The following is a 115,343-nucleotide window of genomic DNA, read 5'->3' on the forward strand; positions in this document are numbered from 1 at the left end:
TCGACCCGTTCATGATCAAACAGCGCATGCCGTTCTTCCTCTACGCCCTGGAGGAACTGCGCTGCGATCTGACCGCCTTCCGCGAATCCGTGAAGATCGAGAAGGACGAGGACGCGGACCCGGAAGCACGCCGGCACGCCAAACTCGTCCAGTACGCCGTCATCTTCGACCGCATCTTCCGCTTCGCGATCACCGGCAGCCGCGTCCGCAACTACGACGGCCTCGGCGGTCAGCTGCTCTTCGCGTGGCTGCACCAGCACCACGTGCTGCACTGGACCGACAGCAAGCTCAGCATCGACTGGGACGAAGCCGCCGACGTCGTGATTGAACTCGGTGCCCGGATCGAGGAACTGTACTGGCGCTCGATCGACCGCCCCAAGACGGCCCACTGGCTGGCCGCCTACGAGCTCATCTCCGGCACTGTCACGCCGAACCCGGCCTCGGTCTGGGCCAAGGGCCCCGGCGCCCTGCCGCTGGACGGCCCGCCGCGCGGCCTTACGGACCAGGTGCTCGACGACGAGTTCCCGCTGTCCATGTTCTATGAGGCCCTCGAGAAGAAGATGCGGTCCGTCATTGAATCCACGGCCGGCATCACGGGCGACACAGCCACCGGATCCGCAACCCGGGCCATGAACGCCGCCGGATGAGCGCCGGACGCACCCTGAACGTGGTGGTCACGGGCGGCAGCGGGCCGTCCGGGATCGCCACGGCCCGCGCCCTGCGCGAGGCCGGCCATACCGTCTTCACTGTCGGCTCGGACGGTCCCCGCATCGAGGCCGGCGCCGCCGAGGCCGGCAGCGGCGTCACGCCGCTGGTCTGCGACCTCGCCAGCCTGGCGGACGTCCGCGCGCTGCACGCCACTGTGCATGCCATTCTGGCGGGAACGGCAGGAAGCATCGACGGCGTCATCCACCTCGTGGGCGGCTGGCGCGGCGCGAAGGGCATTGCGGACCAGAGCGACGAGGACTGGGACTTCCTGGAACGTGCCGCCATCACCACGCTGCGGAACGTCACGCGGGTCTTCTTCGACGATCTCGCGGCCTCGGACACGGGCCGCTTCGCGATGGTCTCCTCCACGGCCGTCAGCAGCCCGACGGCGGGAGGCGCCAGCTACGTCGCGGCCAAGGCCGCGGCGGAGGCCTGGACCCTTGCCCTGGCGGACGGCTTCCGCAGCGGCAACGCCGCACCCGGCACAACCGAGTCGCCGATGGAGCAGCACAGCGCCGCCGCCATCTTCGTCGTGAAGGCCCTCGTGGACGCGCAGATGCGCGCCAAGTCCCCCGAACGCACCTTCCCCGGCTTTACCGATGTGGAGGACCTGGCGGCCGCCGTCGTCGGACTCTTCACCTCCCCCGCGGCGGAATTGAACGGCCGGCGGCTCCCGCTTAGCCGTTGAACTTAGCCGTGGAGACCCGACCTCTTAGACTGAAAGCGTGAGTAAAACGATGACCAGCACAGTTGAAACTGCCCCTGCCAGCACTGCGGTGCGGCTCCATGATCCCTCCGTCCGCGGGTTCGCCTCGGACAACTACTCGGGCGTCCACCCCGAAGTCCTGGCTGCCCTCGCCGCCGCCAATGAAGGGCACCAGGTCTCCTACGGTGAGGATGACTACACCGCGCGACTGCAGCAGCTCATGGAAGCTCACTTCGGCACCGGGATCGAGTGCTTCCCCGTCTTCAACGGAACCGGCGCCAACGTCCTTTCCCTGCAGTCCCTGCTGCCGCGCTGGGGCGCCGTCATCTGCGCCTCCACGGCGCACATCAACATGGACGAGAACGGCGCGCCGGAACGGATCGGCGGCATCAAGCTGCTCCAGGTCCCGACGACCGACGGCAAGCTCACGCCCGAGCTGATCGACGGCGAAGCCTGGGGCTGGGGCGACGAGCACCGCGCCCAGCCGCTGGCCGTTTCCATCACCCAGACCACCGAACTCGGCACCTGCTACACGCCGGAGGAGGTCCGCGCCATCGCGGAGCATGTCCACTCCAAGGGCATGAAACTGCACATGGACGGCGCCCGGCTGGCCAACGCCGCCGCCCACCTGGACGTTCCGCTGCGGGCATTCACCCGCGACGCCGGCGTGGACATCCTTTCCTTCGGCGGCACCAAGAACGGCCTGCTGTTCGGCGAGGTGGTGGTCGCCCTCAACCCGGAAGCCGCCCACGGCCTGATCTACCTGCGCAAGATGAACATGCAGCTCGCGTCGAAGATGCGGTTCATGTCCGCCCAGTTCATTGCCCTGCTCGAAGGAGATCTGTGGCTGCGTTCGGCCTCGCACGCCAACGCGATGGCCGCCCGGCTGCGCGCCGGCGTCGAGGGGATTCCTGGCGTCGAACTCAGCCAGAAGACAGAGTCCAACGGCGTCTTCGCCGTCCTGCCCGCCGGCGTGGCGGACCGCCTGCGCAAGACCTTCCGCTTCTATGACTGGAACGAGGCGGCCCGCGAGGTCCGCTGGATGTGCTCCTTTGACACCACCGAGGAAGACGTTGATTCCTTCATTGCGGCCATCAGGCGCGAACTCGCTCCCGCCTGACCCTTGCACGGTATCTCCCTGCACTGTATCTCCGGCCCGGCGGCGAGCCTGCCGGGCCGGAGAGCCCGCGTTGCATAATCTTCCATTGTGAACTCACTCGACCAGGTTCCGGCAGATTTCCTCTTCGCCCTGGGAACCCTTCGACAAGCACGGTGCCGCACCGAACTGCACCTGGACGAGATTCCGGCACCGTCCCGGCTCGCGCCGTTCGCGGTCGCCCTGGGGGCCGAGGTGATCGGCCCCGGCGGCGCTGCCGAGGCCGGCATGGTCCACGGCCCGGCCGCCGCCGGCCTGGAACCAGCCTCCGGCAGCGACGACGTCGAGCTGGCCACCGGCCGCTTCATCCTGCTCCACGATCCCGACGGCTCGGCGGTGTGGGGCGGGGAATTCAGGATCGTCACCTACATCCGCGCCCAGCTTGAGGCCGAAATGGGCAACGATGAAATGCTGGGATCCGTCGCGTGGACCTGGCTGGTCGAAGCGCTGGAGAACCACCAGGCGCCCTACGGCTCGGCCGGGGGCACCGCGACCCGGGTGCTGTCCGAAAGCTTCGGAACGCTCGCCGAAAGGCCCAATTCGATCGACATTGAGCTCCGCGCCTCCTGGACCCCGGCCACCCCGGACATCACCTCGCACCTGGAGGCGTGGTCGGACATGGTCTGCACCTTCGCCGGGCTGCCGCCGCTGCCCGAGGGCGTCACGGCGCTGCCCCGGCGACCCCGGGGACAGTCGTGACGTCAGGCATAAACGAGTCGGTTCCGCGACGGTCGCAGCCTCATACGCCGTGTTGTCGGTAAACTGGAGACATCATGACCCCTCAAAATCCGGAAATCACCACGGCCGGCGCTCCGGCCGCTGACACCACAGCCCACATCACGGTGGAAGGCTTCGACAGCCTGGTCCCCGAGGTAATCGACCTCGACGCCCCCCGCGACGGCGTGCCGCTCGTCATCGAAACGCAGGCCGGCCTGGAACGCTGCGCAGCGGCCCTCGCCGCGGGCCACGGCCCCGCGGGCGTGGATGCCGAACGCGCCTCCGGCTTCCGGTATGGCCAGCGCGCCTTCCTCGTCCAGATCCGCCGCGAAGGCTCCGGAACCTGGCTGATCGACCCCGAACCGTTCGGTGACCTGCGGATCATCAACGACGCCCTGAGCGGCGTCGAATGGATCCTGCACGCCGCCAGCCAGGACCTGCCCTGCCTGTCTGAGCTCGGCATGTGGCCGGACAAGCTGTTCGACACCGAGCTCGCCGCGCGGCTGGCCGGACTGCCCCGCGTGGGGCTCGCCGCCGTCATCGAACAACTCCTCGGCTTCGGGCTCGCCAAGGAGCACTCCGCCGCGGATTGGTCCACCCGCCCGCTGCCGGAACCCTGGCTGCGCTACGCCGCGCTCGACGTCGAGGTCCTCACCGAATTGCGCGAAGAGCTCATTGAACTCCTCGTGGCCGACGGCAAGCTCGACTATGCGGAACAGGAATTTGCCGCCATCCTCGAGGCCGGGCAGGCCCCACCGCGCGTTGACCCGTGGCGCAAGACCTCTGGACTCCACCAGATCCGCGACCGCCGCCAGCTGGCCGCCGTGCGCGAGCTCTGGCTGGAACGCGATTCGCTGGCCCAGAAGCGCGACGTCGCCCCGGGCCGGCTCATCCCGGACTCGGCCCTCGTCGCCGCGGCCAAGGCGATGCCGTCCACCGTTCCGCAGCTCCTCGGCACCAAGGGCTTCCACGGCCGGGCCGCCCAGCGGGAAGCCCCGCGCTGGCTGCGCTGCATCAGCACCGCCAGGGCCCTGGAGGAACTCCCGCCGCTGCACCTGCCCACCAACGCGCCCCCGCCCCCGCGCGTCTGGGCCGACCGGGACCCGGAGGCCGCCGCGCGGCTCGCCACGGCCCGCCCCAAGCTCCAGGCCAGGGCCGAGGAACTGAACCTGCCGGTGGAAAACCTGCTGACGCCGGACTACCTCCGGCGGGTGGCCTGGCGTCCGCCGGCGGAGCTCAGCGAGGAGGGCGTGGCCGAGGAACTACTAACCCTGGGGGCGCGCCAGTGGCAGATCGCGGTCACCGCACCGCTGATCACCGAGGCCTTCCTCCACCCCGAGCCGCTGCCCGTGAAGGAACCCAAGGCCGCCGTGGAGACGGCGTCCGGCTTCGCCCTCTAAGCCGCCGGCCGCCGCGCCGCCTCCACACTCCTTGCCAGCTATGTTACCGGCAAGTAACATGTTGCTTGATGTCGCCCGGAATCCTGCTGCCCTTGGCACTTCCTGCCACCGGTACGGGGATCCGGCATCCATGTCTCAATGAGGAGTAACACGTGAGCCAAACCCGGAGCAGCGGAAAACCCAGCAGCGCGAATTCCCGCCCCATCCGCGAGGTCGTCTTCGTCGACGGCGTCCGCACCCCGTTCGGCCGCGCCGGCGAGAAGGGCATCTACGCCGGAACCCGCGCCGACGACCTCGTGGTCAAATGCATCCGCGAGCTGATGCGCCGCAATCCCTCCCTGCCCGCCGAACGGATCGACGAGGTGGCCATCGCGGCCACCACGCAGACCGGCGACCAGGGCCTGACCATCGGCCGTACCGCTGCCCTGCTGGCCGGCCTGCCCCGCATGGTGCCCGGCTTCGCGATCGACCGGATGTGCGCCGGCGCCATGACCGCTGTGACCACGACGGCGAGCGGTATCGGCTTCGGCGCGTACGACGTCGTGATTGCCGGCGGAGTGGAACACATGGGCAACCACCCGATGGGCGCCGGCGCGGACCCGAACCCGCGCTTCATGTCGGAACGGATCGTGGACCCGGCCGCCCTGAACATGGGCAACACAGCCGAGAACCTGCATGACCGCTTCCCGGCCATCACCAAGGACCGCGCCGACGCCTACGCCGTCGCGTCGCAGGACAAGCTGGCCGCGGCCTACGCCAAGGGCCAGATCCAGCCCGACCTCGTGCCCGTCGCCACGATGAAGCCCGGCCAGGGCTGGACCGTCAACACCCTGGACGAGCCGCCGCGGCCGGGAACCTCGCTCGAGGACCTCGCCGCGCTCAAGACCCCGTTCCGTGCACACGGCCGCGTGACCGCCGGGAATGCCGCCGGCCTCAACGATGGCGCCACGGCCGCCATTCTGGCCTCCGCGGACGCCGCCGAGGAACTGGGCCTGCCGGTCAAGATGCGCCTGGTCAGCTACGCCTTCGCGGGTGCGGAACCCGAGGTCATGGGCATCGGCCCGGTCCCGGCCACCGAAAAGGCACTCAAGAACGCCGGACTCGGCATCGGAGACATCGGCCTCTTTGAAATCAACGAGGCCTTCGCCGTCCAGGTGCTCAGCTTCCTGGACCACTTCGGGATCGCCGACGCCGACGCCCGGGTCAACCGCTACGGCGGCGCGATCGCCGTCGGACACCCGCTCGCGTCCTCCGGCGTCCGGCTGATGAACCAACTGGCCCGGCAGTTCGAGGAGGACGCCTCGGTCCGGTACGGCATGACCACGATGTGTATCGGCCTGGGCATGGGAGCCACCGTGATCTGGGAGAACCCGCACCACGCCGACTACGGCAGTGCCGTTAACAGCAGGGCCGTTGACAGCAGTGCCGTCGACAGCAGAGCCGTTGCCGGTGCCGAATCAGCCACCACCACCGAGACTGGAGCCGCAGCATGAGCGCCGCAGATTTCCGCAAGCTTGCCGATCTCTTCCCGAACGAGACTCTCACCCACTCCTACGTCCAGGACATCGAGCTTCCCGCCGTCGATGGCAAGGACAGCCCCGGCACCTTCGCGCTGGTCACCCTGGACAATGGCCTGGACCACTCCAAGCCGACCACCCTGGGCCCCAACACCCTCGTGGAGCTCGGCACGGTCTTGGAAGGCCTGAAGGAGCGTGCCGCCCGGGGCGAGATCGTCGGCGTCGGCGTGACCGGCAAGCCGTACTTCCTGGTGGCCGGCGCCGACTTGTCCACGGTCAAGTCCGTTACGGGCCGCGAGCACGGGCTGTGGATGGCCCAGCTGGGCCACGATGTCTACTCCACGCTGGCTGACCTCGGCGTCCCCAGCTTCGCGTTCATCAACGGCCTCGCCTTGGGCGGCGGGCTGGAAATCGCGCTGCAGTCCACCTACCGCACCGTGTCCACCGGCGCCGGCGCGCTGGCCCTGCCTGAGGCCTTCATCGGCCTCATTCCCGGCTGGGGCGGCGTCTACATCCTGCCGCGGCTGATCGGCCCCGAAAACGCCGTCAAGGTGATGATCGAGAACCCGCTGAGCAACAACCGCACCCTCACCGGGCCGCAGGCGTTCGAGCTGGGCGTGGCGGATGCCATGTTCGAGCCGGCCGACTTCGTGGAGCAGTCCGTCGCCTGGGCCTCGAAGGTCATCGCCGGTGCCGTGACACCGGAGCGATCCAACGCCGTCGACCCGTCCGATCCGCGGGTTGCCGCCCGCTGGGCGGACGCCGTCGCCGCCGGGCGTGCCTTCGTGGAAGCCAAGACCTCCAACGCCTCCCCGGCGCCGGCGAAGGTCCTGGACGTCCTGGAAGCCAACCGGACCCTGACGCAGGCAGAGTCCGCGGAGCTCGAATGCGAGACGCTCGCGGACCTCATGCAGACCGACGAGTTCCGCTCCACCGTTTACGCGTTCCTCGACCTCGTGCAGCGGCGTTCCAAGCGTCCCGCCGGCGCCCCGGACCGCAAGCTCGCCCGCCCCGTGACCAAGATCGGCGTCGTGGGGGCCGGGCTGATGGCGAGCCAGCTCGCGCTGCTCTTCGCCCGCCAGCTCAAGGTGCCCGTGGTGATGACGGACATCGACCAGGCCCGCGTGGACAAGGGCGTGGGCTATGTCCACGCCGAGGTGGACAAGCTGCTGGCGAAGAAGCGGATCAGTTCCGACGCCGCCAACCGCACCAAGGCACTCGTCACCGGCTCGGTCTCCAAGGAAGCGTTCGCCGACGCCGACTTCGTCATCGAGGCCGTCTTCGAAGAGCTCAACGTCAAGAAGCAGGTCTTCAAGGAAGTGGAGGCGATCGTTTCCCCGGAGTGCATCCTCGCCACCAACACCTCCTCGCTGTCCGTCACGGCCATGGCGGAGGACCTGGAGCACCCGGAGCGGCTCGTGGGGTTCCACTTCTTCAACCCGGTGGCCGTCATGCCGCTGCTGGAGATCGTCCGGGCGCCGAAGACCGACGACGCCGTGCTGGCCACCGCATTCGAGCTCGCCAAGGGGCTCAAGAAGTCCGCCGTGCTGGTCAAGGATGCCACCGCGTTTGTGGTCAACCGCATCCTGCTGCGCCTCATGGGCGAAGTGACGGCGGCCTTCGACGAGGGCACGCCCGCCGAGGTGGCGGACAAAGCGCTGCGCCCGATGGGGCTGCCGATGACGCCGTTCGTCCTCGGCGCGATGGTGGGTCTGCCGGTGGCGCAGCACGTCCAGGAGTCGCTGCACGCCGCGTTCGGGGACCGCTTCACGGTCTCGCAGAACCTGCAGAAGCTGATCGGCAGCGGCGTGAAATCCATCTGGTCGCCCGAGAAGGACCCGGACGGCATGCCCTTCATCCCGGCCGAGACGCTGGCGCTGATGTCCTTCGGCAATTCGCCATCGACCGGCGCGGACGTGCTGCGCCGCACGCAGGATGCCCTGGCGGAGGAAATCGGCCTCATGCTGGACGAGGGCGTCGTGGCAGGCCCGGAGGACATCGACCTCTGCATGATCCTCGGCGCCGGCTGGCCGATGTTCCTCGGCGGCATCACCCCGTACCTTGACCGGGTGGGCGCCTCTGAACGGGTCAACGGCAGGAAGTTCCTCGCGCCCGGCGTAGCCTCCGCGCCGGCGTAGGGACGCCGTTCCACTCTTGTCTCCGGCTGGCGCCGCCACCCGGACCGCATTCCCGGCCCCCGTCACGAATGCGGTCCGGGCGGCGGCGCTGCGTGTCGGGTTGCGCCGGCGCAGTGGGTGCTCGACACATAGACGAGCTCGGCATTTCGATGCGGACGGCCTGGAAGTGCCACGACGAGGCCAACGCTCGGTCTGGTGGACACACCGCTACGCGGGCATTCTCAAATGTTTCTTCGAATCCGGCTACGCGCGCATCTTCTACGAGTCAACGCGGACCATTGTCATCGCGAAGGGCAGGGCCTAGCATGTGGGCAGAGCCCCGCTCTGGGGACCAACTCCGGGACCTTCCCTCGTTGAGTGTCGGGCACACCTTCGGAGGCCCGCGTCCTGGACGTCACACGACGGGAAAGACCATGACTAAATATCTGTTCCAAGCGAACTACGTGGGCGACGGCATTAAAGGCCTCATGCGAGAAGGCGGCACAAAGCGCCGTGATGCGGTCGTCGAAGCGCTTAAATCGGTGGGAGGCTCGCTCGAATGTTTCTACTACGCCTTCGGGGAGACCGATGTCCTGGGGGTCTTTGAGATCCCGGATCAGGCCAACGCGGCCGCCCTGTCGCTGATGATCAATTCCACAGGCTCCGTGGAGCTGCAGCTGAAACCGCTCATGACACCGGAGGATCTCGACGAGGCAGCCAAAAAGACACCGTCATACCGGGCCCCCGGGCAATAGAAGACCAGCAGCCCGGCTGTAATTGGGCAGCGAGTTAACTAACTGCTCGCGCCGGAGGCGATGACGCCTGCGCCAAGGGCCGCAATGATCCCGCTGCTGACGCGTTCGACGGCGGTGTTCACCTTGGGGCGCCGCAGCCACCCCATCGCTTTGAACGCGACGACGGCGACCACGGCCAGGTAGGCGAAGGCGATGACGGCTTCCACCGAGCCCAGGATCAGGGCCGTGCCCATGGTGTCCCCGCCGTGCGGAATGAACTGCGGGACGATCGCCAAGTAGAACAGGCCCACTTTGGGGTTGAGCAGAGTCGACAGCGCCCCGGCGCCAAAACCTGCAAGCCTGTTGTACAGGAGGGGCGTCTCGTCGCTGCCGCTCTCAAGTCTTTCCTTGGCGGCCTTGCGCGTTTTCAGGAACGACGAAACGCCGAGGTACAGCAAGTACAGCCCGCCTGCGATCTTGAGCCAACGGAAAATCTCGGCAGACTGTTCCAGAATAGCTGCCAGACCTACGCCGACAAGCCCAGCCCACACGATCGCCGCGGCAGCCGAACCGGCCGCCGCGGCGATGCCGGCACTGGGTCGGTTCAAGGCGATGCGCAGCACCAAAAACGTGTCCGGTCCAGGCGTCACCGAAAGGACGAGACACAGGCCGGCAAAGGCGGCGAGCGAAGCGATGGTCATGGGAACGATTATCCGGCAAAGTGGCTACCGCCACAAAACACTGCCACAAAGAGCGGCCGGAGAGCATGAGCACGGGGTCGTTCTTTGCACCGTGCAGAGTCACCTGACCCGGCGGTTTCCGGCGCGAGCTGACGATACTCTCATTCGTTGTCCTGATTCCGCCAGCTTGATCGGACTGGCCGACGCATTGTTCCGCCATCCCTGACTATCAGTCACAAGCTCTAGGGTTTCGGTCGCAGGCCGTCGAGGGTGAGCTGAACCAGGCGTCTCACCGCCGCCTTCGACGGCAGGTTGGCGGCAGCGGCGAGTGCGTGAAGGCAGTAGTTGGCGAGCTCCTCGGGCGTCATGTCGTTGCGGATTGCGCCAGAGCTGGCGGCACTGCGCAATGCGTCTTGGATGAAGGCGTCCTGCCGATGCCGGGCGTCGCCACCGTGCACGATCGCTGCCCAAGGGGGGCCGTGATGTTCGTGGGTCATCATGGCGTGGACTTCGAGGGTTGCCTCGAGTTGCTGGCCCGCGTCGCCTCCTGACGCGGTGACCCGGGTGAGGTGCTCGAGGTGGCCGGCGAGCTGCCCGTCATGCCAGGCAATGAGGATCGACTCGACATCCGGGAAGTACTTGTACAGAGTCGCTCGACCGATGCCGGCCTGCTGGGCGACCTGCGACATCGTCACCGACAGCGCCCCGTGCTCGGCAACGAGCGCCACGGTGGCCTCCAGGATCGCTTCCCGGACCGCGGCGCGGTGCGCATCGATTGTCTCATTCCACAGCTTCGGCACGCACCCAGTCTACGATACGCAGCGATCGTGACACTATGTCTTGATTAAAACAATGTGTCTCGATAAGATTCCTTCCATGACCCACGGGTCCCCGCGTGACAGGAGAAGGAACCTATGAGCGACCGGCAACCAACCAGCGACAGCAAGGACGGATCGGGCCGAGGAGCCGCCAGCGGCCCACCGAGGTGGGTGAAGGTCTTCGCGATTACCGCCATTGTCTTTGTCGTGCTGGTCATCGTCATGCTGCTCACCGGTCACGGTCCCGGTCGCCATATGCCGGGCGCTCTCGCTGGCCACCCGCTACCCTTCACCGCTGCCGGACATGGAGTGTGACGGCCATGATCATGCCACCCGGTCTCCGCAAAGTCGGGCTCACCGCTCACATCGCCTCGTCGGTAGGCTGGCTCGGCGCGGTGACTGCATTTCTCTGTCTTGCCATTACTGCAGTGGTCAGCCCGGAAGTTCAGATCGTGCGGGCCATGGACATCGCGATGGCACCGTTCGGCCGCTTCGTCCTAGTTCCGTTGAGCATCGCCTCGCTGCTCACCGGCATTTTCCAATCGTTCGGCACCAACTGGGGCTTGCTGCGGCACTACTGGGTCCTCGCGAAACTCCTCATCAACGTCCTCGCCACCGCCGTCCTGCTCCTGTACATGCCGTCGATCGGCTACCTGGCGGACCTGGCGGCAGACACGACATCCGCCACCACCGATCTCCATCTGCTCCGGAGCCCCTCGCCTGTGCTGCACGCCGGCGCCGCCCTGGCGCTCCTGATCGTCGCGACGGTGCTGGGGGTGTACAAACCCCGGGGCGCGACCCCTTACGGACAGCGAATGCAACGCAGCCCTACTCGCGCACTCGGTTGAACCAGACCGGACGGTAGTAGAGCGCCCATAGCAAAGGAGTTTCCCATGAAGCACCATCGCCTCCCCGGCTGGCCAGGTAAGAGCAATGCCGCCACCGACGCTGGCGCAGCCGGCGGAATGATCGCCGCCCTCACCTACAGTGACAGTACGGGCTTCCATGACATCGACATGAGCCTCCACGGCGATGCGCCCGCCATCGACCCAGCCTGGATCCACACAGTCCGTAAGGCGCGCATCGCCGTCGCTGCCGTGCCGTGGCCCGACGACGTACAGCAGGCGGCGAACACGTTCCTGGACGCCGCAGGAACCCTCGCCGAAACGCTCGACGAGGGCCATGTCCAATCCGCACTCACACCGGCCAGGGCCACACACGCCGCCCAACATGCCCTGAGCAACGCCGGCTGGAGTCACCTCGCGCACGCCGCCGGCATCCAGGTCGGCGGCAACAGCACGCATGAACCCCGGCGGCCGGACTAGATACGGCTCCTTCGGATGCCCCTTCCGCCGACGAAGTGTATACCCATCAAGAGTCACGCGACGTGGCTTCACCTGCCTCAGGCGTCGCTGGTGCTGGTCTATATGAATTCTCACTGACCAGACCGGCGCCCCTCACGCTGCAAGTCCCCTCGGGTTGGCTAACCTGGGCGCCCTCAGACCTCCCGGAGCCTGCCGCCGTCGAGCTCGAGGATGCGGTGCGCGTGGGCCCGCGCGTAGGCGAGGTCATGCGTGACCAGCACGACGGCGGCGCCCCGCGCCGTGGCGGCGTCGACGGCCTGTCCCAGCCGCTCGAGTCCGTGCCGGTCCAGCCCCACGGTCGGCTCGTCCAGGGCAAGCACGGACGGCTCGCGCGCCAGGACCGTGGCCAGGGCGAGCAGCCGCTGCTGTGAGGCGGGCAGTTCGGCCGGGTGGGCTTCTGCGGCGCCGGACAGCCCGACGGCGGCCAGCGCCTCGAGCGCCCGGGTGCCGGCCGCCTCCGCCCCGATCAGCCTGCGGATGCCGAAACTGACTTCGCGGAGCACCGTCCGTTCGAAGAGCTGGTCCCGCGGGTGCTGGAACAGCAGCCCCACCGAGGCGGCGACCCGGCCGGTCGGGCTGCCGGCAATGCTGGTGCCGCCGACCAGCACGTCCCCGGACGTCGGACGGAGCAGACCGTTGAAGTGGCGCAGGAGGGTCGATTTGCCGGTCCCGTTCGGGCCGGTCACGGCAACAATCTCACCGGGCTGCACCGCCAAATCGAGATCCCGGAGCACTTGTTCTCCCGGACGCGTGCTCGGACGTTTGTTGGCCGCCCCGTAGCGGAAGCCGATGCCCGTCAGTTCGAGGGCCGCGGGCGCCCCGGACAGTGCAGTGCGTGCCCCGGGCACGCCGTGCCCTGCCGCGCCGGGCCCGTCAAAGCCGGGCCCGTCGGGGAGAACCACGCCGGCCCTGTCCAGCTCGGCGGAGCCGGCAACCTGCGCCGGCGGCCCGCTGGCGGTGACCGTGCCGCTGCCGGAGTGCCTGTCGAGGACGATCCAGTGCGAGGCCTCGCGGGCGAGCCCGTCGGCGGCCTGGCTCAACAGGACGACGGCGGTGCCGGCGTCGAGCAGTCCCCGGATAAGATCCCGGACCTGGCTGGCTCCGGCCCCGTCCAGGGACGCCAACGGTTCATCGAGCACCAGCACGTCGGGACCGGTGATGGCGGCGCAGGCCACGGCAAGGCGGCGCAGTTCCCCGCCGGAAAGAGTCGACGGGTCGCGGTCCAAAAACCGGTCCAGGCCGGTCAAGACTGCGGTCCGGGTCACGTCGCGGCGCATGTCCTCCCGCGGAACGCCCCGGTTCTCGAGACCGAAGGCGAGTTCCTCCGCCACGGTGGAGCGCACCGAGGACAGCATGGCTGCGGCGTCCTGCGGGACGAAGCCCACCCTCCGGGACCACGCTGCGGGATCGATCCGGGGATCGTCCGCCCCGCCGTGGAACTCAAGCCGTGCGGCGCCGAGCTCCAGGCTGCCGCTGAGGCTTCCGGCGTGTCCGGCCCGCAGCCAGCCGGCCAGCAGTTTGCCCAGCGTGGTCTTCCCGCTGCCGGAACCGCCCAGGACCGCCGTCAGCCTGCCCGGCGCAGCGGACAGGCTGACGTTCCGCAGGACAGGACGGGTGTCCCCGTGGAAGGTGAAACTGCCGATCCGCGCGAGCAGCGCCGGCCGCGTCGTGGCGCTCACGAGGGCCCCGCAGCCGGCCAGGAGAGCGCCAGCCGGAGCGCCACGGCACAGGCGGCCAGCAGCAGCGCCGCGGCGCGGAAGCGCCGCTGGGCGGGCGGGTCATCGACGTCGCGGTAGCTGGTGCGCGGGCCCGGGCTGCCGAATCCCCGCGCGTCGAGGGCCTGCGCCCTGCTGCCGGCGTCCTCGATCAGCCCCAGGACCAGCGGTACCATCTGCAGCCGCACGGCGCCCAGCCGGGACAGCAGGCCGCCGCGGAGCACCAGCCCGCGCGCTTCCTGGGCCTGCCGGATACGGTCCAGCCGGGCCGCGATGGCCGGTACGAGGGTGAGGGTGGAGGCGAGGACGAAGCCGAACTGCGGCGGCACCCGCTTGGCGGCCAGGGCTGCGACGAGATCGGGGACGCTGACGGTGAAGGAAAAAAGCAGCAACACGAGTACGCACGCGGCGGTGCGCGAGGCCAGGTCCAGCGCGAAACCCAGCCCCTCCGCGGTGACCCGGGCCGGGCCCCACTGGGCCAGGATCGTATGGCCTTCGGGAAAGAACAGCCCGTGCAGCACCAGGAGGGAGACGCACAAGGGTGCCAGGATCACGGCGGCCGCGGGCAGCACCCGCCCCGCAACTCCCGCGCGTGCGGCAAGCACGGCCGCTGCGAGGGACACGGCGAGGGACAGCGGCCAGCTGGCTGCCGCCGTCGTGATGACAGCGGTACAGGCAGCCGCGGTCAGCGCCGTGAGCGGGTGGAGGCGCGGGGGCATGTTCTCAGGCTTCGGGCGTTCCCGGGGCCTTGCCGGCGAGCACCCGGAAGCGCCGCACGAAGGGGAACTGGAACGTGGTGCGGCGCGGCAGGGCGTAGGCCAGCAGCGCGGCGATGGCAAAGACGATCGCCTTGTCCATGGGGTCCGAGATGAGGGCCTGCTTGGTGATGGCGGCGAGCAGGGTGTCCCCCATGGCGCGGAAGGCGCTGACGATCGCGCCCGTGCCGATGCCAGCGGTGCCGCCGAACACGAAGGCGGCGATCGGGGCGGACACTACGCCGGCCAGAATGCCGGTGATGAAGCCGGCCACGGGTGCCAGGTAGAAGCGGCGGAACAGTCCTCCGCGGGCGGCCAGGCCGGCAAGGAAGCCGATGAGTGCCGCGCCGGCCGCGAAGGGCAGGACGGTGGGGTTGAAAAAGGACCAGACGATGCTGCTGAGCGCGCCGGTGGCGGCACCGGCCGCCGGGCCGGCCAGGACAGCGATCAGGACCGTGCCGATCGCGTCGAAGTAGAACGGCAGCCCGGTGCTGCCCATGAGCTGGCCGAGGACGACGTTCAGCACCAGCGCAACCGGGATGAGGACCAGGGTGGAGGTGGGGAGGACGGGCAGCACGGCGACAATGAGAAGCCCCGTACCGAGCAGGAACCCGCCGAGGGCCACGAGGGCCGAGAAGCTGGCCGGGCCGTTGGCGATGTCCGCGGGCTGGGTGAGGACCAGGAAGATGTAGGTGGCGGCGATGGCCGCGGCACCCGCGATTTCCAGCAGGCGGCGCCCACGGCCGGCCGCCTGTCCAGGTGCGGGGACCGTCAGTGATGGCTGTGACATGGGGTGTTCCTTTGGTTGTGAGGTGCCTGCCGGGTGCGACTGTTCTGTTCCTGATACAGGCTCCCGCTACAGGTTCCTGATACAGCGGCCGGATGCAGCAAATGTGCGCCTATGTCACCTCGGCGCAGCTACCATCCTAGCGATCGGCGGGGACGCCAAGGAACACCCCACGGATGACTCCACGGGACGGGTCCGGAGCAGTTACCGCTAACGGCCGCCCAGCCGGCGGGCCAAGGCACCGACGGAGGAAATCAGCTCGTCAAAACAGTCTTCCGGATTGTTGTCGGAGACGATCCGGGCGTTGGGCGGCAGTCCCCAGAGTCCGCGGAAGTCGGCCACCGTGGTGCCGATGAGCAGCGGGGACCCGGTCTCGATGTCGACCGTGGCCAGCCGCGCGGCGAACGGCGTGCGCTCCACGGCGGCGCACGCCGCAAAGGCGTCGTGCATATGCGCCACATACCCCTGGTCATAGAGGCGGTGGAATTCCATGTAGAACCGGATCGCGTCCGACAGGCACGCGACCAGCGGGCTGCTGGAGGTGCTGCGCAGCCCCTCGGGCTGTTCGGGCAGGACGAGCTCGGGCCCGGCGGCGCCGGCGGCCTCCGCGAGCCGCCGCAGATGCTCCGGCCGCATTTCGATCCGCTCCGTGGTTTCCAGGGCGCACACCAGCGGAAGCTTGTCCTCGGGCAGGCCGCGGTACGCCTCAAAGACCTCCTTGGCCGCGTGCGGGTCCACCGAGACGTTCCATTCCGCCGTCGGCGTCGTGTTGCCCTGGTAGTAGAAGCTCCCGCCCATGATGACAAGTCCCTTGAGCAGCAGCGGGAGTTCCGGTTCGCGGCGCACGGCCAGGGCGAAGTTGGTCAGCGGGCCGGTGATCAGCCCGGTGATCTCCCCCGGATGCGCACGGACCTCCTCCACCCAGACGTCGACGGCGTGCCGCGGCGAGATCTGCTGGGCGGGCGACGGCAGCGCGGCGTAGCCGATCCCCTGCGGCCCGTGGGTCTCTTCCGTCGTGACCAACGGGATTTCCAGCGGCACCTCGGCCCCGATGGCGACCTCGATCCCCTGCCGGCCGCACAGCTGAAGCAAGGCCAGGTTGTTCAGCGCCACCTGCCGGGCCCCGACGTTCCCGGCGGTGCAGGTGATGGCCTGCAGCCGGACGTCGGGCCGGGACAGCAGGTAGACCAGAGCCAGGGCGTCGTCGATCCCGGTGTCGACGTCCATCAGGACGGAATGCATCAGTACAGCACCTTTAGAACAATCCCTCTCAGAACAGCGCGACCTTCGGCGTCCTCGGGAAAAGGTCGTCGATTTCGGCCAGCTCCGCAGCGCTCGGCTTCCAGGCGACGGCGGCGGCGTTCTGCCGGACCTGTTCGGGCTTGGTGGCGCCGGCGATGACGCTGCTGACCGAGGGCTGGGCGGCGAGCCAGGAGAAAGCGACCTGGATTTCGTTGAGGCCGCGCGCCGCGGCGAAGGTGCCGAAGGCATCCAGCTGCTCCCAGTCCGCGTCGTGGACCAGGTGGGTGCGGGTATGGCTCAGCCGGGACCCCGCAGGAGCGGTGTCCGGCGCGTACTTGCCGGTGAGCAGGCCGTTGGCGAGCGGGAAGTACGGCAGCACGCCCAGGCCGTAGGCTTCGGCGGCGGGCGTGACCTCAAGCTCGGCGCGGCGGTCCAGCAGGTTGTAGTGATTCTGGGTCGAGATGAAGCGTGCTCCGCCGCGGGCCCGGGCCACGAATTCTGCCTCGGCAATCTGCCAGCCGGCACGGTTGGAGTGGCCGATGTAGCGGACCTTGCCGCTGCTCACGAGCTCGTCGAGCGCCGCGAGCGTCTCGTCGATCGGCGTCAGGGGGTCCGGGGTGTGGAACTGGTAGAGGTCGATCCAGTCCGTCCCGAGCCGCCGCAGGGACGCCTCCACGGCCTTGATGACGTAACGGCGGGATCCGCGCGCGCCGAAGTCGTTGCCGTTGGCTCCCCGCACGTCCATGCCGAATTTCGTGGCCACGACCGCGTCGTCACGGCGCCCGGCGAGGGCCTTGCCCAGCATCGTTTCGCTGAGGCCGGGCTCCCGGCCGTAGTTGTCGGCGACGTCGAAGAAGGTGATGCCGGCATCCAGCGCTTCATGCACGACGGCGTCGGTGCCCTCCTGCGATTCGGTCGCCGTGCCCGACCGGCCCAGGTTGTTGCAGCCGAGTCCCACGACGGAGACAGTCAATCCGGAATTTCCCACGCGGCGGTATTCAGTCATGAATTCACCCTATAACGGCCGGACGCGCCTCCCGGTCTGGCGGTCGGGAGGCTGTCGGGAGGCGGCCGGGAGGCGGGAGTGCCGGAGCCGGCCCGGCTAGCCCGCGGGCAGCTCCAGGTCGTGTTCGTCCATGGCGTCCTGGATCTGGGCCAGGGTGCGCGGGCAGACCCCCGGCATGCCGGCAAGCCGGCGTTCGCCGAGCTGCACGAGCTGTTCCAGTGTTTCCACCCCCGCGTGCGCAAGAGACCTGCGGGCGGGCGTCGCGATCCCGCGCGGAAGCGGGGTGCGGCCTGGTTCAAAGGACTTCGGCGTCATGGCGGTTGCCTTCCAGTTGGTTGCCCCCAAACTGATGTGTTCCTTGCAATGCAAAATGCCGGTGAAACGCGGTACGAACTTCGTGAGTGAATCTCAGAGAGTGAAGTATGGAGAATTAAAGGGTAAAGCTGTTGGCCGGCTTCGGCGAGTGCTTGACCTTGAACGTGTTCTCTCCGAACGGTGCGGCGCCGATGCTCAGCTTGGTGAAGTCCAGGTCCTCGCCGCGGATGCACACCTTGATGGCGTTGACGGTCTTGTTGACGTCCGGGGTCAGGCAGAAGATGTTGAGCTTGGCGTCGGAAAATTCGGAGCGGTCCACAACGCCCAGGCCGCGCCAGGCCAGGTGGCTGATCAGGGCGTCCTTGGCCTTTTCTTCCAGGTAGCGGTCCCGGATTGTGCCGTCCTTGGTCTTCAGGGCGTACTGGGCCACCACCCAGAACTGCTCTTCCTCCGGGATCTCGGCGTAGCCGTCCTCGGCGCACTGCACAGCAAAGGCCGCCATGAGGCCCTCGGCAGCGGCGGCGTCAGCGACGTCGGTTTCTTCGGTCGTGCTCTGGTGCCCGACGACGCCGTGGTTCATCACGAACTGGCTGTACTCCTCGTCAAACCAGGCTTCCCGGAATTCGAGGACCCCTTCTTCGTTGCGCTTGTAGACCCGGATAATTCCGCTCATGTGCCAGTTCCTTCCTGGACCGTACGGCAACAGCACTGGGGTGGTGCCGTCGGACGGTATTTGCTTCTCAGAAATTACTTCTCAAACGTGCTGGCTACAGCAGCGGCAGGCTGCCGGTGCTGGGGTGTTCTTGGCCGGGCAGGGGGCGTGCGAACGGCACCTTGGTCCCCAAAACCTGCGCGACGACGTCGTGGGTGACTTGCTGGGCGGTCAGGCCGACGCGTTGGAGCACTTGGCTCCGGGTTCCGTGATCCAGGAACTCCACCGGGAGCCCGACCTCGTTGAGGGCCGTATCCACACCGGCGGCACGCATCTCCTGGCGGATCCGCGAGCCGACGCCGCCGGCGCGCACGCCGTCCTCGATGCAGATGACGAGCCGGTGGTGCGAGGCGAGGGCGATGATGGAGTTCCGGACCGGCAGGACCCAGCGGGGGTCCACGACGGTGGAACTGATGCCTTGGGCGCCGAGCCGGTTGGAGACATCGAGCGCGAGTTCGGACATCGCGCCGACGCTGACAATCAGGACGTCGTTTTCCGTGGAGCCTGAGGGGCGGCGGGCGAGCACGTCCACGCCGTCGCTGAGGCGCTCAAGGGCTTCGACCTCGGCCCCGACGCTGCCCTTGGAGTAACGGATCACGCTCGGTGCGTCCTCGATGGCCACGGCTTCGCGCAGTTCCTCCCGTAGCCGGGTGGCGTCGCGGGGTGCCGCCAGGTGCAGTCCGGGAACAATCTGGACCATGGCCATGTCCCACATGCCGTGGTGGCTGGCGCCGTCCGGTCCGGTGACCCCGGCCCGGTCCAGGACGATGGTCACGCCGGCCTTGTGCAGGGCCACGTCCATCAGAAGCTGGTCGAAGGCGCGGTTCAGGAACGTCGCGTAGACGGCGACGACGGGGTGCAGTCCCCCGAATGCCATGCCGGCGGCCGAGGTGAGGGCGTGCTGTTCGGCGATGCCGACGTCGAACACGCGCTCCGGGTGCCGGGCCGCGAACTTGTGCAGCCCGACCGGGATCAGCATGGCGCCGGTGATGCCCACGATGTCCTTGCGCTCGTCCGCGATGTCGGCGATCTCATCGGCGAAGACGGAGGTCCAGGACTTCGCGCCGCCGGCTTCCGTGGGTTCGCCCGTCTCGGGGTCGATGATCCCGACGGCGTGGAACTGGTCGGCCTCGTGGGCGCGGGCGGGCGCGTAGCCGTGGCCCTTTTCCGTCATGGCGTGCACGATCACGGGTCCGGCGTAGTTCTTGGCCGTGGAGAGGGCATGCTCCATGGCCTGGAGGTTGTGGCCGTCGACAGGGCCGATGTACTTCATGCCGAGGTCCTCGAACATGCCCTGCGGCGCCCACCAGTCCTTGAGGCCCTTCTTCATGGCATGCAGGCTCTTGTAGGTGAACTGTCCTACGGGGCCGCCGTTCTGCAGTTTCCGCTTCCACCATTCCAGGGTGCCTTCATAGGCGGGGGCGGCGCGGAGGGAATCGATGGTGGGGCGCAGGGAGGCGAGGTAGTCGGCGAAGCCGCCCACGGTCGGCGCGTAGGAGCGGCCGTTGTCGTTGACGACGATCACGACGCGGCGTTTCTTGTCCGCCGCAATGTTGTTGATGGCCTCCCAGGCCATGCCGCCGGTCAGGGCGCCGTCGCCCACGACGGCGATCACGAAGCGGTCCCCGTCGCCGGTCAGCTGCCGGGCGCGGGAGATGCCGTCGGCCCAGGACAGCGAGGAGGAGGCGTGCGAGCTTTCGAGGATGTCGTGCTCGGATTCGCCCCGGTCAGGGTAGCCGGACAGGCCGCCCTGCTGGCGGAGGGTGCTGAAATCCTGGCGTCCGGTGAGGAGTTTGTGCACGTAGGACTGGTGTCCGGTGTCGAACACGATGCTGTCGCGGGGGGAATCGAAGATCCGGTGGACCGCGATGGTCAGCTCGACGACTCCGAGGTTCGGGCCCAGGTGCCCTCCCGTCTGGGAGACGTTGCCGATCAGGAAGTCCCTGACCTCGGCTGCCAGCCGATCCAGCTGCGCCTCGGACAACTTGCTCAGGTCCTGCGGATTCCGGATGGTATCCAAGATTCCCAACGGCCCCTCCTTCGGATGGTAGACATACCTTTTAACTCTAACGCCTCGGACCCAGCCGCCGTGCCGGAACGTGAAGGCCCCGGCCGGTCAATGACCGGCCGGGGCCTTCACGATGCGCCTGGCTGCCTGATGCGCAGGCTACTCCACTAGTTAGCGGAGATCTGGCGCAGCACGTACTGCAGGATGCCGCCGTTGCGGTAGTAGTCCGCCTCGCCCGGGGTATCGATGCGCAGGACCGCATCGAAGGACTTGGCGGAGCCGTCAACAGCGGTGGCGGTGACCTTGAGGGTCTTCGGCGTGGTGCCTTCGTTCAGGGCGGTGACGCCCTCAACAGCGAAGGTTTCCGTGCCGGTCAGCCCCAGGGTTGCGGCGGATTCGCCGGCCGGGAACTGCAGGGGCAGGACGCCCATGCCGATCAGGTTGGAGCGGTGGATGCGCTCGTAGCTCTCGGCCACGACAGCCTTGACGCCCAGGAGCGCGGTGCCCTTGGCAGCCCAGTCACGGGACGAGCCGGAGCCGTACTCCTTGCCTGCCAGGACCACCAGCGGGGTGCCGGCAGCCTGGTAGTTCTGGGCGGCGTCGTAGACGTAGGCCTGCGGGCCGTCGGCCTGGGTGAAGTCGCGGGTGAAGCCACCCTCGACGCCCGCGCCGTCGTTGAAGTCAGCAAGCAGCTGGTTCTTGATGCGGATGTTCGCGAAGGTGCCGCGGATCATGACTTCGTGGTTGCCACGGCGCGAGCCGTAGGAGTTGAAGTCCTTCCGTTCCACACCGTTGGCCAACAGGTACTGCCCGGCCGGGGTGTCCGACTTGAAGGAGCCGGCCGGTGAAATGTGGTCCGTGGTGACCGAATCGCCGAGCTTGAGCAGCACGTGGGCGCCGCTGATGTCCGTTACCGGATCCGGCTGTGCTTTCATGCCCTCGAAGTACGGGGGCTTCCGCACGTAGGTGGAGTTCGGGTCCCAGGCGAAGGTGTCGCCTGCCGGGGTGTCGAGTGCCTTCCAGCGGTCGTCGCCGTCGAAGACGCCCTCGTAGCCGCGGGCGAACATGTCCTTGTCGATCGAGGAATCGATGACCTGCTGGACCTCGACCGGGTTCGGCCAGATGTCCTTCAGGAAGACGTCGTTGCCGGCCTCATCCTGGCCCAGGGCGTCGGCGTCGAAGTCGAAGTCCATGGAACCGGCCAGGGCGTACGCGATGACCAGCGGCGGGGAGGCCAGGTAGTTCATCTTCACGTCCGGGTTGATCCGGCCTTCGAAGTTGCGGTTACCGGAGAGCACGGCCGTGACGGAGAGGTCGTTGGCCTGGATGGCCTCGGAGATTTCGGCGTCGAGCGGTCCGGAGTTGCCGATGCAGGTCGCGCAGCCGTAGCCCACGATGTAGAAGCCGAGCTTCTCCAAGTACGGGGTCAGGCCGGACTTCTCGTAGTAGTCGGTGACCACCTTGGAACCGGGGGCGACTGAGGTCTTGACCCACGGCTTGGAGGTCAGGCCCTTGTCGACGGCGTTGCGGGCCAGCAGTGCGGCGGCCAGCATCACGGACGGGTTGGACGTGTTGGTGCAGGAGGTGATCGAGGCGATCGAGACCGCGCCGTGGTCCAGTTCGAACTCGCGGCCGTCTGCGGTCTTGATGTGCACCGGGCTGCTCGGACGCCCGTCGGCGCCGTTGGCCGCGGACTCCACACGCTCGATTTCCGTGGTGTGGGAATCGGCGTGCGTGAAGGAGGGCGGATCCGAGGCCGGGAAGGACTCGTCCAGGGACTCGTCCACGCTGCCGGCGTCGAGCGAAACGTAGTTGTGGATGTCCTTGCGGAACTGCTCCTTGGAATTCGTGAGCTCGATCCGGTCCTGGGGACGCTTCGGGCCTGAGATGGAGGGGACAACCGTGGACAGGTCCAGCTCGAGGTACTCGGAGAACTTGATCTCGCGGGAGGGATCGTGCCAGAGGCCCTGTTCCTTCGCGTAGGACTCCACGAGGGCCACGTTTTCCTCGGACCGGCCGGTGAGGCGCAGGTACTCGAGGGTGACGTCGTCGATCGGGAACATGGCGGCCGTGGAGCCGAACTCCGGGCTCATGTTGCCGATCGTGGCGCGGTTTGCCAGCGGCACAGCCGCGACGCCTTCGCCGTAGAACTCCACGAACTTGCCGACCACGCCGTGCTTGCGCAGCTGCTCGGTGATGGTCAGGACGACGTCGGTGGCGGTGGCGCCGGCCGGAATGGATCCGGTCAGCTTGAAGCCCACGACGCGCGGGATCAGCATGGAGACGGGCTGGCCGAGCATGGCAGCCTCGGCTTCAATGCCGCCCACGCCCCAGCCCAGCACGCCCAGGCCGTTGACCATGGTGGTGTGCGAGTCGGTGCCGACGCAGGTGTCCGGGTAGGCACGGAGGACTGTGCCTGTTTCGGTGTCCACCTCGCGGGTCATGATGGTGCGGGCCAGGTATTCGATGTTGACCTGGTGCACGATGCCGGTTCCCGGCGGGACCACCTTGAAGTCGTCAAACGCGGTCTGGCCCCAGCGCAGGAACTGGTAGCGCTCACCGTTGCGCTGGTATTCGATCTCCATGTTGCGCTCCAGCGCGCCGGAGTTGCCGAAGACGTCGATCTGCACGGAGTGGTCGATCACCATTTCGGCCGGTGCCAGCGGGTTGACCCGCTTGGGGTCTCCGCCGAGTTCCTTGACGGCCTCACGCATGGTGGCGAGGTCCACTACGCAGGGCACGCCAGTGAAGTCCTGCATGATCACGCGCGCCGGCGTGAACTGGATTTCAGTGTCGGGCTCGGCGCTGGGATCCCAGCCGGCCAGTGCGCGGACGTGATCGGCCGTAATGTTGGCGCCGTCCTCGGTCCTCAACAGGTTTTCAAGCAATACCTTGAGGCTGAACGGAAGGTTTTCTGCACCTTCAACGGAGTTCAACCGGAAAATTTCGTATTCGGTACCGGCTACATTAAGTTTGCCTTTTGAACCGAAGCTGTCCACAATGCTCATCGCAGGACTCCTCTCGCAACAGTTTCATCTTTGTCGCGCCGCCGACCCCTTACTAGTTAGGTCAGCCTAACTAGTACAAGCATCAGTGCAAAGTCGTACGGATTGCTGGCACTGAATACAGGGATCAGCCGTGAAGTCGGAGCGCGACGACGGACTACTCCGCCCATCCTAGTGGTTTCAGCGCTGGGGAGTCAGTAACGCCACCGTCTCCATGTGATGGGTGTGCGGATACAGGTCGAAGGCCCGCAGGCCTGCCAGCCCCCAGCCGCCCTCCTGGAAGTAGCCCAGGTCGCGGGCGAATGACGCCGGATCGCAGGAAACGTAGGCGACGGCCCGGGGTCCGGCCCCGATCAGCTGGTTCACGACGGACTTCCCGGCACCGGCCCGGGGCGGGTCCAGCACGAGGGCGTCGAAGTTGCGCGGTTTCTGGCGCAGCACCCGTTCCACCCGCCCCTGGACGATCTCCACCTGGGTGGCGTCGTGGAGGTTCTTGCGCGCATCCCGGCTGGTGCCCGGCGAGCCTTCGACCGACAGCACGGAGCCGGTCACGCCCACGGCATCGGCCAACGGCGCCGTGAACAACCCGGCGCCGGCGTACAGGTCGGCCACCACGCCCCCCGGTGCGAGGTAGCCGCCGTCGTGCAGGAAACCGGTGACGGCCCCCACGAGGGTGTCCGGGGCGTCCCGGTGGATCTGCCAGAAGCCGTCGCCGGTGACGCGGTATTCGTGGCCGGCCGCGGTTTCCTGCACGTAGGTGCGGCCGCGCAGCTGCAGCACCTCCCCCTTGGCGGGATCGAAGCTCGCCACGGAAACGTCGTCGGGCAGCTGGGCGAGGATGGCGCTGAGGCGCTTGGCCCGGGTTCCCGGGGCGGGGACCAGCAGCACGAGCGGGCGGGAGCCGTTGGCCGGGGCCGCGACCTCGACGCGGTCGATGCCCTGCAGGTCGATCTCCCAGAGCCGGATCGCATTGATGCCGTCCACGGCTAGCGGCATCTCGCGGACGGGCAGGACGGAATCGGAGCGGTGGGCGTGCATGCCGAGCTTGCCGCCCGGTGTCACGGCGAAGCCCGCGCGGGTCCGCCAGCCGAGGCCTGCCGGCCTTGCAGCTGCCGTGCCTGCTGCCGCCGCCAATCCGGGGGCGGGCTCCCCCACGGCTTCCACTTCCGGTGAAATCTCGACGCCGGCCAGGCGCCGCAGCTGTTCGGCCAGCACCTCGGCCTTGAGGCTGCGCTGGCGTTCCAGTGAAATGTGGCCCAGTTCGGCGCCGCCGACAGGCGGGTGGCGGTGGGACCAGGAGCGGCGGGAATCGGCGAGGTCCCAGAAATGGTCCACGCGGTCCGGGGATGCCTCGAGGACTTCCACCACATCGGCGCGCCAGAATTTGGCCGCCGCGCCGTCGTCGGTGACCCGGACCCGGACCTTTTCGCCGGGGATGGCGTGCCGGACAAACACCACGCGTCCCTCGTGCCGGGCCACGCAGTGCCCGCCGTGGGCGACCGGCCCGACGTCGACGACGAGGTCGGTCTGGGCGTGCGTCTGGGTGTCGGGGCTCATTGGATATCCTGCAGTCTCTTGGCTTCTTCGGAGGACTTCAGCTGCCACGGCACGCTCGCCACCATGACGCCGGGTTCGAAGTGCAGCCGGGTCTTGATCCGCAGCGCGGTCTGGTTGTGGACCAGCTGCTCCCACCATTTGCCCACCACGTACTCGGGGATGTAGACCACGATCAGGTCACGCGGCGAGTCACGCCGCATGTTCGTGATGTACTCCATGATCGGCGTGACCGTTTCGCGGAACGGGCTGGCGAGGACCGTCAGCGGCACCGGGATTTCCAGCTTCTCCCAGTCCGCGAGGGTCTGCTCGGTCTCTTCCGGGCTGATGTCGACCGTGATGGCGTCCAGCCGCGAGGGGCGCGAGGCGCGGGCGTAGGCGAGGGCCCGCAGGACCGGCTTGCGGACGTGCGAGACCAGCAGCACGGCATGCACCCGGGTGGGCAGCGCCCGCGGTGAGGAGTCCTCGTCCACGGCCAGTTCCTTGGCCACGTTGTCGTAGTGTGCCCGGATGCTCCACATGATGAGGAACAGGACGAACATCGCCAGCAGCGCGATCCAGGCGCCCTGCTCGAACTTGGTGATGAGGACAATCACCAAGACGAGGGAGGTCATGGCGAAGCCGATCATGTTGATGGTGCGGGACTTGATCATCCGCAGCTTCACCGCAGGGTCCTTGGCGAGCTTCAGTTCCCGGCCCCAGTGCCGGACCATGCCCAGCTGGCTCATCGTGAACGAAATGAAGACGCCCACGATGTAGAGCTGGATGAGTTTGGTGACGTCGGCGTTGAAGGCGATGATCAGCACGAGGGCGCCGGCGGCCAGCGCCAGGACGCCGTTGCTGAAGGCCAAGCGGTCTCCCCTGGTGCGCAGCTGACGCGGCAGGTAGCCGTCCTGGGCCAGGATCGAGCCGAGGACGGGGAAGCCGTTGAAGGCGGTATTGGACGCGAACACCAGGATCACGCCAGTGGCGGCGACCACGATGTAGAACGCGATGGATCCTTCGCCGAAGACGGTCTGGGCGATCTGGCTGATGGCCGGGTTCTGGATGTAGTCCTCCGCCGGCGGCTTCCCGCCCAGGAGGAATTCCTTGGCCGGGTCCAGGACGATGTGCACCTTCGTGGCATTCGCCAGGTAGATGATGCCGGCCAGCATGGAGGAGGCGATCACACCGAGCAGCAGCAGCGTGGTGGCCGCGTTCTGGCTCTTGGGTTTCTGGAAGTTCGGCACGCCGTTGCTGATGGCCTCGACCCCGGTCAGCGCGGCGGCGCCGGAGGAGAACGCCCGGAGCAGCAGAAAGGCGCCGGCCAGGCCGACCATCCCTTCGTCGAAGCCGGCCTGCGGCACGATTTCGAAGGCGGCGGAGGGCGCTTCGCCGAGCTGGCCGTTCACGGCCTGGAAGATACCGACGGCGGTCATGCCCAGGATGGAAGCCATGAAGATGTAGGTCGGCACGGCGAAGACGCTGCCGGCTTCGCGGATGCCCCGCAGGTTCACGAGGGCCAGGATGACGACGCCGATCGTCGCGATGACCGCCTGCTGGCCGTGGAGCGAGGGGACGGCTGTGGTCAGGTATGCGGCGGCCGAGGACATCGACACGGCGACGGTCAGCACGTAGTCCACGAGCAGCGCAGCCGCGACGGTCAGTCCCGCGTACTTGCCCAGGTTCACGTTCGCGATCTCGTAGTCGCCACCGCCGGACGGATAGGCGTGGACGTTCTGGCGGTAGGAGGCGACGACGGTCAGCAGGACCACCATGACGGCCAGGCCCACCCACGGCGAGAACGCCACCGCGCTGACTCCGGCAAGGGCAAGCGTCAGGAGGATTTCATCCGGCGCATACGCCACGGAGGACAGCGCATCCGAAGCGAAGATGGGAAGCGCAATCCGCTTCGGCAACAGGGTGTGGGCCAGACGGTCGTTCCGGAAGGGCCTCCCTACCAGCACCCGCTTCACGGCATTGAAAATTGTCAGCACCACACAAAGCTAGTCTGATTCGGACGCGATGTCATGACGGCGAAGTCCCGAACCGCCGGTGCGGCGCCGCGGTGCCGGGACTTGGCCTCCGGACGCCGCGTGGCCGGTAGAGTTTTACGCAGTATCCGACGCAGAACCTGCAGACACAGAACCTACAGACACAGAAGCAAAGAGGAGGCACGTGTGGCGCACTTCGTGATCATGGGTTGTGGGCGTGTGGGCGCAACCCTGGCGCACACGCTTGAGGACGCCGGCCATTCGGTGGCCATCATCGACCAGGACGACCGTGCCTTTCGGCGGCTCCGGACGGGTTTCTCCGGCCGCAAGGTCACCGGCGTCGGCTTCGACCGGGAGACGCTCAAGCGGGCCGGCGTCGAGGAGGCGTATGCGTTCGCGGCCGTCTCCAGCGGCGACAACTCCAACATCCTGGCCACCCGCGTGGCCCGCGAGACCTTCCACGTCCCCCACGTGGTGGCTCGGATCTACGATCCGGGCCGCGCGGAGATCTACCAGCGCCTCGGCATCCCCACGGTGGCCGCGGTGCGCTGGAGCGCCGACCAGGTGCTCCGCCGGATCCTGCCCGAGCAGCATATTGCCGGCGATTTCCGGGAACCCTCGGGCCGGCTCGTCCTCGCCGAGGTGGAGCTCAACCCCGGCTGGGTCGGGCACCCCGTGACGTCGATCGAGAAGGCTGCGGGCATCCGCGTCGCCTACCTGACCCGGTTCGGTGAGGGCATGCTGCCCGGGGCCGGTACCTCGTACCAGGACGGCGACACCGTCCACGCCATGCTGAACGTGGACCGCAGCTCCGAGGTCGCCCACATTCTTGCCCAGTCCCCCGCCAAGGAGTCCTAAGTGAAAGTCGTCATCGTCGGTGCGGGAAGCGTCGGTTCTTCGATCGCGCGCGAACTGCTGGCCCACAAGCACGAAATCCTGCTGATCGATCTGAAGCCGGAGGTGATCGGCCGCAGCGGGCTGCGCGGCGCCCACTGGCTGGTCGGCGATGCCTGCGAACTGAGCACGCTGCAGGACGCCAAACTGGAGGACGCCGATGTCGTGGTCTCCGCCACCGGTGACGACAAGGTCAACCTCGTGGTCTCGCTGCTGGCCAAGACGGAGTTCGGCGTCGGCAGGACGGTCGGCCGGGTCAACAACCCCAAGAACGACTGGATGTTCGATGACTCCTGGGGCGTCGACGTCGCGGTTAACACCCCGCAGCTGATGACCGCACTCGTGGAAGAAGCGGTGGAGATCGGCGACCTCGTCCGGCTGCTGACGCTCCAGACGGGAGTGTCCTCACTGGTCGAGTTCACGGTCCCCCACGATTCGCACGTGATCGGTCTGACCGTGGGCGCTGTCCAGTGGCCCGAGGACTCCACCCTCGTGGCGATCCTGCGGGACCAGGCGCCGATCACACCGAGCCGGGATGACGTGCTCGACGGCGGGGACGAGCTGTTCTTTGTGACCACGATCGCGGCCGAGGACGAACTCCGCGCCCTGCTCGCGCCCGAGTCCCTCGTTGATGAGCAGCACCCGGTGACCTCGGACCAGCACGGCCACGGGAACCAGCCGGCCGGGGATGACGGCTTCGAGGGCTAGTTCGCGGTTGCGCTATCAGCAAGCGTCGTTTTGAAGGCTGGGAACGACGTTTGCTGATAGCTCATTGGGGCTAACTAGTTGCGATCGGTTCCCTCGTCGGCCGGAGCCGGGGCGGGCCGGGTCAGCAGCCAGGCCACCCACACGCCGAGAATGTACAGCGGCGCACCCATGAGGAGCCGGGTCGTGGCCAGGGCGCCCAGTCCGGACTCGCCCATCAGGTACAGCGGGACCTGGACCACCAGGCGCAGGGCCATCACCGAGACGATCACCCAGGTGCCGATCCGGTACGCCTTCATCCTGGCCGGGTGCTTGCGCCACTCGAGGCCTTCGTTCCGGATGAAGCCGAAGAGTAGCCCGGCCACGGGCCAGCGCACGGCAATCGAGACGGACATCGCCAGGATGTACCCGACGTTGGTGAGGAACCCGAGGACGTAAAAGTCCTCGGCCTTTCCTGTGGAGCTGGCGAGCCAGGCGGACAGGCCGACGCCGATAATCCCCGCCAGCGCCTGCGTCAGCGGCCTGCGCTGGATCAGCCGGCCGATAGTGAAGGCCGCGGCCGTCACGAGTGCGGAGATCAATGCCAGGGGCAGCTTGTGATCGTTAATCGTGAAGGCGACGAGGAAGACGAGTCCCGGCAGGATGCTCTCGGCGATGCCCTGGATGCCTCCGGCGCTCTTGAGCACGTCGATGTTGCCGTTGCTGGACCTGTGAAGTCCGGCCTTCGCCGCATAGTCCTCGGCGAGCTGGGCCACCGTAGGCTGGCCTGCACCGGACTGCGACGGCTCTTGCGTTCCCGGCTCTTGCGTTCCCGGCTCTTGCGTTCCCGGCTCTTGCGTTCCCGGCTCTTGACGTCCGCGCGCGGGGTGTTCGGGCAAGGTCATTGCTCCTCCTGGCGGGAGAGTATTTCGTAGCGGGGATTGAAGATCGTGGGCAGCCCGTCACGCATGGTGACCATGCCCTCCAGCCGGAGCTCCGTGCCGGCGTCGACTCCGGGGATGCGGCGCCGTCCCAGCCACACCACCCGCAGCCGGTCCTTGGGACCGGAGGTTCGCTGGCGCTGCGCGCCGGCCGGCACCCGGTTGGCAGGCGCGGCGTTGATCGCCACCGTGCGGGGCTTGGGCGCCGGCGCGTCGTGGTCGATCACGATGGCGATGAATGACGCCACCTGGTTGGCCGGCACGAAGGTGACGGACTCGATGAATCCGTGGCAGAGCACCCGCCCGCGGTCCGGCAGTGCCCTGACGGAGACCGAGGCAACAGGTTTCCTGCTGGCGGCATCAGCCAATCTGGGTAATCTCCGGTCCGCGTTCGGGTTGTTCGAACTCGGGAGACGTCTTAGGGGACGGCGCGGCGGTGTCCTTGGGGAGGCGCAGCTGCAGCAGATCGCGCGGCGGCATGGGATTCTCGCCTCGGACCACCACGATCTGACGGAAGAGCCCTTCGAGCCCGGCCGCGGCGTCGCGGTCCAGGGCGGCCTCGCCGCCCAGGACGCCACGGAGGAACCAGCGCGGGCCGTCGACGCCGATGAAGCGCGCCACACGGTATCCCTGGCTTCCGTCGGTGCCGCCGGCGGGGAGCTTGGCGACAAGCTCCGTGCCGAAGGTGCCCTGGATCTCCTCGACCTGGCCGCCCTGGCTGCCGACGGACTGGCCGATCTGCTCGCGGATTTCGTCCCAGAGCCCTTCGGAACGGGGAGCGGCGAAAGCCTGCAGCTGGAGGCTGGAGCCTTCCAGGTCCATCGTGACAGCCACGACGCGCTGGGTGGCTTCCTCGACTTCCAGGCGCAGCTGCAGGCCCTCGCGGGGCGCGATCAGGAGCGCACCGAGATCCACATAGCCGTCCTGGCTCTCGATTTCCGAGACGTCGAAGGGGCCGGTGGCACCGCGGACGGCTCCGCCGGCGGCGTCGCCGCTGTAATCACCTGCGGAAGTTCCGGCGGAGCCGTCAGCAACAGCGTCCTGGGTTTCACCCGGTTCTGTCAGCTGTTCCTGTTTGGCTTTCCTGCCACGCCCAAAAACCATGGGGTTGTCTCCTTAGTTGTGATCCTGTGGCGCCGCGGCGCCTGCGCGGCGCCTGTCCGCGTGGCGCCTGCCTCATTCCCTGGGCCGCGCCTGCTCAAATATCCCTGCACTTGAATTTCCTGCATAACTCCTGGCCAGACGGGAACCTGGGGTCAGGCCGGTGCGCGGAAGCCGCCGGTGGAGCCGAAGCCACCGTGGCCGCGGACCGAGCCCCCAAGTTCCTCGACGCGAAGGAACCTGGCGTACTCCACGCGCTGGATGACCATTTGTGCAATTCTATCGCCGCGCCGCAGTTCGATCGCCTGATGGCGGTCGGTATTCAGCAATGTCACGGCAATTTCGCCGCGGTAGCCGGCATCAACGGTGCCGGGGGCGTTCACGACGGTCAGCCCGTGCTTGGTGGCGAGGCCGGAGCGCGGGTGGATCAGGGCGACGAAGCCGTCCGGGAGGGCAATGGACACCCCCGTCGGCACGAGGCGGCGCTCCCCCGGCTCCAGCACGACGTCCTCGCGGGTGCGCAGGTCCGCTCCGGCGTCGCCCGGGTGCGCGTACGACGGCGGTTCCAGCCCGTCGTCGAGCATCTTCAGCTGCACGGTCAGGGTGGGGGCCCCGTACTCCCCGGCGCCGGTTGCCGCGGGCTCTGCAGGCAAGGTGGTCCCGGCAGCGATCACGGCGGCGTCTACTACGGCGGTGTTTTCTTCAGTCACAGTCCCTCACTCTAACGCCAGCAACGAAGATAGGCCTAGCCACGGCCGGCCCGGTCCATGCGCCCTGTAGCCGGGGCGGGGCCCCGAGATGAACCCGAGATGAAATAGGGCGCGAAAGATGAAAAGCTGGGCTCATGCCGGAATCCAGTGCAGCTGCGCCTGCCCCCCAAAGCGCACCCAGTGACGCCACCGTTCTTTACACCGAGAAGCTGTGGCCGAACTTCTGGATCTGGCTGGTGTCGGCGGGACTGTCCAGCGCCGGGATCCTCATGCTGGCGCCCATCAGCATCGCAGCCGGCATCACCGCCGCGATAGTGCTCTTCGCCATCATCACTGTGCTGCTGATCCTGTCCACGCCGTCCATCACAGTGACCAAGGCGACGCTCCGGGTTGGCAGGGCCACGATTGAACGCCGCTTCCTCGGCAGCGCGGCGGCATTCCGCGGCAAGGAAGCTACGGCGGAGCGCGGCACGCGGCTCAACGGACTGGCGTTCCTCTGCATCCGCGGCTGGGTGGATCCGGTGGTCCGCATCGAGATCACCGATCCCTCCGACCGCACGCCCTACTGGCTCACGTCCACCCGGCGCCCCGAGCAGCTGATTTCCGCGCTTCAGTCCTAGGGCGTGTCTCCTAATCGTGTGCTCCAGATGACGACGGCGTGCAGAACGGCCGCTGAGCGGTAGGTGAGGGCCAATTTGTCGTAGCGAGTGGCCAGGGAGCGCCATTGCTTGAGGGTGTTGAAACTGCGTTCGACGACATTGCGCCGCTTGTACGCGTCCTTGTCGTAGGTGACGGGCCGTCCTCCGGAGGAGCCCCTGCGTTTCCGGTTGGCTTTCTGGTCGTCCTTTTCGGGGATGACGCATTCAATGCCACGCCCGCGCAGGTAGCTCCTGATCGCTTTGGATGAGTAGGCTTTGTCAGCCATGGCCCGGTCCGGGCGGCTGCGGGGCCGGCCGGGACCTTCCCGTTCGACCTTCAGGGCATCCATGAGGTTTTCAAACATGGGCGAGTCCCCGCCCTGCCCGGGCCCCAGGAGCAGGACCAAGGGGCGCATGTTGCCGTCAACCAGGGCATGGATCTTCGTGGTCAGGCCGCCGCGGGAGCGTCCGACGGCATGATCATCCGGCTCATCAAGCAGATTCCTGTAATTCGAGAGGTCCCCCTGTGTGGCGGGGAAGGTTCGTGCCGTGCTGGTGGGCACGGTTGACCGTGGAGTCCACCGACACCTCCCAGTTGATCAGCCCTTGTGCGTCGGCACGGGTCAACAGCGCAGCCAGCACCCTGTCCCAGGTCCCGCTGGCGCTGTTGCGGCGGTGGTGCTTCCACACGGTCTTCCACGACCCGAAATGGGAAGGGAGATCCCGCCACGGGATACCTGCCCGGTAGCGGTAGATGATGCCCTCTGTCATCAACCGGTGGTCATTGAACGGCCGCCCCGGTTTCCCCGACGAATCAGGCATCAACGGGGCAATGAACTCCCACTGGGCATCGGACAACAAGGCATAACGCGAACTCACCACTCAATTTTGCCAAAAAGCCACCCCCAGCATTAGGAGACACGCCCTAAGCCTGAATCCACCGGTCGGCTGTCGCTGATGGCCGGATTCTGATTCAGTCTTGTTTTCGGGCCGGGGGCAGGGTGGATGGCAGGACCTCGCTGTCCGGTGGTGTTCCACTGTTTCTTTCGGTTGCGTCGTATCGGCTGGATTGACAGGGTTCAGGCCGGTTTGGGCGGCGGGAAGATCGTGTCGAAGAGCTTTTCCCAACCGTCCTGCCACGGCCAGTTTTCGGGCAGATGCAGTCTGATACGCCGGGCCGAAGATGCGGTCCGGGCGGCGACGTTGATGATTTTGGTCCGGATCGTCACGGTGGTGGCTTTGGCGAAATGCCCTCCGGCGAGGGTGCCCGCGGCGCGGGTGAGGTTGAACGCCATGGCCGCGGCGGCGAGCCAGGCGGCGTTGGCGTTGAACTTTCCTGAGGGTAGGTGGGCCAGCGGACCGGCGCGCAGATCGGAATGGACCTGCTCGATCACCGCGTGGGCGCGGTGGGTCTTATCCGCCTTGACGGTGTCCAGGACGTCTGCGGCGACGGTGGTGAAGAACGCGTGAAACCGGTGGGTGTCGAACAGGGTTTCCTGACCCGTGACGGCCTTGGGGTTCAGTTCCGGAACCCTGCGGACCACCAGCCTGCCGGTAACGCGGTCTTCCTTTTTCTTGGAAATGAACGCGGTGAACCCGATTTCGGCGACCTCGGCATCGGAGATCCAGGTGTTGGATTCCTCGTCGAAGATCGCATTGGTGTATTTGATCTTCTCCCACGCGGAGTCCGGGATCTTCGCGATGGCTTTCTTCACGTGCGGGTCCATCCGGGCCGTGATCGAGACTTTCGCGCCGGCCCGTGCCGCGGCGGTGACGACCGCGTGGTTGTAGAACGCGCTGTCCGCGCGCAGCAGCACCATGCCGTCCGCGTCCGACGGGCGCAGCCGATTCACGTTGGCGAGGGTGTCGGCCACGAATTTGCCGGCCCCGCGCGCCGAACTGGTGGCGCCTTTGCGCAGCCGCGCCCCGGTGATGACCGGTGCGGCCTCGTTGGTGGTGACGGTCCCGATCAGCGCGTTCAGGCCCTTGACGCCGTTGTACCCGTAACCGGTGCCCTGTTTCTGATAGCCGTAGGTCGCCTTGACCGTGTCGTCGATATCGACCAGTGCCAGAGCGTCGATCCCGGCCGTGACCGGGGCGGCCCTGGCCAATGCGGGCAGCCAGCGGGAGGCGACCGCGTCGAGCTGGCGGACATGGCCGAAAGTGAACGTCCGCAGAAACGATCCCAGCGTCGAAGGCGCGTAGGTGCCCTTGAACAGTTTCCCCATCCCACCGTGGCGCAGCAGTCCCATGTCATCGATGGAATCGGCGCCGGCAACCATCCCGGCGACCAGGGCCGTGATCTTCAACCCCGCGTTGGCACCGAAATAGTCCGGCAGTTTCAGATGCTCATCGACCAGTTCCCCGAGCCCGGTTTTCCCGGCCAGACCCATGACCGGGACCAGCCCCGCGGCCGACACGAGATTCGGATCATCAAAAGCGCTGGAAATAGCCGACTGGGTATGGAAAAGTTGCATCTACGGAATGCTCCTCTGCAAGGCGAAAACGGAACTCTAGACAAGTCCTATTTTCCCTGATCAGAAGGGCATTTCCGGTTTAAAACGCCGGACCGGCCCAAACCCAACCGGTGGATTCAGGCTAAGACCCGCCGCCCAGGCAGGACGGCCCTAGGCCTCGCACTCCTTGCAGTACTTCAGGCCGTCCTTTTCGCGGGCGATCTGCGAACGGTGGCGGACTAGGAAGCAGGAGGCACAGGTGAATTCGTCTGCCTGGGCGGGCAGCACCCGGACCAGCAGTTCCTCCCCGGACAGGTCCGCGCCGGGGAGTTCGTAGCCCTCGGCAAGATCGGATTCATCTTCATCCACCACAGCCGTCGGCTTCTCCGTACGCCGCGCTTTCAATGCCTCAATGGAATCCTCGCTGAGGTCCTCTTCGGTCTTGCGTGGCGCATCGTAATCTGTCGCCATTATTTGTTGCTCACACTCCGCATTTGTTCGGTTGGTTCGCCGTTCCGGGACGGTCCGGCCGGGCTTGTAGCCCCGGGCCCCTCCCTGGAGCGGTTCACCGATGTCAACGCCGGACGCGCGGTTTTTGTGCCCGGTGTCGGTCATTCTTGCTTAAGCACCTTTGGATTGCCAGAGCCCAGTGGTCCCTTCCACCGGCCGCCGCCCGCCAACGGCCCGAAAACGGGCGGAAGGTCGCGGAAAATCACGGCGCGCCTGCTTTCCTAACCGGAATTATGCCCCGCGAGTGGCAGAGTTTCGATTGTTAGTAATGCCAGGGTGGAGGATTTGTATGCGGGATCTACGGCTTGTAGGCGTCCACGACGACGGGGAGCATCTCCTGTTGAGCGGCACCGGCGGCGAGATGTTCCGGCTGCCGATCGATGAGGCACTTCGGGTGGCAGCCAGCCGGACGTCGGCCAAGGCCGGTTCCGGCGCAGGCACACCGCCCATTGCCATGTCTCCACGCGATATCCAGGCGCGGATCCGCAGCGGCGGAACGGCCGCCGAAGTGGCGGAACTTTCCGGCATTCCGCTGGCGAAAGTCCAGCGCTATGAAGGACCGGTCCTCGCCGAGCGCGAGTACATCGCCCAGCAGGCCCGCAAAGTGGAAGTCGCATCCCCCGCCCCCGGCCACGATGTCTACCGTTCTGTTTTCGGCGACAACCCGGCGTCCCTCAGCGATATGGTCGAGCACCGCCTGACGGCGCACGGCATCGAAGCATCGAGCCTGGAATGGGACTCCTGGCGTCGCCCTGACGGCAGCTGGAACGTGGTGGCCCGCTTCGAACCGAAGCCGGGCGGCCCCTCCGGCATCGGCGAAGAACCGCCGGCCATGTGGACTTTCAATCCCGCCAGGAAGTCCCTTCAGAATGCCAACCGCTGGGCGCAGCAGCTCAGCGAACTCGAGCCCCTGGGCGGCCCTGTGCCGACGCGCCGGCTCTCGGCTGTCTCCGACCGGCCTTTCGACTTTGAAACCGACGCCGATGCCGCGGCCCGTACAGCGACCGCCCAGCATAACGTCATCCAACAGATGCTGCTCGAGCAGGACAGGATCCATCAGGAACAGGACGCCGACGGCCTTCTCGACATGCTGCGCTCCCGCCGGGGACAGCGCCTCGGCGTGGACGAAGACGCCGACGACGCCCTCGCGATGCTCCTGACCAACGGCGTTCCGGCCGCCCACCCGCGGCCCTCCGAAGTAGTCCCGGATAAGGAACCGGAGTCCGATCCCGGGCCCGCTCCTGCGAACGACCACTCCGCGACGCCGGAACCGGAAAATACTCCGTCGCCGGACGCGGCACCCCAGCCGGATCCGGACGCCTTCGCCCGCCGGCGCGACGGCCGGCCGTCCATGCTGTCCCGGCTCACCCTGGCCCCCCGCCTCCCGGACGGGGACGACGCCCTGAAACTGCACGACGGCGTCAGCACCGAGACCCGGGAGATCACCCTCGCGGCCTCTCAGCTGCGGCCAGCGGACCAGGGACCCACCTCAAGCCCTGGACTGGACGAGCTCCTCGGCGGGGGGACTTCCCGCCGTCAGCACCGCGAGTCCCAGGCGGGTGCCCGAACCGATGCCGCGGCCGAGCAGCCGGAGCGGCAACCAGCCAAACCGAAGCGCTCCAGCGTTCCCAGCTGGGATGAGATAGTCTTCGGAACCCGCGGCGACTGAACCACCGGCGTGTCCCTCAAGGGCAGCGGCTGGGCCGGCTACTAGTAGAGTCGACTGTGCTCACCCGTGCCCACCCGGTACGTCCAGGAGCCTGCAGATCCCCAGCCACTCTGGCTTCTTTTCTGGCTTCTTGCCCTCGAAGCCGCGCCACAAGCGTGGCCGCGACCAACGCCGTAACGATTTCCAGGGCGATGATTCCCAGCATCAGGGCGGATTCCGCTCCTTGTCCGGATGGACTATTTCCTCCGCCCGCTGCGTGAACGTGTGCCTGCGGCCGGCCCTTGTCCAGTAGCAGGACAGTGTGGACTGCCACCATTATGAAAGCCGAGGTGATGACAGTGCGCAGGGCACGGACACTTCCATTCCTCCAAACGTGCACGGAGCAGGGAGCACACAGAGCAATCATTACGGCTGCCAGAGCCTGAAACTGCAGCGAATGTTCATGCCCGAGGATGAACCAAAGATGAACCAGACAAGAGAGCGCGATCAAGGCGGAACACGCTTTTCCCTGCACCGCCCGGGCTCTCCCATCCGATTCCTTCAATGGAGACTTCACGTATTCGGACTAACTGTGGTGTGGCAGTGTCCGCCGGACGGCTGCGCCGAGGCGGGCACGTCCAGCACGGGGCTGCGGTCAAAGAACCCTTCCGGGCGGAGTTTGAATCCGACCGTGTCCACGGGCATGATGGGCCAGTCCTCAACCCGTGGGAAGTGCGTCAGCCCGAACGTGTGCCAGAGCACGATGTCCTGTCCGTCAAGGTCCCGGTCCTGGGCGATGTACTCGGGCAGGCCCGCTCCGCCTGCGTGCTGGTTCACGAAGTCACCGGTGGGGTACCGCTCCTCTTCCGCGAAACGGGTCACCCACAGGTCCTTCGTGGCAAACGCCGCCCGCCGCGCAATGGAGGAATCCGGATCCGACAGCAAGGTCGGCTGACCCTGTGAATGGAGCTTGTAGCCCACCGGTTCACCCAGGCGGTTCCTGGACCCGGGGTTGGAAATGACCCACGTCCGCCCGCTGCGGGCATCGGCCTCGCGCGCCCCTTCAGACTCACGCGCGATAAGCGTGCGTTTCCGGGAGAAGGCGTTGCCGCGCTCGTTCCCTTCGCCCATCGGCTGCCGGACAATGTCCTCTTCTTCGACCCGGTTGGTGAAGCCGTCGATGGCCATGTCCAGGCGGGCGCTGAAGAGGTGCTGGTGGAACGGGGCGCCCAGGCCCGGTGCCAGCTGCGAGATGTTCGCCGATCCGCCCTCCGGGAAGGCGGAGGTGAACACGACGCCGGTGGCTTTCGCCTCGAACTCGATGGTGCCGTCGAGGTAGAGGTACCAGTAGAAGCCGTAGTCGTAGTTGCCGACGGTGGTGAAGAACGAGATCACCAGGCGGCGGTTCCTGCGCGTGTAGTTTATGCCGGACCAGAGGTCACTGTGCTTCGCGAGGATCCCCCAGTCCTCCTCGTGCATGCAGATGCCTTTCCGGATTTCGCGGGGGTTGCCGAACGCGTCGCTGATGACCGGGCTGAGGTAGGTGATTTCGCCAAGGCAGTCGCATCCCAGTTCCAGGGAGTTGGCGTACTGGCCGACGAGGTATTCGCCGGTGTCGAAGTAGTTCTGCCAGGACCTGACCGGGGAGGGGTCGCCATAGGGAACCACCATCTCGGCGATGGAGGCCCTGTTGATGATGGGCCGTTTCCGGCCGCCGTCCTGGAAGGCGATATTGTGCAGCACCACCCCCTCGCGGGCATCGAAGCCGACGTCGACACTCCACTTTTCCCACTCGACATGGTTTCCGCCGGTGACCGTGAAGCTGGGCCCGTCCGGCTGGGTGATGCTGATGGGCTTCTGGGTGGTGCGCAATGGCCCCGTGAGCTCCGGATCGGTGTAATTCCCGTGCTCCGCTGGCAGGGGGAACACACCAAAGTCCAGAACCTGATCCACAGACTTGTTCATGACATCGACGTATGCGACAAGTCCGTCTACGGGGTGCGCCCAGGCACTGTCCTCCGGGAAGTTCTGAACGAACGCCAGGCCCCGGAGAATCCTGCGCCCCTTCTCCTCCGGATATTCAAAGACGCCTGCAGAAAGCGGAGCCACACGCACGTTGGCGACATCGAGGTTCCTCTCAGCGAGTGCCTTTAGCCAGCGCGCGTCCGTGGCCAGCAGCTTCTCCACGACCTCGAACTCTTCCTCAAGGACGGGCAGTTCCCCGACCACAGAGGTATCGAGGTCGACGGAGGAAATTACCAGCCCACGTGTGGCAGACACAGTAACGTCCTTGGGTGCGCCACCGGAGGTATCGAGGATGAATGCGCGGAAGCGGCGGTCCTCAGAGTCCGCTGCGGTGCCCCTCGTGGGCTCCAGAAGGCCCATGTAGGCGATCCGGTTATCCGCGTTTAGCAGGCCGTCGGCTTTCAGAACGGCTTGCACTTCGCGAATTTCCTCGGCGGAGGCCAGTTGGTAGGAGGCTGACGATACTTCGGTCGGTGTGCTCATGGAACCTCGGTTCTGACGGACCCGGCGGGGTCAGAAATGTTAATTCTATGAGTGTAGAGAATACGCAAGTGTGAGCTCGGTCGCAAGAGTGACCCCCTGCCTGCCGCCAACTTTCTTCACTCCGGGGCCCTCACCCTGTCGTATTCATATTTTTTTCGACAGTTGTGGAAAAAAGATGGACAGCACGCCCGGCGGCATCTAGTCTTTTGCTTTGTGTCGCACCACACCACGTCGCACACCACACCACCCGGAGTGACGCGCCGCACGCAGCCCCTTCAGGTCAGGGCCCTCCGGCTAGCAAGACGCATACCCGATGCACACCGTTCCGGGGCGAAAACCCAGAGCCCCGATACATCTCAACGTGAGGAATACCATGGATACCAGCAACACAGTTCTCGCCCCGAGTGCGCCGGCATCTGTCCCGACTCGGACCATTTACGACCCCGCTACCGGTCAGCCGGTCGGTGAGGCACCGGTCCACACCGTCGAGGACCTCGAGAACGCCATCGAAGCCGCGACCGCCGCGCAGCCGGCCTGGGCGGCCCTGGGTCACGAGGCCCGCAGCGCCGCTCTCCTCCGCGCCGCGGATGCGGTCGAACGCTCCGCCGAAGAACTCGCCCGCCTGCTCTCCCGCGAACAGGGCAAGCCCCTCAACGGTCCCAACGCCCGCTTCGAAGTCGGGGCCTGCTCCGCCTGGCTCCGAGCCACCGCCGCCACCCCGCTGGACCCCGAAACCGTCGTCGACGACGGCGAGACGCGCGCCGAACTGCACTACCGGCCCATCGGCGTCGTCGGCGCCATCGGCCCCTGGAACTGGCCCATGATGATCACCGTGTGGCAGATCGCCCCCGCCCTGCGGATGGGCAACGCCGTCGTCGTCAAACCCTCCGAATACACTCCGCTCAGCGTCCTGGCCCTCGTCGAAATCCTGAACCAGGAACTCCCCGACGGCCTACTCACCGTGGTCTCCGGCGGCCGCGACGTCGGCGCCCGCCTGGCCGAGCACCCCGGAATCGGCAAGATCATGTTCACCGGCTCCACCGCCACCGGCAAGGCGATCATCAGGTCTTCAGCTGACACCGTCAAACGCCTCACCCTGGAACTCGGCGGCAACGACGCCGGCATCGTCCTGCCCGACGCCGACCCCAAGGCCATCGCCGAAGGCCTCTTCTGGGGCGCGTTCATCAACACCGGCCAGACCTGCGCAGCCCTCAAACGCCTCTACGTCCATGACGACATCTACGACGCCGTCTGCGAAGAACTCACCAGCGTCGCCAAGGCCATGCCCATGGGCGTGGGCCTGGATGAGGCGAATGTGCTCGGACCGCTGCAGAACAAACAGCAATATGACATCGTCGCGAAGTTGGTGGATGCCGCCAAAGACTCCGGCGCCACCGTCCTGCTCGGCGGCAACCCCGACCCGGACCAGCCCGGCTACTTCTACCCCACCACGCTCATCGCCGACATCGACAACAACAACCCCCTTGTCACCGAGGAACAGTTCGGCCCCGCCCTGCCGATCATCCGCTACACCACCGTCGACGAGGCCGTGGCCCTGGCCAACGGACTCGACGTCGGACTCGGCGCCTCCGTCTGGTCAGCGGACCCGGCTGAGGCCCGCAAGGTCGCCGCCCGCATCCAGGCCGGCACCGTCTGGATCAATAAGCACGGCGCCGTGGACCCCCGCATCCCCTTCGGCGGCTCCAAGCAATCCGGTTACGGCCTCGAATTCGGCGCCGAAGGCCTCAAAGCCCTCGGCGTACCACAGGTCATCAACTGCTAAGGCTGCCCCGTCTGGCGGCCCGGCCTCCGGCGTCCGGCAACAGTTTGACGTACTCATCGGCTCCGAAGGCCCCTCGCCGCTGTCCTGGCTGCTTCCGGTCGTGGCGCTGCTGCCAGGACTCCTGGGAGTCTGGTGGGGACGCTACCTGAAGGCCGCCCGCCCCCTGGTTTACAACGGAATCGACCACGGTGGCAGCGAGGAGACCCGGGAGGAGGAAAAGACCCGGAACGCCCACGAAGCGATCCCGGAAAGTACGGGAGTGTAACCGCCGTAACTGCGTGCGACCGACCGGTTCAGGAACTGCCGCGGGCCTCCAACGGCCCGCGGCAGTTCCTTCTACAGCCGTAGAGAACCATGCCGTAGCATCAACACAGGATCAATTTCAGGGAGCGTACTTGCCAAAAATTGTCGACCACGATCAGCGACGCGTGGAGCTCGTGAGCGCGACGTGGAGAATCATCGCGAGGGACGGCATCGAAGGAGCAACGATGCGCGAAATCGCCGCGGAAGCAGGTTTTTCTAACGGCGCGCTTAAGCCCTACTTTTCCAGCAAGGAAGACCTGCTCACCTTCGCGTTCGCACACGTCTTTCGTGAAACCAACCAGCGAATAGCAATAGCCACCGAAGGCAAGAGCGGTCTGGCAGCCCTGCGGGTGTTCTGCCACGAAGTGCTCCCGCTGGATGACGAGAAGGTCAGCGAAGCCAGGATCGTGATCTCGTTCTGGCAGCGCGCGCTTAACCATCCGGACAAAGCCGCACTTCATGGACAATCCATGGCGCAATGGAGCCGTAGCATCCTGGAATACCTGACGATTGCCCGGACGCGCGGCGAGGCCGGAACCTCAATTGCCGACGAAGATTTCGTCGGCCTCTTGATGAACATGCTTCTGGGCGCCCAAATAAGCGCCGCACTGTCCCCTGCAGGATGCTCTCCTCCTCAGCTCATTTCGCAGCTTGACGGACTGCTGGGGCTCATACGCGAGCCTACGAGCGACATCACGCTGGTGTCACCCTGATCCACCCCGGTATGAAGCCGAATGACTCATTCACGATAACGGCAGCTCGAAGGAGAAAGTCGAGCCTCTTGATCGGTTCTCCTCCGCATAAATGCGGGTGATGATGCGGTGACTTAAAGCGAGGCCGATGCCGCTGCCGGTTGCTCTTGACGTGAAGGCTCCACACCGGATCCAGATGGGTTCCTGGCTAAGAACCAGTTGGACGGGAAATTTCGAGTCGTAAGTTGGTGGACGCGCCTTCCGGGGGCTGTCCGGCTACCGCAGCCTCAAGGACCTGGCCAGACCCCGGGGCGCAAAGGTCGGTCATTTTCATGCCAATCAATTCTTCCACCGGGCGACCGAGCTAAAGGGTGGGACGGGCCCCGCCCCACCCTGCAGCGGTGCCCTCAGCCGATCAGTGCCCGGTATCTGGGGCGGCGCTCACTGAGATCCTTCGGGCCATCTTTTGCCCGTCCGGCCAAGGCCTCCAGCTGATTCGCTATCGCGTCTCCCATGCGGCGGCAGAACTCCTGCGGCTCCGCGGGAAGCACGGAGACTGTCGGAATATCGAGCCCCAGGAGGTCGTAGAGCGACCGGGCGATTTCGGCGGCCAGCCCGCCTTCCTCGGCCTCCCGGGAGAGGGGGGCCCCGGCGGTGTCGATCACCGTCACGAGCGGAAGCCGCAGCTCCTTGGCCAGCCGCATGCCGCGCCTGGCGTCCCGCAGCGACGCGGGGCCGAAGGCTGCGGGCAACGGGTCTGCGGCACCGGCGTCGGCCCCTTCCGCTCTCCCGGGCCGGTCCCGTTGGTGCCCTACAACAACGCACGTGGTCCTGCCAAAGCGGGCCAGCGCCAGGAGAATGCCGTGGTCCCTCGCTCCGTCGCCGGCTCCGCGCAGCAGCACCACGCTGCCGGCGCCGTGCTGTAGAAGCTGCACTGTGGAGGGGCGCCGCGGGTCCCTCGAGCGCACCACCGCGTCCCAGGCATCGCCCGCGTCCCGGGCAACACGAGGCGGAAGCTGCGGCGCGCGTGCGGCTTCCGTCGCGGCAGGGTCCAGGAGGTCCAGCACCCGGCCGAAGTATTCGGCCAGGCCCTCCGACGGCACCAGGCATCCACCAGGCCGCGGTTGAAGAGGTTTTCCGCTGTCTGCACGCCGGCCGGAAAGGCCTCGCCGTGCAGGGCCTCGTAGACGCGCGGGCCGAGGAATCCTAGGAGCGCCCCCGGTTCGGCGGCGGTCACGTGGCCCAGGGATCCCCACGAAGCCATGACTCCGCCGGTGGTGGGGTGGCGCAGGTAGACCAAATACGGCAGGCCGGCAGCCCGGTGTGCCTGCACGGCGGCGACGATCTCCACCATGGCCAGGAACGCGCTGGTGCCCTCCTGCATGCGGGTGCCGCCCGAGGCGGGCAGCGCGACCAGCGGCAGGCCGAGCCAGGTGGCGCGTTCGATGGCGCTCACCAGGCGCTGTGCCGCGTCGCGACCGATCGATCCGGCAAGGAAAGCGAAGTCGGAGACGACGGCGACGCGGTGTCCGCGGATCAGGCCCTCCCCTGTCAGGACCGATTCATCGCTGCCGGATTTCGCTTCGGCTGCGGCCAGTTCGCCGGGGTAACGGGTTCCGGCGGAGCCCGGTCCCCGCGGGACCGGCCGGTCCCACGAATCGAGTCTCCCGGCGTCGAGCATGGCCGCGAGCAGGTCCCGTGCGCCGAGGCGCCGGCCGGTGGCTGTGGCAGTCATTCGGCGGCCTCGTCGGCGGCGAGCCATGCGCGGATGCCGGCACCATGCTGGTCCAGCAGCGGCGGTGCGGTGTGCGTGCGGCGGGTGGCTTCGGCGCCGCCGTGGTTGTCGAAGAAGCGCAGCGGCGGCCCCGGCAGGGTCACCGTCCCCAGGAGCGGGTGGTCGACGTCCACCAGCAGACCCTGCGAGGCGAGCTGCGGCCATGCGTACACCTCTTTCAGCGTCCGGACCCTGCCGGCGGGGATGCCCGCCTGGTCCAGCTTATTCAGCAGCGGCTCGGCGTCGTAGTCCGCGAAGGCCGCTTCCACGAGGCCGATCACCCGGGCCCGGTCGGCGCCTAACACTTCGGGCCGCCAGCCCCTGATGGTCCGGAAATACCGGAGCACGGGGTAGCTCGTGGAGTGTTTGAGACCAATGGTGGATGGCAGCTCCTCGGACAGTACGTCGCCCATCCGGCCGTGTTCCGTGAGGATTTCCGCCACACAGTCGCCGGTTCCGGTGGTGGTGTACACAAAGGTAGTGTCGTTGCGCTGGGCCAGGGACTGGGCCGCTGCGCGCACCACTCCGGGCGTGCACCGCATGTCCACCAGCATGGCCGCGGACCGGGGCCGCACACCCACCACCGCCACGGCACCCGATTCCAGCAGCTGGGTTGCCCGCCGCCCAACGATACGCTCGGCTTCGCCCAGCACTGCCGCGATCTTGCGCCAGGGGCACCGCGGGTCAAGCTGCAGGGCAGCGACAATCTGCCGCTCCAGGGCGTCCAGAACCATCAAGTTCAGCCCCGGGGCGCCTTTCCGCCATCGGCCTGGAAGTACAGCAGCGGAACTTCGCGCTCCGCCTTCGTCAGGGAACCGTGCTGGCCCACCACCTCCAGGGCCGTGGGACGGACCCGCCGCGTGTCATAGAGCGCCAGGGCGTCCCTGGCCGCGATCATGATGTCGCCGATCCGCGGGGCGGCCTCGGGACGGACCTCACCGAACAGCCCGCCCGCGATCGCCTCTTCACGGGTGAAGGCCCAGATCCGGTCTCCGAAGCGGGAACGCCAGGCGTCCAGCAGCCGCGCGCGTCCGGCGTCGCCCTGCCCGTCTTCCAGGTAGAGGTGGACCATCCGCGGCTCACCGGCTGTATGCCGCACGCCTGCGACGAGCGCCGGCTCGGCCGAGTAGTCGATCCGCTGCGACTCCGGCACGTCGACCATGCCGTGGTCCGCCGTGAGCAGCACCGTGGTGCCGGGCGGCAGCGTGGCGTGGAGGCGCCGGACGGTGGCATCGAGTTCTTCGAGCTGGTGCTCCCACTGGGGCGACTGGCAGCCATAACGGTGCCCGGCCTTGTCCAGCTCATTGACGTAGAAGTACATCAGCGAAGGTCCGGCACCTACCATGGCCTCCGCGGCGGCGCCGGTCCTGGCATGCGAGGTGGTTCCGGTGACGAAGCGTCCGCCCCTGAGCGCGGCCTGGGTCATGGCCGAGTCGCTGAACTGGGGCAGGCTGACCGTGGTGACGTCCACGTGCTCGGCGGCCCGCTCGAACACCGTGGGGAACGGCTGCCACTGCTGCGGGTCCACGCCGGCGTCCCAGTTGCCGAGCATGTTCACCACCCGGTCCTGGTCCGGATCCAGCACGTCGTAGCCCACCATGCCGTGCTGGCCAGCAGGGAGTCCCGTGCCGAAGCTGGCCAGCGAAGCAGCGGTGGTGGAGGGGAAGGCGGAGTCCAGTGACACCGGCACCTTTCCCTGGCCGGCCTGCATCACCGAGCGCAGGAACGGTGTGTGCGCCGATTTCTGCTTCAGCAGGTTGCGGCCCAGTCCGTCTGCAAGCACGACGCATACCCGCTTGGCGGCGGGCAGGTGCAGGCGGTTTTCGAAGCCGGGGATGCCCAGGCTTGCCGCGGCGCTGGTGAGGACCTCGGCGATGGAGCGGTGGCCGAACGCCGGGGCCAGGGGCAGCGGCGAAGCACCGGCTGGTGCCGCGACGGAGAGCGGCTCGGGCACGCGGACCGGCGCCATCTCAGCGCTGATGGCCGCGGCTGAGGCGGTTTCCGAACACGCCCATCCGCGGGCGCGGCGGCAGGCCGGGGCCGGTATGCGGGGCTGGAGCGGCGGAACCGGTGTTCACCGCCCGGAGGGCGCGGGCGAAGAGCTTGGCGTCCTGGACGGCCTGCAGACCGTCCGCCTCGGCGCTGATCCGCAGCACGATGTCTTCCTGGGCGATGGTGCCGCTGTAGCCATGATCGGCCTCGCACTGCGGGTCGCCGCAGCTGGCCGGACCCATGTCGAGCCGCTGCCCCCCGGACCAGGCGATGGACAGGGTCACCTCGCGGACCGGGTCCGAGGGCTTGTAATCCTGGGGCTGGGCGTAAATGTAGCTGAGCACCACCGAGCGGATCTGCGTTACGGGGACGGACTCCGTGGAGACCTGTGCGACGGTCTGCTCTCCGGCCTCATCGAGCTGCTGGTCATCGACGTGGGTGATCACCAGCATGTCCTCTGTCAGGACCAAAACCGTAATGTGGCGGCGGACCTCGGCCCGGTCGAAGTGCGTCTCAAGATGAACCAGGTGCGCCACGCAGTCGCGGCCGTCCAGCGCGTCGGCGACGACGTCGGCCACGAGCCGGGGGTAGAAACCGGCTTGCTCGAGGGCTCCTTCCAGGCTCTGGCCCTGCGCACTGTGGTCATGGAGGCCGTGGTGGTGCGCGATCTGGCGTTCGGGGGCGGACGCCTCGGGCTTGGATGTCGGAGACTGAAAGCTCATGGTCTCCATTTTCACAGATCGGGTGGGGACTTGCTAACCGCAGGCGGGACAGCTAGCTGCGCATCGCGCGGCGGGCGCTGTCGGTGCGCTGGGCGGCGTTGGCAATCCGGACGTCGGCCGCCAGGATCGAGGCGCCGTCGGGCCCGGCAAGGACGGGATTGAACTCCACCAAGGCGATCTCCGGATGGTTGTCCTTGAGCCGGGTCAGCCTGGCAGCAAGGTCCTCCAGGGCTGCGACATCCACGGCCGGCAGACCCTGGTAGCCGAAAAGTTTCCTGGACGCCCGCGGGCCCCGGATGAAGTCGTGGACGTCGGAGCCGGACAGCGGCGGCACCCGGTGGGCCCAGTCGTCGAGCAGGTTGACGGCATCTCCGGCCAGGCCGAACGAGATCACGGGGCCCAGCAGCGGGTCCTCGATGGCACGGAAGGTGCAGGCCTGCCCCACCGGCACCATGGACTGCACTTCGAGGGCCGGTGAACCGTACCGTTCCAGCGACTTGCGCATCTGGAGCACATTGCCGCGCAGCGACTCGGCGTCCTGGATGTCCAGCCGCACACCGCCGAGGTCCAGCCTGTGCCGCAACGCGGGGTCCGTGGTCTTCAGCGCCACCGGCCAGCCGAGCCTGTTCGCCGCGGCCACGGCCTGATCGGCGGTCTCGAACCCTTCGGAAGGGACGACGCGGATGCCGTAGTGCGCCAGCAGCCCGGCTGCCGGCGCGGGGTCCAGCCGGACCAGCTGCTCGCCGCCCACGTTGTGGAGCAGCTGGTCGAGGTCCGCGCGGGCCCCGTCCGGATGGCAGCCCTCGGGCTCCACGAACAGGCCCTGGTCCCGGTCCCGCCACAGGGCATAACGCACGACGGCGGCCAGGGCCGCCACAGCCGCGCCCGGGTTCGAGTAGCAGGGAACGGAGGCCGCATCGGAGGACTTCCCACCCGGCGCCGACGTTTCCGCACCGACCATGCCTTCGACATAGATGGAGGCGTCCAAGATGCCGCTGAACGCCGCGACCACGGGCTTACCGGCCGCCGCGGAGCATTCGGCCAGCACCCCGGCGATCTTCTCCACGGTCAGTCCGTGCGCGGGGAGCAAAGCCACCACCGCCGCGTGGACGGTGTCGACGGTCAGGGTCTCCTGGAGGCTCCGGCGCAGGGCCGGGAGCGCCAGCGACATACCGGCGTCAAGGTCGACGTCGGTGACGATGCGTTCCACGCCGAGCCCCTGGGCGGCCGCGCTGTCCGCGACCACCTTGCCGAGGGCCCGGGAGTTGCTGAAAACGGCCAGACCGGGGCCCTTGGGCAGGGGCTGGCTCGAGACGATCTGGGCGACGTCCATGAGCTGCTCGATAGTCTCGACCCGGATCACGCCGGCCTGGCGCATCATGGCGTCGAGGGCCTCCGGCGGCGCCTGCGTGGTGCGGACGGCGTGGCCGGGCGGCAGGTTCAGGCCCATGGCGTCGGATTTGGCGACGATCACGGGCTTGGTCCGGGCCAGCCGCCGGGCCAGCCGGGAAAACTTGCGCGGATTACCGATCGACTCGAGGTACAGGCCGACCGCGGTGGTATCGGCGTCGTCCTCCCAGAACTGCATCATGTCGTTGCCGGACACATCGGCGCGGTTGCCGGCCGAAAGGAAGGTGGAAACGCCGATCCGGCGGCGGCTCGAGGCGGCGTAGAGGGACACCCCGATCGCCGCCGACTGGCTGAACAGCCCGAGTCCCCCGCGGCGGGCGAGCGAGGGCGCCATCGAGGCGTTGAGGGACACGGCCGGGTGGGTGTTCACGATCCCCAGCGACGCCGGGCCGATCACCCGCATGCCGTTGGCGCGGGCCTCCCGCACCAGTTCGCGCTGCCTCGCCAGTCCGCGTTCGCCGTCGTCCGCGTACCCGGCCGTGGCCACCACGATCCCCTTGACCCCGGCGGTGCCGCAGTCCTCGACAACCTTGGGCACCTCGTCGTAGGGGACGGCGATGATGGCGAGTTTGACGGGGCCGGGAACCTCGGAGAGCCGGCCGAAGGAGAGCATTCCGGCGAGCTCCAGGGCTTCCGGGTTGATCGCGTAGACGGGGCCGGTGAAGCCGGCTTCGATGACGTGTTCGAGCAGCTGGTAGCCCACGGAGCCCCATTTGCGGCTGGCCCCGACAACCGCCACGGAGGACGGGGCGAGCAGTTCCTGGATGCTGCGTGCCTCGGCGCGGTGTTCCCGGGACTCCATGACGGCGCGGGACCGGTCGGTGGGGTCGATATTGAACTCAAGGCTGACCACGCCGTCGTCGAAGTGGCGTTTGACGTCGTAGCCGGCGTCGGAGAAGACCATGAGCATCTTCCGGTTCTCCGGGAGGACCTCGGCGCTGAATTTGCGGATCCCGTTCTCGCGGGCGGCGGCGGCGAGGTGTTCGAGCAGGATGGAGCCGATGCCGCGGCCCTGGTGGGCGTCGGCGATGTTGAAGGCAACTTCCGCCTCTTCCGGATCCTCGAGCCTGTCGTAGCGGCCGATCCCCATGATCTCCCCGCCGATCGTGATCACCAGGGCCACCCGGTCCTTGTAGTCCACCTCCGTGAAGCGCTTGAGTTCCTTGCTGGAGAGCTTGGACTTGAAGGCGAAGAACCGCATATATATGGACTTCTGCGACTGCCCTGTGTGGAAGGCCTGGACGGCCTCGGAATCGGAGGGGTGGATCGGGCGCAGATGCGCTGTCCCGCCATCGCGCAGGACAACATCGGCTTCCCAATATTCCGGATATACACCGTCCGCGGGCTGATCCACCATAGGCTTAGCCTAGTCATAATCGTTTGCAGTACCCGTTCAGCACCCCTCCGAAGGACCCAGCAGACCCATGGCCCGCCGCCAAACCACACCCCCCGCAGGGGAAGCCAGCCAGGATTTCACCGAGAACATCGTCGATATCGATGTCACTTCCGAAATGGAAGGCTCGTTTCTGGAGTACGCCTATTCAGTGATCTACTCGCGGGCCCTCCCGGACGCCCGCGACGGCCTGAAGCCGGTGCAGCGGCGCATCCTGTACATGATGAGTGAGATGGGCCTGCGCCCGGACCGCGGCCACGTCAAGAGCGCCCGTGTGGTGGGCGAGGTCATGGGCAAGCTGCATCCGCACGGCGACACCGCGATCTATGACGCCATGGTGCGCATGGCCCAGGACTTTTCGCTGCGGCTGCCGCTGATCGACGGGCACGGCAACTTCGGCTCGCTCGACGACGGCCCTGCGGCCCCGCGGTACACCGAAGCCCGCCTCGCGGCCGCGGCGCTGACCCTGACGGACCACCTCGACGAGGACGTCGTGGACTTCGTCCCCAACTACGACAACCAGCTGACCCAGCCCGATGTGCTGCCGGCCGCGTTCCCGAACCTGCTGGTCAACGGCGCCACGGGGATCGCCGTCGGCATGGCCACGAACATGGCCCCGCACAACCTGGTGGAAGTGATCGCCGCCGCCCGGCACCTGATCGAGAACCCTGACGCCACGCTCGAGGACATCATGAAGTTCGTCCCCGGCCCCGACCTGCCCACCGGCGGCCGGATCGTCGGCCTGGACGGCATTCGCGACGCCTACGCCACCGGACGTGGCTCCTTCAAGACCCGGGCGAAGGTGGAGATCGAGCAGCTTTCGGCCCGCCGCACCGGCCTGGTGGTCACGGAGCTGCCGTATATGGTGGGCCCGGAGAAGGTGATCGAGAAGATCAAGGATGCCGTCAACGGCAAGAAGCTCACCGGCATCAGCGACATCGTGGACCTCACGGACCGCAAGCACGGCCTGCGCCTCGTCATCGAGCTCAAGAACGGCTTCAACCCCAACGCCGTGCTCCAGCAGCTGTACCGCTACTCCCCGATGGAGGATTCCTTCGGCATCAACAACGTCACGCTGGTGGACGGGCAGCCGCAGACCCTCGGGCTGCTGCAGCTGCTCTCCGTCTACGTGGACCACCGCATCAACGTGGTGCGCCGCCGCACGGCCTTCCGGCTAAGCAAGAAGAAGGACCGCCTGCACCTCGTGGAGGGCCTCCTCATCGCGATCGTGGACATCGACGAGGTCATCCAGATCATCAGGTCATCCGACGAGGTCGCCGCCGCCCGTGACCGCCTCATGTCCATCTATGACCTTTCCGAAATCCAGGCCAACTACATCCTGGAACTCCGGCTCCGCCAGCTGACCAAGTACTCCCGGATCGAACTCGAGAAGGAGCAGGACGAGCTGCGTCGCGAGATCGCTGAGCTCGAAGCCATCCTCGGCTCGGACGAGCGACTCCGCGGTTTGGTCTCCGCTGAACTGGCCGAGATCGCCGAGAGGTACGGCACCCCGCGCCGCACTGTGCTACTGGAGTCCGAGGCGGTCTCCCCCACCGTCGCGGCCACCCTGGCCGCCGTTCCCGGGGCCAAGGGCAAGGCCAACGGCAAGGCAGGGACGCTGGCGCTGGAGATCGCGGACGATCCCTGCTGGGCCATCCTCACCGCGTCCGGCCAGATCGCCCGCACCGCCACCGAGGACAGCCTCGCGGAGTCCGGACCGCGGACCCGGCACGACGTCTTCCAGTCCGTTGTCAAGAGCTCCGCGCGCGGCGAGATTGCCGCCGTAACCTCCCAGGGCCGCATGCTGCGCCTCCAGATGATGGACATGCCGGTGCTGCCGCCGACGTCGGGAACCCCAAACATGGCCGGGGGCGTTCCGGCCAGGGATTTCATCACGCTGCTGAAGGGCGAATCGCTCGTGGCGTTCGCACCGCTGGATCAGGTCCTCGCGGTCGGTACGGCGCAGGGCGTGATCAAGCGCGTCCAGCCGGACTATCCGCTGAACCGCGAGGACTGGGAAGTCATCGCCCTCAAGGACAAGGACACCGTGGTGGGTATCGCGCCCGCCGGGTCTGACGACGACGACCTCGTCTTCGTGACGCGCCAGGCGCAGCTGCTGCGCTTCAATGCCGCCGCCGTCCGGCCGCAGGGCCGGACCGCCGGCGGCATGGCGGGCATCAAGCTGGCCGCCGGGGACCAGGTCCTGTTCTTCGGCACCGCGGTCCCGGACGACAGCGCCGCCGTCGTCGTGACCATCGCGGGGACCGAGGGTGCCCTGCCGGGCACCGCTCCCGGGGCCGCCAAAGTCACGGCGCTCGCCGAGTACCCGGCCAAGGGCCGTGCCACGGCCGGGGTCCGGGCGCACCGCTTCCTCAAGGGCGAGGACACACTCCTGCTCGCCTGGGCCGGGCACGGTCCGGCGAAGGCGTCCTCCCTGGCCGGGGTGGCACGGTCCCTGCCCGGCGAGCACGGCCGGCGCGACGGGTCCGGGATCCCGCTCTCCCAGGCCATCGACACGATCGGTCCGAGCATGGCGTGGGTGCAGGCACCCGAGACGGAAGCCTAGAGCCGGAAGCAGACAGAGCCCGGGCGGACGGCGCTTCCGCGGCCGGCCCGGGCTCCCGCCAGGGCATTGTTTCGGTTAGGAATCTAGCGGGTTAGATTCAGGCTCAGAATGTTGCCCTCAGAGTCCAGGAACCATGCGGCCGCGTTTCCGTCCGGAAAGGTTGCTATGCCGTCTTCGGTTTTCAGGCCCGGGAAATCGTAGTCCTCGAAGACGACTCCGCTGGCCCGCAGCTCCGCGACGGCAGCCGCGAGGTCGCTGACCATCCAACCGATCTGCGTATTCTTGGCTGTCCCGGCGTTGGCCGTCTGGTACAGGAAGAATCCGGTTCCGTCGCCGCACCTGTACTGCAGGTTGTCGTCGGCATCCGGGTTCTCAGGTTCGAGCCCGAGCTTGTCACGGTAGAAATCACGCGCACGGGCGATGTCCAAGGCCGGCAACACAGCGCCGACCTGCTGATCCTTAAGCATTGCTACTCCCTTTCCGGGCCCGCCCCCCGGAATGAAGATTACTCCTATTCGAACCGCAAGTATCCGGGAAACTGCAGCAGGCTTTCCGGCGGCTGCCGGCAGGATCTTCTTTGCCAAACGAGATGTGGAACAGACCCGCGTGATGACTCGAACGGGCGCCGTTCATGACGCCGTTCATGACCGGAAGTAGTGGTTTCTTCGGGGTTCCTGGTTCGGGTCCAGGTGCGGCGGCGGCATGAACCACGGGACCCCGGTCCGGACCTGGATGCTCCATTGTTCTTTGTGGATCAGATGGTGGTGGTGGCTGCATAGGAGGGTGCCGTTATCCGTGCTGGTGGTCCCGCCGCGGGACCAGTAGCTGATGTGGTGGGCTTCGCACCACGGTGCGGGGAGCGTGCAGCCGGGGAAGGCGCAGCCCTGGTCCCGTGCCGTGATGGCCTTGCGGATGTGCGGCGGGAAGATCCGGGAGGTCCGGCCGATGTCCAGGATCTGGCGTTCGCCGCCGAGGAGGACCGGGATGATGTCCGCGTCGCAGGCGATCTTCCGGACCGTGGAGGCTGTGACGGGCCCGGTGAACAGCAGCGTGCCGGTGTGCTCCGGTGTCCGGCCCGCGGCGGCAGTGCCGCCTGCCGCCGTTCCGTCTGTGTGTCCCAGCCGGGCGAGCAGGTCCCGGTAGTCGATGGTGACCATGACCTGCGGGCGCAGTCCGCCGGCGGCGGGCAGCGAGCCGGCGGCGAGGGCGGCCTTGCAGGCCCCGACGAGGCCGTCGAGGAGTTTCTGCGGCCGGGAACGGAGGTCCAATCCCGCGGAGCCGGGCCCGCTTTCGGCCCCGCCGCTCACCCCAGCGATCCCACCTGACGTATCGCCGGACGTGACGGCTGACGTGCAAGCTGACGTGCAAGCGGCCCGGTCCTGCCCGTCGGCGGGCACATCCGGCGCCGCCGTGCCGGTGCGGGGGTTGGTGGCGGTGTTCATGACGGTGAGGAGGTGTTCGAACTGGTCCGTGGTCGCGAAGATCTCCAGATGATGGAGGCCGTGGCGGGTCCGGCGGACGAAGGCGCCCTGCAGCTGGCGCAGCAGCTCTTCGGAGGGTTCGGCGCCGTCCTGGTCCAAGGCGTCGGTCCACCGCCGGGCGACTCGCACGAGGAAGTCGGGATCGTTCTCCGCGGCGGTGCGCGTCAGGGCGTGTTCCATCCGGGCCGCGGCGTCGGCGTCGCACGTGTGCCGGACGCGGTCCAGCGCCAGGGCGATGATGGTCGCGGCCCGGGACGCCACCGTGCCGGAGCTGACGGCGGCGCCGAGTTCCGCGCGCGCGGCCGGCAGCAGCTTCCCGGCGATGCCGTGGCGCGGCAGGAGGCTTTCGGCCAGGGACAGCCGGCGCCGGGCCTCCGTGGCGCTGATCCGCAGCCGCGCCCGCAGGAACTCCGTGGAGTTCCTGTAGCCGTCGTCCACAGCGCTGGCGGCGTCCATGCCACTTGGGCTGTCTGAAAGCCCGTCGGTGATGGAAGCTCCCTCGGGGCCGGCCGTTCCGTTGGTCGAGGTGTCGCGCCAGCCGGTGGTCCAACCCTTGCTGCCCGACGCAACCGAAGCCGGGGCCTGATTCCTGGTCCGGTCCACGGCGCCGGCCGCCACGATTTGAAGATGTTCCACGGTCCGGGAGAGTTCCTCGACCTGGCTGGCAAAGTCAGAGGCTGCGAGGAATCCCAAGGTCTCCGCGTCCTCCACCGCTGTCGAACCCACCGTTTGGAGCAAGGCCAGGGCGCCGTCCACGCCAGACTGTGTGTCCTGACCCGTGTCAGGGAAGGATGCGAATTCCCTCATGGCTTCCATAACTAAACTCTGCCAGAGGGGTCCGACAAAATTAGGCTGCCCTCCCGCACCAATGGTGGGGAAGAGAGGCCGCCTGGTAAGCCGTGTGAAAAGCCGCCCAAAGATGAGGGATGGTTCAGACGCCCAGGTCAGCTCTAAACCACGCCCGCATCATCGGGTCCGGGAGGAGTGCGCCTAGACTACTGCCATGCCGATCATCCCCGATGAAAAAGACTGGACCTGGGTCCTGGCCACGCCGTGTCCCGATTGCGGCTTCGACGCCGCCACCGTCACGCCGTCGACCGTCCCGGGAACCGTGGTGAACATGCTTCCGCGATGGCGTGCCGTGCTTCGCCGGGAGGATGTTGGCGTCCGGCCCAACGACCACACGTGGTCTGCGCTGGAGTACGCCTGCCATGTGCGCGATGTCTTCAGCCTGTTCGACCAGCGGCTCAACCTCATGCTGGCCGAGGACGACGCCCGTTTCGCCAATTGGGACCAGGACCAGGCAGCGATCGACGGCGACTATGCCGGCGCGGATCCCCGCACGGTGGCTGATGAGCTGATAGCCGAGGGCGAACAGATCGCTGCGACCTTCGCCGCCGTCGTCGAGGACGAGTGGCAGCGGACCGGAACCCGCAGCAACGGTTCGGTGTTCACGGTCCTGACCTTCGCGCAGTACTTCCTGCACGACGTCGTCCATCACCTTCACGATGTGGACGGCTAGCTAGAGCGTGGACGGCTAGAGTCGCTTGTCCCACGCCGCGCTGCGGCTGACGGCGGCGTAACCCATCTTGAAGTACAGGGCGAGAGCGCCGGTGGGGTTCTCCGAGGCGACGTCCGGGGATGCCTTGTCCGGCCTAGCCGCGCGCCAGAACCGGGGCGGCGGTGATGGCCGCGGCCTCGTCGAGGTCCAGGCGGCTGTCGCCCGCGGCGATGTCGTCCGGGTTGTGCGTTACGAGGACGACGGTGCGGTCCCGGAGCCCATGCCGCAGTTCGGCCAGCATGGCCCGGCCCGCGTCCGCATCGAGGTGCGCCGTCGGTTCATCGAGCAGGATCACATCAGCCCCTGTCATGAGCGTGCGGGCGACAGCCAGGCGCTGGCGCTCCCCTCCGCTGAGGAACGCCCCGCCCGGACCGATCCGTGTGTCCAGCCCGTCATCGAGCCCGGCCAGCACGGGCCCGAGGCCCACCGCGGCGAGGGCCGCCCGCATCTGATCCTCCAGCCCTGCCCGCACTGTGTCCCGGGACGGGTCCGGGTCCGGGGACTGGTCCGGGGACGGGTCCAGCCGGGTGACGGGCGTCTCCGGCCGTCCCAGCATCAGGTTGCCGCGGATGGTCGAGTCGAACAGATGCGCCTCCTGCGGGCACCAGGCGGCCCGGCCGCTCAGGTACAGGTGGCCGCCCGCCGCGGGCAGGAAGCCAAGGATCACGGCCAGCAGGGTCGACTTGCCGGACCCGGACGCACCGGTCACGGAAAGCCAGCGCCCCGGTCCGGCGGACGCCGTGAGCCCGGAAAAGACGGCGTCGCCACCGGGCCACGCGGCCGCGAGCCCCGCAAGTTCGATCCCCGGGACGCCGCCGGGCCGTGTCGGCACCGGCACCAGGCCGCCGGGCACCTCCTCCGGCGCCCGCCCCGGGCTGCCCTCAAGGACGCCTGCCTCGCTGATGCGCCGCAGCACGGCGCGCAGCGCCGGGTACTGGCGGACCGCCGTCGTGATGGCCGCATACGGTTCCACGAGCGCAAGCTGCAGCAGTACGACGACGGCGACCGTCGCGGGCGCGACCGCGCCGCTGAGGGCCAGCGGTGCGGCAAGCATCGCGCTGGCGAGGGCGGCGGCGCAGCAGGCCAGCACCGTCAGGCTTTGGCCGAGCCCTTCGGCCCATGCGGAACGCTGGGAGGCTGCCGTCGCGGAGCGGTCGATCCGGCCGATGGCGGCGAGCACCGGACCGGTTACACCGTTCGCGTGCAGTTCGGCGCGGGCGTCCAGGGCGGCCGCGACATCGCGCAGCCCGCCGGAACGGAGCTGTTGTTCGGTGCCGGCGGACATCCGGTCGGCGGCCAGCGCCAACGCCGGTGCGGCGAGGAGGCTCAGCAGCGCGGCGGCGGCCACCGCCGGGAGGGCCACCGGCAGCAGCAGCCCGATGCCCGTGACGGCGGCTGCGGCAACGGCCACGGCGGTCAGCGGCGGGAGGACCACGCGGGGCAGCAGTTCCCGGACGGTATCGACGTCGTCCACCACGGTGCCGAGGACGTTGCCGCCCTGCAGGAGCCTGCGAAGGGACAGGGCACGGCGGCTCAGCGACTCCCAGAGCCGGCCCCGGAGCCGGGTCAGGGCGGCGAACACCGCGTCGTGCAGCAGGAGCCGCTCGGCGTAGCGCAGGGCAGCGCGCCCGACGCCGAAGAACCGCACGCCCACGATCGCGGTGAGCAGGTACAGGATGGGCGGCTGCTCGCTGGCGCGGATGATCAGCCAGCCGGACAGCCCGGCAAGGGCGACGGCGAAGAGCGCCGCCAGGGTGCCCACGGCACCGGCCGCGGCAAACCGGGCCGCCACGGGGGCCAGCAGGCGGCGCAGCTGCGCTGTTGTACTTCCTGTACCGCCGGCGGCTATCCCGGAGGCGGGGGTGCCGGAGACGGTTGTGCCGGAAGCGGTTGTGCCTGCCGGAGCACCGGGGGCGGCAGCGGCGGCCGTGGCAGTCTCGACGCCGCCGCCGACGGCGAGCGGAACTGGAGCCTGTTCCTGCGCCCGTGCCAGGACCGGAGCCTGTGCCTGCGCCCGTGACTGTGCCTGGACCCGCCGTCCCGCGGCTGCACCCTCGCGGTGAGGTGCCACCGCCACGAGCTCATCGGCCAGCTCCCGGGTCTGCCGGTCGTGGGCCACGAGCAGCACTGTGACCTTTCCGCGCAGTGCGGCGATGGCGCGGCTGACCATGGTGGCCGATTCCCGGTCAAGGTGGGCGGTGGGTTCGTCCAGCAGCAGCACGGTGGCTCCGGCCTCGATCCGTGCCAGCCCGCGGGCCAGCGCCACGCGGCGCAGCTCCCCCGGGCTGAGCTCGGCCGGGTGCTTTGCAGCCAGGTGGGCCGCGGCAACGGCCGCCAGGCAGCGGCGGGCTGCAGCATCGGCCGAGGCATCCCCGCCTGGAGCTCCCAGGTACAGCCGGACCTCGTCCAGCACCGTGGGCGCCACCATCACGGGATGCTGCGGCACCCAGGCGATATCCGCCGTCGTGAATCCTGCGATGCGTCCGGTGACAACCGTTCCGGTGCCTGCCCCGACGGTACCGGCCAGCACCCCCAGCACGGTGCTCTTGCCGGCGCCGCTGGGCCCGTCGAGGGCCGTGATCCTGCCGGGAGCCGCGCTGAAGCTCAGCGGCCCGACGGCGGCGTCCGTCCGGCCGCTGTAGCGGACCGTCAGCGCGTCGACGCTGACTGCGGGAGGCCGGGCGGCCTGGCCCGGCGCGGCGGCGAGGCCGGCGTCGAAGTCAGCCGCGGCGAGGCCGGAGGCGTGTGCCGGGCTGAGCGGTGTGGCTCCCGGGTCCTCGAGGACCGCGGTGGTTTCTGCGAGCGCGGCACGGCCTTCATCGCTGGCGTGGTGGGCCGTGCCGAGTTCCCGCAGCGGAAGGTAGCAGTCGGGGGCCAGGATCAGTGCGAGCAGTCCGGCTTCGAGGGCCATGTCGCCGTTGACCAGGCGGACGCCGATGAAGACGGCCACCACGGCCACGGAAATGGTGGCGATGAGTTCCAGCGCGAGGGCGGAGAGGAACGCGGTGCGCAGGGTGCCCATGGTCCGAAAGCGGTACTCCTCCGAGATGTCCTCGAGGGCCTTCCGCTGGGCGGTGGCGCGGCCCAGGCCGACCAGGACCGGGAGGCCCTTGGCGAGCTCGAGCATGTGGCCGGACAGCCGGGCGAGCGCGGACTGGGCTTCCCGCACCCGTTCCTGGGTGTAACGCCCGATCAGGACCATGAACAGCGGCACGAGCGGCACGGTCAGCACGATCACCGCCGCGCTGATCCAGTCAGCGAACAGGATGCGTGCCCCCAGCAGCAGCGGGATCGCCGCACAGTTGACCAGGGCGGGAAGGAACTGGGTGTAGTAACTGTCCAGGGCGTCCAGTCCCCGCGTGGCCAGCACAGCGAGTCCGCCGTCAGAGGGCCCGGCAGACCGGGTCCCGTTGCGCAGGGCGCGTTCCAGCAGCTGCCGGCGAAGTTCCTCCTTGACGCCCAAGGCCGCACGTCGTGACGCCACCGCCTGCGCCCACACCGTGAGGGAGCGCAGGACGGCCCCGGCCAGGCCCCAGGCGAGCTGTTCACCCCAGGCCGGGTTGTGGGCCATCAGCCCGGCGAGCATGGACGCGACCGCCTGGCCCATCAGCACCAGGGACAGCGCCTTCAGTGCGGCGAGCAGGCCCAGCAGGTAGAGGGCGGAACGAGTTGCGGGGCCGGCCGGGAACGGTCTCATCAGGTATTAGTCCTTGGGTGCCAGCGCTTTGGCGGCGATCGCGGGAAGGAAGCTGTGGGCCTCGGGAATGTGCGCGGCGCTCACCCGGCGCCGGAAGACCCAGTACGTCCACGCCTGGTACGCCAGGACCAGGGGCAGGCCGATGCACGCCACGATGCTCATCAGGCCCAGGGTGTAGTCCGAGGATGAAGCGTTGGAGATCGTGAGGTTGAACTGCGGGTTCAGCGTAGACGGCAGCACCACGGGGAAGGCGGCACCGAAGATCGACGCGCTGCCGAGGAGGAGGAAGACGCCCAGGGACAGGAACGCCTGGCCCTCGGCGCCGTTACGCGCGAAATTCCACGCCACGGCGGCGGCCACGACCGCGGCGACGACCGCGACGACGGTCCAGGCCTCCCCGCTGAGCAGCTGCAGGCTCACCGCCCAGCCCGCGATGGGCAGGAGCAGCACGGGCAGCAGCCGGACGAACCATTGGCGGGCCCGGTGGCGGACGTCGCCGTCGGTCTTCAGGGCCAGGAACGCCAGCCCGTGCAGGAGCGAGAACCCGACGACGGCGAGGCCGCCGAGCACGGCGTAGGCGTTGAACCAGGCGAACGGGCCGCCCTCGCGGTCGCCGTTCGCATTCAGCGGCAGTCCCGTGGTGGTGAGCGCCAGCGCGGCGCCGACGCCGAAGGCCGCCACGAGGGAACCGGCCGAGATGGCCCAGTCCCAGCGGGCACGCCACTGCGGCGTGTCCACCTTGCCCCGGTATTCGAAGGCCACGGCGCGGAAGATGAGAGCCACAAGGACCAGCAGCAGCGGCAGGTACAGCGCGGAGAACAGGGAGGCGTACCAGAGCGGGAAGGCCGCGAAGGTGGCGCCTCCCGCGGTCAGGAGCCAGACCTCGTTGCCGTCCCAGACCGGGCCGATCGTGTTGAGCAGGACGCGGCGTTCGGTGTTGTTCCGGGCGAACCCCTTCATCAGCATGCCGACGCCGAGGTCAAAGCCCTCGAGAAAGAGATAGCCCGTCCACAGCACCGCGATGGCAATGAACCAGATGGTGGGTAGCAGTTCCATGCTGAGAATCCTCTGCGCTTCGTGGTTTGCGGTTGCTTAGTAGGCGAATGCCAGGACGTCGTCGCCTGCCCCGGGCTTGCCGGGTGTCCCGTCCCCGGGCGGGACGTTGTCCTTGCCGGCGGCCGCGTGGGCGAGTTCCGGCATGGCCGAGACCACGCCGCCCCGGATGTACTTGACCAGGAGCCTGACCTCGACCACCAGCAGCACCGCGTACACGGCGGTCAGCACCACGAGGGAGGTCAGGATTTCACCGGCGGACACTGCCGGGGAGACGGCGGCGGCGGTGAACATGAAGACCTGGTCGATCCCGCTGGGATCCGGGTTCGGGGCGACGACGAACGGCTGCCGTCCCATCTCCGTGAAGATCCAGCCCGCGGCATTGGCACCGAAGGGGGCCAGGATCCCGAACACGGCCAGGCGCATGAGTCCGCGGGAGGCCGGGACCGTGCCGTTGCGGGTGAGCCAGAGTGCCACGAGCGCCGCGAGGGCTGCCAGTCCGCCGAAGCCGATCATCATCCGGAAGCCCCAGTAGGTGACTTCCATGACGGGCACGTACTGGATGTCCTGGCCCGCCCGGTCCCCGTAGATCGGGTTGTCCGGGAGAGTGGCGCCGTACTTGGACTTGTAATCGTCCAGCAGGCTGTTCACGCCCTTGACCTCGGTGGTGAAGTCGCCCTTGGCCAGGAAGGACAGGATGCCGGGGACCTCGATCACGGCGACGATGTCGTCGCAGTTCTTGGATCCGAGGTTGCCGACGCTGAGCACGGAGAAGCCGGTGCCGTCGTGGCAGGCAGCCTCCGCGGCGGCCATCTTCATGGGCTGCTGTTCGAACATGAGCTTGCCCTGCAGGTCACCGGTGACCGCGGTGCCGGCAAAGGAAATCATGGCGACGACGGCGCCGATCCGCAGCGAGCGGATCCAGACGGCGTGGTCGGCGCGGTCGCGTCCGGGGATGGCGGCGGCCTCGCCGGGGATCACCTTGCCATCCGCCCCGACGGTGTCGATGCCGTCGTGGCGGCGGCGCCACAGGTGGTACCAGGCGATGCCCAGCAGGAATGCCCCGGCGACGGCGAGGGCGCCGAACAGCGTGTGCGGGACGGCGACGAGGGCCGTGTTGTTGGTGAAGACTGCCCAGGCGTCGGTCATGACGGGCCGGCCGTTGATCATCTGGACGCCCACCGGGTGCTGCATCCAGCTGTTGGCCACGATGATGAAGTAGGCGGAGAAGGCGGAACCGATGACGGCAATCCAGAGGCAGGCCAGGTGGACGCCGCGCTTGAGCTGCTTCCAGCCGAAGATCCAGAGTCCCAGGAAGGTGGATTCCACGAAGAACGCCAGCAGGGCTTCCATGGCCAGCGGGGCCCCGAAGACGTCGCCGACGAAGCGGCTGTATTCACTCCAGGCCATGCCGAACTGGAATTCCTGCACGATGCCGGTGGCGACGCCCATGATGAAGTTGATCAGGAAGAGCTTGCCCCAGAACTTGGTCATCCGGAGGTACTCCGCCTTGCCGGTGCGGTACCAGAGCGTCTGGATCACGGCCACGACCAGGCCCAGGCCCATCGTGAGCGGCACCATCATGAAGTGGTAGACCGTGGTGATGCCGAATTGCCAGCGTGCGATTTCCAAGGCGTCCAAGGCAGTCCCTACTTTTGACTAGGCTCGAGCAATTTCTACGCTACGTAGAACTATTACTTCTACAGAGTGTAGAACACATCGGGGCTCCCCCGTAACCCAGACTCCCACGGCATGTCACAGCCCGCAATGGTGCCACAGCGGGACGGCAGGGGGCCGCACCGGTTCTTTCCCGCTGCTGCCGGCGACACGCCGGAGCGGCCCTGTTCTACCTCATGTAGAAAGAATGCGCAAAACGCGGTAAATTTGAGACTGAAGTATTCACACACCGCCCCGGCAGGCATGATCATCACGCCAGCATCGCGCCGGAGCGGCCGTCAAAGAAGGACGTTTGGAATGGCAAGTCTCGGTGAACTGGAACGGGCAGTGATGGATCTGCTTTGGGCAGGGCAAGAGGCTGCAACGGCCAACACCCTGCGGGACATGCTCGCGCAGAGCACCCGCCCCCAGGACGGCACCGCCGGCCACGAAGGCAAGGACCTGGCCGTCACCACCGTGCTCACCGTGCTCTCCCGCCTCGAGCGGAAGGGCCTCGTCGAGCGCGAACGCGGCACCCGCCCGCACCGGTACCAGGCGGTCTCCAGCCGTGCGGATCACACCGCGGAACTCATGCACGAGGTGCTGGGCTCCGCTCCGGACCGCGAAGCCGTGCTGGCTCGGTTCATTGGTTCCGTCACGGACACGGAAGCGGAAACATTGCGCAAACTGCTGGGCCGCAGCTAGCGCCCGATGTTCTGGACCTCATATTTTCTGGCGGTCCTGGCGATAGTACTGGCATGGCCGGTGCCTATCCTGCTTTCCCGTGCCCATTGGCCGGCCCGTTCCCCGTTCACGGCGATGCTGCTCTGGCAGGCGATCGCCCTGGCCGGCGGCCTGTCCATGATCGGCGCCATGCTGGTCTACGGGCTGGAACCGATCGGGGACAACCTGCTGGCCGGCCTCAGGGCCCTGGCCGGCATGGTCTTCAACAACGCGCCCACCACCGATCTGGGCTTCTGGCACATCTTCGCGCTGTCCGCCGCGGCACTCCTGACGGCCCACCTCGTGTTCACCCTGCTGCTGACGTACTACAAGATCCAGCGCCAGCGGCGGCGGCACCGGGAACTGCTGGACCTGCTCGCCTCACCGTCCGCTGACGGCCCGGGGACCATGGTCATCAGCGTGGATTCCCCCGTGGCCTACTGCCTGCCGGGCGGCGCGCGCTCTGTGACGGTCCTGTCCGACGGGCTGATGGCCGCCCTCGAACCCGCCGAACTGCGTGCCGTGCTGATCCACGAAAACGCCCACCTGAGCCAGCGTCACCATCTCCTGCTGTGGGCTTTCGCCGCCTGGCGCCAGGCGCTGCCGTGGCTTCCGACCACCCGGCTGGCGCAGGAAGCGGTCAATTCGCTGATCGAGATGCTCGCCGACGACGTCGCGTTGAAGACCGAAAGCAAGGCCACCCTCATCAAGGCGATCGCCATCGTGGCGAGCGGCTCCCCCGGCGCCCCCGCGGGCCGTCTGGCGTTCAGCGAGCCCGGGCTGTCCGACGTCGATTCCGGCCAGCCCGGTGCCACCGGAGGATCCGGGTCTGCCCGCACGACGGCGTCCCGCGTCAGCCGCCTGCTCTCACCGCAGCCTCCGCTTCCGGAAGCGCTGCGCGCCGCAGTACTGGCGGCGTGCCTGCTGCTGCTGGCGCTGCCGACGGCGCTGTTGCTCGTCCCCGGCCTGCTCGGCTGACCCGCCAGGGCTGGAGAGGGCGGATCAGGCGTCGATCCGCTCGCGGTCCAGGCTCGCGGCGCCGGCGATGATGAAGTCCTTGCGGGGCGCGACGTCGGAGCCCATCAGCAGGTCGAAGGTGTCCTCGGCGTGCTTCGCGTTCTCGATCCCCACCTTGCGCAGGGTACGGTGCCGCGGGTCCATCGTGGTCTCGGCCAGCTGCTCCGCGTCCATCTCGCCCAGGCCTTTATAGCGCTGGATGGGTTCCTTGTACCGCTTGCCCTCCTTGGCGAGCCTGGCCAGCAGGACGTGGAGTTCGGCCTCGGAGTAGGTGTAGATCATCTCGTTGGCCTTCTGGCCGGCGTTGATGACCTCCACCCGGTGCAGCGGCGGGACGGCGGCAAAGACGCGCCCCTCGTCGATCATCGGGCGCATGTAGCGGAAGAAAAGTGTCAGGAGCAGGGTCCGAATGTGGGCGCCGTCGACGTCGGCGTCCGTCATGAGGATCACCTTGCCGTAGCGGGCGGCGCTGATGTCGAAACTCCGGCCGGAGCCGGCGCCCACCACCTGGATGAGGGCGGCGCACTCGGCGTTGGAGAGCATGTCCCCCACCGAGGCCTTCTGGACGTTCAGGATCTTCCCGCGGATCGGCAGCAGCGCCTGGAAGTCGGAGGAGCGCGCCAGCTTGGCCGTGCCGAGGGCCGAGTCGCCTTCCACGATGAAGAGTTCGGAGCGGGCGACGTCGTCCGTGCGGCAGTCCGCGAGCTTGGTGGGCATCGAGGAGGTCTCCAGGGCGTTCTTGCGGCGCTGGGTTTCCTTGTGGACGCGGGCCGAGATGCGGGACTTCATCTCGCTGACGACCTTTTCCAGCAGCAGCGCGGACTGGGCCTTGTCGTTGCGGTTTGCCGAGGTCAGCTTGGCATTGATTTCCTGCTCCACGACTTTCGCCACGATGGCGCGGACGGCGGAGGTGCCCAGGATTTCCTTGGTCTGGCCCTCGAACTGCGGCTCGGCCAGGCGGACCGTCAGGACGGCGGTGAGCCCGGCAAAGATGTCGTCCTTTTCAATCTTGTCGTTCCCGGCCTTGAGCTTGCGGGCATTGGTTTCCACGGCCTTGCGGAAGGTCTTGAGCAGCGCCTGCTCGAAGCCGGACTGGTGGGTTCCGCCCTTGGGCGTGGAGATGATGTTGACGAAGCTGCGCACGGTGCTGTCGTAGCCGATCCCCCAGCGCAGCGCGGCGTCGACTTCGCAGTCCCGCTCGACCTCGGCGAGCTGGCTGTGGCCCTTCTCGTCAATGACCGGCACGGTTTCCTTGAACTTGCCGGCACCGTGCAGGCGCCAGATGTCGGTGACGGCGGGGTCGGCGGCGAGGAAATCGACGAACTCGGACAAACCGCCGTCGTGGTGGAAGACCTCCTCGTGCGGGCCGGACTCGCCCGGCGTGCCGGCGACCCTGCGCTCGTCCCGGACCGTCAGCTTCAGTCCGGGGACCAGGAAGGAGGTCTGGCGGGCGCGCGCGGCGAGCTCGTCATAGGAGAATTTGGCGTCCGGAGTAAAGATCTGGCGGTCCGCCCAGTAGCGGATCCGCGTTCCGGTGACGCCGCGCTTGGCCTTGCCCACCACATCCAGCACGGAACCGTCCACGAAGGGCTCGAAGAGTGTTGCCGGGTCCGGCCTGGTGCCCGGGTCCTTGAAGCGGCCGGGCTCGCCGCGGCGGAAGGACATCTTGTAGGTCTTGCCGCCGCGGTCCACCTCGACGTCCAGCCGGGCGGACAGGGCGTTCACCACGGAGGCGCCGACGCCGTGCAGGCCGCCCGAGGCGGTGTAGGAGCCGCCGCCGAACTTGCCGCCGGCGTGCAGCTTGGTGAAGACCACCTCGACGCCGGTCAGCCCGGTCTTCGGTTCGAGGTCCACCGGGACGCCGCGGCCGTCGTCGTGGATCTCCACCGAGTTGTCCGCGTGCAGGATGATCTTGATGTCGTGGCCGAAACCGGCGAGGGCCTCGTCGACGGAGTTGTCGATGATCTCCCAGAGGCAGTGCATGAGCCCGCGGGAGTCCGTAGAGCCGATGTACATGCCCGGGCGCTTGCGGACGGCCTCAAGGCCCTCCAGCACTGAGAGATGCCGGGCGGTGTAATCAGAACTGGGTGCCACGGGTCGTGAACTCCTTCAGGAACGGGACAGTCACATGCGGACAGTCAGAGCATTTGACGCTCATCCTAGGTTAGTCGGACTCCCGCCCTGCACCCGTTTGCCACTCCCCGCTGGCCCGGAGCACAGGAACCCGTTACCGAGACGTGATACGCGGACAGCGAACGTGGACCATCCATGCAATGCTTTGGCTGCGAATACTGGTTATATAGGTATACCGAACTACCAAGGAGGCCGATCATGACAACAGCAGTTGCGGACCGCACACTCACCACCGTTGACCGGTGCGATCGTTGCGGAGCACAGGCATATGTCCGGGTTGTTCTCGGAGCCTCCGGCGGTGAGCTTCTTTTCTGCGGCCACCACGCACGCGCCGTAGAACCGACACTCAGGCCGCTCAGCTCAGACTGGCACGACGAGACAGGCCGCCTTCAGGAGAAGGCACCGCTTCCGGTCGACTAGACCAACGCTTTCAGCTCGGCGCCTGGACGACAACTCGTCGACGGCCTTGGCCTTGGCCATGACCTGAAACCAAAAACCAGGGTCCCTCCGTGCCGGAGGGGCCCTGGTTTTTTTGTTGTCCGCTTCTTGCTCGTCCGCTTCTTGTCACCCTAACCGTCTGCCTCGGGCGTGTTGCTCCCGGACGCAAGGCGGCCACCGCGTGAACTTCGCCCGGTGGGCCGTTGCCCTCGCCGTCTTCGTCATCATCGCTTCCGCAAGCGTCGGCTGAAGGCCCGGCACGATGCCTCTCTGAAGCCCTGCGCAACAGCCGGCTTGCGCTGCCGGACTCCTACACCGTCACCGCCTGTGAAGACCGCCTGACCCAGTTTCCGGGCATGACCCTCGTCCGCGGGCCAGCTTGCGTCGTCATCAGAGTCACCGATCCCGAGGCACGAAAGTCGTCCGCGGTCTCCGTCCAGATGTACGGGGGTTCCTGCCCATAGCCCGCACTGTGCCGTCGTGCAAATGGCCTCCGCAATGGGGGCAAACCCCAATGCCAAAATCTCTGTGTCCAATCAGGCTCAACAACAGGCTTCGGGGACGGCCGCCTGGGCAGCCAAAGGAACCGTGGCTGTGGCGCTTGCTCAATATCCACGACCGGATAGTGGGCGGCTATAGGCTGTGAGTGCATCTCTCGCAGGGAGGTTCTGTGGGGAGTTACCGATTGGGGTAGAGATGAGGATTTTCAGGCACGTCGTTATGCCAGTGGCTTGGTTGGCGGTGTTCGCCATCATAGCCGTGGCGTTAGTCAAAATCGCCTTCGTCGACGGAATGAAGCCAGAACCCGCTGTGGCTGGGCCGGGGGCGGCAGTCGCCATTCCGGTGGTCCAGGCAACTCGGACCACCGTAACCAATACGGTTCAAGTCAAGGCAACCATCCAGAGTGACGCCCCGGTGGCTGTCCGAAGCACAGCAGCTGGCGTGGTGACGCACATTTTTCTGTCATCTGGAACCAAGGTGGAGTTGGGGGAACGGCTGTACCAAGTCCGTACTGAGGTTCCAGCTGAACCACGGTTGGCGGACGTTGCTGGCATGACGACGACGGCGGCAGGCCAGCCTGGTGGGCCGGCTCCGGAGCAGACCCGGACGATTCCTCGTCCCGCCTATACCTACACGGATGTGTTCGCTCCCGCGTCGGTGAACTGGAAACTCTCACGGTGCTGATCAACCAGCAGGTGGGCGTGGGCGACCTTACCGGAACCGTGAACCCCGGGACCTTCACTGTCAGCGGATCAGTCGACGCCTCACAGCAGTACCGGCTGCTGGCCAAGCCAGGTTCCGCGCAGATATCCGTTGTCGGGGGCCCCGCACCATTTGAGTGTCCCTCCGTGGTGTTGAAGAGCGCGGTCAGCGACGGTGCAGGGAGCGCTGGAGGAAACGCCTCCGGCGGAATTTCCGGAGGTGCGGGCCGCTCGGTTCCGTACGCCGCCGCCATCCCGGGCGGAGGCGGGACCGGCGAACAGGGTGGCGCACCAACCGGAACAATCAGCTGCGCCGTCCCGTCCGGGGTTGAGGTATTTGCTGGACTGGGCGCGACAATGGCTGTGACCGCCGGCCAGGCCACCGATGTCATCACCGTGCCGCTCACTTCCGTGCAGGGCAGCGTCAAGGAAGGATCGGTCTGGCTGTCTCCGGCAAGCGCAGCCCCCGGTCCCGATACCGGACCGCCGGCAGGAGGCCCGGACGGGCAACCTCAGCAGCGAAGGTCCAGCTGGGTCTCAATGACGGCTCCAAAGTTGAGATCGTCTCCGGCCTTGCCGAAGGGGAATCTGTCCTCGAGTTCATTCCCGGCGCCCCTGCACAGATGCAACCGGGCCCGCAGTTCGCCGGGCCCGGCTCGTACCCGGCCGGAGGCTGATTGTGGAGGAACTGGTGTCTCTCAAGGGCGTAACACGGACCGTCCGGCTGCCGGACGATCAGGAACTGCATGTTCTCAGAGGCGTGGATCTCACTGTCCGCGGTGGCGACCACATGGCGGTGATCGGACGATCCGGGTGTGGAAAATCAACCTTGCTGAACCTGCTCGGACTACTGGACTTGCCCACCAGCGGCGAACTCTGCTTCCAGGGAACGCCAGTGGAGCAACTCGGCAGCAACGCGAGGGCAAAACTGCGGGGGTCATCAGTGGGCTTCGTGTTCCAGCAGTTCAACCTTTTGCCGGGCCGCAGCGCACTGGACATCGTGATCACGCCTCTGCTGTACGCTCGCGGTGCTGCCTTCTGGCGACGCCGGGAACTTGCCATGGACATGCTGGACCGGGTGGGCCTTGCCCGGCGTGCGCAGACCCTGCCTAATATGCTCTCCGGTGGTGAACAGCAAAGGGTGGCGATAGCAAGAGCGCTGGTTCGCCGGCCGCGGCTGATCCTGGCGGACGAACCCACAGGGGCGCTTGACGTAGACACAGGGCAGGCAGTCATGGCCCTGCTCGATGTCGTGGCGACGGAATCAGCAGCCGCCCTCGTGACCATCACGCACGACGTCAATGTCGCCGCTTTGGCGCGCGCCTGCTACCGCCTGGAATCAGGCGTTCTCACCTCGGCCGAGGTCCCGGCGGGGGTGCCCGCGTGACCGGCGTGGCTTCGGCCCTGGTGGAGGCGTGGCAGGAGCTTCGGATCAACAAGACACGCATTCTATTGGCGCTGCTGGGAGTGGCCCTTTCGGTTGCAGCCCTGACCTCGGTGGTGGGTGTAGGAAATCTGGCGCGTGAGGGGTTCAAAGCGACCTCCGAACGTAACGGCGGCCGTTCGGCGATCCTGGGCGTAGGAGTCTATGGCCCTAGCCAACCGAATCCGCAGAAACTCGAGGAAGCCTACCGCGCATCATCCAGCGCTACGGCATAGCGTACTACTCACGTTCGGCCCAGGCGCAGCAGTCATTCCAGTTTCCGCGCGGCGTGCGGCAGGTACAGCTGCAATTGGTGGATCCCGGCTACGGCATCATTCACCGGCTGGACGTCAGCCAAGGAGGCTGGTTTGCGGCCGACGACGAGGAACGACTGGCCCCCGCGCTGGTCGTTTCAGAGGCGTTCTACACCGCTGCCGGGCGACCAAACCTGACCACAAATCCGAAGGTGAAGTTGATTGGCAACCAGGAAACAACCGCGGTGATGATCGGAGTGGTTCCGGATCCGTACCCGGAGTCACCGCCGTCGGCCTATATGCTGACGGGCGCCGCGGAACAGGCCGGAGTCCCCGGATCAGGACCCTGGCAGTTCAAACTCTGGGTCCAGGACGGCCAGGCCGACGCGCTCAAGGCAGCCATCATCTCAGACCTTCAACGGCAGTTCCCGGGCATGCAGGCCCAGGCTGACCGCATGGACTACGCCAGTCACGGAGATCCGTTCGCGACGGTCCAGCTGGCCGTGGGCGGTATTGCCGGGCTCGTTTTGCTCCTGGGGGCGGTCGGAATGCTGAATATTTCCATGGTCACCGTGCGGTACCGGGTGCGTGAAATCGGCATCCGGCGCAGCTTCGGGGCCACGTCCCGACGGATATTTCTCGGCGTCATGATGGAGTCTGTGGTGGCGACGGCAGTGGCCGGGATGGCCGGCGTGATGCTGGCCGTTGCCGTGGTCAAGAACCCTTGGATCGAATCCAAAATCGCGCCGGGCCTGAGTCACTATCCAGCATCTCCGGTTGAGGCGGCGATGCTGGGACTTGGTTCTGCCGTGCTGGTGGGTGCGTTAGCCGGAGCGATACCCGCCCTTGTCGCAATCCGCGTCAAGGTGATCGACGCTATCCGATTCTAGGGACCGCAGCGGTCGCCAGCCCACTGCCTGACAAAGCGCCCGTTCAGGGTTCCGCCAAGTAGGCGCGGACGAATCCAGACTCTGGGCTAAACAGCAAGGGCCTCCGCCGGAGGTGATCCGGCGGAGGCCCTTGCTGAATGTCCCGTGCTTAGTCCAGGTAGTCGCGCAGCACCTGTGACCGCGACGGGTGCCGCAGCTTGGACATAGTCTTGGATTCAATCTGGCGGATCCGCTCACGCGTCACGCCATAGACCTTTCCGATTTCGTCTAAAGTCTTCGGCTGCCCGTCAGTCAGGCCGAAGCGCATCGCCACCACACCTGCTTCACGTTCCGAGAGCGTGTCCAGCACCGAGTGCAGCTGTTCCTGCAGCAGGGTGAAGCTCACGGCATCGGCCGGGACCACGGCCTCGGAGTCCTCGATCAGGTCACCGAATTCGGAGTCGCCGTCCTCGCCGAGCGGCGTGTGCAGGGAGATGGGCTCGCGCCCGTACTTCTGGACCTCGACGACCTTCTCCGGAGTCATGTCCAGCTCGAGGGCCAACTCCTCCGGGGTGGGTTCGCGGCCCAGGTCCTGCAGCATCTGGCGCTGCACGCGTGCCAGCTTGTTGATGACTTCCACCATGTGCACCGGGATGCGGATGGTGCGGGCCTGGTCGGCCATGGCCCGGGTGATCGCCTGGCGAATCCACCAAGTGGCGTAGGTAGAGAACTTGAAGCCCTTGGTGTAGTCGAACTTCTCGACGGCACGGATCAGGCCCAGGTTGCCTTCCTGGATCAGGTCCAGGAACAGCATGCCGCGGCCGGTGTAGCGCTTGGCCAGCGACACCACGAGGCGGAGGTTGGCCTCCAGCAGGTGGTTCTTGGCGCGCTTGCCGTCATGGATGACGAATTCGAGTTCACGCTTGAGCTTCGGATCCATGGTGCCGTCGTCGGCGGCGATCTTCTCCTCGGCAAAGAGCCCGGCTTCGATCCGCAGGGCCAGGTCCACTTCCTGCTCAGCGTTCAGCAGGGCGACCTTGCCGATCTGCTTCAGGTAATCCTTGACGGGGTCTGCCGTGGCGCCGGCGGACATGACCTGCTGCACGGGGGCGTCGTCGTCGTCGGCGTCGGAGTACACGAAGCCGGAGCCGGTCGAGGCTGCGGCCTTGCCTGCGACCTCTTCGCCGTCTTCGCCGAGTTCGGCGGCGTCGGGTGTGATGTCATCGAGGTCCGCCTCGACTTCGACGTCATCGGAGTCGTCGTCTGACTGACCACGGGCGGATTTGCCGGCGGCTTCCGCCGCGGCTTTAGCGCCGGGCTTGGGCCCGCGCTTCTTGGGCTCAGGCTTGGCGACTCCCGATACGGTGTCGCCGCCCTCGGTGGAAGCTGCGTCTTTGACAGCCTTGTTGGCTGCACGCGTGGCGGCGCGCTTGGCGTTCGTCGCCGCCTTCTTCTCCTCAGGGGACAATTCGGCCTGGTCGGCGGGTTCCTTCTTCGCGGAAGACGGGGTCACAGAAAACCTTTCTAGCAGCGGTCTGCGGAATCGCCATACGGGCAACACCACTATGACCCTGTCAAGTCCGTGTTTCACATCAGGTGCAACCACGGCCAGCAGAGCCACTTACTAGAACTGCTGGGGCGGCCGTAATGTTCCCTGTTTCCAAGGTTCACTGCGAGCACTTGATACACGGACCCAACCGGGTCTCGGCAACTATTGTCTCACGGTTTTTGGACTCGGTGTCTTTCCCGGGCGCAGCGTGCGCAATATTCCGGCGGATCCTCAGGCCGCGTCCGGCGCGAACTTCTGCCATGCGGCTTCCCGCCTGGCCGCCCAGCCGCAGAGGGTGCCCCGCCGGGCGAGTTCCGCCAGCAGTTCGGCCAGCCGGTACCCCGGGTACTCGTGCACTGCCTGGCGGAACAGTGCGTCGGCGAAGGACCCTCTGCCCCGGCACCATTCGATCCAGCCCCGCGCCGTCAGCGAGGCAGCCCGCGCCTCCGCGCCACCGTCACCGCCCAGTTGCACCAGGACCCGCTCCAGCTTCACCATCAGGGCCCAGTCCGGAACCGAGGGCGCCAGGCCGAGCAAGACGTCCCCGTAGCCCGGAGCCTCGTGCGGACCGCCGACGGGGCCGGGCGCAGGCCCGGGTGGCTCCTCCGCCGGGAAGCCCTCCAGCATCGGCATCGGAGCAGGCGGCGGGGCGGCGGGAGGCTGCGTGCCGGGGGGCCGGGTGAGGGTGCGGGTGTCGAACACAGCGAATTCCTCGGCGCCGCGTTCGGCCGCGGCCCGGCCGGCCGCCGCCATCACCAGCACGGCGTCGCGCCAGGCCTGGACGCACAGACTGGCGCGCAGGTAGCCGGCGAGCCCCGGGGAAAGGTCCGGGGTGCGGTCCGGGGGAAGGCCCGGCGGGGCTCCCGGGGACGAAGCGGCCCGCAGGACCCGCATCCAGACGTCCAGCACCTGCCCGAACTGGGCCCTATCCCGCCGGCGCCCGGAGAACTCCTGCGACCAGCCCAGCTCAGCTTCAAGTGTGGCCGGATCCGGGCGCCGCAGCGGCAGCTCCGCCGCGGGAGCACCCGGCGCAGCGCCTACCCTGCTGCCGCGGAAGACCATTTCCGCGTTGAGCCGGCTGTTCCTGATCTCGTCGACCGGCCGCCCTGGCGGGGCGCAGCACGCCGGATCGCTGCAGTACGCGTTCCGCCAGTACTCCGCCCCGATGATCCAGGCGTCCCGAAGCGGCATGCCCGCTTCCTCGAGGGCGAGCTCCAGCTCTGTCAGGAGGCGGGCCCAGAGGGCACCGTCACCGGTACCGTCGATGTCGCCGCCGTCACTGTCGCCGTCACCCCCGGTGAAGAAAGCCAGCAGCGAGCCGTCCGCGGCGTCGTCGGCCTCGAGATAGGACGCGACGGTGCGGGCGAAACCGGCAAAGCCGGCAGTACCGCCGACTGTCCTGCCGGAACCGCCGCCGGGACCTGGCAGGTCAATCCGCAGCGTGGCGCCGAGCCGTTTGCCCTGCAAGGTCATGGCCACGAGGCTGTTCTGCGGCCAGTAGCCCAGTGAATGCGGAATGAAGCCGAGGATGTCTTCGGGGCCGGTGATTCTCAGGTGATCGGGAGCTGTCATGAAGCCAGCTTCGCGCGGGCCGCGTCCGCGCGTCAGTCCTGGCAGGCGCTATGTGGACAACCGGCGGGAACCTGGGCCTCAGGGCGTGCGGCGGCGTTCCGCGCTGAGCCTGCGCTGCCGGGCGAGGGCCGTGAGCAGCGGCAGGACCACGACTCCCTGGGCCGCCATCTGACGGCGGACTTTCCGCCGGGTCGCGAGGATGGCGCCGGCCCCGCCGGCCAGCAGCAGGAACTGGACGCTCAAGGCGACGCGGAACGGATCAAGGGCATACAGCTCGCCCTGGGAGAAGCCGGTGGCGTGCAGGACGTCAAGCACCAGGCCGATCAGGAAGATGGCCACGAGCGAGGCGATGAATCCGCCCACGTTCACGATCCCGGTGGCCGTTCCGAGCCGGTGTGCCGGGTTGAAGGTCCGCGCGAAGTCGAAGCCGATCATGGAGCCGGGGCCGCCGATGGCCAGCACCACCACGAGTCCGGCCAGCAGCCAGAGCGGGGACCTGCCCGGCATCAGCAGCACGGCCGCCCAGGCTGCCGCGGTGGCACCCGAGATCAGCAGAACCATGGTGGACCGCCGCAGGGGGTGCCTGGCGACAAAGCTGCCCATCAGGGGTCCGGCAGCGATGGCGGCGGCCACATAGAGCGTCATCAGGGCCGAGACCGTCCCGGGATCCAGTCCCTGCGCGGAAATCAGGAAGGGGTAGCCCCAGGTCATCGCAAAGACCGTGCCGCCGAACTGGACAGTAAAGTGGCTCCACAGGCCGAGCCGGGTTCCGGGCTGCCGCCAGGCGTGCGCGAGGGAAATACCGGTGGCGCGCAGCCCCTGCGACGGTTCCGGGGCCGGATGTCCGGGCGGCAGGTCCTGGAGCAGGACCAGCACGAGGACGACGGCGAGGCCCGACATCGCTGCCAGTGTCAGGAAGGCGGGGGTCCAGCCGGCTGAGTGCAGGATCATGGCGAACGGCACCACGCTAAAAAGCTGTCCCAACTGCCCGGACATGCCGGTCAGCTGGGTCAGCAGCGGAACGCGGGCCGGGGCAAACCAGAGCGGGAGAAGCCGGATCACCGAGATGAAGGTCATGGCGTCGCCCGCTCCGACCAGCACCCGGCCCAGCACGCCGCCCGGGATGTTCTCCGCGAACGCCAACTGCAGCTGCCCGAGCCCCATCAGCAGGGCGCCGCCGGCCACCATGGCGCGGGAGCCGAAACGGTCCACCAGCACGCCCACCGGAATCTGCAGCGCGGCATAAACCAGAAGCTGCAGCACGGTGAAGAAGGAGATTTCGGCCGCGCTGGCATGAAAGCGTTCCGTGGCTTCAAGCCCGACGACCCCGAAGGAGGTGCGCTGGCTGACCGCCACGAGGTACGCGAAGATCCCGATGATCCAGATCAGCCAGGCGCGGGGTGAGGTCACTCCCCCATTATGCCCGCCGTCGGATAAATAGTATTTATTCTCCGGGTTCTTTACGTGCCGGGTTGTTACGCGCCAGGTTCTTTGCGCGCCAGGTAGGCCTCCACGGCGGCGCCGAGTGCGTCGGCATTGGGAAGCTGATCATTCTCGTCGGCGAGCAGGGAACGCCGCACGGTCCCTTCGGCCTTCTCGTCGTAGCGGGTCTCCAGCCGCGACACCACCTGCTGGACTTCCTCCGAGGCGTCGATCTGCTCGGCGATCTGGCGCCCCACCTCCCGGCCGGCCTCACGGAGGCGGTCTGTAGGGAGCATCAGCGAAGTGGCCGCGCCCAGGTACTCCAGTCCGGCGACGGCGGCCGTCGGGTATTCGGCTTCGGCAAGGTAGTGCGGCACATGGATCACATAGCCGGCCACGTTACGGCCGGCTTCCGTCAGCCGCAGCTCCAGGATGTGGCCCACCGCGGCGGGAACCTCGACGGTCGGCTTCCAGACCGAGATCCCCTCGATCAGGTCCGGCCGGTTGCCGTGAACGGTCACCCCGACCGGCCGGGTGTGCGGCACCGGCATGGGAATGGAATGGATCCAGGTGGCGAGGTTGACGTCCAGCTCTTCGACGATGCCGACGACGGCGCGGGCGAACCGTTCCCATTGCAGGTCCGGTTCGAAGCCGGCGAGGAGCAGGAACGGACTTCCCAGCCCGTCGACGAGCCGGTACAGCGCCAAGCTCGGGGCCTGGTAGTCCTGCAGGTGGTCCTCGACGAAACTGATCTGCGGGCGCCGGGTCCGGTAATCGATGAGCTGATCGGCGTCGAATTCGGCGATCATCTCGGAGTCGAGGGTGTCCAGCAGCTCGGCGGTGATCTGCTTGACGACGTGGCCGGCGTCGGCGAATCCGGTGAAACCCATGACCAGGTTCAGTCCGCGCAGCTCAGGGCTGTGGAACAGCGCGCCATCACGCGAGTAAAGCGATTCGGGGTCCAGCAAGGAGCCGGAAATCCGTTCAATCACGGCATGTTCCTTTCACGGTAGCGGCGGTGGGAGGATCGGGGCCAAGGCAAGCGAGGCGGTGGCGCCGTTACCAGCTACAACGCCCCGGAGTCCGGGCTAATTCCTGCCCGTGGTGTGCTCCAGCTCTCATTCAATTGAATTCCGGCCCTGCGGAGAGACTACGATCGGAACTGGCCTTATTGACGGCTTTGCAGACCCTTAGGTCGCGTCTCATGCCGACGGCGGCCCAGGTTCCCATGGCAGGGCGCCGAACATGCAGTTCCTGCCGAAAAATCACAGAGAATTGAGGACTGTCCTCGTGGTCAAGAATACTGAAGTCAAACTTAGTGCAATCGCAGGGGACCTCAAGAAGTCCCCCAGCGATGCCCTCGTCATCGGCGTGGGACAGGGCCCGGACGGCCCCGTGCTGTTGGACAACCCGCTGACGGCCAAGGCCGCGGAGGCCCTGGCGGAAACACTGAGCGTTCTTGGCATCACCGGGGCGGCCGACCAGGCCCACCGCCTGCCTGGCCTGCCGGAAGCCGGGGCCACCGTGCTGATGCTCGCCGGCGTCGGCAAGCTGTCCGCGAAAGAGCCGCTCTCCGAGGAAGCCCTCCGCCGCGCCGCCGGCTCGGCTGTCCGCCAGCTGGCCGGCGTCACCACCGTCACCCTGGCACTGCCGACGGCGTCCCTCGCCGATGTCGCGGCCGTCGCCGAGGGCGCCGCCATGGGCGCCTACTCCTTCACTGAGTACCGCTCCTCCAAGGACGGGCTGAAGGACCCGGTGAAAAACGTCGTCATCCGCACCGGCTTCGCCACGGACAAGGCCCTCCAGCCCGTCCTGGACCGTGCGGCCCTGATCGGCAAGGCCGTGAACGCGACCCGCTCGCTGGTCAACCAGCCGCCGAGCCACCTCTACCCCGAGTCCTTTGCCGAAGCGGCCAGGGAGCTGTCCAAGGGACTGCCCGTCAAGGTGACCGTCTGGGACGAGAAGCGCCTCGAGAAGGAGGGCTTCGGCGGCATCCTCGGCGTCGGCAAGGGCTCCACCCGGCAGCCGCGACTGGTGAAGGTCGAATACGCGCCGGCCAAGGCCACGGCCAAGATCGCCCTGGTGGGCAAGGGCATCACCTTCGACACGGGCGGCATTTCCATCAAGCCGGCCCTGGGCATGGGCGACATGAAGAGCGACATGGCGGGTGCCGCCGTCGTCCTTAACACCGTGCTGGCCCTCGCCGGCCTGGGCCTGCCCGTCAAGGCGACCGCCTGGCTGTGCATCGCGGAGAACATGCCTTCCGGCGCGGCCCAGCGTCCCGCCGACGTCCTGACCATGTTCGGCGGCAAGACGGTGGAGGTCCTTAACACCGACGCCGAGGGCCGCCTGGTCATGGCCGATGGCATCGTCGCGGCGAGCCAGGAATTCCCGGACGCCATCATCGACGTCGCGACGCTCACCGGCGCGCAGCTGATCGCCCTGGGCGACCGCACCGCCGGCGTCATGGGTTCGGACTCCGTCACCGGCCCGCTCAAGGCCGCCGCGGACCGCGCCGGCGAGCTGGTCTGGCCGATGCCGCTGCCGGAAGAGCTGCGGGCCAGCCTCGATTCCCAGGTTGCCGACATCGCCAACATCGGAGAACGCCACGGCGGCATGATGACCGCGGCCGTGTTCCTGCGCGAATTCGTGGGCAAGCGCAAGGACGGCGAGCAGATCCCGTGGGCGCACATTGACATTGCCGGCCCGTCGTTCAACAACGGCAGCCCCTACGGCTACAACCACAAGCAAGGCACCGGCTCCACCGTCCGCACCCTGGTGGCCTACGTCGAGGGCCTCCTGGCCCCGGCCGTCTAGCGGCCACCTGACAGCCACCTGACAGCCACCTGACAGCCACCTGACGGTTCCGCTGCTTTGTGACCGGGGCAGTGATGCCCTGGCCACAACGCCGCGTGACACTGGACACAAGCGCTCCACAAACGCCACGGCAAGGTGGAGCATGTATTAGTGGTTCGCTAAGGTGAACCTCGGTAGTCCCGGCTCACGTAGCCACAAACAATAGTCACAAATGAAAGGGAACCGGCCGGCTGGCATAATCACGGCAGGCAAGTTCCAAGACCAGATGATGCGTACTCTCGCGTCATCGTTCACGCGAGGGAGCGTTTTAGTGGCCGATCAGGCAACTGCGCAAGAATTCGACATCCTGGTACTCGGCGGCGGCAGCGGCGGCTACGCGACTGCCCTGCGTGCCGTCCAGCTTGGCCTCACCGTCGGCCTCATCGAAAAGGGCAAGCTCGGCGGCACGTGCCTGCACAACGGCTGTATCCCCACCAAGGCCCTGCTGCACTCCGCGGAGCTGGCGGACCACGCCCGTGACTCGGCAAAGTACGGCGTCAACGTCACACTCGACAGCATCGACATCAACGCTGTCAACGCCTACAAGGACGGCATCGTCGCCGGCAAGTTCAAGGGCCTCCAGGGTCTCATCAAGTCCAAGGGCATCACCGTCATCGAAGGTGAAGGCAAGCTCCAGGGCACCGACACCGTCGTCGTGAACGGCACCGCCTACAAGGGCAAAAACATCGTCCTCGCCACGGGTTCCTACTCCCGTTCGCTGCCGGGCCTGGAAATCGGCGGCCGTGTCATCACCTCCGACGAAGCCCTCACCATGGACTACATCCCCAAGAGCGCGATCGTCCTGGGCGGCGGCGTGATCGGCGTCGAGTTCGCTTCCGTCTGGAAGTCCTTCGGCGTCGACGTCACCATCGTCGAAGGCCTCCCCTCGCTAGTCCCGAACGAGGACGCGACGATCGTCAAGAGCCTCGAGCGCGCCTTCAAGAAGCGCGGCATCAAGTTCTCCACCGGCATCTTCTTCCAGGGTGTCGAGCAGAACGCCGACGGCGTCAAGGTCACGCTGGTGGACGGCAAGACGTTCGAGGCAGACCTCCTGCTCGTGGCCGTCGGCCGTGGCCCCGTCACCGCCAACCTGGGCTACGAAGACGCCGGCGTGACGATCGACCGCGGCTTCGTCAGCACGAACGAGCGCCTCCACACCGGTGTCGGCAACATCTACGCCGTGGGCGACATCGTCCCCGGTGTCCAGCTGGCCCACCGCGGCTACCAGCAGGGCATCTTCGTCGCCGAGGAAATCGCCGGCCTGAAGCCCGTGATCGTCGAAGACGTCAACATCCCCAAGGTCACCTACTGCGATCCTGAAATCGCCACGGTCGGCTACACGGAGAAGGCCGCCAAGGAGAAGTTCGGCGAGGACCAGGTCATAACCCAGGAATACAACCTTGCCGGCAACGGCAAGAGCTCCATCCTGGGCACCAGCGGGCTCGTCAAGCTGGTCCGCCAGAAGGACGGCCCCGTCGTCGGCGTCCACATGATCGGCGCCCGCATGGGCGAACAGATCGGCGAAGCCGCGCTGATCGTGAACTGGGAGGCCTACCCCGAGGACGTGGCCCAGCTGGTCCACGCCCACCCCACCCAGAACGAATCCCTGGGTGAGGCGCATCTGGCGCTGGCGGGCAAGCCGCTCCACGGCTAGGCACTTCCGCAAGACAACAGGGCTTAGTGCACCCGGCAGGAAATGCCGGGTGCACTAAGCTCGACCAAGGCAGCAATCATCCGCACTACAGATCAATAAGGAGAACGGGGACGATATGTCTGAATCCGTTAACTTGCCCGCCCTCGGTGAGAGCGTCACCGAAGGAACCGTCACCCGCTGGCTCAAGCAGGTAGGTGACCGGGTAGAGGTGGACGAGCCGCTGCTCGAAGTTTCCACCGACAAAGTAGACACCGAGATCCCCTCTCCGATCGCCGGCGTGATCGAGGAAATCCTCGTCGCCGAAGACGAGACCGCTGAAGTCGGCGCCCCGCTGGTCCGCATCGGCTCCGGTTCCGCCGGCGAAGCAGCCGCTCCGGCCGCGGAGGCCCCGGCAGCTGAGGCAGCCCCCGCTGCCCCGGCAGCCGCCGAAGAGGCACCCGCTCCTGAGGCGCCCGCGGCCGAGGCACCCGCCGCCGCTGAGGCTCCTGCTGCCGCCCCGGCTGGTGAAGGCCACGAGGTCACGCTCCCCGCCCTGGGCGAGAGCGTCACCGAAGGCACCGTCACCCGCTGGCTGAAGAGCATCGGCGACACCGTCGAAGTGGACGAGCCGCTGCTTGAGGTTTCCACCGACAAGGTTGACACCGAAATCCCTTCGCCGTTCGCCGGCACCCTGCAGGAAATCCGCGTCAACGAGGATGAAACCGCCGAGGTCGGCGCCGTCCTGGCCGTCATCGGTTCCGGTGCCGCCGCACCTGCGGCTGCCCCGGCAGCCCAGGCACCCGCTGCCGAGGCAACTCCCGCACCGGCACCCGCCGAAGCGCCGGCACCAGCCGAAGCACCGAAGCAGGAAGCCCCGGCAGCCCCGGCCCAGGCGGCTGCTCCGGCAGCCGCTCCGGCGGCCCCCGCAGCCCCTGCCGCACCGCAGGCAGCTGCCGCTCCGGCCGAATCCGGCTACGTCACGCCCCTGGTCCGCAAGCTGGCCAACCAGCAGGGCGTGGACATCTCCTCCCTGACCGGCACGGGCGTCGGCGGCCGCATCCGCAAGCAGGATGTGCTGGCAGCCGCTGAGGTCAAGGCGGCACCGGCTGCTGTGTCAGCAGCTACGCCTGCCGCGGCTCCGGCTGCTGTGTCAGCAGCTGCGCCTGCCTCCTCGCTGCGCGGTACCGTGCAGAAGGCCCCGCGCATCCGCCAGGTCATTGCCCGCCGCATGCGGGAGTCGCTGGATATCTCCACCCAGCTGACGCAGGTGCACGAGGTCGACATGACCAAGATCGCCAAGCTGCGCCTCAAGGCCAAGAACTCGTTCCAGGCCCAGAACGGCGTCAAGCTGACCTTCCTGCCCTTCATCTCCAAGGCTGTTGCCGAGGCCCTGAAGCAGCACCCGAAGGTCAACGCCTCCTACGACGAGGACAAGCAGGAAATCACGTACCACAACGCCGAGCATCTGGCGATTGCGGTGGACACTGACAAGGGCCTGCTGGTTCCCGTCATTGCCGATGCGGGCAGCCTGAACCTTGCGGGCCTCGCCGGCAAGATCGCCGACGTCGCGGACCGCACCCGCAACGGCAAGATCGGCCCCGACGAGCTCTCCGGCGGCACGTTCAGCATCACCAACATCGGTTCCGTCGGTGCACTGTTCGACACCCCGATCATCAACCAGCCGCAGGTGGCCATCTTGGGCACCGGCGCGATCGTCAAGCGGCCCGTCGTGGTCACCGACGAGAACGGCGATGACTCGCTGGCCATCCGCTCGATGATGTACCTCTCCCTGACGTACGACCACCGCCTGGTTGACGGCGCCGACGCGGGACGGTTCCTGCAGACGCTGAAGGCACGCCTCGAAGAGGGCGCGTTCGAAGCGGACCTCGGCCTCTAGGCCAGCTGCAAGATCCTGTAACACCGACGGCGACGGCGGTGCGGGCAGCGGTGGGTGACCACCGGACAGCCCGCACGGCCGTCGCCGTTTCCGTGTTCCGGACCCAGGCGGGTCCTACTACGATGCGTAGAAACTTCTGGCTACACTGGGGCCATGAATATCGTCTTTAACATCATGGTCTTCCTGCACATCGTCGGCGCTGCCATGATTGTGGGCATCTGGATTGGACAGATGAAGAACCCCACAGTCCACCCCCGCCAGTTCGACGGCGCGATGCTCCAGCTCATCACCGGAATCGTCATGATGGGGCTGATCCCGGCCCTGCACATGGACGCGAACTACTTCAAGCTGGGGATCAAGTTCGCCGTGGCCCTGGCCGTCGGCGTCCTGGCTTTCATCGGCCGCCGCAAGTACAAGAAGGGCGAGCCCATCAGCAAGGGCCTCGCGCACGGCGTCGGCGGCCTGGCACTGCTCAACGTGGCCATCGCCACCCTCTGGCAGTAGCCCGACCCCGGAACATATGGCGGCGACGCACCCCGCTCGGGGTACGTCGCCGCCGTCGTTCGGGCCACAGCGTACGGGTCACAATCCTCCGACAGCGGACATCCGTGCGGCGGCGGCGCTGAATCCCTAGGATTGGAAACGGCACGATCCGGCATTTGCCTGATCGCTGATTCGCAACGACGTCGAGGAGTGGACATGGCAACAACACGCACCGCACACACTGTATGGAATGGCGACCTGATGACAGGTGCCGGCAACACGACCCTGGACAGTTCCGGGCTGGGCAACTTCGACGTCACGTGGAAGGCGCGCGCGGAGGCTGCCGAGGGCAAGACGAGCCCCGAGGAGCTCATCGCGGCGGCACACTCCGCCTGCTTCTCCATGGCCTTCAGCAATGGCCTGGCACAGGCCGGGCACACCGCGGAAGAAATCAATACCAAGGCCGACGTCACCTTCGTGCCCGGCACCGGCATCACCACCAGCCACCTCACCGTGAGCGCCAAGGTCCCCGGCATCTCGGCCGACGATTTCCAGCGCGTTGCGGCGGAAGCCAAGACCGGCTGCCCCGTCTCGGCCGCCCTGACCGGCGTCGAGATCACGCTGGACGCCACACTGGCCGCCTAGGACCGGCTGCTGCGGCCCGGACTTCACGAAGGCCGGGCCGCAGCACAGCGAAGGCCCCCGTTCCCTTGTCAGTCAAGGGAACGGGGGCCTTCGCCGTCAAGCCCGCGTGGCGGGAGGTGACCCGCCGCGGATCCGACCGGCCGCCAGACTCAGGCCTGGGTGGCCTGCTGCCGTGCGGGCAGCGGGGCGGGCCGCACCCGGCGGTAGCCCTCCCGCACCGGCGGACGGTCGGTCGGCAGCTCCTGGATCATTTCTTTCAGCGCACCGATCCCGTATTCCAGCTGCGGGTCCGTGCCGGCGGCGTAGGCGTGCGGCGGGAAGGTCACCTCAATGTCCGGGGCGACGCCGAAGTTCTCCACGCCCCAGCCGACGCCGCCGGCGAACCAGGTGGCGTAGCGCGGCTGCGTGACGCCGGTGCCGTCGGCCAGCGCGAAGCGGTTGTCGATCCCGACGACGCCGCCCCAGGTCCGGGTGCCGATGACCGGCCCGATCCCCCGCAGCTTGGAGACCTGCGTGATGATATCGCCGTCGGAGCCGGCGAACTCGTCGGTGAGTATGATGACCGGGCCGCGGGGGGCGTGGTGCGGGTAGGTCCGGGGCTTTTCGCCGCGCGGCATGCTCCAGCCGGTTACCTTGCGTCCGATGAGTTCCGCGACGAGCTGGGAGGTGTGGCCCCCGCGGTTGCGGCGGACATCGACGATCAGCCCGTCAAGGGCCGTTTCGGTGTCCAGGTCGCGGTGCAGCTGCGCCCAGCCGTTGGCCATCATGTCCGGAATGTGGAGGTAGCCGAACGTGCCCTGTGAGGCCTCCCGCACGGTCCGACGATTGGCGGCAACCCATTCCTGGTAGCGCAGGCGTTCCTCGTCCTTGACCGGGACCACGGCCACGCGGCGCTGCTTTCCGGCCAGTTCGCCGTGTCCGGGACCGTTGCGCAGGGTGAGCTCGACAGCGCGGCCTGCCGCGCCGACCAGCTGCACGGCCGGGGTCCGCGATTCCGTGAGCTCCACGCCGTCGATCGCCAGCAGCACGTCGCCGGGCTTGGCGTCCGCGCCCGGACGGGTCAGCGGGGATGTGGCCAGCGGATCGGAGGACTCCCCCGCCAGGATCCGGGTGATCTTCCAGCCCTGGCCGGTGAAGGCAAGGTCAGCGCCCAGGCGTCCCTGGCCGTTGCTGCCGTTCTCGGTGACGGCCGCCGGCCGGACGTAGGCGTGCGAGGTGCCTAGCTCGCCGTGAAGCTCCCACAGCAGGTCCACGAGGTCGTCGTGCGAGCCGAGCCGGTCCACGATCGGGCGGTAGCGGGCGTGGACGGAGGTCCAGTCCTGGCCGGCCATGTCCTCGGTCCAGAAGAAGTCACGCTGGAGCCGCCAGGCCTCGTCGAAGGCCTGGCCCCAGACGCTCAGGGGGTCCAGCTGCACACGGACGCGGTCCAGGTCCACCTTGACCAGCTGGCCCGAATCCTCGTCCGCCTTGGACCCGGCGGGCGATACGCGGATCTGCTTATCCTGGATGAACACCACCTTCTCGCCGTCACCGGAGAGCCGGTAGCTGTCCAGCGCCTCCACGATCGTGGAAGCGCGGCGCTTGGCGAGATCGAAGCGGACCAGGCTCGGCGCGGTGCTCTTGTCTTCGAGGCTGGCCCGGCCTTCACCGGTGACGCCGGAGAGTTCGCTGTCCAGCCAGAGCAGCGCGCCGGCCGTGGCGGACAGTGCGGAGTAGTTGCCCTGCGGTACAGGGACACTGATGACGCGGTGGGCCAGGCCTTCGGCGTCGACCCGGACGGCGGCCACTTGCGCCCCTGCTTCCGCCGCGTCGGCGCCGGCGGTCTGAGCGCCCGTGGTGTCAGCGCCTGTGTTGTCAGCGCGTACGCTGCCCGACGCGGCGTCGTCGGACTGCAGGTCCACTGTCGGGCCGAACGGCGACGGGGTGGCGGCGGCGAGGGCCACGAGGTAGGGCTTGATGGGGCTTGGGAAGGACAGGTCGAAGGAGTGTCCGTCGTAGACCGGGTCGAAGCTGCGGTTGGACAGGAAGGCGAGGTACTTGCCGTCCGGGGTGAACGACGGCGATTCGTCGCGGAACCGGCCGTCGGTGACATCGATGATCGCGGGCTGCTGGCCTGCATCCAAGCCACCGCCGACCTTCGTGATGCGCAGCCGGCTGCGGGAGCCGAAGGAGGTGACGGGCTCGGACCAGCCCAGCCAGGCCGAATCCGGGGACCAGCTGAAGCCGTCGATGCTGCCTTCGCCGATGCTGCTGAGCAGCGACATCGTGCCGGTCCGGGTGTCGGCGAGGTAGATGTCGCCGAAGGCGGTGCCGACGGCGAGCCAGTGGCCGTCGGGGCTGGCCTCGATGGCGCTGGCCCGGCTTGGCTTGGGGAAGTCGATCCTCGTGGGCTGCCCGGACGCCGGGCTCTCCAGCACGGGGGCGGCCGGTGCGGCGCTGTCGGCGTGGTGGCCGTCGTGAACGAGGCCGTCGTCTCCGTCATGCCCGCTCCCGGCGGCTGCCGGGGCGGTGGCCGAAGCGGTACCGGAACCGGTCAGGGCTGCGGCGGACACCGGCTTCGGCAGGGGCGTTCCGGCGTCGGATTCCACAGGCTGCGCGCCCGGGCGCGCCGGCGTGGCGGCCGGTGCGTGGCCGCCGGGCAGCGGGGCCGCGATGGCTTTCAGGTACAGGGCCTCGACGCCGTCGTGGTCGGCGACATAGGCGATCCGGCCGTCACCGAAGGGCCGCGGCAGGCGCGCCCGGACCCCGGGCGTGGCCTCGAGGACGCGGGACGGGCCGTCCTTGTGCCGCAGCCAGTGCAGCGTGCCGTGGGCTTCCACCGCGCTGGATCCGCCGGTGCGGTCCGGAACGACGTCCCCGAGATGCCGTGAGGGCTTCAACGGCGCGGCGCGGCGCGCCTGGGAGGCGGACCCCAGCGAAATCCTGAGCTTGATGGCGTCCGAGCCGAGGTCCGGGAGGAGCCAGAGCTCACCGGCCGATTCAAAGACCACCCGCTGTCCGTCGGTGGCGGCGTGCCGGACATAGAAGTCCTCGTGGTCCGTGTGGCGCCGGAGGTCACTGCCGTTGGGCAGCACCGAGTACAGGTTGCCGTAGCCCTCGTGGTCGGACAGGAACGCGATCCGCCCGTTGACCCACATGGGGTCCGTGAGGTTTCCGTCCAGCCCGGTGGCGAGCCGCTCGAACTCGCCGTTGCCGTCGCCGTCGATCCACAGCTTGCCGGCGGCTCCGCCGCGGTAGCGCTTCCACCAGGCGGGCTCACGCGACAGCACGCTGGCCAGGACCACGGGGCGTTCATCGCCGACGACGGGACCGAAGGCCACGGACTCGACCGGGCCGAACGGAAGTTCCTGCGCCCAGCCTCCTGTGACCGGCAGGCTGTAGGCGTGGGTGTGGCGGCTGTCTGGCTGGCGGAACGCGCTGGTCACCACGACGTCGCCGTCGGGGGTGAAGCCCTTGACCCGGGTGGAGCTGTGGCCGAAGTAGCTCAGCTGGCGGTAGCCGCCGCCGTCGACGTCCGCCGTGACGACTTCCGGGGCCGTTCCCTGGACCACGGTCCACACGAGGCGCTTCCCGTCCGGGGTGAAGCGGGGGTTGCGGGCGGGCAGCTGCAGTGAGGACACGCGCCAGGCACGGCCGCCGTCCAGAGGTGCAATCCAGACGTCGTCCTCGGCCACGAAGGTGACCAGATCGCCGTGCAGATGCGGGAAACGGAAGTAACTCGAAGAGGTCATCGTTCGATCATAGTCAAAACGTCCCCTGCCGCCCGGGAGGTTTCCCTGCCGTGCCGGGCATGGTGAGATGGATCATGCGAATCATTGTTGCCGGAGGCTCCGGGCTGATCGGAACCGCCCTTTCCAGCGCCCTGCGTGGCGGCGGCCACGACGTCGCCACACTGGTCAGGCGTCCCCCGGCGTCACCCGCCGAATTCCAGTGGGCCCCGGCCGAGGGCCGGATCGATGACACCGCCCTCAAGGGCGCGGACGCGGTCATCAACCTCTCCGGTGCCGGGATCGGCGATCGGCCCTGGACGCGTGCCCGCATCAATGAGCTCCGCGCCTCGCGGCTGGGAGCGACGCGGACCCTGACGGCGGCCATGGGCCGCATGGACACGCCGCCGGCCGTGTTCCTCAGCCAGTCGGCCTCCGGGTACTACGGCAACGCAGGTCCGCTGCTGCTGCCCGAAAACGCGCCCGCGGGCACCGGCACCCTCGCCCGGATCTGCGTCGACTGGGAGGCCGCGGCGCATGAAGCGCCGGCCGGTGTCCGCGTTGTCACTCCCCGCACCGGCGTCGTCCTGAGCCGCTCCGGGGGCGCCCTGGGCCGGTTGCTGCCGCTCCTGCGCCTTGGCGTCGGCGGGCCGCTCGGAAACGGCCGGCAATACTGGCCGTGGGTCACGCTGCCGGACGTTGCCGGCGCCTTCTCGTTCCTGCTCACGGCCCCGCTCTCCGGACCCGTGAATGTCTGCGCGCCCGAGAGTGCCGATGTGAACTCGCTGATCGCCCAGCTGGCCGCGGCCCTGCACCGGCCTGCGCTCCTGCGCGTTCCCGCCCCGGTTCTCCGCCTCCTGATGGGACAGCTCGCCGACGAACTGCTGCTCGCGAGCCAGCGGCTGGAGCCGGCGGTCCTCAGCGAAGCAGGCTTTGAGTGGCAGCACCCCGCCCTCGCGCAGGCCGCGGCGTGGGTGGCGGCGTGAACTAACCGGCCGTCGGGTCCTCGGGGAGGATCTCCTGGATCCGCCACCGGCCGTCAACGGGTACCAGTACCAGCCGCATCCGGAGTTCTCCGCCAGCCGCGGCCTCGGCCACCACTGCCCCTGCGGCATCGCGTTCCTGGTAGCGGGAGGACACCGCGCTGATGGCCACCACGGCCCGAGTCGGACCGCTGTCCGGGGAATCCTCCACCCGGGTCAGGGTGGTCGAGAAGCCGGCCAGGACGTGGCCGCCCCCGGCGAGCCGGGAGCTGATCCTGCTGTCCGCCGCGGCGGCGTCCGACGCCGGGACGTTGACCTGCTCCAGCAGCCGGAAGTCCCCGGAGCTGAACGCCAGCGATCGGAGTGCGGCCAGGCCACGGACCGCGTCTTCGGGATCCGCAGACTCCAGCAGGGCCCGGACCTCCCGGGGCACCGCAACGGCTGCCGGGCCCTGATCGCTGTTTGTCTTCGCGTCCGCCGCCGTCCCTTCCGTTGCGCCGGCCGGGGCGGCCGGGGCGGCCGCACCGGCCGGCCCGGTGGCAGCAAAGAGTTCCGGCAGGCGGCCGCCGCCGTGCAGCCAGGCGCCGGCCAGGGCCGCCATCACGGCCAGGAAGACGGCAAGACCCACCGATGCTGCCCTGAAACCGCGACGGCGGCCAGGGACTCGGCGGGCAGGATCTCGGCGGGCAGGGTCGCGGGAGCCGGCTGCGGAGTGCCGCGCCGCCGCGCCCCCGGCCACCCGGGGCGGCACCGCGGCACGGCCTGTTACCGGGGCACGCCTCGTTAGGGAGGTGTGCCCCGTCACGGCAGCACGGCCCGATTCGGGGCCCCGCCCTGGTGCCGGGACCCGTCGTGCTCCGATCCTCCGCCGCCAGCGCTGCAGCGTTTCGGCCCTCCGATCCCGGGCACTCCGGGGCAACGAGCGGCGGGTCAGCAGTTGGGGAATCACCGTGGGGTGGACGGAAACGGAAAGATCCACCGGGGCCGCCTCAGCGCTGCGGTAGACCGCGGCGGCCAACTCGGCGGCCGCTGGCCGCTGCCGGCGGTCCTCGTTGAGTCCGGCCTCCAGGGCTGCCGCCAGCGCCGCCGGAACGCCCGGTACCAGGAGAGACAGCGGCGGACGCTGCGCACTCGGCCCGGGCGACCTCCCGGTGAGGCAATACCAGCCGAGCGCCGCCAGGGAGTAGACGTCGCGCTCGGGCTGCAGCCCCGCCCGGACGGCATCCACGGGGGCGGGATCGCGGAAACCCTCGGTCCCGGCATCCGACGTTCCAACGGAGTCGGCCACCATCCGTGCCACGCCCAGATCAGCCAGCAGCGGCTTGCCGTGCGCCGTGAACAGCACGTTCCCCGGCGAGACGTCGCCGTGGGTGAAGCCGTGGGAGTGCAGGTATGCCAGCGCCTGGGCGATGGGGGTCAGGACTGTCACCGTCTCCCCGGCCCCCAGCCTGCCCCGGCTCGCTACAAGCTCAGCGCCTGACCCACCGGCCGCATAATCAAGCACCAGCCCGAGGCCGGCACCGGCCCCGGACTCTTGAAGGCGCAGCACCGTGTGGGCCCTGACCAGGTGGTCGTGGTCGAGTGCGGACAGGATGCGGACCTCGCGCCGCATTCCCGCTTCGGCTTCCCGGTCCTCCGCCCCCGGACCTGCCACGGCGTCGAAGCACTTCACGGCGTACTCCCGGCCCGTCGTTTGTTCCGTGACCAGCCACACCGCAGCGTTGCCGCCGCGCCCCAGCAAACGGCCGACGTCGTAGCCGGGAACCCCAGGTGCCGCACACCCGGCCTGCTCGGAATTTTCCATACCCAAGGAATAGCCGATCCCGCGGAATCCTGCAGAAGTTATCCACAGGTGCCGCCGTGGCATTCGCCGCGGGCGCGTGAGAGCTTAAGCACACAGTCGGATACGCCCTACGTCGGGGTCTAAGCTTGATGCCATGACTCTTGAGTTCTCACAGCTGGGTCTCGCCCCGGACTTCATCGACTACACGCGCGGCTGGGACATCCAGCGCGAACTACACGAGAAAGTCCTCGCCGGCACTGCGCCCAGCACCGTTCTACTACTCGAACACTCCGCGGTCTACACCGCCGGTAAACGCACCGAAGACCACGAACGTCCCTTCGACGGGACCCCGGTGGTCGCGGTGGACCGCGGCGGGAAGCTGACTTGGCACGGCCCCGGGCAGCTGGTCGGCTACCCCATCATCAAACTGAAGAATCCGGCCGGCATCCGCGACTACGTGGAGCGGCTGGAAGCCGTGATCATCGCTGTCCTGGCTGACTACGGCATCGACGCCGTGCGCATCAAGGGCCGTGCCGGCGTCTGGATCGACGAGGACGACAAGGGCCCCGCCCGCAAGATTGCAGCCATCGGCATCCGCGTCCATGAAGGCGTCACCATGCACGGCTTCGCGATCAACTGCAACAACGATCTCGCCCCGTACGGCCAGATCATTGCCTGCGGCATCACCGACGCCGGAGTCACCACGATCGCCCAGGAGACCGGCCGGGACGTCACCCCGGCCGACCTCGTGTCGCGGATCACCGAAGAACTGCGCAACAATGAGGATGCCCTAGTTGCAACCCACGAAGGAGCTCTACTGTGACACTGGCACCAGAAGGCCGGAAGATGCTGCGCATTGAGCAGCGCAATGCGGCCACACCGGTGGAACGGAAGCCGGAATGGATCAAGGCCAAGGTCCAGATGGGCCCGGAGTTTGTCCAGCTCAAGAACCTGGTGAAGAAGGAAGGCCTGCACACCGTGTGTGAAGAGGCCGGCTGCCCCAACATCTTCGAGTGCTGGGAAGACAAGGAAGCGACCTTCCTGATCGGCGGCTCCGAATGCACCCGGCGCTGCGATTTCTGCCAGATCGATACCGGCAAGCCCTCCCCCGTGGACGTGTTCGAGCCCACCAAGGTGGCCCGCTCGGTCCAGGCCATGCAGCTGCGCTACGCCACCGTCACGGGCGTGGCCCGCGACGACCTCGCCGATGAGGGCGTCTGGCTCTACGCCGAGACGGTCCGCAAGATCCACGAGCTGAACCCGGGCACCGGCGTCGAGCTGCTGATCCCGGACTTCTCCGGCAAGCCCGAACACATCGCGGCGATCTGCGATTCCAGGCCCGAGGTGTTCGCGCACAACGTCGAGACCGTGCCGCGGATCTTCAAGCGCATCCGCCCCGCGTTCCGCTACGACCGCTCCCTGGACGTCATCACGCAGGGCCGCAGGCTGGGCATGGTGACGAAGTCCAACCTGATCCTGGGCATGGGCGAGACCCGCGAGGAGATCTCCGGGGCGCTCCGGGACCTGCACGACGCCGGCTGCGACCTGATCACCATCACGCAGTACCTGCGCCCGAGCGAACGGCACCTGCCGGTGGACCGCTGGGTCAAGCCGCAGGAGTTCGTGGACCTGCAGCAGGAAGCGGACGAGATCGGCTTCCTGGGCGTCATGAGCGGACCGCTGGTGCGTTCCTCGTACCGCGCCGGCCGGCTCTGGGCCACCGCGATGCGCAAGAAGGGCCGGGAAATCCCGGCCGGGCTCGCCCATATCGAAAGCTCAGGCAGCACCCGCCAGGAAGCCAGCTCGCTGATCGCGGCACACTCCTGAATCCTGTTGTAAACATTTGTGGCGAAGGGCCGGCACCGGATAATTCCGGCGTCCGGCCCTTAGCCGTCGATCACGTAGAATTAAGGCACTATGGCGAACTCCCCTGATTCCAGCACCTCCAGCCCGGCTTCCGATGCCCCGAAGCGCGGCCTTTTTTCCCGCAAGCCCAAGGAAGCAAAGGTCAAGAAGCCGAGCCGGCTGAACCAGATCGGCGAGGTCTTCCAGATGACCCGCCGCCACGATCCCATGGTCCCGTGGCTCATGCTGCTCGCCTTCTTGGGCGTTGTCGCCGTCAGCTTCGTGGTCGGCTTCCTGTTGGAGAACTGGATCACCGGCCTGATCATCGGCATCGCGCTGGGCGCCTTGGCGGCGACCCTGATCCTGTCCCGTCGGGCAGAGCGGGCCGCCTTCGCCCAGATTGAAAACCAGCCCGGCGCCTCGGGCGCCGCGCTTGGCACGCTCAAGCGCGGCTGGATCACCGAGGACCAGCCCGTCGCCGTCAATCCCCGCACCCAGGACGCCGTCTTCCGCGCCATTGGCCGTCCCGGCGTCGTGCTTGTCAGCGAAGGCCCCAGCCACCGGGTCAAGCCGCTGGTCGACGCCGAACGCAAGCGCCTGGCGCGCATCCTGCCGAACGTCACCATCCACGTGATCGAAAGCGGCCGCGGCGAAGGCCAGGTGCCCATCAGCCAGATCGCCAAGAAGATGAACAAGCTGCACAACGAGCTGACCAAGATCGAGGTCAGCGCCGTATCCAAGCGCATCTCATCGCTCGGCAGCCGCCTGCCCATCCCCAAGGGCATCGATCCCTACAAGGCCCGCCCGGACCGCAAGGCGGCCCGCGGACGCTAGGTCCCACGCCAGCACTGCCACGCCAGCACTATAGGAACGCCCCGGTTCACGGCCATTTCAGGCCCGCAGCCGGGGCGTTTTTGTTCAACCGCGTCGTTCAACCGCCTCGTTCAACCCAACAGAAACGTGAGACCGTCCCATGAAGCTGCCGTCCGCTCCTGGCGTTATCCGCATCTTCCGGATCCTCGCCATCGCCGAAGGATTCAGCTGGGCTGCCCTGCTGGTCGGCATGTTCCTCAAATGGGTTGCCCGGACGACGGAGCTGGGAGTGGAGATCGCCGGTCCCGTCCACGGGGCGTTCTTCATTGCTTACGGCGTGACCGCACTGAGCCTCTGGCGCATGCAGCGCTGGCCGTTCCGGGTTGCCTTGTTTGCGGGGCTTTCAGCCGTGGTTCCGTTCACCACGGTGTTGTTCGAACGCTGGGCCGACCGGCACGGCTGCCTGACGGTTGCCGCTGAACCGGCCGCTGAACCGGCCGCTGAACCGGCCGCTGAACCGGCCGCTGAACCGGGCAACGTTCCGGGTAGCGCACCGGCCAAGGAGACCGCAGGGGTCTAGCTGCGTCCGGAGCTACATTCGGACCAGGACGGTATCCATGGCCTTGTCGTGGAGGCCGCGCTGGTCCGGGTCGAAGATGACGGCGGGGATGACCAGGCACAGCAGCAGGCTGCGGACCAGGGCCGGAAGCGGGCCGGCCGGCCCGCCGCCCGGCCGGACCACATGGATTCCCGCGACGCGGTGACCGATGCTGTAGCCGAGCGAGCCGATGAGCAGGGTCTGCTCGACGGCGAACACGGCCAGAGTGGCCCACGGATTTCCGGCGAAGGCGAAGTTGCTGATCAGCAGCGCGATCCCCCAGTCGGTGCAGATGGCCAGGATCCGGCGACCCGCGCGGGCGACCGATCCGGGTCCGGATTCAGGCAGGCCCAGCCGCTCCCCGGGGTACTTGGAGATGCCGGATGTGTCCGGCCCGCTGAGCCATGAGCCTATGTCTTTACGATCAACCACCCTCCAAGCCTATCGGCTCCGGCCCGATCACGCCGTGGACTTCCGCGGGTCACAGTGTGGAACCGGATAGGCCACACTGTGGACACCGACTACGGTTTACCTGTCAGGGCATTCTGTAACGTGCCTGAAACAATGCGGACACCATCGGGAAATCCCGTGTCCTTAGGGTGGTAACAGTTGCTAGCGGCTTAGGAGCGGGGATGCTTTTTGCTTCCCCGCTGTCGGACTGCGCTGGACCATAGTGCCTGACGGCCAGATATTTCATATGCGTAAGGAGCATAGATGTTCAAGACTGCGGACGAAGTCCTCAAGTTCATCAAAGACGAAGACATTAAATTCGTCGATATCCGCTTCACCGACCTTCCTGGCGTTCAGCAGCACTTCAACGTGCCCGCCAAGAGCGTTGACGCGGACTTCTTCGTCAATGGCCAGCTGTTCGACGGATCTTCGATCCGCGGCTTCCAGGGCATCGCCGAGTCCGACATGCAGCTCATCCCGGACGTGACGACGGCGTTCCTCGACACCTTCCGCATGGAGAAGACCCTCGCGCTGAACTTCTCGATCGTGAACCCCCGCACGGGTGACCCGTACCACCGCGATCCCCGCGGCGTAGCCGAGAAGGCCGAGGCCTACCTGGCGTCCACCGGCATCGCGGACACTGCATTCTTTGCTCCGGAGGCCGAGTTCTTCGTCTTCGACAACGTCCAGTACCAGTCCTCGCCGCAGGGCAGCTTCTACAAGATCGACTCCGAGGAAGCCCACTGGAACACGGGCCGTGAGGAAGAGGGCGGAAACCTCGGCTACAAGACCCCCATCAAGGGCGGCTACTTCCCGGTTTCCCCGACCGACAAGCAGGCGGACCTCCGCGACGCCATGTGCATCGCCCTGGATGAGGCCGGCCTTGAGGTCGAGCGCAGCCACCACGAGGTCGGCTCCGCCGGCCAGGCTGAGATCAACTACAAATTCACGACGCTGACGCACGCGGCTGACGACCTGCAGAAGTTCAAGTACGTCATCAAGAACACCGCCGATGCCTGGGGCAAGTCAGTCACCTTCATGCCGAAGCCGGTCTTCGGTGACAACGGCTCGGGCATGCACTGCCACCAGTCGCTGTGGAACGGCGGCGAGCCGTTGTTCTACGACGAGAAGGGCTACGCGGGCCTGTCCGACATGGCCCGCTGGTACATCGGCGGCCTGCTGAAGCACTCCTCGGCTGTGCTCGCGTTCACCAACCCGACGGTCAACTCCTACCGCCGCCTGGTCAAGGGCTTCGAGGCCCCGGTCAACATGGTTTACTCGCAGGGCAACCGCTCCGCCGGTATCCGTATCCCGATCACGGGCTCCAACCCGAAGGCCAAGCGCATCGAGTTCCGCGCTCCGGACCCCTCCTCCAACCCGTACCTGGCGTTTGCAGCCCAGCTGATGGCCGGCATTGACGGCATCCGCAACCGGATCGAACCGCCGGCCCCGATCGACAAGGACCTCTATGAGCTGCCCGCCGAAGAAGCCAAGGACATCCCCAAGGCTCCCGGCACGCTTGAGGAAGCCCTGGATGCACTGACCGAGGACAACGAGTTCCTGCAGGCCGGCGGCGTCTTCACCCAGGACCTGATCGACACCTGGATCGAGTACAAGTACGAGAACGAGATCCGTCCGCTCTCGCTGCGCCCGAACCCCTACGAGTTCGAGCTCTACTACGGCGTCTAACTAGTTGACGCGCCTAAACACCGTTTAGTCCGAAGAGAGTCCGCACGGGCTGCCTGCAGTAGGCAGCCGGTGCGGACTCTTCTTTGTCTGGCCACGAGTCCCGAGTGCTGTGCAGTTCTACTGGGTAACTCCGGCCGCTCCTTCCGGTGACGCGGTCCTCGAAACGCTGTCCCCGAGGCACAGTGAGATGCTGGCCCTTGTGAGCATCCATCCTGATGGACTGAGCGCCGAGGAACTGTGCGGCCAGCTGTTCGGGGAAGTTTCCTCCGTGACCCTTCGGGCGGAGATGGTCCGGTTGAGAAAAGTCCTTCAGCAGTTCAACCCGGCCGTCGCGCCGGAATCCCGGCCGTACAGACTAACTGTGGATGTGCTGCCGGACGCGGGCAAGGTTCTCAGCTGCCTCCAGCGCGGGGCGCACCGGGTCGCTCTGGAAACCTTGGTGTGCGCGCGGCGGCGCTGAAGCTGCTGCCGCCGCGTTCACCCAAGCGGGCCGCCGTGGTTGCCGACATGGAGCGTCTGGAATCCGAACTCGGAACTCGCCAGCCCAATTGAGTTGACTCGCAAGGCCGCAACCTGATTGCAACCCTCCCGCTCCTAAGCTGGAGGCAGCGGCGGCCATCCTCATGCACAGCAAGGAAGCTAGGGATGTCCGTCTGCGCGCAATCAAACCAAGACGGCTCAGGTCACTTTAAGAGACGGCCGCACGGACTGGATCGGCAGCGAGTAGTCCACGCCTGCTGGACCCCTACCAGCACACCGTGAACGCCTCGTGGTCAGCAACGACTCGGAAAGCAAGGCGAACTGCTTCCTGGCCTTCTCCAGAATCCCGTGTCCCCACACCATTTGCTCAAAGCACCAGCGACGAAGGAAATCGACAATGACGACGACGACAATGCAGGCCGCAGTAGTAACCGAATTCGGCAAGGACCTGCAGATCCAGACCCTCCCCGTTCCCGTACCGGGCCGGGGGGAGGCGCTGGTCAAGGTACTGACGACCGGCGTCTGCCACACGGACCTCCACGCGGCCGAGGGGGACTGGCCGGTGAAGCCGACCCCGCCGTTTGTGCCCGGCCACGAAGGCGTGGGTGAGGTCGTTGCCCTCGGCGAGGGTGTCACGGACCTGGCCGTCGGAGACCTCGTCGGCAACGCGTGGCTCTGGTCCGCCTGCGGCGACTGCCAGTACTGCCGCACCGGCTGGGAGACCCTGTGCGAGGCGCAGCAGAACGCCGGCTACAGCGTCGACGGATCCTTCGGCGAGTACATGCTGGTGGACAGCCGGTTCGCGGCCCGGATTCCGGCCGGCTCGGACCCCGTCGAGGTGGCCCCGGTGCTCTGTGCCGGAGTGACCGTCTACAAGGGACTGAAGATGACCGAGGCCCGGCCGGGCCAGTGGGTCACCATCTCCGGGATCGGCGGACTCGGCCACATCGCCGTCCAGTACGCGGTTGCCATGGGCCTTCGTGTCGCCGCGGTGGACATCGCCGACGACAAGCTCGCCCTGGCCAAGAAGCACGGTGCGGAGCTGACGGTCAATGCGCTGCGCGAGGATCCCGCCGAAGTCATCCAGCGCGAAACCGGAGGTTGCCATGGGGTCCTGGTCACGGCGGTGCACCCGTCAGCGTTCGGCCAGGCGATCGGGATGGCCCGCCGCGGCGGAACGATCGTGTTCAACGGCCTGCCGCCGGGCGACTTCCCGGCGCCGATCTTTGAGATTGTGCTCAAGGGCCTGACCGTCCGCGGATCCATTGTCGGAACGCGGCAGGACCTGGAGGAGGCCCTGGAATTCTATGCCCAGGGCAAGATCCACCCCACGGTCTCCACGAGGGAGCTCTCCGAAGTCAATGCCGTCCTTGACGAAATGAAGCACGCCAAGATCGACGGCCGCGTGGTCATTAAGTTCTGATTCATCGCAAATTCCAGGCGGCGGAGTTCCCGGGGCGCGCCTTCGGGAACGCCACCGCCGTGGACGCAAATTAATCTCCGTTCGCCACGGCAACGCATAGTCCTGGTCATGAAGGACTTCGCGTTGACGTAGGCCGGTGCGCCCTTCAGCGGCGCCGATGATGACAAAAAACTTCCGTCCGCCGGTCCGCCGCCTCCACACAAGCCGGAAATCATCTGAATCACCCAGGATCCGGCACCCCACTACGAACGGTTTGATAGATGAGAATGTTGATTACAGGACCCCCCGGTTCCGGCAAGGGCACTCAGGCGCAGCGCATCGCAGAGCGCCTTGACATCCCGGCCATCTCCACCGGAGACATGTTCCGCACTCACGTGACGGATGCGACACCTTTGGGCGTCGAAACAAAAAAGTATATGGACAACGGCGATTTCGTTCCCGACAGTGTCACCAACGCCATGGTGCGGGACCGTTTGCTGCAGCAGGACACGAGCAACGGCTTCCTGCTTGACGGCTACCCGCGCACCACATGCCAAGTGGACGAGCTGGACGATATCCTGGCCGACAACGAGCACAATCTGGACGTCGTTCTTCAACTCGCGGCGGACGATGAAGAAATCGTCCGGCGCTTGCTGGGCCGTGCCCGGGATGAAGGGCGCAGCGATGACAATGAATGCGTTATCCGCCACAGGCTGGAGCTCTACCGCGAACAAACCGAGGCCGTCCTGGCACTATACGACAGACGCGGCCTGCTCGTGCAGGTCGATGGGTGCGGCGACATCGATCAGGTCACCGATAGCGCCATGAGCGGCATCGAGACCGCCAGGGCCCGCCAGGGCGTGTAACCACGTCCTCTCGGCGGACCGTCCCGGCGAGAGCCCGAGGTGTGCCCTGCCATCCGGGCGGGGCACACCTCGGAGTTTGGCGCCTATTTTCAACGCAGAGCAGGTGGGGAAAGCAAAGGAGTTTACATATGTCCAACGACCGCACCGCAGCATCCGCCACACCGTCCCGGCAGGGCGACGCCTTCGAAAACCTGTCCCACGAGAACCGCAGGTTCGCGCCCTCCGCCGAGTTCGCGGCGAATGCCGTGGTCACGGCCGCCGATTACGCCGAGGCCGACGCCGACCGCCCCGCGTTCTGGGCCAGGCAGGCCCGCGAGCTGCTGAGCTGGAGCAAGGACTTCACCCAGGCGCTGGACTGGTCCAACCCGCCGTTCGCGAAGTGGTTCGTCGGCGGCGAGATCAACGCCGCATACAACGCCCTGGACCGCCACGTCGAGAACGGGCACGGGGACCGGGTCGCCATCTACTTCGAGGGCGAACCCGGCGACACCCGCACCTACACCTATGCGCAGCTCACCGAGGAGGTCAAGAAGGCCGCCAACGCCTTCGAGTCCCTCGGCGTCGCCAAGGGCGACCGGGTGGCCGTCTACCTGCCCATGATCCCCGAGGCCGTCATCACCTTGCTGGCCTGCGCCCGGATCGGCGCCATCCACTCCGTGGTGTTCGGCGGCTTCTCCGCCGACGCGTTGCGCTCCCGGATCGAGGACGCCGAGGCCAGGCTCGTCGTCACGGCCGACGGCACCTACCGCCGCGGCAAGCCCAGCGCCCTGAAGGCCGCCGTCGACGAGGCCCTGGCCGCCGACGACCACACCGTCCGGAACGTCGTGGTGGTCAGGCGCAACGGCCAGGACGTGGACTGGCACGAGGGCCGGGACCACTGGTGGGCCGACACCGTCGGAGCCGCCTCCGCCGAGCACACCGCCGTCGGGCACGACGCGGAGCACCCGCTGTTCATCCTCTACACCTCCGGCACCACGGGCAGGCCCAAGGGCATCCTGCACACCACCGGTGGGTACCTGACCCAAAACGCGTACACGCACAAGGCGGTCTTCGACCTGCACCCGGAGACCGACGTCTACTGGTGCACGGCCGACGTCGGCTGGATCACCGGCCACTCCTATGTCGCCTACGCCCCGCTGATCAACGGCGCCACCCAGGTCATGTATGAGGGCACCCCCGATTCCCCGCACCAGGGCCGCTGGTGGGAGATCGTGGAGAAGTACAAGGTCTCCATCCTGTACACCGCCCCGACCGCGATCCGCACCTTCATGAAATGGGGCAAGGAGATCCCGGCCAGGTACGACCTCTCCTCGATCCGGGTCCTGGGCTCCGTGGGCGAACCCATCAACCCGGAAGCCTGGATGTGGTACCGCGAGGTCATCGGCGCCAACGCCGGCAAGAACGGCGAGAAAAAGGACCATCCGGCCCCGATCGTGGACACCTGGTGGCAGACCGAAACCGGAGCGCAGATGATCGCCCCGCTGCCCGGAGTGACGGCCACCAAGCCCGGCTCCGCCCAGGTCCCGCTGCCCGGCATCGCCGCGGACGTCGTGGACGAGGCCGGCGAATCCGTTCCGGACGGTCACGGCGGCTTCCTGGTCATCCGCGAACCGTGGCCGGCCATGCTGCGCGGCATCTGGGGCGACCCGGAACGGTTCAAGGAAACCTACTGGTCCCGGTTCGAAACGATGTACTTCGCCGGCGACGGCGCCAAGAAGGACGAGGACGGCGACATCTGGCTGCTGGGCCGGGTGGACGACGTCATGAACATCTCCGGCCACCGGCTCTCCACCGCGGAGATCGAATCCGCCCTGGTGTCCCACCCCGCCGTCGCCGAGGCCGCCGTCGTGGGCGCCGCGGACGCGACCACCGGCCAGGCCATCGTCGCGTTCGTGATCCTGCGCGGGGACGCCCTGGACTCCGGCGACGCGATCGTCCAGGAACTGCGCAACCACGTCGGCAAGGAGATCGGGCCGATCGCCAAACCCAAAACCATCCTCGTGGTGCCCGAACTGCCCAAGACCCGCTCCGGCAAGATCATGCGCCGCCTGCTCAAGGACGTCGCCGAAGGACGCGAGGTGGGCGATTCCACCACGCTCGCCGACGCAGGCATCATGCAGACCATCACCGACTCGCTCAAAACGCGAGACTGAAAAATGACCGGCGTGTCCCCGTCCGCCCCAACCAACCGGGTATTGGTCCTGGCAGCCGCTAGTACTACAGTCGCTTTTATTTTGTCTCCCGTCGGCGTTTTAACCGGATTTCCATCGGCTGTCGTGTTAATCCTTGTCGGTGGGCGATGATATTTGTGTGGCTGATGTGCAGGAATGGGCGGACGGGCTCGAGGAGATCCGGGAGCTGATTGGCCCTCGGTTTGCCCGGGCCGAACCGCACCACAACGCGGTGGGGTACCTCAAGGGCCTGCTCTCGGCCGAGGAGCGGAAGAATTCCTGGACCCTGTCGGAGCGGGCCGGTCAGGCGATCCCTGACCGGATGCAGCGGCTGCTCTCGACCACGGACTGGGACCCGGACGGGCTGCGCGATGACCTGCGCTCCTACGTCGTGGACCATCTCGGCTCCGCCGACGGCGTGCTCATCGTGGACGAGACGGGTTTCCTGAAGAAGGGCACGCGATCGGCCGGTGTCGCCCGGCAGTATTGCGGCACGGCGGGCCGGGTCGAGAACTGCCAGATCGGGGTGTTCCTGACTTACGCCACACCGGCGGGGCGCACCTTCCTGGACCGGGAACTGTACCTGCCCAAGGCCTGGACCGATGACCGGGACCGCTGCGCGTCCGCCGGCATCCCGGCGACCCGGAAATTCGCGACGAAGCCCGAGCTGGCGATCACGATGATCACCCGCGCCCTGGACGCCGGGGTGCCCGCGCAGTGGGTGACCGGGGACGCGGTCTACGGCCAGCACGCCAAGCTGCGCGAAACACTCCACGGCCGGGGCGTCTCCTACGTGCTCGCGGTGCCGATGAACCAGCGCGTCATCGCCAAAACCGGCGCCCTCGGCGTGGAGTTCCGTGCCGACGGGCTGATCGCTTCCCTGTCCGGGCGGGCGGCCTACTACATCTGCCACGCACCCTTGCGGATATCCCTGGCGGAACTCGCCCGGGTCGCCGGCGCCCGGTGGGCGATCGAGGAAACCTTCCAGACGTCCAAGGACGAGACCGGACTGGACCACTACCAGGTGAGGCAATGGAAGGGCTGGCACCGGCACATCACCCTGTCCATGCTCGCCCACGCCTTCCTCACCGTCACCCGGTCAAAAAAAGGGCCCTCAGAGGGGCAGCGGCGAGCTCATAGCCCTGACCCTGCCCGAAATCCGGCACCTGCTCACCCATCTGGTCTGGACCCAGCCGCCCGCCCCGGAACGCACCCTCAGCGTTCATACTGGCGCCGAAGACACCAACAAACCGCGAAACGGCACCACTACCGGGCCCGGAATTCGACCCCACAAACACGACTGTAGTACTAGGAGCGTGTCTCCTAATGCTGGGGGTGGCTTTTTGGCAAAATTGAGTGGTGAGTTCGCGTTATGCCTTGTTGTCCGATGCCCAGTGGGAGTTCATTGCCCCGTTGATGCCTGATTCGTCGGGGAAACCGGGGCGGCCGTTCAATGACCACCGGTTGATGACAGAGGGCATCATCTACCGCTACCGGGCAGGTATCCCGTGGCGGGATCTCCCTTCCCATTTCGGGTCGTGGAAGACCGTGTGGAAGCACCACCGCCGCAACAGCGCCAGCGGGACCTGGGACAGGGTGCTGGCTGCGCTGTTGACCCGTGCCGACGCACAAGGGCTGATCAACTGGGAGGTGTCGGTGGACTCCACGGTCAACCGTGCCCACCAGCACGGCACGAACCTTCCCCGCCACACAGGGGGACCTCTCGAATTACAGGAATCTGCTTGATGAGCCGGATGATCATGCCGTCGGACGCTCCCGCGGCGGCCTGACCACGAAGATCCATGCCCTGGTTGACGGCAACATGCGCCCCTTGGTCCTGCTCCTGGGGCCCGGGCAGGGCGGGGACTCGCCCATGTTTGAAAACCTCATGGATGCCCTGAAGGTCGAACGGGAAGGTCCCGGCCGGCCCCGCAGCCGCCCGGACCGGGCCATGGCTGACAAAGCCTACTCATCCAAAGCGATCAGGAGCTACCTGCGCGGGCGTGGCATTGAATGCGTCATCCCCGAAAAGGACGACCAGAAAGCCAACCGGAAACGCAGGGGCTCCTCCGGAGGACGGCCCGTCACCTACGACAAGGACGCGTACAAGCGGCGCAATGTCGTCGAACGCAGTTTCAACACCCTCAAGCAATGGCGCTCCCTGGCCACTCGCTACGACAAATTGGCCCTCACCTACCGCTCAGCGGCCGTTCTGCACGCCGTCGTCATCTGGAGCACACGATTAGGAGACACGCCCTAGGGCGGTGGCAAGGATGCAGCAGTCGGTTGCCACACCGGTGAGGATAACCTCATCCCCGACGGGAATCCGGCCTGTCAGCGCTTCCCCCCATTTCGAGAACGTCGGAAGGTCTATGGAGCCACGGGCCTCAACGTCTGGAAGTTCGATGTGCCATATGGATCGGCGGGATCCAGGCGCATGCTTTGCCAGCGGTCGTAGTACGAGGACCACGAGCCTTTCTCCGCGGGGCCGGGGACAAAGCGTGTGATGATGGGTTCCAGTCCGGAGGCTGCCAGGCGCGCGATAGTTCGGGCCGCTTCGTCGTACCGCGGGATGTGCCACTCCCCCTCTCGGCGGAAGGCGCGTTGCATGTCAATCACGACCAGATGACCCTTTGCCCCGCTCGTCGAGGTCATGGTCCTGCTGCCATTCACGATTTCTGGCCTTCCTGGTCGGCATGGGGATCGGCGATGCCGATGTATTGAGTCGTGGTGTACTCGGCGATGCCCTCAGAGCCGCCCTCTCGCCCGAGGCCTGACTGTTTTACGCCGCCGAACGGGGCCGCTGCATTGGATATTACTCCCGCATTGAAGCCGACCATACCGAACTCGATCTGCTCAGCCACCCGGAACATGCGGGCGTAATCCCGGGTGTAAATGTAAGAGGCCAGACCGTATTCGCTGGCATTGGCCAAGGTGATCGCTTGCTCTTCTGTGCTGAAAGTCGTGATCGGGGCGACGGGACCGAAGATCTCGGTTTGCAGTATTTCTGCGTCGTTGGCAACGCCGGCAAGGACCGTGGGCTGGTAGAAGTATCCCTCGCCCTCAATCGGAACTCCGCCGGTGACGACCGTGGCGCCGGAAGCGACGGCTTCTTCGACCAGGGCGTGCACGTCCTTGCGGGCTCCGCCGTCGATCAAGGGACCCACGGTGGTGCCGGCCTCGGTGCCGCGGCCGGGCTTGAGGGCAGCCATCGCTTCTGCGAACTTGGTAGTGAATTCCGCGGCGATGGACTCGTGCACGAGGAACCTGTTGGCGGCCGTACATGCCTCACCCATGTTGCGCATCTTCGCTGCTATCGCACCCTGCACTGCCTTGTCCAGGTCTGCGTCCTCGAAGACGATGAAGGGGGCGTTGCCTCCGAGTTCCATCGAGGTTCGAAGCACGTTTTGGGACGCGTCCGCCAGCAGCTTCTTGCCTACGGGTGTGGATCCGGTGAAGGAAACCTTTCGCAGCCGTGCATCCTTCATGAGTGGCCCGGAGATGGACGATGCGGAGGACGATGGGACCAGGTTTAGCACCCCGGCGGGCAGGCCCGCTTCCATCATTACCTGCGCGAAAAACTGTGAGGTCAGGGGAGTCAGCTTCGCCGGCTTGAGCACGATGGTGCAGCCGGCCGCCACCGCAGGCGCTACCTTCCGTGTCGCCATTGCCAGAGGAAAGTTCCACGGCGTGATCAGCAGGCAAGGGCCCACCGGTTTGTGCTGGACCAGGATCTTGTTTTTCCCCTCCGGGGTGGTCAGGTAGCGGCCGTAGTCACGCACTGCCTCCTCCGAGAACCAGCGCAGGAACTCTGCCCCATAAGCGACCTCGCCCCGGGCCTCGGCCAGCGGTTTACCCATTTCCAGGGTCATAAGCAGAGCGAAGTCCTCCGCGCGCTCGGTTACGAGCCCAAAGGCCCGGTTCAGGATCTCTGCCCGTTCCCGGGGAGCGGTTCGCGCCCAGGACGGCTGGACCTTGTGCGCCGCGTCCAAGGCGGAAAGCGCGTCTTCACTGGTGGCATCCGCCAGCGTTGCCAAGACCTTGCCGGTAGCCGGGTCCTCGACGTCGAAGGTTCCCTCGTCAGAGGCTTGCCTCCAGTGTCCGCCGATCAGCAGTCCGGTCGGGACGGACGCGAGTAGCTCTGCCTCCCGCTCGGGGGTCACGGAGTTTCGTTCAGCCACTTAGGGCTCCTTCCAAAGGGCTTGTGCATTGGTCATTGTGCGGCAGCGGCACGCCGGGGTGGCTGTTCAGGCCAAGTGCGGGTACCGCTTTCGCGCTGATGTGGTCCGGGTGGAACGAGCCGGGGAAAGTGGTGTTTGGCCCAATTGCGAGTTGCTGTGACATCGTGGCGCAGTTGCTCAGTGAGGGCGTGAACTCTTGCGAAGGTTTGTTGGTCCCGCAGCTTGACGGTCAGAACGACGCTCAGTTTCCGTCCGTAGAGGTCCTCGTTGAAGTCAAGGAGGTGGGCCTCAATCAGCTTGTTTCCCTCCTGGGGATAAAGCGTCCGCCGTCGTCCAATGGAAACTGCCGCCACACACCACTTTCGGGAGTCGATGCGGATTAGCGCCCTATACCCCGTCCTCGATCTGGTCGTCGAGGAGCTGGATGTTGGCGGTGGGGAAGCCGAGCGTCTTGCCTCGTTCATCGCCGTGTTCGACGATACCTTGAATCATGATCTTGTTCCGTGGTTGGGCGTTGCCTTGGCCGCCTCGAGTACCTGATCCAGCCACGCCACCCGATTGCTGAATCGCCTGACCTTCGACGGCGCCGCCCAGCGGAAACTGTCGTGCTCATCATTGATGGCCAGTCTGCGTCGCGGGGTGACGGCCTTGAAGGTGTGCACCAGCCACGGATGGCCTCTATGGTCTGCTAGCAGAAGCGGTGCCCCTGGCCGGAAATCGGTCAGATCATTTTTGGTGAGCCCTGTTTCCTCACGAAGTTCCAGGAAGGCCTGCTCTTCAGGGGAGGCCCCGGACTCGAGATATCCTGTGATGCAATGCCAGCGTCCGCGGTCATGTCCGACGGACTGGCTTCGCCTGAAGAGGGCAATCCGCCCATGCCGCTCGACGATCAGAGCCACTACCGCACGGGGCGGGCATTCTGCGGGGGAATGTGCCTCCCCGCTTTCCCGCTTTCCCGTAACAGCGTTGCGGTAATCATGTTGCTCCTCGTACGGCTCGATCGTTGTGGGGCGGATGGTGTCGCAGGCCCGTGTCGATCCGCTGTGGTTGTGCATTGAACCGGTGGCTTCCCGCCTGTCCGGAGGGAAGCCACCTGGCCTTAGAGGGTCTGGCCCGCGATGCTGCGGTCGAGCATTTCATGTCCCGAGAGGCGCTGGCGGCGGTGGGTGGCGAAGTAGACGCCGGCCGCGACGGCGGCCCCGACATAGTAGGAGAGGTCTCCGATTTGGGGGAACGCGGCAGCGATGGGGCCGGTGTAGATCGAGGACATCCAGAACGGGGATGAGATGACGACCCCTGCGGCCCAGGCAACGAAGCCCCACTCGAACTTCCTGCTCTTGTCGAATAGCTCGCGGAGACCTCGTTCCGTGCGGCGCCCTCCGAAAAGGTAGTCGCACACGAGGACAGCTACGTATGGGGCGATGCAGTAGGCGGTCAGATTGAGGAACGCGGTGAAACCTGTGTTGAACCCTTCCTGGCCCCACAGGGCTACGAGGTATGAGGCGACACAGATGACCACGACTGCGGTGTGGCGTTTTACGGGCACGCCCATGGTCTGGATGGAAATCGCGCCGCCGTAGACGTTCAGGAAGTTTTGGGTGAAGGAAGACAATGCGACGACGCCAAGTCCGACGGCGGCCCAGGGTCCCATGAGCTCTTTAAGGGCGCCGATGCTGTCGCTGGCGGTCGCAGTTGACCCGAGGACCGTGCCCAGAATGCCCATCCAGACCATCGTGACAGCGTTGCCGAGCATGGTGGCCCATCCGGCGCCGCGACGATTGCCGGGGGTGTTGGGAAGGTAGCGGGAGTAGTCGGATGCGAACGGCATCCAGGCAACGATGAAGGAGAAGAACCAGCCGAAGAAGGTGATCCAGCCGCCGATGCCATCGAAGCCTTTTGCTGCTGGATTGAAGTCATTGACGATATGTCCGTTGGCGGCGGCCACGACCGTGATGAAGACGAAACCGATCACCAGGACGAACGAGAGGATGCGCTGGAGGAAGTGGATCAAGTTATACCCGATGACCGCTACGCCAAGCTGGATACCCATCAGGACGAGCGCCGACAGCCAGAATGGCACGTCGGTCAGCAATGCGATGGCCTTGCCGCCGAGGATGACGGTCACTGCCGCCCAGCCGATGCCGGCGAAGACGTTCACATATGCCACTGGGAACAGGTTGCCGATGAATCCGAGCGGACCGCGCCCTTGCATCTGCTGGGGTACGCCCAGCCGGACGCCCATGGCGGACAGGTAACCCATTCCGGCCGAGGAGGTAACACCGGCAAGCACGATCGCCAAAGCAGCGGCCCAGAAAGGTAGCCCGAAGTAGGTGGCGCTGAAGCCGAGGACGACGATGGGGAAGTTCATGCCGGCTGCGAACCAGAGGAAGAACTGCGATCGCGGCTTGCCGTGGCGTTCCACGTCCGGGATGTGCTCGATGCCGTACGGCTCGATCTTGGTGAGGCTGTCGCGATAGCCGCGATCTACAGCAATGCTGTCTTCTGAGACGGAACTCATGGTGTCTGGGCTCATTTTTTGTCCTATGGTGGAATGCGCACCTGGGTGCGCTGCTTGAGAGAGCAGGTTGTGTCGGTGCGGCTGGTTTCCCGTGCAAGGCTCTTCAGCCGTGCCGACACTTAGAGTTCGGCGAGATTTCCGCCGTCATAGAACCGCCCGGCCTTGTAGACCATCGGTGGCGTGTTGTCGATCTCGGCATGCCGGACCCGACAGATAAAGACGGTGTGGGTCTTCGCTTGGAATCGTTCCTGAATCTCGGCCTCGAGGGATGCGGCCGAGCCGTCCAGAAGCGGGCTGCCGTTCGGGCCCTCGTGCCAGTCGAGCTCCGCGAACTTGTCCGGGGCCTTGGAAGCGAAGACACGGACCGTATCGAGCTGCCCCGTTCCCAAAATGTTGATGCCCAGGTGGCTTGACGAGAAGAGCGCCGGGTAGGTGCTGGAGGTCTTCTGGACACAGACGAGCACGAGAGGTGGCTCGATGGAGACTGAGCAGTACGAGTTCGCCGCCAGTCCTTTGGGAGTTTCGCCTTCCTTGGTGGTGACCACCGTGACCCCCGTGATGAACTGGCGGTTGAACGCCTTCATCAAGTCGGAGTCGAGCTCGGGGAAGTCGCCGCCGTCTCCAACCTCCGGTGTGGCTATCCCGCGCAGGGGGCGAATCCCGAGGCCGGCCAGCAGCTCGCTGCCGTCCCACGTCACGGTTTCTTTCGTGACTTTCCCGTCCTGGAGGACCAGGATGTTCGAGCCTCTGGTCTGAACGGTAAGTCCGGTTGCCGGGACACTGAGGTACTCGTGGGTGTGGGTGCCGGTGGACGTCCAGAAGACGGCCACCGTTTCCTCACCTTCGACGATGTCATCGATCGTCGTGCGCAGGTCCGGGAAGGCTTCCCGCACCGCGGCGATCTCGGCTTTTAGACCAGTGATGTCGACAGTTGCGCCTGTCGCCTTACTGGTTCGCGTGTACCCAGGGGCCACGAGGCCGTCGAGAGCATTGAGGTCACCCGTGTCCCAAGCAGCGAGCCAAGCTGACGTGATGAGCGGTTCAAGTGTCTGTTGCATACCAATGACCGTAAGTCAGGTCACATGATCGCGTCAATAGAATCATCATAAAACCCTCAAATAGCCGGAATTCTGGTGCTTTAGAAAAAGCTATTCCTGCCTCTTGACTCGCTTCTTGCATGCAACATAAGCTGTCATGCATGCAAGAAGAAATGGTGCTCAGTGTTGAAGCCGACGAGCGGAAGGGCCTCCTCGAAAAGATCCGGGGGCTCGTCCTGGGAGGCGACTTCCCGCCCGGCGCAGTGCTGCCGGAGGCTTTCCTTGCCCAGGAATTCGAAGTCAGCCGCACTCCGGTACGGGAAGCCCTCAAGCAGCTCCAGAATGAGGGACTGGTGGAGATACGTCCGAAGGTGGGAACCTTCGTCCGCGAGCCGACCCACAGGGAGATCATCGAGCTGTTCCAGCTCAAGGAGTCCCTCGAGGGGCTCGCAGCATCGCTGCTCGCCCGCCGCGGCGATACACCGGAACTGTCTGCGCTCCGCCTGAACCTCGAGGACTCCGAAGCCGCGGTCCTCACGAACGACAGCGAGGCCTACGCCCGGCTGGTACATGAATTTCACTGGACCATCGTCCGGGGCTCGGACAATCTCAAACTCGCGGAGCACTATGAGCGGCTCATGAACCAACTCGCCTACCAGCGGCTGGTCCTGCGCACCATCGAACACCCGGGCAGGATCGCTGCCTCCACCCGCGAGCACCGCGCCGTCCTCGAAATGATCGAATACAAAGACCCCTTCGGCGCCGAAACCGCCATGAGGAACCACGTCCATGCCTCGTCCCGAGAGGCTCTCACCGAACCGGTGCAGTCGCTCCTGAACTGAACCGACCACGAAAGGAAGCCATGCGGTACTCCATCTTCCACGCCCTCGGCGCCCCCGGCGACCTCGCCAACTACGGAACCCACATGAAGAACACCCGCGAGTACGCCCAGGCGGCGGAAGAATACGGCTTCTGGTCCGTCTGGTACACCAACCAGCCCGCACCGGCCGGGACCAAATGATGCATGATCACGGCTTGGGCATCCGCAAGATTGTCTATTATAGCGAGGAGATCCTGCTCGAAAACGGACTGTCCCCCTCAGTCCCTGCACTCCGTGCCACGGCAGCGGCCGTGGTCACCAATCCCTGGCTGGGCGGTAAGGCCACCGATGACCTGAATGAGGAAGTCATCCGGTTGGCCCCGGCGCTGGCACGCAAACTCACCGCCGTACTCACCAAGGAACTCGGCGGCGTAGACGCAATCCAGGCCTTCGGTAAAGCTGCGATTGTAGGCACCGGAGGCGAGATTGAACACGGCGCGGCCCTCATCCACACACCGTTCTTCGGCAACCTCGTCCGGGAGTATTTCGACGGCGAATCCATCATCTGCTTCGCCGACGACCGGGCCGACGCCGGCGCATCACTTGTCGTGCCCCTCTGGCACAAGAACGCAGCCGCCACCCGCACGCACTACCAGACCATCACCACCCGGATCAGCGATGCGCCCCGGCCCGGAGAGATCGTCGTCGTCCTCGGCGCATCCACCGGCCCCCGCCCACACTCGCGCATCGGGGACCGGCTCACGGACCCCGTCGTCAAAGCAGACACCCTAGGAGAACTGATTTCATGAGCATCCGCAAAATCGTCACACTCACCGAAGACATCCTGATCGAAGGCGGCCGGGACGTCACGCCAACCGCACGGGTCGCCGTCGTGGCAGCCATTATCAAGAACCCCTGGGCCGGACAGGGTTTCGTAGAAGACCTCTCCGCCGGAATCAACGGCACCGCCTCCGACCTTGGTGCCCTGCTCGCGCCCCGCGTGCTCGAAGCCCTCGGCGCCCCGGCCGAAGCCTACGGCAAAGCCGCCATCGTCGGCCTAAACGGTGAGATCGAGCACGGTTCCGGGCTCATCCACACCCTTGCCTTTGGAAATCACTTCCGCGACGCCGCGAATGCCACCACGCTTTTGCCGGCCGTGGAAAAGCGCGGCCCCGCCGGCGTCGTGTTCGACATTCCGCTCAAGCACATCACTGATGCGACCATCCGCTCCCACCACCAGAGCATCGAGGTCCGGATCAACGACGCACCCCACTCCGATGAAATCGTGATCGCCCTCGCCGCCGCGGCCCAGGGACGCCCGCAGCAGCGCCTCGCGGCGTTCGCCACCGAAACGAAGTAGGTGACTGCCGTCGTGAGCCGCGTCCGCGTAGCGCTGATCCACGGCGTCGGCCTCGACGGGTCGATGTGGGGGCCCTTGCGTGAATTCCTCGAACCGGAATACGACGTTCAGGTCCTCGAGCTCCTGGGGCACGGAGGCCGGGAGGCTGCGCCCGAAGGGGTGACGCTGGCCGAGCTCGCGGCGGACGTCGCGGAGCGCCTGGAACCGGGCAGCCATGTCGTGGGGTTCTCACTGGGTGCCCTCGTCGCCCAGTATCTGGCCCGGTTCCGGCCCGATCTGGTTTCCTCCCTGGTGTCCGTCGGATCGGTGTGCGACCGTACGGCGCAGGAGCACGCCGCGGTGATGATGCGCCTGGCCTCAGCGGCATCTGACTTCCCCGCGACGGTGGAAGCATCAATCCTTCGGTGGTACCCGGAAGGGTCCCCCGTTCCGGCGGAACTGGTCGAGGCGACGAGGGAAGTCCTGCTTCGCAACGACCCGGGATCCTTCCTGGCCTGCTATCGCGTCTTCGCAACAGCAGACGCGGACATTGCGCCCGAACTGCCCCGGATCACCGTTCCCTCTCATGCTGTGACCGGTGAACTGGACCCGGGGTCGACGCCGGAGATGAGCGCCAGGCTGGCCGCGGCCATCCCGGGCTGCACGTACTCCGTCATCAGCGGGGCCCGCCACATGATACCGGTGGAACGTTCCCAAGAGCTCGCCAACACCCTCACCGCCTTCATCAAGGAGCATTCAAATGTCCGCTGACCGCCGCTACGACCACTTCATCAACGGGGACTGGGTTCGGCCGTCATCCGGGGAGTACTTCGACAGCACCAACCCAGCCACCCTGGACTTGCTCTACCGGGCCGCACGCGGTAACGAAACCGACGTCGACCGGGCCGTTTCAGCCGCGGCGGCAGCCTTCGAAAACCCCGCGTGGCGTGACCTCAGCCAGACCAGGCGCGGGCACCTGCTCCGCCGCCTGGGCGATCTTGTGGGCGAACACGCGGACGAACTCGCCCGTATGGAATCCGAAGACAACGGCAAGCTCCTGCGGGAAATGCGCGCCCAGCTCGCTGCCATGCCCGAGTACTACTACTACTACGCCGGACTGGCAGACAAAATCCAGGGCGACACCATTCCGGGGTCCAGCCGGGCCATGCTGAACTACACCCTCCGCGAACCCTTAGGGGTCGTGGGCGCCATCACGCCGTGGAACTCGCCGCTGACGCTGACGACCAGCAAACTTGCCCCGGCCCTCGCGACGGGCAACACCATCGTGATCAAACCCTCTGAATACACCTCTGCCACTGTTCTGCGCCTGGCCGCGCTGGCCGACCAAGCCGGTTTCCCGCCCGGTGTCATCAATGTCGTCACCGGGTTCGGCGCAGAAGCCGGAGCCGCTTTGGTTGATGACCGCCGACTGGCCAAGATCTCGTTTACCGGCAGCACCGCCACAGGCGCCCGCATTGCCTCCTCCACCGCATCCAGATTCATCGGCTCGACGCTGGAACTGGGCGGCAAATCGCCCAATATTATCTTCGCCGACGCCGACGTGGCCAATGCCTCCATGGGAGTGGTAGCCGGCATCTTCGCCGCCGCCGGCCAGACTTGCATCGCAGGAAGCCGCGTCTTCGCCCACAAAGCCGTCTACGACGAACTGCTGGAGCGTGTCACCAAGCGCGCCCGCAGCATCGTCATCGGAGACCCGCTCCTTGACGCCACCGAACTCGGGCCGCTGGCGTTCCAGGATCAGCGGGACAAGGTCGCCAGCTACGTCGATCTCGGCGTCTCCGAAGGTGCCACCGTCCTGACCGGCGGCGGCCGGCCCAACACCGGCCTCAGCGGCTACTTCTTCGAACCGACGGTTCTCACCGACGTCGACAATTCCATGCGCGTGGTCAGGGAGGAGATCTTCGGCCCCGTCGCGGCGATCATGCCGTTTGAAACAGAGGAAGAGGTGCTCCGGCTGGCCAACGACAGCAGCTATGGACTGGCGGCCGGAATCTGGACCACTAACCTTTCCAGGGCGCACCGGATGGCGAGCCGTTTGGAGGCCGGTACCATCTGGGTCAACACCTACCGCACCATGTCTCCCCAATCACCCCGGGAAGGCTTCAAGACCAGCGGAGTCGGCGTCGAACACGGCATAGAGAGCATCCGCGAATACACCAGGCTCAAGAGCGTCTGGATCAACACGGACGAATCCCCCCTTGCTGACCCCTTCGTGATGAGGAGCTGAACCCTGCCCATCGTCAACCAGCCGGCACAGCGTGGGTCAACACCTACGGTGCCATGTCCCCAATGTCACCACGGCAAAGGTTCAAGAACTCGGGCGTAGGCATCGAGCACGGGCCCCAACCCATCCACGAATACACCCGACTCAAGAACGTCTGGATCAACACCGACGAGGACCCCTATCCGACCCGTTCGTCCTCCGCACCTAAGGAGCCGTAATGCCTCTTATCGAAGTCTCCATCGCCCGGGGTCGGACCCCCGAGCAGCTCCGCTCGCTCATCGGCGAGCTTCACCGTGCCGCCGAAAGCTCAGTGGGCGCGGCACCCGAAAACACCACCGTCATACTCCGTGAAATCGAGCATGAACACTGGTCCCGCGGCAACCAAACCATCGCCGAACGCAACGCAGTCGCCCAGGAAGCGGCACCCACCCAGGAAGTGTCGGCGAACATCGCCGCAGAACGAAGGAGTCACTAATGCGCTTTTCCCTCTTCGCCCATATGGAGCGCTGGGACGAGACCGTCTCACACCGCGAATGCTTCGAGAACCTGACGGAGCTCGCCCTCATCGCGGAGGCCGGAGGCTTCAGCACCGTCTGGATTGGTGAGCACCACTCCATGGAGTACACCATCTCTCCCAGTCCCATGCCCCAGCTCGCATACTTGGCAGCGCGCACGTCGCGCATCCGTCTGGGTGCCGGAACGATCATCGCGCCCTTCTGGAACCCGCTCCGCGTAGCCGGCGAGACGGCGCTCCTGGACGTCATCAGCAACGGCCGGATGGAAGTGGGACTGGCACGTGGTGCTTACCAGTTCGAGTTCGACCGTCTCATGGGCGGCATGTCTGCAGTCGATGGCGGCAAGCATTTGCGCGAGCTGGTACCCGCCGTGCGCGCGCTCTGGGAGGGTGACTATGCACACGACGGGGAGGTCTGGCAGTTCCCGACCTCGACCAGCGTCCCCAAGCCTCTGCAGAAGCCGACGCCGCCTATGTGGATCGCCGCCCGAGACATCTCCTCGCACGAGTTCGCCGTCGCTAACGGCTGCAACGTGATGGTGACGCCGCTTATGAAGGGCGACGAGGAAGTCGAAGACCTTGCGCACAAGTTCGACACCGCGGTAGAGAACAACCCCGGCGTCCCCCGCCCGGACCTCATGGTGCTGCGCCACACGCATATTCACCCCGCAGACGAGCCCGAGGGATGGCGGCGTCCGGCCGAGGGCATTCAGAAGTTCTACCGGACGTTTGATGCCTGGTTTGGAAACAAGACCACTCCGAAGAACGGTTTCCTCGAGCCTAGCCCTGCAGAGAAGTTCGCCGACCGCCCGGAGTTCACGGCAGAGTCCCTCCACCAGACGGCGCTAATCGGGACGCCTGACGAGGTGATCGAGCGGCTCCGCCACTACGAGGCACTCGGCGTAGACGAGTTCAGCCTCTGGTCCGACAACAGCCTGACCCATGAGGAGAAAAAACGCTCGCTCGAGCTCTTCATCGAGCACGTCGTACCGGCCTTCCAGGAGCAGACCGCCACCGCGGCACGCTGAGGTCAACTACTGGTGCCTGAGCCACGACGATGGCTCCCCGACGCTGCAGGCTGGGCGTCGGTTCCTGGATGGCGTCGGTTCCTGGATGACTGAACCGGCTCCAGCCTGCAGCGCACAGAAGGGTGCGAGCTTGGTGCGTGCCCGTCATCCGGCATGCAGCCCTTGAATAGTCCATCTGCCGACGATGAGATACGCAGCATGGGTGGCGTGAATTCACGCGGGTTAGGGACATGATCTCGCATTAGATGCGAAATTCCTGCCTACAATTTGGAACTGTCCGCTAAAAGGGACGCTCGACGGGCGGACCACCCCGATTCGCGGCACTTTAGACTTCTGTCGTTGGTTTGCCCTTAAATGCGCCGCTGGCCGCGGCCCAATCTTCGGGATGAGATATCGGTAGAAGACGAAACTGCTGCTCATGAGTGCCGTCATATGGTGTTTCAGCCTCGAATTCATCCGGCTGTGATCCTTAATCATTAGCATCTCCACCAGCTGAGCTGCCCCCACTTTGCCGACCCCTTCATCTGACGAGCCAAGACCATGCCGATCGTCGACATCTCTATTTCAGAAGGCCGCACGCCCGAGCAGCTGCGTGCGCTGGTGACGGCCGTCCACTCAGCTGTCCTCGAGACAGTCAACGCCCGCCCGGAACACGTCACCGTACTGCTCCGCGAAGTCCCGCGGACCCGCTGGGCTCTCGGGGACACCACACTGGCTGAGCGGGACAGAGTACTGGACGGACGAAGCGGCGGTTCGTAACACGCCTACGCCTTGAACACGGCCAGGGCGAATGTCCCGCTTGGTGTTCTGGCGCATTACGCGAGCGGAGATGCCCCACGGCGGTAGACCAAGGGTTTCTACTTTGCTGCGATGGCCAGGAATCTGATCGGCAGGTCCAGCAGCTCTAACGGGCCGTGGGGTCCTTCGCCGTCGAGGAGCAGCGAGTCCCCTGCCTCCATGGTGTATTCATAGGCGCCGTGGCCGTAGATCATTCCTCCGGAGAGCATGTAGATGAATTCCGTTCCGGGGTGCTGGAAAAGCGGGAAGACGTCGGAGGCGTCGGTCAGTGTGACCAGTGTCGGCTCGAGGGCGTCGGTGCGTCCCTTGAGGGTGCCCAGCACGCGGTACTCGTGCCCGTGCTGTGTTCCGCTGCGCACGGTCAGGCTGCCTTGGCCGTTCTTGGTGAAGGTCGCATCGCGGTCGGTGTCGGCACCCCGGAACAGAGCCGTGACCGGAATTTTTAGCCCGTCGGCCAGGCGCTGCAGGGTGGTCAGCGAACACGAGGTGCTGGCCGACTCAATCTTGGAGATCATCGCCTTGGACAGCCCCGTCCGGGCTGCAAGTTCGGCGGCCGACAGCCCGTGGGCTGTCCTGTAGCGTCGGAGCTGCCCGGCAATGATGCGTTCCAGTTTGCCTGCCACATCGTCCGCCGCCGCCTCTACCGGCACGTCCGTCTCTCCGCCACTCTGATTCGTCACCCAGCCATCATAGGCTTCAGCCACGGCTTCTATCCGATCACGCGGGCCTCTCCCAACAGACCTGAGAGAACGTCCGCCAGGGCGCCGGCCCCGGCCTCGGCATCCTGGTCCTCCACCAGTTCCTCCGGCGAATGCGAGATCCCGGTTGGGTTTCTGACGAACAGCATGGCGGTGGGGATGTGTCCTGCGAGCACTCCGGCGTCGTGGCCCGCGCCGGTGTCCAGGACGGGCACGTCGGGAAGCAGCGCCTGCAGCCGGTCACGCAGGCCGGTGTCGAAGTGGACGGTGGGGCTCAGCGATTCGGTGCCGAAGCTGACGGTGCACCCTTCTTCGGCGGCGATGACCTGGGCGTTGAGGTGGATGGATTCGATCAGGGCGGCTGTGACTTCGTCCCGTGGGTGCCGGAGGTCGATCCACAGGTCCACCCGGGAGGCGATAACGTTGGTGCCGCCGGGGACGGGCTGGAGCCGGCCGACGGTCGCTCGTGCGTCACGGTACTTGCTGGCCGTATCGCGGATGCCGATCATGATTTTGGCCGCCGCGATCATCGGGTCTTTCCGGTCCTTCATGAGGGTGGTCCCGGCGTGGTTGCCCTGACCATGCACTGACAGCTTCCACCGGCCATGGCCCAGGATGGAGGATCCGATGGCCACCGGCCGGTCCAGATCAACCAGGCCTCTCCCTTGTTCGACGTGGAGTTCAACGAACACGCCCAGCTGCTGGAGGGTTTTGCGGTCAGCGCCGATGAACCGGGGGTCCTGTCCGTTGGCCGCGGCCACCTCGGCGTAGGTGATGCCGTCCGCGTCCTTGAGGTTGCGGGCTTTGTCCGGGTCCAGGGCGCCGGTGAGCAGGCGCGAACCCAGGCAGGCGACGCCGAAGCGGGAGCCTTCCTCTTCGGGGAAGACGGCGATGGCCAGGGGTCTGCGGGGGCGGATGCCCCGGTTTTTGAGGATGTCGACGGCCACCAGCGCGGAGGCAACACCCAGGGGGCCGTCGTATTCGCCGCCGCCGGGAACAGAGTCGAGGTGGCTTCCCGTGACGACGGCGTCCCTTCGTGTGCCGGTGGCGGTGTCCCACCAGGCCCAGGTGATCCCGTTGGTGTCGGTGGTGACGTCCAGTCCGCGCCTTCCGGCCTGCTCGATGAACCAGCTTCGCAGCTCGGTTTCGGCGCTCGAGAAGACCGGGCGGGAATATCCGCCACGGTGCCCGTCGGTCCCGATGCCGGAGATGTCCCGCATGAGGCCGGAGACGGTGTCGGTTGCCGGTTTGGTCGCTGAGGGGGTCACTGGCTGGTCCGTTTCTGTAGGTCTGTTCGGGGCATACCGGGTCAGTTGGTGCTTACCGGTTAGTTGGTGCTGATCCGGGCGGTTGCTTGGCGGAACCGGGCAGGGACCTCGCCGGTTCCGGTGGCCAGGTCGGCCGCCCACTGCCCGATCAGCGGTGCAAACTTCGCGCCGTGCCCCGAGCATGGGGACAGGACGGTCAGACCGTCTGACCGGTCGATGAGGAAGTCCTCAGTCGGGGTGTTAGTGAACAGGCACGTGGTCTCGGCGTAGGGCTCAGGGTCCAGTCCGGGGAGGTACTTTTGCACGTAGTCCACCACACGGTGCAGGTTGTCCGGGTCCACGGTGCCGGTCTGGGCGGCGGCGGAGGGGATGAACTTTCCGCCGTTGTATTCGGCGACCTTCTGCCCGGCGAATCCGGCGTCCCGTCCTCCGGGCAGGCCGTAGGTCTGGATCTCCGCGCTCTTATGGATGAATGTGGGCCATGGCTCGTCGGTACGGTAGCGGAAGTGGTAGGCCTGCTCCTGCCGGACGGTGATCTCGGGCAGTCCCGCGAGGAACCCTTCGGGAAGCCCGAGCTGTCCCAGCAGCCCGGGCAGCCAGCCGCCGGCGCTGACAATGACGTTCCCGGCGTCGATCTCCTCCCCTGCCGCGGAGATTACGCAGTAGCCGGAGCCGCGCTTGTCCACGCTCGCGACGTTCCAGCCGGTCAGCAATCTGGCGCCCTGCTTCACAGCCTGTTCGATCATCGCGTTGACGGAGCGTTCGGCGTCGATGACCCCGGCGCCGGGGTGCCAGAGCACGGATGTGTCAAAGGCGATGTGGGGCCAGCGCG

Annotated in this window: 100 protein-coding genes and 2 pseudogenes (2 of these 102 only partly in view); 52 read left to right on the forward strand and 50 right to left on the reverse strand. The window is 66.9% G+C overall.

All coding sequences use genetic code 11. From position 1 onward, the window contains the following. From ACQCSY_RS00885 to ACQCSY_RS00920, 8 genes are all read left to right on the forward strand, one after another. Positions 1 to 647 carry the final stretch of a DUF6421 family protein gene (locus tag ACQCSY_RS00885; protein ID WP_427132390.1) on the forward strand. Its footprint begins 754 nt before the window's first position, so only the last 647 of its 1,401 coding nucleotides appear in the window; its start codon lies beyond the left edge, outside the window; the stop codon is at positions 645 to 647. After that, positions 644 to 1,396 (forward strand): SDR family oxidoreductase, encoded by a 753-nt coding sequence (locus tag ACQCSY_RS00890; RefSeq protein ID WP_427132392.1) that lies wholly within the window; start codon positions 644 to 646, stop codon positions 1,394 to 1,396. The genes ACQCSY_RS00885 and ACQCSY_RS00890 overlap by 4 nt, the downstream gene beginning before the upstream one ends. A 49-nt stretch (positions 1,397 to 1,445) precedes the next feature. Further along, the gene (locus ACQCSY_RS00895; RefSeq protein ID WP_427135579.1) at positions 1,446 to 2,534 is read left to right on the forward strand and encodes a threonine aldolase family protein; all 1,089 of its coding nucleotides are present in this window, start codon (positions 1,446 to 1,448) and stop codon (positions 2,532 to 2,534) included. Positions 2,535 to 2,618: 84 nt separating this feature from the next. Next, positions 2,619 to 3,269: a DUF3000 domain-containing protein gene (locus ACQCSY_RS00900; protein ID WP_427135581.1), complete on the forward strand. Its 651-nt coding sequence runs from the start codon at positions 2,619 to 2,621 to the stop codon at positions 3,267 to 3,269. A gap of 74 nt (positions 3,270 to 3,343) precedes the next feature. Then, positions 3,344 to 4,687: an HRDC domain-containing protein gene (locus ACQCSY_RS00905; protein ID WP_427132394.1), complete on the forward strand. Its 1,344-nt coding sequence runs from the start codon at positions 3,344 to 3,346 to the stop codon at positions 4,685 to 4,687. Positions 4,688 to 4,839: 152 nt separating this feature from the next. Beyond that, positions 4,840 to 6,180 (forward strand): thiolase family protein, encoded by a 1,341-nt coding sequence (locus tag ACQCSY_RS00910; protein WP_427132395.1) that lies wholly within the window; start codon positions 4,840 to 4,842, stop codon positions 6,178 to 6,180. Further along, complete coding sequence (locus ACQCSY_RS00915) at positions 6,177 to 8,342, forward strand: 3-hydroxyacyl-CoA dehydrogenase NAD-binding domain-containing protein (RefSeq protein WP_427132397.1); 2,166 nt, start codon at positions 6,177 to 6,179, stop codon at positions 8,340 to 8,342. Before ACQCSY_RS00910 ends, ACQCSY_RS00915 begins: the two co-directional genes overlap by 4 nt. 413 nt (positions 8,343 to 8,755) lie before the next feature. Next, positions 8,756 to 9,076 carry a GYD domain-containing protein gene (locus ACQCSY_RS00920; protein WP_427132399.1) on the forward strand — a complete coding sequence of 107 codons (321 nt, stop codon included), beginning with the start codon at positions 8,756 to 8,758 and terminating at the stop codon, positions 9,074 to 9,076. A gap of 38 nt (positions 9,077 to 9,114) precedes the next feature. Here ACQCSY_RS00920 and ACQCSY_RS00925 read toward each other — a convergent pair whose 3' ends face one another. Together ACQCSY_RS00925 and ACQCSY_RS00930 are read right to left on the reverse strand one after the other, a co-directional pair. Beyond that, positions 9,115 to 9,756 carry a LysE family translocator gene (locus ACQCSY_RS00925; protein WP_427132401.1) on the reverse strand — a complete coding sequence of 214 codons (642 nt, stop codon included), beginning with the start codon at positions 9,754 to 9,756 and terminating at the stop codon, positions 9,115 to 9,117. A gap of 221 nt (positions 9,757 to 9,977) precedes the next feature. After that, the gene (locus ACQCSY_RS00930; protein WP_427132403.1) at positions 9,978 to 10,535 is read right to left on the reverse strand and encodes a TetR/AcrR family transcriptional regulator; all 558 of its coding nucleotides are present in this window, start codon (positions 10,533 to 10,535) and stop codon (positions 9,978 to 9,980) included. Between the two features lie 338 nt (positions 10,536 to 10,873). On the opposite strand from ACQCSY_RS00930, the gene ACQCSY_RS00935 reads away from it, so the two are divergent. Both ACQCSY_RS00935 and ACQCSY_RS00940 read left to right on the forward strand, forming a co-directional pair. Further along, entirely contained in the window at positions 10,874 to 11,401 is a 528-nt protein-coding gene (locus ACQCSY_RS00935) for a DUF2269 domain-containing protein (protein ID WP_427132405.1), read from the forward strand. Between the two features lie 45 nt (positions 11,402 to 11,446). Further along, positions 11,447 to 11,878, forward strand: a complete 432-nt coding sequence (locus ACQCSY_RS00940) for a hypothetical protein (RefSeq protein ID WP_427132406.1) — start codon at positions 11,447 to 11,449, stop codon at positions 11,876 to 11,878. A gap of 173 nt (positions 11,879 to 12,051) precedes the next feature. On the opposite strand, the gene ACQCSY_RS00945 is transcribed toward ACQCSY_RS00940, so the two are convergent. From ACQCSY_RS00945 to ACQCSY_RS00995, 11 genes are all read right to left on the reverse strand, one after another. Then, a complete protein-coding gene (locus ACQCSY_RS00945; RefSeq protein ID WP_427132407.1) occupies positions 12,052 to 13,596 on the reverse strand; it encodes an ABC transporter ATP-binding protein in 1,545 nt (514 codons plus the stop codon). Beyond that, positions 13,593 to 14,351 (reverse strand): energy-coupling factor transporter transmembrane component T, encoded by a 759-nt coding sequence (locus ACQCSY_RS00950; RefSeq protein WP_427132408.1) that lies wholly within the window; start codon positions 14,349 to 14,351, stop codon positions 13,593 to 13,595. The genes ACQCSY_RS00945 and ACQCSY_RS00950 overlap by 4 nt, the downstream gene beginning before the upstream one ends. 4 nt (positions 14,352 to 14,355) lie before the next feature. Further along, positions 14,356 to 15,177, reverse strand: a complete 822-nt coding sequence (locus ACQCSY_RS00955) for an ECF transporter S component (protein ID WP_427132410.1) — start codon at positions 15,175 to 15,177, stop codon at positions 14,356 to 14,358. 207 nt (positions 15,178 to 15,384) lie between these two features. Next, positions 15,385 to 16,416 (reverse strand): nucleoside hydrolase, encoded by a 1,032-nt coding sequence (locus ACQCSY_RS00960; protein WP_427132412.1) that lies wholly within the window; start codon positions 16,414 to 16,416, stop codon positions 15,385 to 15,387. Between the two features lie 28 nt (positions 16,417 to 16,444). Then, positions 16,445 to 17,422: an aldo/keto reductase gene (locus tag ACQCSY_RS00965; RefSeq protein ID WP_427132414.1), complete on the reverse strand. Its 978-nt coding sequence runs from the start codon at positions 17,420 to 17,422 to the stop codon at positions 16,445 to 16,447. A 96-nt stretch (positions 17,423 to 17,518) separates the two neighbouring features. Then, positions 17,519 to 17,767 (reverse strand): hypothetical protein, encoded by a 249-nt coding sequence (locus ACQCSY_RS00970; protein ID WP_427132416.1) that lies wholly within the window; start codon positions 17,765 to 17,767, stop codon positions 17,519 to 17,521. Between the two features lie 85 nt (positions 17,768 to 17,852). Next, entirely contained in the window at positions 17,853 to 18,410 is a 558-nt protein-coding gene (locus tag ACQCSY_RS00975; RefSeq protein ID WP_427132418.1) for a hypothetical protein, read from the reverse strand. Between the two features lie 94 nt (positions 18,411 to 18,504). Continuing rightward, entirely contained in the window at positions 18,505 to 20,478 is a 1,974-nt protein-coding gene (dxs, locus tag ACQCSY_RS00980) for a 1-deoxy-D-xylulose-5-phosphate synthase (protein WP_427132420.1), read from the reverse strand. A gap of 146 nt (positions 20,479 to 20,624) precedes the next feature. After that, positions 20,625 to 23,465: an aconitate hydratase gene (locus ACQCSY_RS00985; protein ID WP_427132421.1), complete on the reverse strand. Its 2,841-nt coding sequence runs from the start codon at positions 23,463 to 23,465 to the stop codon at positions 20,625 to 20,627. A 177-nt stretch (positions 23,466 to 23,642) separates the two neighbouring features. Continuing rightward, positions 23,643 to 25,019, reverse strand: a complete 1,377-nt coding sequence (locus ACQCSY_RS00990) for a class I SAM-dependent RNA methyltransferase (RefSeq protein WP_427132423.1) — start codon at positions 25,017 to 25,019, stop codon at positions 23,643 to 23,645. Next, positions 25,016 to 26,992 (reverse strand): APC family permease, encoded by a 1,977-nt coding sequence (locus ACQCSY_RS00995; protein WP_427132425.1) that lies wholly within the window; start codon positions 26,990 to 26,992, stop codon positions 25,016 to 25,018. The genes ACQCSY_RS00990 and ACQCSY_RS00995 overlap by 4 nt, the downstream gene beginning before the upstream one ends. A gap of 183 nt (positions 26,993 to 27,175) precedes the next feature. Between ACQCSY_RS00995 and ACQCSY_RS01000 the strand changes: the two genes are divergently transcribed. Further along, positions 27,176 to 27,847: a potassium channel family protein gene (locus ACQCSY_RS01000; protein WP_427132427.1), complete on the forward strand. Its 672-nt coding sequence runs from the start codon at positions 27,176 to 27,178 to the stop codon at positions 27,845 to 27,847. Further along, positions 27,848 to 28,591, forward strand: coding sequence for a potassium channel family protein (locus tag ACQCSY_RS01005; protein ID WP_427132429.1), 744 nt, complete (start codon positions 27,848 to 27,850; stop codon positions 28,589 to 28,591). Between the two features lie 74 nt (positions 28,592 to 28,665). Here ACQCSY_RS01005 and ACQCSY_RS01010 read toward each other — a convergent pair whose 3' ends face one another. The 4 genes from ACQCSY_RS01010 to dut all read right to left on the reverse strand — a co-directional run bounded on the left by ACQCSY_RS01010 (position 28,666) and on the right by dut (position 31,262). Next, entirely contained in the window at positions 28,666 to 29,472 is an 807-nt protein-coding gene (locus ACQCSY_RS01010) for a DUF3159 domain-containing protein (protein WP_427132431.1), read from the reverse strand. Continuing rightward, a complete protein-coding gene (locus tag ACQCSY_RS01015) occupies positions 29,469 to 29,876 on the reverse strand; it encodes a hypothetical protein (RefSeq protein WP_427132433.1) in 408 nt (135 codons plus the stop codon). The genes ACQCSY_RS01010 and ACQCSY_RS01015 overlap by 4 nt, the downstream gene beginning before the upstream one ends. Then, positions 29,869 to 30,612: a DUF3710 domain-containing protein gene (locus ACQCSY_RS01020; RefSeq protein ID WP_427132434.1), complete on the reverse strand. Its 744-nt coding sequence runs from the start codon at positions 30,610 to 30,612 to the stop codon at positions 29,869 to 29,871. The genes ACQCSY_RS01015 and ACQCSY_RS01020 overlap by 8 nt, the downstream gene beginning before the upstream one ends. 152 nt (positions 30,613 to 30,764) lie before the next feature. Then, positions 30,765 to 31,262 (reverse strand): dUTP diphosphatase, encoded by a 498-nt coding sequence (dut, locus tag ACQCSY_RS01025; RefSeq protein WP_427135582.1) that lies wholly within the window; start codon positions 31,260 to 31,262, stop codon positions 30,765 to 30,767. A 191-nt stretch (positions 31,263 to 31,453) separates the two neighbouring features. On the opposite strand from dut, the gene ACQCSY_RS01030 reads away from it, so the two are divergent. Continuing rightward, a complete protein-coding gene (locus ACQCSY_RS01030) occupies positions 31,454 to 31,939 on the forward strand; it encodes a DUF3093 domain-containing protein (protein ID WP_427132436.1) in 486 nt (161 codons plus the stop codon). On the opposite strand, the gene ACQCSY_RS01035 is transcribed toward ACQCSY_RS01030, so the two are convergent. The 3 genes from ACQCSY_RS01035 to ACQCSY_RS01045 all read right to left on the reverse strand — a co-directional run bounded on the left by ACQCSY_RS01035 (position 31,936) and on the right by ACQCSY_RS01045 (position 34,884). Next, positions 31,936 to 32,779 (reverse strand): IS5 family transposase gene (locus tag ACQCSY_RS01035; RefSeq protein WP_427135584.1). Its coding sequence is split into 2 segments (ribosomal slippage): positions 31,936 to 32,472 and positions 32,474 to 32,779, totalling 843 coding nucleotides; the frame shifts between segments, so codons are not numbered across the junction. The genes ACQCSY_RS01030 and ACQCSY_RS01035 overlap by 4 nt on opposite strands. Positions 32,780 to 33,036: 257 nt before the next feature. Then, positions 33,037 to 34,434 (reverse strand): IS1380 family transposase, encoded by a 1,398-nt coding sequence (locus ACQCSY_RS01040; protein ID WP_427130625.1) that lies wholly within the window; start codon positions 34,432 to 34,434, stop codon positions 33,037 to 33,039. Between the two features lie 150 nt (positions 34,435 to 34,584). Beyond that, the gene (locus tag ACQCSY_RS01045) at positions 34,585 to 34,884 is read right to left on the reverse strand and encodes a DUF4193 domain-containing protein (RefSeq protein ID WP_427132438.1); all 300 of its coding nucleotides are present in this window, start codon (positions 34,882 to 34,884) and stop codon (positions 34,585 to 34,587) included. Between the two features lie 328 nt (positions 34,885 to 35,212). Between ACQCSY_RS01045 and sepH the strand changes: the two genes are divergently transcribed. Beyond that, the gene (gene sepH, locus ACQCSY_RS01050; protein ID WP_427132439.1) at positions 35,213 to 36,592 is read left to right on the forward strand and encodes a septation protein SepH; all 1,380 of its coding nucleotides are present in this window, start codon (positions 35,213 to 35,215) and stop codon (positions 36,590 to 36,592) included. A 552-nt stretch (positions 36,593 to 37,144) separates the two neighbouring features. Here the strand turns inward: sepH and ACQCSY_RS01055 are convergent. Next, positions 37,145 to 39,079, reverse strand: a complete 1,935-nt coding sequence (locus ACQCSY_RS01055; RefSeq protein WP_427132441.1) for a primary-amine oxidase — start codon at positions 39,077 to 39,079, stop codon at positions 37,145 to 37,147. 373 nt (positions 39,080 to 39,452) lie between these two features. Here ACQCSY_RS01055 and ACQCSY_RS01060 point away from each other — a divergent pair, with 373 nt between their 5' ends. The 3 genes from ACQCSY_RS01060 (at position 39,453) to ACQCSY_RS01070 (ending at position 41,878) form a co-directional block, all read left to right on the forward strand. Continuing rightward, the gene (locus tag ACQCSY_RS01060) at positions 39,453 to 40,862 is read left to right on the forward strand and encodes an aldehyde dehydrogenase family protein (protein WP_427132443.1); all 1,410 of its coding nucleotides are present in this window, start codon (positions 39,453 to 39,455) and stop codon (positions 40,860 to 40,862) included. A 100-nt stretch (positions 40,863 to 40,962) separates the two neighbouring features. Continuing rightward, positions 40,963 to 41,127, forward strand: a complete 165-nt coding sequence (locus ACQCSY_RS01065; RefSeq protein ID WP_427132445.1) for a hypothetical protein — start codon at positions 40,963 to 40,965, stop codon at positions 41,125 to 41,127. Between the two features lie 130 nt (positions 41,128 to 41,257). After that, on the forward strand, positions 41,258 to 41,878 hold the full coding sequence (locus tag ACQCSY_RS01070; RefSeq protein WP_427132446.1) for a TetR/AcrR family transcriptional regulator: 621 nt from the start codon (positions 41,258 to 41,260) through the stop codon (positions 41,876 to 41,878). 386 nt (positions 41,879 to 42,264) lie between these two features. On the opposite strand, the gene ACQCSY_RS01075 is transcribed toward ACQCSY_RS01070, so the two are convergent. The 6 genes and pseudogenes from ACQCSY_RS01075 to ACQCSY_RS01100 form a co-directional block, all read right to left on the reverse strand. Then, positions 42,265 to 43,113 carry a carboxyl transferase domain-containing protein gene (locus ACQCSY_RS01075; protein WP_427135586.1) on the reverse strand — a complete coding sequence of 283 codons (849 nt, stop codon included), beginning with the start codon at positions 43,111 to 43,113 and terminating at the stop codon, positions 42,265 to 42,267. Beyond that, positions 43,080 to 43,619, reverse strand: a pseudogene (locus tag ACQCSY_RS01080) (carboxyl transferase domain-containing protein); the annotation flags it as partial. The gene ACQCSY_RS01075 and the pseudogene ACQCSY_RS01080, both read right to left, overlap by 34 nt. Further along, positions 43,589 to 44,368 carry a CoA transferase gene (locus ACQCSY_RS01085; protein WP_427132448.1) on the reverse strand — a complete coding sequence of 260 codons (780 nt, stop codon included), beginning with the start codon at positions 44,366 to 44,368 and terminating at the stop codon, positions 43,589 to 43,591. The pseudogene ACQCSY_RS01080 and the gene ACQCSY_RS01085, both read right to left, overlap by 31 nt. A gap of 2 nt (positions 44,369 to 44,370) precedes the next feature. Continuing rightward, a complete protein-coding gene (locus ACQCSY_RS01090) occupies positions 44,371 to 45,600 on the reverse strand; it encodes an alkaline phosphatase family protein (protein ID WP_427132450.1) in 1,230 nt (409 codons plus the stop codon). A gap of 1 nt (position 45,601) precedes the next feature. After that, positions 45,602 to 46,345: a DUF5998 family protein gene (locus tag ACQCSY_RS01095; RefSeq protein WP_427132452.1), complete on the reverse strand. Its 744-nt coding sequence runs from the start codon at positions 46,343 to 46,345 to the stop codon at positions 45,602 to 45,604. A gap of 52 nt (positions 46,346 to 46,397) precedes the next feature. After that, on the reverse strand, positions 46,398 to 49,112 hold the full coding sequence (locus ACQCSY_RS01100; RefSeq protein WP_427132454.1) for a GNAT family N-acetyltransferase: 2,715 nt from the start codon (positions 49,110 to 49,112) through the stop codon (positions 46,398 to 46,400). 67 nt (positions 49,113 to 49,179) lie between these two features. On the opposite strand from ACQCSY_RS01100, the gene ACQCSY_RS01105 reads away from it, so the two are divergent. Then, a complete protein-coding gene (locus ACQCSY_RS01105; protein ID WP_427132456.1) occupies positions 49,180 to 51,714 on the forward strand; it encodes a DNA gyrase/topoisomerase IV subunit A in 2,535 nt (844 codons plus the stop codon). An 83-nt stretch (positions 51,715 to 51,797) separates the two neighbouring features. Here the strand turns inward: ACQCSY_RS01105 and ACQCSY_RS01110 are convergent, their stop codons facing one another. Both ACQCSY_RS01110 and ACQCSY_RS01115 read right to left on the reverse strand, forming a co-directional pair. After that, the gene (locus ACQCSY_RS01110) at positions 51,798 to 52,181 is read right to left on the reverse strand and encodes a VOC family protein (protein ID WP_427135588.1); all 384 of its coding nucleotides are present in this window, start codon (positions 52,179 to 52,181) and stop codon (positions 51,798 to 51,800) included. Between the two features lie 174 nt (positions 52,182 to 52,355). Then, entirely contained in the window at positions 52,356 to 54,011 is a 1,656-nt protein-coding gene (locus ACQCSY_RS01115) for a DUF222 domain-containing protein (RefSeq protein ID WP_427132458.1), read from the reverse strand. 187 nt (positions 54,012 to 54,198) lie between these two features. Between ACQCSY_RS01115 and ACQCSY_RS01120 the strand changes: the two genes are divergently transcribed. After that, on the forward strand, positions 54,199 to 54,717 hold the full coding sequence (locus tag ACQCSY_RS01120; RefSeq protein ID WP_427132460.1) for a DinB family protein: 519 nt from the start codon (positions 54,199 to 54,201) through the stop codon (positions 54,715 to 54,717). Positions 54,718 to 54,850: 133 nt separating this feature from the next. Here ACQCSY_RS01120 and cydD read toward each other — a convergent pair whose 3' ends face one another. From cydD to ACQCSY_RS01135, 3 genes are read right to left on the reverse strand one after another with little or no spacing between them, the layout of a single operon-like run. Next, on the reverse strand, positions 54,851 to 58,453 hold the full coding sequence (gene cydD / locus ACQCSY_RS01125) for a thiol reductant ABC exporter subunit CydD (RefSeq protein WP_427132461.1): 3,603 nt from the start codon (positions 58,451 to 58,453) through the stop codon (positions 54,851 to 54,853). Between the two features lie 6 nt (positions 58,454 to 58,459). Then, positions 58,460 to 59,509, reverse strand: a complete 1,050-nt coding sequence (cydB, locus tag ACQCSY_RS01130; protein WP_427132463.1) for a cytochrome d ubiquinol oxidase subunit II — start codon at positions 59,507 to 59,509, stop codon at positions 58,460 to 58,462. A gap of 36 nt (positions 59,510 to 59,545) precedes the next feature. After that, complete coding sequence (locus ACQCSY_RS01135) at positions 59,546 to 61,147, reverse strand: cytochrome ubiquinol oxidase subunit I (RefSeq protein WP_427132465.1); 1,602 nt, start codon at positions 61,145 to 61,147, stop codon at positions 59,546 to 59,548. Between the two features lie 333 nt (positions 61,148 to 61,480). On the opposite strand from ACQCSY_RS01135, the gene ACQCSY_RS01140 reads away from it, so the two are divergent. Beyond that, positions 61,481 to 61,867: a BlaI/MecI/CopY family transcriptional regulator gene (locus ACQCSY_RS01140; RefSeq protein ID WP_427132467.1), complete on the forward strand. Its 387-nt coding sequence runs from the start codon at positions 61,481 to 61,483 to the stop codon at positions 61,865 to 61,867. A gap of 6 nt (positions 61,868 to 61,873) precedes the next feature. Next, entirely contained in the window at positions 61,874 to 62,863 is a 990-nt protein-coding gene (locus ACQCSY_RS01145; RefSeq protein ID WP_427132469.1) for a M56 family metallopeptidase, read from the forward strand. Positions 62,864 to 62,887: 24 nt separating this feature from the next. Here the strand turns inward: ACQCSY_RS01145 and ACQCSY_RS01150 are convergent, their stop codons facing one another. Beyond that, positions 62,888 to 64,996, reverse strand: coding sequence for a DNA gyrase/topoisomerase IV subunit B (locus tag ACQCSY_RS01150; protein ID WP_427132471.1), 2,109 nt, complete (start codon positions 64,994 to 64,996; stop codon positions 62,888 to 62,890). Positions 64,997 to 65,233: 237 nt separating this feature from the next. Between ACQCSY_RS01150 and ACQCSY_RS01155 the strand changes: the two genes are divergently transcribed. The 4 genes from ACQCSY_RS01155 (at position 65,234) to ACQCSY_RS01170 (ending at position 69,242) form a co-directional block, all read left to right on the forward strand. Next, entirely contained in the window at positions 65,234 to 65,455 is a 222-nt protein-coding gene (locus tag ACQCSY_RS01155) for a DUF7455 domain-containing protein (RefSeq protein WP_427132472.1), read from the forward strand. A 1,908-nt stretch (positions 65,456 to 67,363) separates the two neighbouring features. Next, the gene (locus tag ACQCSY_RS01160; RefSeq protein WP_427135590.1) at positions 67,364 to 68,062 is read left to right on the forward strand and encodes an ABC transporter ATP-binding protein; all 699 of its coding nucleotides are present in this window, start codon (positions 67,364 to 67,366) and stop codon (positions 68,060 to 68,062) included. Beyond that, positions 68,059 to 68,334 carry a hypothetical protein gene (locus ACQCSY_RS01165; protein ID WP_427132473.1) on the forward strand — a complete coding sequence of 92 codons (276 nt, stop codon included), beginning with the start codon at positions 68,059 to 68,061 and terminating at the stop codon, positions 68,332 to 68,334. The genes ACQCSY_RS01160 and ACQCSY_RS01165 overlap by 4 nt, the downstream gene beginning before the upstream one ends. A gap of 53 nt (positions 68,335 to 68,387) precedes the next feature. Then, positions 68,388 to 69,242: an ABC transporter permease gene (locus ACQCSY_RS01170; RefSeq protein WP_427132474.1), complete on the forward strand. Its 855-nt coding sequence runs from the start codon at positions 68,388 to 68,390 to the stop codon at positions 69,240 to 69,242. A gap of 148 nt (positions 69,243 to 69,390) precedes the next feature. On the opposite strand, the gene ACQCSY_RS01175 is transcribed toward ACQCSY_RS01170, so the two are convergent. The 4 genes from ACQCSY_RS01175 to ACQCSY_RS01190 form a co-directional block, all read right to left on the reverse strand. Then, positions 69,391 to 70,734 (reverse strand): RNA polymerase sigma factor, encoded by a 1,344-nt coding sequence (locus ACQCSY_RS01175; protein ID WP_427132476.1) that lies wholly within the window; start codon positions 70,732 to 70,734, stop codon positions 69,391 to 69,393. A 267-nt stretch (positions 70,735 to 71,001) separates the two neighbouring features. After that, positions 71,002 to 72,342, reverse strand: a complete 1,341-nt coding sequence (locus tag ACQCSY_RS01180) for a DUF4192 family protein (RefSeq protein ID WP_427132478.1) — start codon at positions 72,340 to 72,342, stop codon at positions 71,002 to 71,004. A 78-nt stretch (positions 72,343 to 72,420) separates the two neighbouring features. Further along, a complete protein-coding gene (locus tag ACQCSY_RS01185) occupies positions 72,421 to 73,752 on the reverse strand; it encodes an MFS transporter (RefSeq protein ID WP_427132480.1) in 1,332 nt (443 codons plus the stop codon). Between the two features lie 65 nt (positions 73,753 to 73,817). Further along, positions 73,818 to 74,756, reverse strand: coding sequence for a proteasome assembly chaperone family protein (locus ACQCSY_RS01190; protein WP_427132481.1), 939 nt, complete (start codon positions 74,754 to 74,756; stop codon positions 73,818 to 73,820). Between the two features lie 298 nt (positions 74,757 to 75,054). On the opposite strand from ACQCSY_RS01190, the gene ACQCSY_RS01195 reads away from it, so the two are divergent. The 5 genes from ACQCSY_RS01195 to ACQCSY_RS01215 all read left to right on the forward strand — a co-directional run bounded on the left by ACQCSY_RS01195 (position 75,055) and on the right by ACQCSY_RS01215 (position 81,278). Then, positions 75,055 to 76,581: a leucyl aminopeptidase gene (locus ACQCSY_RS01195; RefSeq protein ID WP_427132483.1), complete on the forward strand. Its 1,527-nt coding sequence runs from the start codon at positions 75,055 to 75,057 to the stop codon at positions 76,579 to 76,581. Positions 76,582 to 76,891: 310 nt separating this feature from the next. Further along, positions 76,892 to 78,274, forward strand: coding sequence for a dihydrolipoyl dehydrogenase (gene lpdA / locus ACQCSY_RS01200; RefSeq protein WP_427132484.1), 1,383 nt, complete (start codon positions 76,892 to 76,894; stop codon positions 78,272 to 78,274). A 115-nt stretch (positions 78,275 to 78,389) separates the two neighbouring features. Next, entirely contained in the window at positions 78,390 to 80,150 is a 1,761-nt protein-coding gene (gene sucB / locus ACQCSY_RS01205) for a 2-oxoglutarate dehydrogenase, E2 component, dihydrolipoamide succinyltransferase (RefSeq protein ID WP_427132486.1), read from the forward strand. Positions 80,151 to 80,303: 153 nt separating this feature from the next. Then, entirely contained in the window at positions 80,304 to 80,654 is a 351-nt protein-coding gene (locus tag ACQCSY_RS01210) for a hypothetical protein (RefSeq protein ID WP_427132487.1), read from the forward strand. 195 nt (positions 80,655 to 80,849) lie between these two features. Beyond that, a complete protein-coding gene (locus tag ACQCSY_RS01215; protein ID WP_427132488.1) occupies positions 80,850 to 81,278 on the forward strand; it encodes an OsmC family protein in 429 nt (142 codons plus the stop codon). A 149-nt stretch (positions 81,279 to 81,427) separates the two neighbouring features. Here ACQCSY_RS01215 and ACQCSY_RS01220 read toward each other — a convergent pair whose 3' ends face one another. Beyond that, entirely contained in the window at positions 81,428 to 85,009 is a 3,582-nt protein-coding gene (locus ACQCSY_RS01220; RefSeq protein ID WP_427132490.1) for a S41 family peptidase, read from the reverse strand. A gap of 74 nt (positions 85,010 to 85,083) precedes the next feature. Here ACQCSY_RS01220 and ACQCSY_RS01225 point away from each other — a divergent pair, with 74 nt between their 5' ends. Then, positions 85,084 to 85,971, forward strand: a complete 888-nt coding sequence (locus ACQCSY_RS01225) for a TIGR01777 family oxidoreductase (protein WP_427132492.1) — start codon at positions 85,084 to 85,086, stop codon at positions 85,969 to 85,971. A 1-nt stretch (position 85,972) separates the two neighbouring features. Here ACQCSY_RS01225 and ACQCSY_RS01230 read toward each other — a convergent pair whose 3' ends face one another. Further along, positions 85,973 to 87,772, reverse strand: coding sequence for a protein kinase domain-containing protein (locus tag ACQCSY_RS01230; protein ID WP_427132494.1), 1,800 nt, complete (start codon positions 87,770 to 87,772; stop codon positions 85,973 to 85,975). 100 nt (positions 87,773 to 87,872) lie between these two features. On the opposite strand from ACQCSY_RS01230, the gene lipB reads away from it, so the two are divergent. From lipB to ACQCSY_RS01250, 4 genes are all read left to right on the forward strand, one after another. Further along, complete coding sequence (gene lipB / locus ACQCSY_RS01235) at positions 87,873 to 88,574, forward strand: lipoyl(octanoyl) transferase LipB (protein ID WP_427135592.1); 702 nt, start codon at positions 87,873 to 87,875, stop codon at positions 88,572 to 88,574. Then, on the forward strand, positions 88,571 to 89,578 hold the full coding sequence (gene lipA / locus ACQCSY_RS01240) for a lipoyl synthase (RefSeq protein ID WP_427132496.1): 1,008 nt from the start codon (positions 88,571 to 88,573) through the stop codon (positions 89,576 to 89,578). Before lipB ends, lipA begins: the two co-directional genes overlap by 4 nt. A gap of 90 nt (positions 89,579 to 89,668) precedes the next feature. Next, complete coding sequence (locus ACQCSY_RS01245) at positions 89,669 to 90,430, forward strand: DUF4191 domain-containing protein (RefSeq protein ID WP_427132498.1); 762 nt, start codon at positions 89,669 to 89,671, stop codon at positions 90,428 to 90,430. A gap of 139 nt (positions 90,431 to 90,569) precedes the next feature. Then, positions 90,570 to 90,989, forward strand: coding sequence for a DUF3817 domain-containing protein (locus ACQCSY_RS01250; RefSeq protein ID WP_427132500.1), 420 nt, complete (start codon positions 90,570 to 90,572; stop codon positions 90,987 to 90,989). 12 nt (positions 90,990 to 91,001) lie between these two features. Here ACQCSY_RS01250 and ACQCSY_RS01255 read toward each other — a convergent pair whose 3' ends face one another. Then, positions 91,002 to 91,439, reverse strand: a complete 438-nt coding sequence (locus ACQCSY_RS01255; protein WP_427132502.1) for an RDD family protein — start codon at positions 91,437 to 91,439, stop codon at positions 91,002 to 91,004. A 282-nt stretch (positions 91,440 to 91,721) separates the two neighbouring features. On the opposite strand from ACQCSY_RS01255, the gene glnA reads away from it, so the two are divergent. The 7 genes and pseudogenes from glnA (at position 91,722) to ACQCSY_RS01290 (ending at position 100,325) form a co-directional block, all read left to right on the forward strand. Then, entirely contained in the window at positions 91,722 to 93,146 is a 1,425-nt protein-coding gene (glnA, locus tag ACQCSY_RS01260; RefSeq protein WP_427132504.1) for a type I glutamate--ammonia ligase, read from the forward strand. A gap of 163 nt (positions 93,147 to 93,309) precedes the next feature. Further along, positions 93,310 to 93,698: pseudogene (locus ACQCSY_RS01265) on the forward strand (transcriptional regulator); the annotation flags it as partial. Positions 93,699 to 94,038: 340 nt separating this feature from the next. Beyond that, entirely contained in the window at positions 94,039 to 95,049 is a 1,011-nt protein-coding gene (gene adhP / locus ACQCSY_RS01270) for an alcohol dehydrogenase AdhP (RefSeq protein WP_427135594.1), read from the forward strand. 266 nt (positions 95,050 to 95,315) lie between these two features. Beyond that, positions 95,316 to 95,894, forward strand: a complete 579-nt coding sequence (locus tag ACQCSY_RS01275) for an adenylate kinase (RefSeq protein WP_427135596.1) — start codon at positions 95,316 to 95,318, stop codon at positions 95,892 to 95,894. 128 nt (positions 95,895 to 96,022) lie between these two features. Beyond that, the gene (gene acs / locus ACQCSY_RS01280; RefSeq protein ID WP_427132506.1) at positions 96,023 to 98,047 is read left to right on the forward strand and encodes an acetate--CoA ligase; all 2,025 of its coding nucleotides are present in this window, start codon (positions 96,023 to 96,025) and stop codon (positions 98,045 to 98,047) included. Positions 98,048 to 98,198: 151 nt separating this feature from the next. Beyond that, complete coding sequence (locus ACQCSY_RS01285; protein ID WP_427135598.1) at positions 98,199 to 99,371, forward strand: IS701 family transposase; 1,173 nt, start codon at positions 98,199 to 98,201, stop codon at positions 99,369 to 99,371. Between the two features lie 110 nt (positions 99,372 to 99,481). Beyond that, a protein-coding gene (locus ACQCSY_RS01290) for an IS5 family transposase (protein WP_427135584.1) occupies positions 99,482 to 100,325 on the forward strand; the annotation gives its coding sequence in 2 pieces (ribosomal slippage) (positions 99,482 to 99,787 and positions 99,789 to 100,325; 843 coding nt in all). 110 nt (positions 100,326 to 100,435) lie between these two features. On the opposite strand, the gene ACQCSY_RS01295 is transcribed toward ACQCSY_RS01290, so the two are convergent. From ACQCSY_RS01295 to ACQCSY_RS01325, 7 genes are all read right to left on the reverse strand, one after another. Continuing rightward, a complete protein-coding gene (locus tag ACQCSY_RS01295; protein ID WP_427132508.1) occupies positions 100,436 to 100,684 on the reverse strand; it encodes a hypothetical protein in 249 nt (82 codons plus the stop codon). A gap of 50 nt (positions 100,685 to 100,734) precedes the next feature. Then, positions 100,735 to 102,246, reverse strand: a complete 1,512-nt coding sequence (locus tag ACQCSY_RS01300; protein WP_427132510.1) for an NAD-dependent succinate-semialdehyde dehydrogenase — start codon at positions 102,244 to 102,246, stop codon at positions 100,735 to 100,737. 32 nt (positions 102,247 to 102,278) lie between these two features. After that, positions 102,279 to 102,599 carry a riboflavin kinase gene (locus tag ACQCSY_RS01305; protein WP_427132512.1) on the reverse strand — a complete coding sequence of 107 codons (321 nt, stop codon included), beginning with the start codon at positions 102,597 to 102,599 and terminating at the stop codon, positions 102,279 to 102,281. A 34-nt stretch (positions 102,600 to 102,633) separates the two neighbouring features. Then, positions 102,634 to 102,738: a riboflavin kinase gene (locus ACQCSY_RS01310; protein ID WP_427132514.1), complete on the reverse strand. Its 105-nt coding sequence runs from the start codon at positions 102,736 to 102,738 to the stop codon at positions 102,634 to 102,636. After that, positions 102,735 to 103,301, reverse strand: coding sequence for an NUDIX domain-containing protein (locus ACQCSY_RS01315; RefSeq protein WP_427132516.1), 567 nt, complete (start codon positions 103,299 to 103,301; stop codon positions 102,735 to 102,737). The genes ACQCSY_RS01310 and ACQCSY_RS01315 overlap by 4 nt, the downstream gene beginning before the upstream one ends. 44 nt (positions 103,302 to 103,345) lie before the next feature. Beyond that, positions 103,346 to 104,779, reverse strand: a complete 1,434-nt coding sequence (locus ACQCSY_RS01320; protein WP_427132518.1) for a purine-cytosine permease family protein — start codon at positions 104,777 to 104,779, stop codon at positions 103,346 to 103,348. Between the two features lie 104 nt (positions 104,780 to 104,883). Next, positions 104,884 to 105,822, reverse strand: coding sequence for a flavin reductase (locus ACQCSY_RS01325; RefSeq protein WP_427132520.1), 939 nt, complete (start codon positions 105,820 to 105,822; stop codon positions 104,884 to 104,886). 140 nt (positions 105,823 to 105,962) lie between these two features. Between ACQCSY_RS01325 and ACQCSY_RS01330 the strand changes: the two genes are divergently transcribed. From ACQCSY_RS01330 to ACQCSY_RS01375, 10 genes are all read left to right on the forward strand, one after another. Further along, a complete protein-coding gene (locus ACQCSY_RS01330) occupies positions 105,963 to 106,643 on the forward strand; it encodes a GntR family transcriptional regulator (protein ID WP_427132522.1) in 681 nt (226 codons plus the stop codon). A gap of 20 nt (positions 106,644 to 106,663) precedes the next feature. Further along, positions 106,664 to 106,822, forward strand: coding sequence for an LLM class flavin-dependent oxidoreductase (locus ACQCSY_RS01335; RefSeq protein ID WP_427132524.1), 159 nt, complete (start codon positions 106,664 to 106,666; stop codon positions 106,820 to 106,822). Positions 106,823 to 106,836: 14 nt separating this feature from the next. After that, positions 106,837 to 107,430, forward strand: coding sequence for an amino acid synthesis family protein (locus ACQCSY_RS01340; RefSeq protein ID WP_427132526.1), 594 nt, complete (start codon positions 106,837 to 106,839; stop codon positions 107,428 to 107,430). Then, a complete protein-coding gene (locus ACQCSY_RS01345) occupies positions 107,427 to 107,981 on the forward strand; it encodes an amino acid synthesis family protein (protein WP_427132528.1) in 555 nt (184 codons plus the stop codon). Before ACQCSY_RS01340 ends, ACQCSY_RS01345 begins: the two co-directional genes overlap by 4 nt. Positions 107,982 to 107,993: 12 nt before the next feature. Further along, a complete protein-coding gene (locus tag ACQCSY_RS01350) occupies positions 107,994 to 108,731 on the forward strand; it encodes an alpha/beta fold hydrolase (protein WP_427132530.1) in 738 nt (245 codons plus the stop codon). Further along, positions 108,721 to 110,208 carry an aldehyde dehydrogenase gene (locus ACQCSY_RS01355; RefSeq protein ID WP_427132532.1) on the forward strand — a complete coding sequence of 496 codons (1,488 nt, stop codon included), beginning with the start codon at positions 108,721 to 108,723 and terminating at the stop codon, positions 110,206 to 110,208. Before ACQCSY_RS01350 ends, ACQCSY_RS01355 begins: the two co-directional genes overlap by 11 nt. A gap of 62 nt (positions 110,209 to 110,270) precedes the next feature. Then, positions 110,271 to 110,423: a hypothetical protein gene (locus tag ACQCSY_RS01360; RefSeq protein ID WP_427132534.1), complete on the forward strand. Its 153-nt coding sequence runs from the start codon at positions 110,271 to 110,273 to the stop codon at positions 110,421 to 110,423. Continuing rightward, positions 110,423 to 110,680: a tautomerase family protein gene (locus ACQCSY_RS01365; protein WP_427132536.1), complete on the forward strand. Its 258-nt coding sequence runs from the start codon at positions 110,423 to 110,425 to the stop codon at positions 110,678 to 110,680. The genes ACQCSY_RS01360 and ACQCSY_RS01365 overlap by 1 nt, the downstream gene beginning before the upstream one ends. Next, a complete protein-coding gene (locus ACQCSY_RS01370) occupies positions 110,680 to 111,747 on the forward strand; it encodes an LLM class flavin-dependent oxidoreductase (protein WP_427132538.1) in 1,068 nt (355 codons plus the stop codon). The genes ACQCSY_RS01365 and ACQCSY_RS01370 overlap by 1 nt, the downstream gene beginning before the upstream one ends. 540 nt (positions 111,748 to 112,287) lie before the next feature. Next, positions 112,288 to 112,506, forward strand: a complete 219-nt coding sequence (locus tag ACQCSY_RS01375) for a tautomerase family protein (protein WP_427132539.1) — start codon at positions 112,288 to 112,290, stop codon at positions 112,504 to 112,506. Between the two features lie 98 nt (positions 112,507 to 112,604). On the opposite strand, the gene ACQCSY_RS01380 is transcribed toward ACQCSY_RS01375, so the two are convergent. The 3 genes in view from ACQCSY_RS01380 to ACQCSY_RS01390 are tightly spaced (at most 59 nt apart) and all read right to left on the reverse strand, a layout consistent with a single transcriptional unit that may run on beyond the window. After that, complete coding sequence (locus tag ACQCSY_RS01380; RefSeq protein ID WP_427132541.1) at positions 112,605 to 113,225, reverse strand: helix-turn-helix domain-containing protein; 621 nt, start codon at positions 113,223 to 113,225, stop codon at positions 112,605 to 112,607. Between the two features lie 29 nt (positions 113,226 to 113,254). Continuing rightward, complete coding sequence (locus ACQCSY_RS01385) at positions 113,255 to 114,511, reverse strand: allantoate amidohydrolase (protein WP_427132543.1); 1,257 nt, start codon at positions 114,509 to 114,511, stop codon at positions 113,255 to 113,257. A 59-nt stretch (positions 114,512 to 114,570) separates the two neighbouring features. Further along, positions 114,571 to 115,343: the 3' portion of an FAD-dependent oxidoreductase gene (locus ACQCSY_RS01390; protein ID WP_427132545.1), read on the reverse strand. Its footprint extends 364 nt past the window's final position; the window shows 773 of its 1,137 coding nt (coding positions 365-1,137); its start codon lies off the right edge, out of view; the stop codon is at positions 114,571 to 114,573.

Origin of the sequence: Pseudarthrobacter sp. S9 (genome assembly GCF_050156545.1) — a bacterium.
Lineage (GTDB): Bacteria > Actinomycetota > Actinomycetes > Actinomycetales > Micrococcaceae > Arthrobacter.

Coding starts and splice junctions, on each gene's coding strand:
- ACQCSY_RS01100 (WP_427132454.1), bottom strand. CDS start 49,112: ATGGTGGATCAGCCCGCGGACGGTGTATATCCGGAATATTGGGAAGCC.
- ACQCSY_RS00895 (WP_427135579.1), top strand. CDS start 1,446: ATGACCAGCACAGTTGAAACTGCCCCTGCCAGCACTGCGGTGCGGCTC.
- ACQCSY_RS01245 (WP_427132498.1), top strand. CDS start 89,669: ATGGCGAACTCCCCTGATTCCAGCACCTCCAGCCCGGCTTCCGATGCC.
- ACQCSY_RS01365 (WP_427132536.1), top strand. CDS start 110,423: ATGCCTCTTATCGAAGTCTCCATCGCCCGGGGTCGGACCCCCGAGCAG.
- ACQCSY_RS00935 (WP_427132405.1), top strand. CDS start 10,874: ATGATCATGCCACCCGGTCTCCGCAAAGTCGGGCTCACCGCTCACATC.
- ACQCSY_RS00975 (WP_427132418.1), bottom strand. CDS start 18,410: ATGAGCGGAATTATCCGGGTCTACAAGCGCAACGAAGAAGGGGTCCTC.
- ACQCSY_RS01360 (WP_427132534.1), top strand. CDS start 110,271: ATGTCACCACGGCAAAGGTTCAAGAACTCGGGCGTAGGCATCGAGCAC.
- ACQCSY_RS01225 (WP_427132492.1), top strand. CDS start 85,084: ATGCGAATCATTGTTGCCGGAGGCTCCGGGCTGATCGGAACCGCCCTT.
- ACQCSY_RS01145 (WP_427132469.1), top strand. CDS start 61,874: ATGTTCTGGACCTCATATTTTCTGGCGGTCCTGGCGATAGTACTGGCA.
- ACQCSY_RS00955 (WP_427132410.1), bottom strand. CDS start 15,177: ATGTCACAGCCATCACTGACGGTCCCCGCACCTGGACAGGCGGCCGGC.
- ACQCSY_RS01055 (WP_427132441.1), bottom strand. CDS start 39,079: ATGAGCACACCGACCGAAGTATCGTCAGCCTCCTACCAACTGGCCTCC.
- ACQCSY_RS00950 (WP_427132408.1), bottom strand. CDS start 14,351: ATGCCCCCGCGCCTCCACCCGCTCACGGCGCTGACCGCGGCTGCCTGT.
- ACQCSY_RS01375 (WP_427132539.1), top strand. CDS start 112,288: ATGCCGATCGTCGACATCTCTATTTCAGAAGGCCGCACGCCCGAGCAG.
- ACQCSY_RS00920 (WP_427132399.1), top strand. CDS start 8,756: ATGACTAAATATCTGTTCCAAGCGAACTACGTGGGCGACGGCATTAAA.
- ACQCSY_RS00890 (WP_427132392.1), top strand. CDS start 644: ATGAGCGCCGGACGCACCCTGAACGTGGTGGTCACGGGCGGCAGCGGG.
- ACQCSY_RS01230 (WP_427132494.1), bottom strand. CDS start 87,772: ATGGAAAATTCCGAGCAGGCCGGGTGTGCGGCACCTGGGGTTCCCGGC.
- glnA (WP_427132504.1), top strand. CDS start 91,722: ATGTTCAAGACTGCGGACGAAGTCCTCAAGTTCATCAAAGACGAAGAC.
- ACQCSY_RS01060 (WP_427132443.1), top strand. CDS start 39,453: ATGGATACCAGCAACACAGTTCTCGCCCCGAGTGCGCCGGCATCTGTC.
- ACQCSY_RS01105 (WP_427132456.1), top strand. CDS start 49,180: ATGGCCCGCCGCCAAACCACACCCCCCGCAGGGGAAGCCAGCCAGGAT.
- ACQCSY_RS01110 (WP_427135588.1), bottom strand. CDS start 52,181: ATGCTTAAGGATCAGCAGGTCGGCGCTGTGTTGCCGGCCTTGGACATC.
- ACQCSY_RS01040 (WP_427130625.1), bottom strand. CDS start 34,434: ATGCAACTTTTCCATACCCAGTCGGCTATTTCCAGCGCTTTTGATGAT.
- ACQCSY_RS00915 (WP_427132397.1), top strand. CDS start 6,177: ATGAGCGCCGCAGATTTCCGCAAGCTTGCCGATCTCTTCCCGAACGAG.
- ACQCSY_RS01140 (WP_427132467.1), top strand. CDS start 61,481: ATGGCAAGTCTCGGTGAACTGGAACGGGCAGTGATGGATCTGCTTTGG.
- cydD (WP_427132461.1), bottom strand. CDS start 58,453: ATGAGACCGTTCCCGGCCGGCCCCGCAACTCGTTCCGCCCTCTACCTG.
- ACQCSY_RS01315 (WP_427132516.1), bottom strand. CDS start 103,301: ATGCACAACCACAGCGGATCGACACGGGCCTGCGACACCATCCGCCCC.
- ACQCSY_RS00940 (WP_427132406.1), top strand. CDS start 11,447: ATGAAGCACCATCGCCTCCCCGGCTGGCCAGGTAAGAGCAATGCCGCC.
- ACQCSY_RS00925 (WP_427132401.1), bottom strand. CDS start 9,756: ATGACCATCGCTTCGCTCGCCGCCTTTGCCGGCCTGTGTCTCGTCCTT.
- ACQCSY_RS01345 (WP_427132528.1), top strand. CDS start 107,427: ATGAGCATCCGCAAAATCGTCACACTCACCGAAGACATCCTGATCGAA.
- ACQCSY_RS01155 (WP_427132472.1), top strand. CDS start 65,234: ATGACAACAGCAGTTGCGGACCGCACACTCACCACCGTTGACCGGTGC.
- ACQCSY_RS00985 (WP_427132421.1), bottom strand. CDS start 23,465: ATGAGCATTGTGGACAGCTTCGGTTCAAAAGGCAAACTTAATGTAGCC.
- ACQCSY_RS01370 (WP_427132538.1), top strand. CDS start 110,680: ATGCGCTTTTCCCTCTTCGCCCATATGGAGCGCTGGGACGAGACCGTC.
- ACQCSY_RS01275 (WP_427135596.1), top strand. CDS start 95,316: ATGTTGATTACAGGACCCCCCGGTTCCGGCAAGGGCACTCAGGCGCAG.
- ACQCSY_RS01220 (WP_427132490.1), bottom strand. CDS start 85,009: ATGACCTCTTCGAGTTACTTCCGTTTCCCGCATCTGCACGGCGATCTG.
- cydB (WP_427132463.1), bottom strand. CDS start 59,509: ATGGAACTGCTACCCACCATCTGGTTCATTGCCATCGCGGTGCTGTGG.
- ACQCSY_RS01210 (WP_427132487.1), top strand. CDS start 80,304: ATGAATATCGTCTTTAACATCATGGTCTTCCTGCACATCGTCGGCGCT.
- ACQCSY_RS01115 (WP_427132458.1), bottom strand. CDS start 54,011: ATGGAAGCCATGAGGGAATTCGCATCCTTCCCTGACACGGGTCAGGAC.
- ACQCSY_RS01310 (WP_427132514.1), bottom strand. CDS start 102,738: ATGATTCAAGGTATCGTCGAACACGGCGATGAACGAGGCAAGACGCTC.
- ACQCSY_RS01095 (WP_427132452.1), bottom strand. CDS start 46,345: ATGAGCTTTCAGTCTCCGACATCCAAGCCCGAGGCGTCCGCCCCCGAA.
- ACQCSY_RS01335 (WP_427132524.1), top strand. CDS start 106,664: ATGCGGTACTCCATCTTCCACGCCCTCGGCGCCCCCGGCGACCTCGCC.
- ACQCSY_RS01355 (WP_427132532.1), top strand. CDS start 108,721: ATGTCCGCTGACCGCCGCTACGACCACTTCATCAACGGGGACTGGGTT.
- ACQCSY_RS01320 (WP_427132518.1), bottom strand. CDS start 104,779: ATGAGCCCAGACACCATGAGTTCCGTCTCAGAAGACAGCATTGCTGTA.
- ACQCSY_RS01090 (WP_427132450.1), bottom strand. CDS start 45,600: ATGGCGCCGGTCCGCGTGCCCGAGCCGCTCTCCGTCGCGGCACCAGCC.
- adhP (WP_427135594.1), top strand. CDS start 94,039: ATGCAGGCCGCAGTAGTAACCGAATTCGGCAAGGACCTGCAGATCCAG.
- ACQCSY_RS00960 (WP_427132412.1), bottom strand. CDS start 16,416: ATGCATTCCGTCCTGATGGACGTCGACACCGGGATCGACGACGCCCTG.
- ACQCSY_RS01010 (WP_427132431.1), bottom strand. CDS start 29,472: ATGACCTTGCCCGAACACCCCGCGCGCGGACGTCAAGAGCCGGGAACG.
- ACQCSY_RS01330 (WP_427132522.1), top strand. CDS start 105,963: ATGCAAGAAGAAATGGTGCTCAGTGTTGAAGCCGACGAGCGGAAGGGC.
- sucB (WP_427132486.1), top strand. CDS start 78,390: ATGTCTGAATCCGTTAACTTGCCCGCCCTCGGTGAGAGCGTCACCGAA.
- ACQCSY_RS01180 (WP_427132478.1), bottom strand. CDS start 72,342: ATGACAGCTCCCGATCACCTGAGAATCACCGGCCCCGAAGACATCCTC.
- ACQCSY_RS01325 (WP_427132520.1), bottom strand. CDS start 105,822: ATGCAACAGACACTTGAACCGCTCATCACGTCAGCTTGGCTCGCTGCT.
- ACQCSY_RS01250 (WP_427132500.1), top strand. CDS start 90,570: ATGAAGCTGCCGTCCGCTCCTGGCGTTATCCGCATCTTCCGGATCCTC.
- ACQCSY_RS01030 (WP_427132436.1), top strand. CDS start 31,454: ATGCCGGAATCCAGTGCAGCTGCGCCTGCCCCCCAAAGCGCACCCAGT.
- ACQCSY_RS00990 (WP_427132423.1), bottom strand. CDS start 25,019: ATGAGCCCCGACACCCAGACGCACGCCCAGACCGACCTCGTCGTCGAC.
- ACQCSY_RS01020 (WP_427132434.1), bottom strand. CDS start 30,612: ATGGTTTTTGGGCGTGGCAGGAAAGCCAAACAGGAACAGCTGACAGAA.
- ACQCSY_RS01120 (WP_427132460.1), top strand. CDS start 54,199: ATGCCGATCATCCCCGATGAAAAAGACTGGACCTGGGTCCTGGCCACG.
- ACQCSY_RS00965 (WP_427132414.1), bottom strand. CDS start 17,422: ATGACTGAATACCGCCGCGTGGGAAATTCCGGATTGACTGTCTCCGTC.
- ACQCSY_RS01215 (WP_427132488.1), top strand. CDS start 80,850: ATGGCAACAACACGCACCGCACACACTGTATGGAATGGCGACCTGATG.
- ACQCSY_RS01045 (WP_427132438.1), bottom strand. CDS start 34,884: ATGGCGACAGATTACGATGCGCCACGCAAGACCGAAGAGGACCTCAGC.
- ACQCSY_RS00905 (WP_427132394.1), top strand. CDS start 3,344: ATGACCCCTCAAAATCCGGAAATCACCACGGCCGGCGCTCCGGCCGCT.
- sepH (WP_427132439.1), top strand. CDS start 35,213: ATGCGGGATCTACGGCTTGTAGGCGTCCACGACGACGGGGAGCATCTC.
- acs (WP_427132506.1), top strand. CDS start 96,023: ATGTCCAACGACCGCACCGCAGCATCCGCCACACCGTCCCGGCAGGGC.